We start from the raw sequence: 113296 nt of genomic DNA, 5'->3' as shown, positions 1-113296 counted from the left end.
GGGTGCCTCTCCGCCGAAGCCACGGCCGACCTGCTGGGGAAGCGCCTGTCGCCTGGAACGCCGGTCGCCGATGCCGCCGCCTTCTTCGAGGGCTTCTTCAGCGGCGCCGGCCAGAGGCTGATCTACGACGAGGGGCTGCGCGGCGCTGTCGATGACTGGCTGGCCTCGCTCGACGAGGAAGCCTTTATTGCGCACCTGCCCCTGCTGCGCCGCGTCTTTTCCAACCTCGACAGCATGGAGCGCCGGCGCCTCATCGAGGCCGTGCTTGGCAAGAGAGCGAGCCTGCCTGCCGGGCTGACGCCGGCGCCCGATGGGGGCGAGGCGTGGCGCAGGCATTTTGATCTCCTCGGCAAGCTGCTCGCAGGGGAGCCCAGCCATGGATGATGAGACAATCGGGCCGGAGCTCGATCCCACGGAAGGAACCAGAGAGCGCCGCTGGCGCCTGGCGATCGGCGCCGACGACGGGGCCTCCTCGGCGCTCTCGGCCGAGGATCGACGATTGTCGGCGGCGCTCGATGCGCTTTATGGCGATGGCAGCGGCGACACCGCCGCCGACCAGCGCAAGCGCCGCGGCGGGCTCGGCCGTTCGGCGCCGCGCGTCGCGCAATGGATGGGCGATATCCGTTCGTTCTTCCCCGAGCAGGTCGTCCAAATCGTGCAGAAGGACGCCTTCGAGCGGCTGAACCTGAAGCAGATGCTGATGGAGCCGGAGTTCCTCAGGGCGATCGAGGCCGACGTCAATCTCGTCGCCGACCTCGTCTCGTTGCGCTCGGCGATGCCGGACAAGACCAAGGACATCGCGCGCTCGATCATTTCCGACATCGTCGCCAAGCTGATGCAGCGTCTCGAGCAGAAGACCGCCGAGGCGATCCGGGGCGCGCTCGATAAGTCGCGGCGCACCAACCGGCCAAGGCAGCGCGACATCGACTGGCCACGCACCATCGCGGCGAACCTTCGCCACTACCAGCCGGACCACAAGACCGTGGTGCCGGAAAAGCTGGTCGGCTTCATGCGCCGCCAGCGCCGGTTGGTCGACCTCGACGAGGTGACGCTCTGCGTCGACCAGTCCGGCTCGATGGCGAGCTCGGTCATCTACGCCTCGATCTTCGCGGCGGTGATGGCGTCTCTGCCGGTCGTGCGCACCAAACTCGTCTGCTTCGACACCGCGATCGTCGACCTGACAGCGGAGCTCAGCGATCCGGTCGAGGTGCTGTTCGGCGTCCAGCTCGGCGGCGGCACCGACATCAATCAGGCGGTCGCCTATTGCGCCGAGCGCATCGAACGGCCGACCAAGGCCCACTTCGTGCTGATCACCGATCTCTACGAGGGCGGCAACGGTCAGGAGCTGCTGCGCCGACTGGCAACGCTGGTGCGGTCGGGCGTCAATGTCGTCGTACTCTTGGCGCTCACCGATCAGGGCCGCCCCGGCTATGATCCGTCCATGGCCGGTTCGGTTGCGGCATTGGGTATCCCGGTCTTTGCCTGCACGCCGGACCATTTTCCCGACATGATGGCGGCGGCGCTTCGTCGGGAAGACATTGGCGCCTGGGCGGCGAGCGCCGACATCAAGCTCGTTCGCGCCGACGCCGAGACCCCAAAGGCGGCCGAGTAAGCTTGCCAGCCTTCTGGCATCGCATACTCAGGTCTCCTTCTCGCTGATCACCTCGAAGCGCTCGACCGCGCAGTGCTCGGCGACAACCGCCAGCACGTCCGTCGAAGGCTCGACCGCGTCGGGCTGCTTCCATTGAAGATTGAAGGAAAACATGAAGCGGTTGCGGTCGGGGTCGTGCTCCATACCGACGAAGCGTGCATCGTAGCCGAGCGGCCGTACGATGTCCCCGATGTCGGGTGGCGAGCCTTTCGGCCATGACACAGAGAGGAGCGCCTTGTGGGCGCGCGGGATCTTGAGGTCGACCCATTTCAGCGCCTGCAGCGTCACCAAGGTCAGCACCGTCGCGATCCCGCCGAGGCCGAACTGGCCGCCACCGAAGGCGAGGCCAATCATCGTCATGATCCACATGGTCGCGGCTGTGGTGACGCCGGTGACGAGATCGCCGCGCCTCAGGATGGTGCCGCCGCCGATGAAGCCGACGCCGGTGAGCACGCCGAGCGCGAAGCGCATCACATCCATGCGCACGAAAGACTCCGGCCCCTTGCCGGACACATCGAGCAGCATGTTGGCCTGAACCATGGCGACGCAAGCCGCGAGGCCAACCAAAATGGTGGTGCGCAGCCCGGCGGAATGGCCGCGCGCCTCGCGATTCAAGCCGATGAGGAAGCCTGCCAGAAGCGTCAGCAACAGCCGCGCGACGAGATCCGGCCAGGTTGGATGAAGCGGCATGTCGCAGCAAAGCGGCTCGAACATCCGTCACGGCGGCGCAAAAACGCCCTCCATTGCATCTGGACTGTTCAACTTGGCTTGGCGCGGATGGTTCCTTGGCGTGCCTGGCGACCAACAGCCGTCACCGGACGACGATGCTCAGCACCAATGCCAGCACGACGATGCCGACGAGCCCGGCGATGAAGATGATGCGTCTTGTGCGCGTGCGCAGGATGATCTCGCCCTGCCGCGCGTCCTGGCCGGAAAAGACCGGGCCTTCCTCGTCGCGATCCTTGCTCATGATCTGCCCCTTCCCTGCTGGTGGGCGCGGGAGGTGTCAGGACAGGAACCGATTTGGTGGCGTGAAGTTCCGCCGGATGTGGCTCCCGCAACCGGGTTCAGCCGGTCGCGGGAGCCGATGGCTTAGCCGAATTTCGGGTCGAGGCTGCCCGACTTGTAGCGCTTGGCCATGTCCGACAGGGGGATCGGCTTGATCTTCGGCGCGTTGCCGGCGGTGCCGAACTGCTCGAAGCGCTCCATGCAGAGCTTCTTCATCGCCGCCATGGCCGGCGTCAGATATTTGCGCGGATCGAACTCGCTAGGGTTCTCGGTCAGCACCTTGCGGATGGCGCCGGTCAGCGCCATGCGGTTGTCGGTGTCGATGTTGATCTTGCGCACGCCGTGCTTGATGCCGCGCTGGATCTCTTCCACCGGCACGCCCCAGGTCGGCTTCATCTGGCCGCCATATTTGTTGATGATCTCCTGCAATTCCTCCGGCACCGACGACGAGCCGTGCATGACGAGATGCATGTTGGGCAGGCGGCGGTGGATCTCCTCGATCACGTTCATCGCCAGCACCGCGCCGTCCGGCTTGCGCGAGAATTTATAGGCGCCGTGGCTCGTGCCCATGGCGACGGCCAGCGCGTCGACATGGGTGTCGCGCACGAACTGCTCGGCCTGCACCGGGTCGGTCAGTAGCTGGTCGTGGCTGATCGCGCCTTCGACGCCATGGCCGTCTTCTTGCTCGCCGCCGCCGCTCTCCAGCGAGCCGAGCACGCCGATCTCGCCTTCGACCGAGACGCCGCCCCAATGCGCCATGTCGACGACGCGTCGGGTGATGCCGGAATTATAGGCGTAGTCGGCCGGCGACTTGCCGTCCTCCTTCAGCGAGCCGTCCATCATCACCGAGGTGAAGCCGTACTGGATCGCGGTGACGCAGGTCGCTTCGTTGTTGCCGTGGTCGAGATGCATGCAGACCGGGATGTCGGGATGGATCTCGACCAGCGCGTCGATCAGCTTGGCCAGCACCACGTCATTGGCATAGGCGCGCGCGCCGCGGCTGGCCTGCAGGATGACCGGCGACTTGGTCTCCTCGGCCGCCTCCATGATGGCGAGCCCCTGTTCCATATTGTTCATGTTGAAGGCAGGCACGCCATAGCCGTGTTCGGCGGCATGGTCGAGCAATTGTCTCAGTGTGATGCGAGCCAACGAATAGTCTCCCGTATCTGGTTCGAGCCCGTGTTTGAAAAGGCCGCCCGGGCGGGCGGCCCCGTTGCTTCTGGCCGGATTTCGGAGTTACCGCAACCTTTTGGAGCCTTTTCGGCCGCAATTCTTGTTGCAGGGCTGAAATCCGGCCTTCTCGAGCTTAAGCGGCGATCCGCTCCCGCGCGGCAAGGAGCTCGACGCAGGCCTTCGCCGCTTCCTTGCCCTTCACTTTGAAATGCTCATGGAAGAAGCGATGGTGCTCGGCGCTGTCATGATAGTTGTGCGGCGTCAGAACGGCCGAGAGCACCGGCACGCCGGTCGCAAGCTGCGCACTCATCATGCCGTCGATGACCGCGCCAGCGACGAAGTCGTGCCGGTAGATACCGCCATTGACGACGAAAGCGGTGCCGAGGATCGCGGCGTAGCGGCCGGTCTCGGCAAGCGTCTTGGCGTGCAGCGGGATTTCATAGGCGCCCGGCACGTCGAAGATCTCGACGGCAAAGCCGCCGAGCGCGGCAAGCTCCGCCTCGAAGGCCGTCACGCATTGGTCGACGATGTCGGCATGCCAACGCGCCCGGACAACGGCGACACGGCGGATTTCATTGGTTTTGGGGAAATGCTGATTCATGGGTCCTTCCTTCCGTTTCGAACCAGAATCAGGACGCACGACGCAAAAACCGGCCCGCATAAGCGGGCCGTCCTCACGTACGTTCTCTTCCATCCGGACTGTAACCGTCGGCTCCGGAATCGCACCGGATCTGCTGACCCTCCTGTTGCCAGGAAGCGCTCGCGGGCTTGAGCCGAAGCTCTTACCGCCGGTGGGGACTTTCACCCCGCCCTGAGAACTTAACGCGGGCAGGTATGGAAGAGGAGGGCGGCGCTGTCAATTGGGAGCGCAGGGAATCTCCCCCTTGAGGGGGAGATGTCGCCGGAGGCGACAGAGGGGGTCGCCGCGCGTGAAGCGCCAGCATCTTTCATGACAAGAAGTAAACGTTGGCGATCTATGCGAGGCGACCCCCTCTGACCGCTTCGCGGCCATCTCCCCCTCAAGGGGGGAGATCAACTGCGCTCCGGGAACATCGCCTTCAGTCCTTCGCGCGAGGCCTTCGCCACACCGCGCTCGGTGATCAGCCCTGTGACCAACCTTGCCGGCGTCACATCAAACGCAGGATTGGCGGCCGGCGTCGCGTCGGGCGAGACGCGCACCTGTGCGACCTTGCCGTCCGCCGTCTTGCCCCAGACCAGGGAAACCTCGTCGCCGGAGCGCTCTTCGATCGGGATCTCGGCAAGCCCGTCGGCGACGGTCCAGTCGATGGTGGGCGAGGGCAGCGCGACGTAGAAGGGCACGTCATTGTCGGCAGCGGCTAAAGCCTTGAGATAGGTGCCGATCTTGTTGCAGACGTCGCCATTGGCGGTGGTGCGGTCGGTGCCGACGATCACCATGTCGATATCGCCATGCTGCATCAAATGCCCGCCGGCATTGTCGACGATCAGCATGTGCGGCACGCCGTGCCCGGCCATCTCCCAGGCGGTCAACTGGGCGCCCTGGTTGCGTGGCCGGGTCTCGTCGACATAGACGTGGACCGGAATGCCGGCCTCCGTCGCGAGATAGATCGGCGCGGTGGCGGTGCCGTAGTCGACCGTCGCTAGCCAGCCGGCATTGCAATGGGTGAGGATGTTGACCGTCTCGCCCGGCTTCTTGCGCGCCGCGATTTCCTTGATGATCGCAAGCCCGTTCTCGCCGATGGCGCGGTTCAGCCCGACATCCTCGTCGGCGATCTCGGCCGCCCGCCGGTAGGCCGCCTCGGCGCGCCTTTCCGGCGCGAGCGGTTTCAGGTGCCGCCGCATCTCGTCCAGCGCCCAGCGCAGATTGATTGCCGTCGGCCGTGTCTTGTGCAGCGTATCCCATACCGCGTCGAGCGCTTCGTCCGACGCATCCTCCGTCATCTGGATGGCGACGCCATAGGCGGCGGTGACGCCGATCAGCGGCGCGCCGCGCACCCACATGTCGCGGATCGCGGTGGCGATGCCGGCGACGGTCCCGATCGTCTCGATACGGAACTCATGCGGCAGCCAGCGCTGGTCGATGATCTCGACCGAACGCTTGTCGTCGCTCAGCCAGATGGTGCGGTAGTGGCGATCGCCGACGTTCAAATTCTGCTCTCCTGTTCAATCAGCGCGGCCAGGTTGTTGACCTCGTCGATGCTGTGGATCTGGCGCCGGTTGACGGCGATGTGGCGGCCGAAGCGCAAAGCCTTGGCCTCACATCTGGCGCGCAGGTTTTCGTCGGCAATGGTCTCGAAATCGGCATTGTGGGCGAGGCCGAGGATGCGCCGGTGCACCTCGATGCCGGCAAAGCCGAGCAGGTCGGTCCAGATGCCGGAGAGCACGTGGTCGAGCGCCTGTTCGGCCGCGAGCCGGTCGCCCTGATCCTCGAACAGGCTCCTGTGGTAGAGCATGCCGGTGCGCTCGGTGCGCCACAGCTGCGAGAACTCGGCGCGGAAGATAGCCCAGGTCTCGGCCGTGACGTTGAGTAGGTAGGCGCGCATGGAATCCCGGCTGCCTTTCTCCTCGTGGCCGCGCTGCGAGAAGAAGGCCATCCAGAAATTGGCGAGCAGCATGCCGACATCGAAGGCGATCGGGCCGTAGAAGGCGAATTCTGGATCGATCATCCGGGTCTCTGTGTCGGTCACCATGATCGAGCCCGAATGCAGGTCGCCATGCAGCAACGTCTCGGCATTTGCGGCGAAGAGATGCTTCAGCCGCTGCGCCTCGACCTTGAGGTCGCGGTCGGCGCGCAGCTCGGCGACCAGGCCGTCGAGCTGCGGGCTGGTGTGCCGGTTCATCTTGGCGCCGAAATAGGGATCGGAAAACACCAGGTTCTCGGTAATGTCGCAGAGCTCGACATTGTCGGCGAACAGCGCGAGGTCGGCCTTGCGCTCCTTTGTCACCATCGACAGGTCGGAGCCGCGAAACAGGGTGCGAGCCATGAACAGGCCGATGTCGCGCGCGATGTTCGGCAGTTCCCGGCCGTCGATCAGAGCGCGCCTGAGAATGACGTGTGACGACAGATATTCCATGACGATGAGCGCCTGGTCCTCGTCGAAATGGTAGATCGCCGGCACCGAGCCCGGCGCTCGGCGCTCCTGCCTAGTCAGTGCATGATATTCGAAGAAGGAACGCTTGAGCGGCAGCGGCCAGCTGTCGCCGACCAGCCGCACATAGGGCAGCGCCTGCTTCACCACCGCCGCGCCCTTGTCGCCTTCGACGATGAAGACGAGGTTCAAATTGCCGTCGCCGACCTCGCGTACTGTCCAACGGCTCGAGTCCTTGCCGATGCGCTCGCTCAGCGCCGCGTTCTCGCCAAGGCGCTTCGGCAGCGTCTCCACCGACAATGCTTCGAACTTCCCGGTCATTCTCTCCCCTCCTGCTCGTGGTTTCCAACGATAGCGGAGCCACGGCGGCGGGGCCAAGCTAGGAAGCGCTCTGGCAAATGTCAATCGTGTTGACAATTGCCGATGTAGCCCATAGCGTCACAGGCCAGGGAGGAACGAATGGGCGCAGATGCCGTGTTCCGTGTGGAGGGCCTGAGGAAATCCTTTGGCCAGAACGAGGTGCTTGGCGGCATCTCGCTCGACCTTTATGCAGGCGAGGTCACGGTACTGATGGGCGCCAACGGCGCCGGCAAATCCACCCTGGTCAAGATCGTCAGCGGCGTCTATGAGCGCAGCGGCGGCATGATGCGGCTGGCCGGCGACGCCTTCGATCCCCGCACGCCGGCCGAAGCGATCCGCGCCGGCGTCGTCACCGTGCATCAGAACATCAATGACGGCGTGGTGGCCGATCTCGACGTCGCCACCAATCTGACGCTCGACAGGCTGAGCGGCAAAGGCGCCACGGTTTTGTTCAAGCCGAGCAACGTCCGCGCCGAAGCCAAGGCCGTCGCCGACCGCATGGGGCTTACCATCGACCTCAGGGCGCGTGTCGCAGACCTCACGCTCGCCGACCGGCAGATGGTGGCCATCGCCCGCGCCATGGCGCACCAGCCGAAGGTGCTGATCCTCGACGAGCCGACCTCCTCGCTGTCGAGCGCCGAAGCTGACCGACTGTTTTCGTTGATCGACCGGCTGCGCGGGCAGGGCGTCGCCATCCTCTACATCTCGCACCGCATGTCCGACATCCGGCGGCTTGCCGACCGCATCGCCTCGATGCGCGACGGCGCTATTTCCGGCGTCTTCGATCGGAAGCCGCTCGACTATGAAGGCGCGGTCAACGCCATGCTCGGCCGTAAGATCCATCTCGACCGCGTCGTCGCCAGAAGTTCGGCGCGCGCGGTCTTCACCGCCGAAGGCTTGCAACTGGCGCAAGGCGCCAAACCGATCTCGATGACGCTCGGGGCCGGCGAAGTGGTGGCAGTCCGGCCTGTAGGTGGCAACCGCGCTCGCCGAACCGGCCTCCGCGCGATGAACCGAGATTCGTACGGCCTCACCGAGCGCAATCGCCTGGCCTTTCTTCTAAGCGGCATGGTCGGACTTGCCAAACCGATCTCGATGACGCTCGGGGCCGGCGAAGTGGTGGCGTCACCGGCTTGGCGTCGGACGGCGCTCGCCGAAACGCTGTTCGGCGTGCGCAGGCCGCTTGCCGGCGCCATGCATATGGATGGCCAACCCTATGCGCCTCACTCGGCGCGAGAGGCGATCGCCGCCGGCGTCTTCCTCGTCGCCAAGGACCGCGCGATGAGCGGCATCGTCGACGGCTTCAACATCGAGCGCAACATCAGCCTGCCTTTCCTCAAGCGCATGTCGGACTTCAGCGTCATGAGGCGCCGCGCCGAGCGCATCGCCGCCCGCCGCCAGATCGACGAACTCGGCATCGTCTGCCGCTCCGAGAAGGACGAGCTTTCGGCGCTGTCGGGCGGCAACCAGCAGAAGGTGATGGTGGCGCGCTGGATGTCGCAGGCCTCGCGCCTGTTCATCCTCGACGAGCCGTTCCAGGGCGTCGACATCTCGGCAAGGCGCGACATCGCAGCCAAGCTGAGGGCAAGCGCCGACGGCCGCGCCACACTCATCTTCGTCACCGAGCTCGACGAGGCGCTGGAAACCGCCGACCGCATCCTGGTGATGTCGGAACAGACGATCGTCGGAGAGCACAGGAACGCCGACATCGACCTCGATCGGTTACTGGCCGAGGTGGCCGGCGGGCCGCTCACCAGCGCGGCGTGAGATCCGGATGACGAGATTTGGAGTGCAGGCATGAGTTCAAGTTTGGCGGAGAGGGCGACAGCGCGGGAGCGTTCGATGACATTGCGCGACTATGCCATCCGCTATGGTTTCATCGTCCTGCTTGTCGGGCTGATCGCCTATTTCGCGATCGCCGCCGACGGCTTCGCCTCGCCGCAAAGCGCAGTCTTCATCTTCCAGTCGGTGGCGATCACCGGCGTGCTGGCGCTCGGCGTCACCGCGACACTCGTCGTCGGCGGTTTTGATCTCTCGATCGGCTCGGTCGCCACCAGCGCCATGATGGCCGCCTCCTACGCCATGGTGGTGCTGGAGCAGAACGCCATCGTCGCCGTCATCGCCTGCCTGGTGATCGGCGTGGTCGTCGGCCTGATCAATGGATGGCTGATCGTCTACATGCGCGTGCCCGATCTTTTGGCGACGCTCGGCATGATGTTCCTGCTCCTCGGCCTGCAGCGCATTCCGACCGAGGGCCGTTCCATCGCTACCGGCATGACGATGCCCGACGGCTCGGTCGCCAACGGCAAGTTCTCGGAAGCCTTCCTGGCGCTTGGCCGCCACCGCATCGACTTCTTCATCCCGAACCTGATCCCGGTCTCGGTGGTGGTGCTGGTCGTGCTCGCCGTGCTGATCTGGTTCTTTCTCGAATACACCCGCTTCGGCCGCATGATGTACGCCGTCGGCAGCAATGAGCGCGCCGCCGAACTCGCCGGCGCGCCTGTCAAGGCATACAAAATCTGGGCCTACGTCATTTCGGGAGTTTTTGCCTCGATCGGCGGGATTTTGCTCGCCGCCCGGCTTGGACGCGGCGACATCGCCTCGGGTAATAATCTGCTGCTCGACGCAGTAGCGGCGGCGCTTATCGGTTACGCGGTGCTCGGCGCCGCCAAGCCCAACGCCTTCGGCACCGCCGTCGGCGCGGTGTTCGTCGGTGTCCTGCTGCAAGGCCTGACGATGATGAACGCCCCTTACTACACGCAGGATTTCGTCAAGGGCGCGGTTCTGGTCGTCGCCCTTGTCTTCACCTTCGCCCTTTCCGGCAGGGGCAAGAGATAGTTTCGACCGGGGCATTGATGAGAACACAACGGAGGAAAAAATGAGCATCACAAGAAGACTTTTGGGGAAGGCCGCGCTCGGCCTTGCGGGCGCGGCGCTGCTCATGCAGGGCACGGCCCTCGCAGCGGACCGCCCGGCGCCGTTCGACAAGCCCGGCGTGAAGATCGCGCTGGTGCGCTATCTCTCGACCGGTGACTTCTTCCAGGCCTATCTCTCCGGCGTCGAGGCGCAGGCCAAGGCGCTCGGCGTCGACCTGCGCGTGCTGGACAGCCGCCAGGACGCAGCGCTTCAGGCCGATATGGTCGACCAGGCGATCGCGCTCGGCGTGCAGGGCATCATCATCCAGCACGGCCTGACGGAATCGATGAAGGACGCCGCCCAGCGCGCGGTCGACGCCGGCATCAAGGTCGTCGCCTTCGACGTCAATGTCGAGAACCCGAAGATCCCGCAGATCGAGCAGTCCGACCGCGACCTTGCGCGGCTCGCCCTCGAGCAGGCGGTCACGGACAATGGCGACAGCTGGAAGGCCGGCTATGTCTATGTCGCCGGCATCGCTCCGCTCGACCGACGCAACGAAACCTGGGTCGACGTGAAGAAGAAGCATTCGGGCATCAGCGAGGTTGCCATGTTCGGCACGCTCGACAACCCGATCGCCAATTCCGTCGCCAACCAGGCGCGCTCGGTGCTGCAGGCGCATCCCGACATTAAGGTGATGTTCGCCCCCTATGACGAGTTCGCCAAGGGCGTGAAGATCGCCGTCGACGAGGCGGGGCTGAACAAGGGCATCAAGATCTACTCGGCCGACATCTCGACCTCCGACATCGCCGCGATGCGCGAACCGGACAGCGCCTGGGCGGCCACCGCCGCCACCAATCCGGCAGTCGTCGGCCAGGTTTCGGTGAGGGCGCTGGCGCAACTACTCGCAGGCGAGGATCCCGGCCACAACGTCATCGTGCCGCCGACGCTGATCACCCAGAAGGAGCTGGTCGACAAGGACATCAAGAACATGGAGGACCTGTCGGCCAAGTTGCCGCAGTTCGCCCATGCCGATGTCGCCATGCCGGCCTGGATGCCGAACCCGAACGCGAAGTAAGCCGGCGCCTCATTCTGCAACGGCGACAGTTAGCGAAACCATCGATGACGGCGTCTTTCTCCCCGTCACGTTACGGGGAGAAATGCCCGGTCCACCCTCCGCAGCTGCTGCTGAGGACGGGCAGGGCGCCGACCGACGAAATAAGATCAGAGCGCCTCGCGTGAAGCGGCTTTAACGCGACGCACCAGTGATCAGTGAAAGAGCGGCTCTTGGGCCGCTCTTTCTGTTTCAGGCCGATCGCGCAGCACGCGCCAGCCCATGCGCCACCAGGCGGTCGATGACCTCCGGGTAGCTGATGCCGCTTGCAGCCATCGCCTTGGCGTACATGCTGATGTCGGTGAAGCCGGGAATGGTGTTGAGTTCGTTGACCAGAAACTGCATGTCCGGCATCAGGAAAAAGTCGACACGGGCCATCCCATCGCAACCGACGGCCCTGAAGGCCTTGGCGGCCATATCGCGCATGGCTTCCTCGACCTCCGGCGGCAGTTCGGCAGGCACGATCAATGCCGCGCCATTTTCGTCGATATACTTGGCATTGTAGTTGTAGAAGCCGTGACTTTCGGCGGGCACGATCTCCCCCGGTCGTGAGACGAAGAGTTCGCCTTCGGGATCTTCCAGCACGCTGTACTCGATCTCGCGGCCACGAACGAATTCCTCCGCCAGCAGTTTGCGATCGTGCTGGAAGGCTTCCTCGAGCGCCCGATCGAATTCCTGGCTGGCGTTGACCTTTGCGACGCCAACCGACGAGCCTTGCCGCGCCGGCTTGATGAACAGCGGCAGACCAAGCTGATCTTCCAGCACGGCGAGGGAAGGTGCTGCGCCCGCGTCGATCGTCACCGAACGCGCGACAGGCACTCCCGCCGCTTTCAGCAGCCGCTTGGCGATATCCTTGTCGAGGGCCGTGGCCGAGCCCAGGATGCCGCAGCCGGCAAGCGGCACGCGCGCCACTTCCGCCAGGCCCTGCACGGCGCCGTCCTCGCCATGGAGACCGTGCAGGACGGGAAACAGGATGTCGATTGCAGGTAGTTCGTGAGGCAGCCCGTCGGCCGGGACGGCCAGCAACCGTCCATGTCCGCCCGGCACCAGACAGAGCTCTACTCCACTTGAAGGTTTCGCCAGCGCGCCGTCCTCGAAGCGACTCAGCAGCCATTGCCCTTCGCGGCTGACGAAGATCGGAACAGCATCGTATTTCGCCGGGTTCATCGCGCGCATGACGTTCGTCGCTGAAAGCAGCGACACGTCGTGCTCGGCGGAGCGCCCGCCGAAGAGCACACCGATACGCAGTCTTTTCTGGGCCATCGACATCTCCACAATGCTCAGGATCAGAACCCGACGGCGATGCCGCGCCGGGCGAAAAAGCGGTCGAAACTGGCGAGCGGCAGCGTGACGTCCGCCTGGCTCTGCCGGTCGTGTCCGGACGGGTTGTGGAAGCGGATTTCGCTCGGCGAGGCTGCCGTCACCAGCACCAGATGCCCGCCCTTCGACGGCGGCTCGCGCTCGGGCCAGCGGATGCTTGGGTGAACCGAGGCGATGAAAAAGCGCCACCTGGAAAGAAGTCCGGGCACCATGGCCATATCGACATTCGTCATCGTCTCGGCGGAGAGGCTGAAACGTTCGCGGACGAACCTGACGAAGGGCTCATAGATCAGCCCTTTGATCGTACCATCGATCTCATTGACGACATAGCCGCCATAGGTCGTGCAGGCGCGGGCAAGTTCCAACGTGGGGTGGATTTCACCGCGCGCGGCAAGGATCATCTTCAGGCAGGCCATGCCGCAGACATTGACGGCCCAGCGCGCATAGTCCTCGACCGTGTCCGCGCCCGAATTGCGCCAAAGCGGGTCGCGCTGCAGAGCCGCCACCCCTTCCGCGAGCAGCGGCAGGGTCATGTCGGGTGTTTCCCATTGGCTGAAATAAGGCACTTCCCTGGATTGCATACCGGCTCCGGCCTTGTGTCGCATGAGATGCGCAAGGCACTCCTTAAAGCTGTTCGAGCAATAAGCGAAGGATTTGAGCGGATTTTGACCAGTTAGAGCAGTTTTCCAGCAGAAGTGTGAAACGGGCTTCCGTCCGGAACTGCGTCAAGACAAGGAGAGGGAGCGGTTCGTCGTTTTCGTAAAACGACGAACCAGTCCGGGGGCGTCTTTACGTCTTCAGCGCAGCGCCGCCGCGATGTTGCCGCCGTCCACCGTCGTCACGTCGGCGGTGGTGCGTTCGGCCAGCGCCTGATGCAGGAAGGCCTGCGCCACGTCGTCGGCCGTCACTTCCTGCCCGAGCAGATTGCCGGACATGTATTCCTTCTCCGAGAAGCCGCGCGCGCCGGAACGGCTGGCGATCATCGCGTCGGTCAGAAGGCCGGAGCGGATGCGATCGGCATTGACCGCGTTGGAGCGGATGCCCTGCGCGCCATAGTCCAGCGCGTATTGCCTCGACAGGAACAGCGTCGCCGCCTTGGGCAAGCCGTAGGCGCCGAATTTCGGCCCGGGATTGACCGCCTGCTTGGAGGTGTTGAAGAGCAGCACGCCGCCCGTGCCCTGTTCCAGCATGATGCGCACGGCGTTTTGCGCCGCCGACTGGTGGGCGAAGAAGTTGAGCTCGAAGCTCTTGCGCAGGAGAGCGTCGTCGAGCTCACCGATCCTTCCTTCCCAGGCCGCACCTGCGTTCGAGACCAGGATGTCGACGCCGCCATAGACGGCGACCGCCTTGTCGAAGGCGGCGCGCATCTCGGCCGGGTTGGTGATATCGGCGCCGACGCCGATCGAGTTGTTGCCGGCCGCCTTCGCCGCCTCGGCGGCCTTGGCCGGATCGAGATCAACGATGACGGCATGCGCGCCATTCGCAGCGAACAGTTTTGCTGTCGCCGCGCCGATCGCGCCTGCGCCGCCAGTGATCAGCACCACCTGGCCGGTCAGCGGCTTCGGCTTGTTGGAGGCGAGCTTGGCCTGCTCCAGCGACCAGTATTCGAGCGGGAAGAGGTCCGACTTGGAGAGCGGCTGGAAATTGCCGATGGCTTCGGCGCCGCGCACCGCTTCGATCCACATCTCGCCGACATCCGAGGCGATCTTGGCATCCTTCAGCGTGCGGCCATGGCCGAACATGCCCAGCCCTGGCACCAGCGTCAGGCGCGGCATCGGGTCGAGCATGGTGCGCTTGACGTCGTCCAGCGCGTCATTGGTTTCGAAATAGGCGCGGTAGTTCTTGGCGAAGGCCTCGACATGGCTGCGGATCGCCGCCTTGTACTCGCCGAGCTTGTCGGCGTCCGGCGCGGGCACCGCCATCGGACCGGTCTTGATGCGGATCGACAGGTCCGGCGTCGACACGCCGCGGCCGGCATAGTCGGCGATCTTTGCCGAATTGATGAAATCGACGATCGCGTCCGAGGTACGGAAGTCGCTGATCATACGGTCGAAGCGGCCTTCGCCGCGTGCCACCGCGACAGCGCCGCGCAGCGTCGGCGCGATGTCGCCTGGCCTGGCGAGCTTCGCCGGGAGCGCCGCCTTGGCCGCCTGCGGCTTGCCGTTCTTCGCGACATACTCCTCGGCGACGTTCACATAGTGGATCATCCGGTCGTAGGCCTGCCTGGCGTCGTCGCCGAAGGTGAAGATGCCGTGCTTGTCGAGGATCAGGCCTTCGACGCTGGGGTCGGCGTCAAAAACTTCCGCGGCGACCTTGGCGAGGTCGAAGCCCGGCTTGATGTAGGGCACATAGCCCATCTTGTCGCCGAACACCTTGGCCACCAGCGCCTTGCTGTCCTCCTGGTCGACGATGGCAAGGATCGCCGTCGAATGCGTGTGGTCGACGAATTTATGCGGCAGGAAGGCATGCAGCAGTGTTTCGACCGACGGGTTGGGGGAGGCGGGGTCGATGAGGTTGGAGCGCTGCAGTGCCACCATGTCCTCATCGGAGAGATTGTCGAGTGCGCGCGCCTTGAGCAGCGCGCCCATCTTCACCGCGGGCAGCCCTTGCGGTTCGATCACGGCCATGTCCCAGCCGCTGCCCTTGACGCAGAGCACGTCCCATTCGTCGCCGACCAGGTCGGTGGCCTTGGTCTTGCACGAGGTGTTGCCGCCGCCATGCAGCACCAGCCGAGGCTCGCCGCCGAGCAGGCGTGTCGTGTAGACGCGCAGCGCAAGGTCGCGGCCGACACCTTTCTTGGCGTAGTCGGCAACCATCTTTTCCGCGTCGGCGTCATTCCAAAGGTTCTTCATGTCGTTCCGTCCGATTTCGTCTTTTTGTTGCTCATGAACAGGAAGCCGCGACGCTTTGATGACAGTCGTGGCGAGGAAGGTTCTAGGAGGCCATCTTGCTTGCCGCGCCGGCGTGGTCGAGAAGACGCCCGGCCATATGCGCGCCGATCACCAGATGCGTGCAGAGCCCGCCGGCTATCGCGGCGAGCAGCGGCTCGAACTTACTGTCCTCCTGCACCACCATCAGCCGCTTGCCGATAGCGCGCAGCGAGGCGAGCTCGGCGGAGATGACACGCCGGTTGTAATCGCAGTCGAGCACTTCGCCGTTGGCGTCGATGACCTGCCCGGCAATGACGCCGGCTGCACCTTGGCTGCGCAGCGCCGTCATTTCGGCCGGGGTCAGCGCGCCGCATTTCACCAGATGGCTGTCGGCGTCGACCGCGCCCACTGAGTAGAGCGCGAGGTCGCAATCGCTGACGCCGGTAAGCTGGTCGCGGATCACCGGCTCGGCGCGCAGGCCCTGCGCCAGTGCCTCGCTCGACAGCACCAGAGGTGCGTAGAAATTGAGGCCCTTGGCGTTGAGCCGCCGCGCGATTTCCATCGTGCACTGGTCAGGCCGATAGGAATAGGGCGCGCCGAGATTGCCGCAGAGCTGCACCACGGTGACGTCCTGCAGGTCGGCATAGGACATGATGTCGGCGATGGTGTAGATGGTGCGGCCCCAGGCGACTCCGATACGGTCGCCCTTCTTCACCAATTCGAGGAAGACGCTTGCCGCCAGCACCGCGATGTCGGTCGACGGATCGGCGACATAGGCGTTTTCCGGGGCGATCCAGACGGCGTCGAGCTTGAAGGCATCCTCAACCTTGCGCGCCATGACGTCGTCGGTGAAGAGCTGCGTCGAGGTCGAGATGTTGACGATGCCGGTCTCGCGCGCCTTGCGCAGATACATGGCGACCGACGCGCGCGAAATCTTGAGCTGGTTCGCCACTTCGTCCTGCCGAAGGCCATGGGCATAGTAGAGCCAGGCGGCCTTGTGGATGAGCTGTTCTGCCGGTCTGATCGCCATGCCGCCTCCTCGGCTGACATTAGTCACGGCTCTCGACAAAAGTCAAATCTCGATGGCCGGTGTAATCGCCCTCCGGCGCGGCTTGATCGAGACAGCCATTCTACCGGGCGCTCATATCATAGCATTTCCCGGTCGTTCAGGGGGGATGGCATGATCGCCGGGCAATGGTTAGAAAGCTCGAAAAGACTTTTGGGGAGGATGGGATGGCCAATCCCTACGATACAAATCTCGACCGGAACGCTGCCAACCACCAGCCGCTGACGCCGCTCACCTATCTTGAGCGCGCGGCCAAGACCTATCCCGACCACGTCGCCATCATCCATGGCAGCCAGCGCATCTCCTATCGCGATTTCTGGCGGCGCTCGCTGAAGCTCGCCTCGGCGCTTTCGAAACGCGGCATCGGCAAGGGCGATACCGTGACGGTGATGCTGTCGAACACGCCGCCGATGCTGGAGGCGCATTTCGGCGTGCCGATGACCAGAGCGGTGCTGCACTCGCTGAACACCCGCCTCGATGCCGCCGTGATTGCCTTCCAGCTCGACCATGCCGACACCAAGGTGCTGATCGTCGACCGCGAATTCTCCGGAGTGGTCAGGGAAGCGCTGGCATTGGCCAAGGCCAAGCCATTGGTCATCGACTATGACGACCCCGACTATGCCGCCGACGCGCCCTATCCGAAGGGCGGGCGGATCGGCACGCTCGACTATGAGGATTTTCTGGCCGGCGGCGACGAAGCCTTCGCCTGGTCGATGCCCGACGACGAGTGGGATGCCATCTCGCTCAACTACACCTCAGGCACCACCGGCAATCCGAAGGGCGTCGTCTACCACCATCGCGGCGCAGCTCTGATGGCCTACACCAACACCATCCATGCCGGCATGGCCAAGCACGCGGTCTATCTCTGGACGCTGCCGATGTTCCACTGCAACGGCTGGTGCTTTCCCTGGACGCTTGCCGTGCAAGCCGGCACCCATGTCTGCCTGCGCTGGGTGCGGGCAAAGCCGATCTATGATGCGATCGCCGACCACGGCGTCACCCATCTTTGCGGCGCGCCGATCGTCATGTCGGTGCTGATCAACGCGAAGGACGAGGACAAGCGCCAGTTCCAACAGATGGTAACCTTCAACACGGCTGCCGCCCCGCCGCCGGAGGCCGTGCTCTCCGGCATGGCCGATGCCGGCTTCGGCGTGACCCATCTCTACGGCCTGACCGAGACTTACGGGCCAGCCGTCGTCAACGAATGGCACAATGAGTGGGATGAACTCGAGAAAGGGCCGAGGACGGCGAAGAAGGCACGCCAGGGCGTGCGCTATGCCGCACTCGAGGGGCTCACGGTGATGAACCCGGAGACGATGACGGAGACGCCGGCCGACGGCGAGACCATCGGCGAGGTCATGTTCCGCGGCAACATCGTCATGAAGGGCTATCTGAAGAACCGCAACGCGACCGACGAGGCCTTTACCGGCGGCTGGTTCCACTCCGGCGACCTCGGCGTCATGCACCCCGACGGCTACATCCAGCTCAAGGACCGCTCCAAGGACATCATCATCTCGGGCGGCGAGAACATCTCGTCGATCGAGGTCGAAGACGCGCTCTACAAGCATCCTTCCGTCGCCTCCTGCGGCGTGGTTGCCCGTGCCGACGAGAAATGGGGCGAGGTGCCGGTCGCCTATGTCGAGCTGAAGCCCGGCAAGACCGCCACCGAAGCCGAGATGATCGAGCATTGCCGAGGGTTGCTTGCCCGCTTCAAGGTGCCGAAAGCGGTGGTGTTCGCCGAGATCCCGAAGACTTCGACGGGGAAGATCCAGAAGTTCCGGCTGCGGGAAATGGCGAAGGGAGCGTAGCTCGGCGAGGCCAAGTTCGACGTCGGCGGGACAGCGCCCCCCTCTGTCCTGCCGAACAGAGGGGGGCGCGAAGGATCGCGGCATATCGCCCTTTCACTCTTAAACAGCTCCCCGCTGTCACCATCTGTCACCAAGTATACACGTACGTCGATTTCGCGTTGACATCTCGCTTCTTTCGATTTACGAGTGATGAAAATTGAAATTCGTCACTCGTCAAACGAAAGCGTCATGTCAGAAGCCGCCAACATCGTGGCCGATCCCGCCAGACAGGAGAATGTGACCCGCATTCTCGACTGCGCCGAACGCCTGTTCCGGCACTACGGCTACGGCAAGACCAACGTCGCAGACATTGCCCGCGAGCTCGGCATGTCGCCGGCCAACATCTACCGTTTCTTCGCCTCCAAGGTGGAAATCCACCAGGCCGTTTGCGGTCGCATGCTCGGCGCCAGCTACGCGATGGCTTACGAGATCTCGCGCCTGCCGCTCAGCGCCGAGGAGCGGCTGCGCCGCTATGTGCATGCGCAATACAAGATGACGCTGGAAGTCATGCTCGACGACCAGAAGGTCCACGAGATGGTCATCGTTGCGCTCGAACGCGACTGGGGCGTCATCGACAAGCATGTCGATCGCATCCACGACCTGTTCGCCGAGGTGATCCGCGAGGGCATCGAGGCCGGCGAGTTCAGGAAGCAGGACCCTGTGATTGCGTCGCGCTGCTTCGGCGCCGCCACCGTCATTCTGTGCCATCCGCAGATGGTCGCGCAGTGCCTTGCCAAGACCAACCGGGCGATGCCCGACGACCTCATCGAATACGCAATCAGAGCCTTGAAATAGCCGCTGCCCGCCGGGTGCCGGTCGACGTTCATTTCCAGTTCGGGAGTGCTAAGGTGTCTTTGTCCAATTCCATCCTCCGCAGGCTATCAGTCGCCGGCCTCCCGGTCGCCGGCCTCGTCATCGCGGCGCTCGGCCTTGCCGGCTGCAGCCAGGAGAAGGCGGCGGTCGTCCAGGAAGTCATCCGTCCGGTGAAAGTGGTCGAGATCGGCGAGGCGCAAACCACTCGCCAGCTCGATTATTCCGGTTCTGTGCGCGCCCGCACCGAAATGAATCTCGGCTTCCGCATCGCCGGCAAGGTCACCGAGCGTCTCGTCGACATCGGCCAGCATGTGAACGAGGGCGATGTGCTCGCCCGCGTCGACCCGTCCGACTACGAGCTGTCGGTGAAGAGCGCTGAGGCGAGCCTCGATGCCGCCGAGCGGCAGGTCGAGACGGTCGATCTCGCCAGGAAGCGCGCAGAGCAGCTCTATGCCAAGAACTTCGCGCCGAAGTCGCAGCTCGATCAGGCGACGCTGAGCTACGATCAGGCGGTGGCGACGCGCGATGCCGCCCGTTCGACGCTGGCCCAGGCTGAGAACCAGGTCCACTACACCGATCTCAAGGCCAGCAAGGCTGGCATCGTCACCGCCATCTCCGCCGATATCGGCCAGGTGGTCGGCGCCGGCACGCCTGTCATGACGGTCGCCGTCGACGGCGAGAAGGAAGTGCTGATTGCGGTGCCCGAAATGGACATCGCCGGGTTCCGTCCGGGCAAGGAGGTCAAGGCGAGCTTCTGGTCGGACGATTCGCTGACCCTTGACGGCAAGGTCCGCGAGGTGGCCGGCAGCGCCGATCCGCAGTCGCGCACCTTCGCGGTTCGTGTTTCGCTGCCCAATGATCCGCGCGTGCTGCTCGGCATGACAGCCAACGTCGCGGCAACCGTCGGCAGCAAGGCTCAGCTCGTGTCGATCCCGCTGACCGCCATGACTGAAAAGGACGGGAAGAAGATCGTCTGGACGGTCGACCGCGCGAGCGACACGGTGCATCCGCGTCCGATCAAGATTGCCAATTTCACCGCCGACGGTGTCGCCGTGGCCGATGGCCTGAAGCAGGGCGACGTGGTGGTAGCCGCCGGCACGCAGTTCATGACCGAAAACCTGAAGGTCAAGTTTTCCGGCGACGTCGCCCAGCAGTCCGCCTCGGCGGAGGGCGACGTCGCGACCACCAGCAGCCTGCGCTAGCCAGGCGTACGAACGCCTTTCCCGCTCTCGCTGCGCAAGCCGCGAGCCGGGAAGGGCATGGGTTCCGGGCGGCAGGCGCCCGATCGTGAGATGCCGGCATGTTGGTATCCCCCGCGCCACGGCCGCTTCAAACGCGATTGCGAGTCTCTCTCCGCTTGAGGTGCCTCGCCGCCCGGAAGCCCGACCGAGAATTCATGAGCAGCAGGGCAAGCGTGCCTTGCCGGCCAATTGGACTGGACTTGCGCCATGACCACCGACAGCAGCACCGAAAAGCGGCCCTTCAACCTCTCGCGCTGGGCGATCGGACATCCGAGCATCGCCCGCTTCCTGTTCGGCCTGATCATCCTGGCCGGCGCGCTCGGCCTGATGCGCATGGGCCAGAAGGAAGACCCGGACTTCACCTTCCGTGTCATGGTGGTGCAGGCGGTGTGGCCTGGCGCCTCGATCCAGGACATGGAAGACCAGGTGGTCAACAAGATCGAGCGCAAGCTGCAGGAAACGCCGCATCTCGATTTCGTGCGCTCCTACACCCGTGCCGGCAGCGCCATCATCACCTTGCAGGTCAAGGGCGACACCAATGCCGAAGAGGTGAAGGACGCCTTCTACCAGGTGCGCAAGAAGGTCGGCGACATCGCTAATGAACTGCCGCAGGGCCTGCTCGGCCCTTATTTCAACGACGAGTTCGGCGACACCTTCATCACGCTGCATTCGATCAGCGGCGACGGCTTCAGCTATCCGGAGCTGAAGAAGTTCGCCATCCAGGCGCGTGACATGCTGCTGGCGACGCCGGGCGTCGAGAAGGCCGTCATCATCGGCGACCAGCCGGAGAAGATCTACATCGACGTCTCGTCCAAGGCGCTTGCCGAGCGTGGCCTGACCATAGTCGACCTGCAGAACGCCGTGAAAGGCCAGAACGCCGTCGATCCGGCCGGCTCGGTCGACACCGGTCTGCGCTCGGTCCGCATTTCGGTCGAGGGCGACGTCGCCAAGGCTGCCGACATCCGCGAGCTGAGGCTGCGCGCCGGCAACCAGGTGACGCGCCTCGGCGACATCGCCACGGTCACCTCCGGCCTCGAGGATCCGTACCAGCGCAAATACCGCTTCAACGGCCACGAGAGTGTCCAGGTCGGCGTCGTCATGGCCAAGGGTTTTAACGTCAGGGACGTCGGCAAGGATGTCGAAGCGACCTACAAGCGCTTCGAGGAAGGCCTGCCTTACGGCGTGGCGGTCGACCAGATCTCCGACCAGCCGGAGGTCGTCAAGGACGCCGTGAACGAGTTCATGGAGGCGCTCGGCGAAGCGCTGCTCATCGTGCTTGTCGTCTCGTTCCTGTCGATCGGCTGGCGCTCCGGCCTGGTGATCGCGATCGCCATTCCGCTGGTTTTAGCCGCCACCTTCGCCATCATGTATGAGATCGGCATCGACCTGCAGCGCATCTCGCTCGGCGCGCTGATCATCGCGCTCGGCCTATTGGTCGACGACGCCATGATCGTCGTCGAGATGATGGAGCGAAAGCTCGAGGAAGGGCTGGTCAAGATCGAGGCGGCAAGCTTCGCCTATTCCTCGACCGCCTTCCCGATGCTCACCGGCACGCTGATCACCACCGCCGGCTTCATCCCGGTCGGCTTCGCCGCCTCAACCGCCGGCGAATATGTGCGCACGCTGTTCTATGTCGTCGGCATCGCGCTGGTGGTGTCGTGGTTCGTCGCCGTCTATTTCACGCCGTGGCTCGGCTACATGATCCTGAAGCAGCGCAAGCACGCCGGCACCCATCACGACGTCTTCGACACGCGCTTCTACCGGCGGCTTCGTGCGACGGTCACTTGGGCGGTGCGCCACCGCATCATCGTTTTGGTGATGACGCTGGTCACCTTCGGCACCAGTCTCTGGGCCTTCCAGTTCATTCCGCAGAACTTCTTCCCGCAGTCCTCGCGCCCGGAAATCCTGGTCGATCTCTGGCTGCCGGAAGGCACCTCAATCAAGGAGGTCGAGACGCAGGCCAAGGCGCTGGAATCAAGGATGATGGACGACCAGGACAAACGCTTCATCGCCACTTACATCGGCGAGGGTGCGCCGCGCTTCTTCCTGCCGCTCGACCAGCAGCTCAGGAACCCGAACTTCGCCCAGCTCCTGGTGATGGCCAAGGACGAGCCGGCGCGCGAGCGGTTGATTGTCAAGCTGCGCTCGATCCTGGCCAAGGATTTCCCGTCGATCCGCGCCAAGGTCGACCGCCTGTTCCTTGGGCCTCCGACCGGTTGGCCGGTGCAGATGCGCGTCATGGGTCCGGACCGACAGGAAGTGCGCCGCATCGCCGACGAGGTGAAGGCAAGGTTCCAGGCGAACCCGCTGCTCGGCGCCGTCCATGACGATTGGCTGGAGCCGGTGCCGGCGATGAAGCTGGTCATCGACCAGGACCGCGCCCGCGCGCTCGGCGTCACCTCGCAGCGCATCCGCCAGATGCTGCAGGCGACCATGTCCGGCGCGCCGCTCGACGATTTCCGCGACGGCGAGGAGACGGTCTCGATCGTCGCCCGCGAGCCGGAGGCGAGCCGTCATCTGCTCTCATCGGTCGACTCGGTCTACATCCCGACCGACTTCGGCGGCTCGGTGCCGCTGTCGCAGGTGGCCAAGGTGGTGCCCGTCATGGAGCAGGGCATCGAATGGCGGCGTGATCGCCTGCCCACGATCAGCGTGCGCGGCACGCTGCCGGACGGCGTGCAGTCGAACGACGTCGTCACCAAGATGTACAACGACATGAAGGACCTGCGCGCCGGTCTTGCCCCCGGCTACAAGATCGAGATCCAGGGCGGTGCTGAGGACTCGGCCGAAAGCCAGGCCTCGATCGCGGCCAAGGCGCCGATCATGCTGGCCATCATCGTCGTCTTGCTGATGGTCCAGCTGCAGCATTTCGGCAAGTCGATGCTGGTGCTGGCGACCGGTCCGCTCGGCATCATCGGCGCCGCGGCAGCGCTTTTGATCAGCGGCGCGCCGTTCGGCTTCGTCGCCATCCTCGGCGTCATTGCGCTGCTCGGCATCATCATGCGCAACTCGATCATCCTGGTCGACCAGATCGATCAGGACATCGCGGCGGGCATGGAGCGATCGGAGGCGATTGTCGGCGCGGCCGTCCGCCGCTTCCGGCCGATCATGCTGACGGCGCTGACCGCGGTCTTGGCGCTGATCCCGATCTCGCGCGCCGTCTTCTGGGGGCCGCTGGCCTACGCCATGATGGGCGGCATCCTGGTCGCCACCGTGCTCACCATCCTGGTGCTGCCGGCAGGCTATGCGCTGTTCTTCGCCCGCGCGCCCAAGAAGGCCAAGACCGACGAGCAGGCGCCGGAGCCGGAACAGATCGAAGGCATCGAAAGACCGCAGCTGGCACTGGCTGCGGAATAAAAGGTGGCAACCTAGGATCATCCGCCATCGGCGAGAATCGGTGGCGGATGATCCGCATCTCACCCTGCGACGCGCGAAAATTGCTCCTCGGCAGCGGCCAAGCAAAACAGAATTCCTTTTCAGCGGACCACCGCAGTCCGATCCTGTGCTGATACGGAGCGGCAACGCCCATCGTCGCTGGATCACTTCGCATGGCTGAACGAAAGCAATTGCGTCTCGGCGCCTTCATGCGCCCGGTCAGTCTTCATACCAGCGCATGGCGCTACCCGGGCGCCTATCCCGACGCCAACTTCAACTTCGCGCATTTGAAGCGTTTCGCGCAGACGCTCGAAGCGGCGAAGTTCGACGCCTTCTTCATGGCCGACCATCTGGCCGTGCTCAACATGCCGATCGAGGCGCTGCGGCGAAGCCATACGGTGACCTCCTTCGAGCCGTTCACGCTGTTGTCGGCACTCGCTGCTGTCACCGATCACATCGGCCTTGTCGCCACCGCCTCGACCACTTTCGACGCGCCCGCCATATCGCGCGTCGTTTCGCTTCGCTGGATCACATCAGCGGTGGGCGCGCCGGCTGGAACATCGTGACGACGTCGAACCCCGACGCAGCCCTGAATTTCGGCCTCGACGGGCATTTCGAGCACGACGAACGCTACCACCGGGCGCGCGAATTCTACGATGTCGTGACCGGTCTGTGGGACAGTTTTGCGGACGATGCCTTCATCCGCGACGCCGAAAGCGGACTCTATTTCGACCCCTCGAAGCTGCATGTGCTGGCGCACACGGGAGAGCATCTGTCGGTGCGCGGACCGCTCAACATCGCCCGGCCCATTCAGGGCTGGCCGGTCGTTGTTCAGGCTGGCGCGTCCGAGGCCGGGCGCCAGCTGGCCGCCGAAACCGCCGAGGTGATCTTCGCGGCGCCGTCCGACCTTGCATCCGGCCGGCGCTTCTTCGCCGATGTGAAGGGCCGCGCAGAAAAACTCGGCCGCTCGCGCGACGACATCAAGATCCTGCCTGGCGCTTTCGTCATCGTCGGCAACAGCATCGAGGAAGCGCGCGCCAAGCGGGCAAAGCTCGACAGCCTGGTCTACTACGAGAGCGGCATCGCCTCGCTGTCGATCGCGCTCGGCCATGATGCGTCCAGCTTCGATCCCGACGGTCCGCTGCCGGATGTGCCGGACACCAATGCCTCGAAAAGCAGTCGCGAGCGCGTCATCGAGCTGGCGCACAGGGAGAACCTCACGGCCCGTCAGCTCGCCCAGCGGCTTGGCGGTTATTCAGGCCTCGCCTTCGTTGGCACGCCCAAAACCATAGCAGTCCGACTGGGGGGCTGTGGAACTACACCTGGCGCACCGGCCTCGACGAGCATGGCGACCCGGTGCACGGCTCGATGTACCGCTATCTGTGGTCGAATGGGCCGAAGGAATGCCTCGAATTCGCCGACTACACCTTCGAGGAACATTTCGGCCGGCCGATCGCCTCCTATCCGCCGCGCGCCGTGCTGTGGGACTACATCAAGGGACGCGTGGAAAAGTCGGGCGTGCGCAAATGGGTGCGCTTCAACACGCCCGTGCGCATGGTCACTTTCTCCGACGAGACCAAGAAGTTCACCGTCACCGCGCATGACCGCACCAACGACGTCACCTATTCGGAAGAGTTCGACAACGTCGTCGTCGCCTCCGGCCACTTCTCGGTGCCCAACGTGCCTTTCTTCGAGGGCTTCGCCACCTTCAACGGCCGCATCCTGCACAGCCACGATTTCCGCGACGCGATGGAGTTCAAGGGCAAGGACATATTGATCATCGGCCGCTCCTACTCGGCCGAGGACATCGGTTCGCAGTGCTACAAATACGGCGCCAAGTCGATCACCTCCAGCTACCGTTCCAAGCCGATGGGCTTCAAATGGCCGGAGAACTGGAAGGAGGTGCCGCTCCTGCAAAAGGTTGTCGGCAAGACGGCGCACTTCAAGGACGGCACGACCAAAGAGGTCGATGCCATCATCCTGTGCACCGGTTACCTGCATTCCTTCCCGTTCCTCACCGACGACCTGAAACTCAAGACAGCCAACCGCATGTGGCCGCTGGACCTCTACGAAGGCGTCGTCTGGGAGAAGAACCCGAAGCTGTTCTATATCGGCATGCAGGACCAGTTCTACACCTTCAACATGTTCGACGCGCAGGCCTGGTACGCGCGCGACGTCATCATGGGGCGCATCAAGCTGCCTTCCGCCGCGGCGATGGCCGAGCACAGCGCCAAGTGGCGCGGGCGCGAGGAGACGCTCGAAGACGCCGAGCAGATGATCTGGTTCCAGGGCGACTACACCAAGGAGCTCATGGACCAGACCGATTACCCGGGCTTCGACGTCGAGGCGGTCAACCACACCTTCATGGAATGGGAGCACCACAAGATGGAGAACATTATGGCCTTCCGCGACAATGCCTACCGCTCGCTGATGACCGGCACGATGGCGCCCAAGCACCATACGCCCTGGCTGCAGGCGATGGACGATTCCATGGAGAGCTATCTGCAGGTGAGGGGCGTCGCGGCCGAGTAGACTCGGCCTGCGCCTGGCATGGCTGCCCGGATCGCCGGGCAGCCGGTAGCCCTAAGACATGATCAGGCCGCCATCGACATTGATCGTCTGTCCGGTGATATAAGCCGCGTCGTCGCTGGCAAGGAAGCTGACGAGGCCGGAAACATCCTCGCCGCTGCCGGCGCGGCCCATGGGGATGTTCTTCACCCATTCCGCCATCAACTCGCCCGGCTTGTAGTCGCCGAGCAACTTGCCCCAGGCGGTGTCGTTATAGGCCCACATGTCGGTGTCGATGATGCCGGGGCAGATGGCGTTGACGGTGATCTTTTCTTTGGCCACTTCCTTGGCGAGGCTCTGGGTGATGCCAACGACCCCGAACTTCGAGGCGGCATAATGCGGCGTGTAGATGAAACCCTGCCGCGCCTGGCCGGACGCCGTGTTGATCAGCCGGCCGCCTTGGCCATGCTTGCGCATGCGGGAGATCGCTTCCTGGCAGCACAGGAACACGCCCTTGGTGTTCACTGCCATCACCTTGTCCCACTCGGCTTCCGTCATCGCCTCGATCTTGGCGATGGTGATGACGCCGGCGTTCTGAACCGAGATGTCGACGCGGCCGAACTCCTTCTCGGCGAGATCGTAGAGCGCCACGACCTCATCCTTCTTCGTCACGTCCATGCGCATCGAGGCGACCTTCGCGCCCGCAGCCTTAAGGGTAGCCGCGACCTCATCGACGCGTGGGTCGATGGCGCTGACCACGACCGCAGCGCCTTCCGTCACGAAGCGCCTGGCCATGGCTGCGCCGATGCCGCCGCTGGCGCCCGTGACGACCGGTGTCTTTCCGTCAAAACGCTTCTGCATTTTTTCTCCCTACCAGCAGACGAAGCCGCCATCGACGATCAGGTCGATGCCGGTGACGAAACTTGCGGCCCGGCTGGCCAGGAACACGGTCGGCCCGATCATTTCCTCCGGCGTCGCCATGCGGCCCATCGGCGTGTCGCGCTCGAAGATCTTGACCTGCTCGGCGACTTCCGGCCGCTTGTTCATCGGCGTCAGCGTGTAGCCGGGGCTGACGACATTGACGCGCAGGCCGCGATCGGCCCATTCCATGGCGAGGCTCTTCGACATATGGATCACCGCCGCCTTGGAGGAATTGTAGTGCGCCTGCGTCAGGCCGCGATTGACGATCGAGCCCGACATCGAGGCGATGTTGACGATCGAGCCCTTGCGGCGAGGCAGCATGACGCGCGCCTCTGCCTGGCAGGACAGAAACACGCCGCTGACATTGACGTCGTAGATCTTCTGCCACTTCTCCATCGGCAGCGTCTCGGCGGGCTCGGCCCCTGCGACGCCGGCATTGTTGACGGCGATCGTCAACGCGCCGAGTTCCTTTTCAACGCTTTCAATTGCCGCCGCGAGATCGCTTTCGGACGTCACCGTGCCGGTCAGCACCAGCGCCTTGCGGCCGAGCGCGCTGATCTTGCCGGCCGTCTCTTCCAGTCCGCCTTTCGAGCTGTGCCCGAAGCAGGCGATATCGGCGCCGGCCTCCGCCAGTCCGATGGCGATCGCCTGGCCGATGCCGCTGCCGGCGCCTGTCACCAGCGCTACGTCGCCATGTAGATCGAACAGTTTCATCTCTTTCCCTCTCCCTGAAAGAAGGGGCGCCAGTCCTGCTGGCGCCCCGCGCGGTCCGGTGCCTGGGAGGGTATCACCTGCTGCGCTTTGTTCCCATCCGCCGTGCCTCAGCTCGTGGCGAGCTCCATTACGGCGATATTGCTTGCCTCTTCGCGATCGAGGATGCCGCGCTGGCGGCCGCGGCTCAGCACCAGCACGCGGTGCGAAAGCCCCAGCACTTCCTCCAGATCCGAGCTCACCACCACCACCGCCATGCCGGAGCGGGCGAGGTCGGCAATCACGTCGTAGATCGCGGCGCGGGCGCCGACATCGATGCCGCGCGTCGGCTCGTCGAGGATGAACACCTTGGGCGGCCGCGACACCCATTTGGCGATGACCACCTTCTGCTGGTTGCCGCCGGAAAGCTTTGAGACGGCCTGGTTCGGCCTGCCCTTGACGCCAAGCCTCGAAATGCCGGCCTCGGCGAATCTCTGCACCGCTTTGGGAAACACCCAGCCCTTGGGCGCGACATGATCGAAATTGCCGATGGCGAGGTTCTCGCCGATCGTCTGTTCGAGCACCACGCCCTGTTCCTTGCGGTCTTCCGGCACCAGAACGACGCCGGCCTTGATCGCCGCCGCCGGTCCGCTGAGATGCACCGGCTGGCCCGCGACGCGCATCGCGCCGGAAGAGATCGGATCGGCGCCGGCGATCGCCCGCACCAGTTCGGTGCGGCCGGCGCCGATCAGTCCGGCGATGCCGAAGACTTCGCCAGATTTCACCGCGAAGGAAACGTCGTTGAAGCTGCGCTCGGGCGACGACAGGCCCTCGACCTCGAGGAGCGTCTGGTCGCCGGGCGGCGACAGCTTCGGGAACATGCGCTCGACGCTGCGCCCAACCATTTGCTCGACCACGGTGCGCACCGGGATGTCGGCGCGCTCGTGCCGGGCGACGATACGCCCGTCGCGCATCACCACGACGCGGTCGGCGATCTGCGCGATCTCGTCCAGGCGGTGGCTGATATAGATGAAGGACATGCCTTCGGCCTTCAGCTTGCGTATCTGCTTGAAGAGCAGTTCCGTCTCCTCGCCGCCAAGGGCCGCGGTCGGCTCGTCGAGGATCAAAAGCTCCGCGTTCAGCGTCAGCGCCTTGGCGATCTCGACCTGTTGCTGGGCGGCGACGCGCAGCGTTCGTACCTTGCGCTCGGGCGAAACGTCGAGACCGAGGCGCTTCAGCTGCGCCGAGGCTTTCGCATTCATGGTCGCGCGGTCGATGCGACCGCCGCGCATCGGCAAGCGCCCGACATAGACATTCTCCGCCACCGAAAGGTCCGGCAGCAGCTTCAATTCCTGATGGATCATGCCGACGCCGGCCTCGATGGCCGCCGCGGGATTGGCGGGGAAATAGGGCTTCCCCCGCCAGATGATGGTGCCGGCATCGGGCTTGGTCGAGCCGGCGATGATGTTGGACACCGTCGACTTGCCGGCGCCGTTCTCGCCGAGCAGCGCCACGACCTCGCCCGGCCGCACCTCGAAGCTCGCATCGGCCAGGACCTGGACCGGTCCGTAGCTTTTGCAGAGGCCGTTGACGAAGAGCCCGTTGTGCGGGCTCTCGCCAGTGTGAGGATCAAGGGACATCGTGGCGCTCTTCAGGTCTCAGCCAGCCCTCAAGGATGTTTCTCGATGAACTGGGCGACATTGTCCTTGGTGGTCAGCGTTGCGTCCTGCAGCTGGTCGGCTGCCAGCTTGTCGCCGGCCACCAGCTTGACCGCCGAATCGACGGCGAGCCGGCCCATGCCCTGGGTCTGCTGCGTCGCGGTCACGTCGAACACGCCGTCCTTCAGCGCCTTCAGCGCCGCCACGTCGCCGTCGAAGCCGGCGATCCAGATCTTGTGGTCGGGATTGGCGACCTTGACCGCCTGCGCTGCGCCCAGCGCCAGCGCATCGGCCTGGCCGAAGATGATCGAGACATTCGGATGGGCCTGCAGCAGGTCCTGCGCCAGCTTGAAGCCCTCGTCCTGGTGCCACTGGTCGCTCCAGAGCTCACCGACCACCTTGATGTCCGGATAGGCCTTCAGCGCTTCGCCGCAGCCCTTGGAGCGGTCGACTTCCGGCGTCGTGCCCTTCTGGCCATGGATGATCACCATCTCGCCCTTGCCGCCGGCCTGCTTGGCGATGTAGTCGCACACGCCCTTGGCGGAGTTGACGCTGTCGGTGGCGATGAAGGTGTCGCCGGGCGCGCCGTCGGCATTGCGGTCGACATTGACCACCGGGATGCCGGCGGCCTTCGCGGTCTTGGTCGGCACGGTCGCGGCGGTGGCGCCGGCCGGGATGTAGATCAAAGCGTCGATGTTCTGCGTGACGAGATCCTGTACCTGGCTGACCTGCGTTGCCGAGTCGCCCTTGGCGTCGACGGTGATGACCTCGATGCCCTTCTCCTTGGCGTAAGCTTCGACCGACTGCTTGATCTGGTTGAAGAAATCCGCCTGCAGATTGGCGACGGCCAGCCCGAGCTTCTTGGCGTCCTTGGCCGAAGCGGCGTCGGACAGGCCGAGCAGCGGGACGATGGCCGCGGCCGCAAGCAGCAGTGAACGTTTGGTCAGCATGTTTTTCCTCCGTTGGTGTTCGATCTGTCCCGCCTGCGCATCGCGGCGCCTCCGGCCGGACAGTCCCAGTCTCGGATCGACCGATCCGTTTCGCCCGGACATCCGGGCGAATCCCTATTGCCTGCGGCGACGCCAGGTGTCGGTGGCGACCGCCAGCGCGATCACCACGCCGATCACCACCTGCTGGATGAAGGGCGAGACGCCGAGCAGGTTGAGCCCGTTGCGCAGCACACCGATGATGAGGACGCCGATCGCCGTGCCGCCGATCGAGCCGATACCGCCCGAAAGGCTGGCGCCGCCGATCACCACCGCCGCGATTGTGTCGAGCTCGTAGCCGACGCCCGAACTAGGCTGCACGGAATCGAGCCGAGCGGCGAGCACGATGCCGGCGAGCCCCGCCAGCAGGCCGCAGATCGCATAGACCCAGTTGGTCAGCGACTTCACCGGGATGCCGGAAAGGCGGGCCACCTCGGCGCTGCCGCCGATCGCGTAGAGGCTGCGGCCGGTGGCGCGATAGTTGAGGAAGATGGCGAAGATGATCGCCAGCACGATCATCAGCCCGACGGTGACCGACAAGAAGCCGAAATGGCGGACGATCGAAAGATTCGTGAACCAGTCGGGAAAGCCGACGATCTGCGAGCCGTCGGTGATCATGTTGGCGAGGCCGCGCGCCACCGACATCATGGCCAGTGTCGCGATGAAGGGCGGCAGCTTCGTCACCGTCACCAGCAGGCCCGAGACCAGGCCGCAGAGGGCGGCGACGACGAGCGCGGCGGCGATGCCCACCGGGACGCCGAGATTGAGATAGTCGGGATAGGCGACGTAGCCCATCACCATCGAGGCCAGCGCCAGCACCGAGCCGACCGAAAGGTCGATGCCGCCGATCAGGATGACCAGCGTCATGCCGATCGCCATGATGCCGAGCACGGTCACCTGGTCGAGCACGTTCAGGATGTTGCGTAAGGTCAGGAAGGTATCGGTGGTCAGCGCCAGCGCCAGGCAAAGAAGCGCCAGGCCGATCAGCGGTCCCATCGTTCCGGCAAACAGAGCCGAAAGCTTCGCGCCGGAAGCCGCCTGCGCGGCGCCGGTGCCAGCCTTCAACTCGCTCGTCTCGTTGCTCACGGCCACTTCGTCTCCTCCGTCAGCGAGCCGGCGATGGCCCGCCGGCTGCTCTTGTTCACCAGGCACCTCCCTTGTGAACAATTTATCTTTGATATGCAATTTTGTTCAGCTAAAACGTTCATCAGAAAATTGTCAAGTGCCGCCGACGCTTTCGGCGGCCGGTTTGCACGAACCGACGGTTTGCCATAGGGAAAGCCCAGCACATGCGGGAGGCATAAGGATGGCGGTGATCGAGAACGAGAAGGCCTCGCGCTTCCCGGATGCCGAGCTCAAGGCCCGCGCCGCCTGGCACTATTATGTCGAAGGCCTGACGCAGGAGCGGATCTCGGAGATCCTCGGTGTCGGCCGCATCAAGGTGCATCGCATCCTGTCGGCCGCGCGCGAGGAGGGCGTGGTCCAGTTCCGCATCCGCGACAGCGTCGTCGAATGCGTGCAATTGGAGGAAAGCCTGAAGCAGCGCTTCGGCCTCAGCCAGGCCGTGGTCGTGCCGTCTGCCGCCGACCGCAGCAACACGCCGCTGCTGATCGGCCACGCCGCCGCCGCCTATCTCGCCGACAACGTCAATCCCGGCGACGTCATTGCGCTCGGCTGGGGCAGGACGCTGAAATTCGCCATCAACGAATTGCCCAGACGGCCGATCGCCAGGACGACGGTGGTCTCGATGCTCGGCGGCCTCACCCATGCGCAGCCGCTCAACCCGACCGAGAGCGCCTGGGAGTTCGCCGAAAAGATCGGCGCCGAATGCTATCTGCTGCCTGTGCCGGTCTATGCCGACAGGCCCGAGCAGCGCGATGCCTTCATGAGCCAGCGCAGCGTCCAGGACGTCGTCTTTAGGGCGCGGCGCGCCAACATCGCCGTGCTGAGCGTCGGCTCCTTCTCCAGCGACAGCCCGATCGCCAATTACGGCTTCATCAAGCCAAGCGAGCTCGAGGAACTGCAGGCGGCGGGCGCGGTCGGCGATATCCTCTGCCACTTCATCGACGCCGAGGGCCGCACGGTGGATCACGAGGTCAACCGCCGCGTTTGCGCCTATCCGCTAGGGGATCTCTCCGACATTCCCACCATCATCCTGGTTTCGGGCGGGCAGGAGAAGATCGCCGTCATGCGCGCGGCGCTCGCCAACACGAAGGTTTCGGTGCTGATCACCGATGAGGGCGCCGCCAAGGGGCTGCTCGGCCGGTAGACCGGCCGGCTAGAAGTCGCAGGCCTCGGGGCGCTTCTCGTATGACCAGTCCTTGAGCGGCACGGGCTTGAAGCTGCCCTTGACCGGCTTGCCGTCCTCCAAATCCTTGGAAGCTTTGCCCTTTCCGGTGAGGTAATTGATGTCGCAGTCACCAACCGTCGTCTCGACGGTCCCGTCGGATTTGTGGATGTTCCAGTCCCAGTAGCGGCGGTAGCCGCCGACCAGGAATTGGCCGCGGCGATGGACGAAGATCAGCGTGTCTTCCGTCGATTTGATGGCGCCGCAGCCGAAGCAGGAGGTGATCGCCAGGGATCCCTTGCCCTTGGCTTCGAGATCGAGGATCCGGTCCTCGGTCAGCGCCTTCTTGACGAAGTCGGGCTTTCGCGAGGGATCGGGCTTTTCCCTCGCCAGATAGATGTAGAGATCGGCCGGGGCACCATCGTCCTGCATCACCACGGCGCGGTCCATTGTGCCGTCCTGGTCGATGTCGAGCGCAAGCTCGAACGCCGGCTTGTCGCCGGCAAGCGCCGGCGTCGTCGCCAAGGCGACAGTCAAGGTCAGGGCTGCATGATGAATTCTTATTTTCATGTGCAATCGTCCGCCGCGCGCCGGAACCTAGCATCAGCGGGGCAGGGCGCAAAATGCGTTGGTTCACATAGAAATCAGGCCTCGCTCAGCCGCGTGTGGATGTCGCGCGTCGCGTGGTAGAGGTCACGGTAGATCGCCTTGCGGGCGCGGTAGGTCGGCACCAACGCCTCGACCGGGTCGACCTGTCTTGCCGGTTGTGCCGCCATCGCCTTTGCCGCGTCTTCCGGCGACGCGAACCAGCCGATTGCCGAGGCCGCCAGCATGGCGGCGCCAAGTGCGGCCGCCTCGTTGACCGGCGAGACGAAGAGCGGCCGCTCGAGCACGCTCGCCATGATCTGCATCAGGAGCGTCGAATTGGTGCCGCCGCCGGCCGCGATCATCGCGCCGGCCTTGCCGGTCTGTTCCTCCATCGCGTCGGTGGCGATCGCCTGCTCCAGCGCGATGCCTTCCAGCACGGCGCGGAAGAGATGCTTCGGCTCATGGTCGAGCGACAGGCCGACAATCGCGCCGCGCGCCGCGCCGTCCCAATAGGGGCTCATGACGCCGGCCCAATAGGGCATGACGAGCAGGCCGTCGCTGCCCGGAGCAACCGTCATCGCCGCCTTTTCCAGCACTGCGGCCGAAGGCGAACCGGTGGTGCGCACGATCCAGTCGACAAGCTGCATGCCGGAGCGCAGCACGGTTTCCAGCATGAAGCCGGAGCCGGTCGGCGAAACCAGCGTGCGGAACGCATCCGAAGTCGTGACCGTGCCGGAATAGTTGCCGCTGACGACGCCCGAGCCCAGCGACAGATAGCTTCTGCCGGGACCGTAGACTCCCATGCCGAGGCCCATCGCCTGGCCGTCGCCGGCGCCGGCCACGACCGGCGTGCCGGCCTTCAGGCCCAACGCCGCCCCGATGTCTTCCGAAAGCCGGCCGCAGACCGCGCCGGGGGCAGAGAGCTCCGGCAACTGCTCCGGCCTCAGGCCTGCCGCCTCGACCAGTCGCGGATGCCAACTGCCGTGAGCGATGTCGAGCAGGCCGAGCGGATCGGCGCTGGCCGTGCTGGTGACAAGCCGGCCCGTGAGCCGGTGGACGAAGAAAGCGTGGACGTCGACCACCGCTGCCGCCTGCGCGAGCGCCTGCGGCTTGTGCTCCATCAGCCAGGCCAGGGCATAAACCGCGGGCGTCGGGTCCGGCGGCTTGCCGCTCCAGTCGCGGATCGCCTCGCGGCCGAGCTCGGCCGAAAGCCGCGCCACCTGGCGGCGGGCTCGTTCGTCCAACCAAAGGATGGCGGGGATGAGCGGCTTGCCGACGCTGTCGATCAGCGTGAAGCTCTCGCGCTGGTGGGCGATCGAAATCGCCTTCACGCGCGTCGAGCCGACCTTGTCGGCGACCTGTTTCAGCGCCGATGTCAGCGCCGTCCACCAATGCTCGGCATCCTGCTCGAAATGGCCGGGCGCCGGATTGGAAAGCGGATAGGTCTCGCGCGCCTGGAAAAGCTCCGCGCCGTCGCGCGCGAAAGCGATCGCCTTCACGGCCGTCGTCGAGGCGTCGATCCCGATTACGACATCGTCCATCAGGCGAGGATCCGTTGCAGCGCGACGCGCTTTAGGCCGCGTTGGTTACGAACCGTCCGTCCGACTGGTCGAGACGACGGCGGATCTGGGTTATCACCATCGAATCGTCGGGTACACAATTTTCATAGGTCAGGAAATCGCCGGCCTTGACCGGCTTCACCACCTTGGCGCGTTCCGCAAGCCCGAGCGGCAGCGCGCCCTTGGCACGCGCATCCTCCCAGGTCATGGCGAAGCCGCGATAGTCGTTCTCGCCGATCATGCCGAGCGACTGTCCGGTGCCGAGATTGGTCTTGGCAACCGCCACTGCCTCGGCCACCGGATGGTCGAGCGGCTCCATGTCGGCGCGCTTGTAGACCACCGCGCGCGCTGCCGACAGTGGCACTTCGAGGCTGGTGAGGTGATAGGGGCGGAAGATCGTGAAATAGGGGCCCTTGCCGACCTTGAGGTCGATCATGCGCTCCAGCACGCGCGGATGCTTCGTTTCGATGATGCAGAACACGCCGGGCGCGACACCCTTGCCGATCGAATAATCGACCACGCCCTTGCGGTACAGCACCCCGCCATCCTCGCGCGGGCAGAGCACGCTTGCCAGTTCCTCGAGCGTCGCTGTCGGGCCGTGCATGCCGGGCACGTCGGGCACCAGGCCCGTGGCGTTGGCGATCGCCACCATCTCGATCGCCGTCTTCGAGCCGTCGACGAATTCGACCAGCATGCGCGCATTCATGTTGCGCTCGTTGGCCTCCTTCTCGTAATCGGCGGGCACCGCGTCGATGTTCAGCGGATTGTTCTTGCCCTTGCCGGCGGCCACGATGTTGAAGCCGAGGCTCTTGGCAAAGCCGATGATCTCCAGCGTACAGGCGGGCTCGTCGCCGGCAGCCCCGGTGTAGACCACGCCGGCCTTGCGTGCTTCCTCCTTGAGGAAGCGGCCGATGGTTATGTCGGCCTCGACATTGAGCATGACGATATGCTTGCCGTTCTTCATCACTTCGAGCGCGAACAGCGTGCCGATGTTGGGATTGCCGGTGGCGTCGATGATGACGTCGATGCGGCCGGCGGCGGCGAGCGCATGCAGGTCCTCGGTCACCGCGATCTTGCCGGCCTCGATGGCGCGGTCGATTGCCGCCGCATTGGGCGCCTGCACGATGTTGGAGCGGTCATGGCCGGCAAGAAGTGCCGCGTCGATCGCCGCCTGCGGCCGGACCTCGGAAATGGCGCCGATGCGCATGCCCGGCATCAGCGCGACCTGGACGACGATATCCGTCCCCATCTGCCCGGCGCCGGCGAGCCCGATGGTGATCGGCCCCTGTTTTTCAGCGCGCTGCAGGAGTTCCGCTGCGAATTGCGGATGGGACATGTCGCTTCCTCCGGTCCTTGGCGCGCCGCCGCGCCGTAATCGTTTGAACATTCCTATTTCTATTTGAAAAATATTTCAACCGGCATTTCGGAAAGTTGCGCAGGAATGAAACCGGCGGACGAGCGCTCGCAGCAACGCGGAATCGTCGGCGGGACAGCGCCCCCAGCCGTCCTGCCGGACATCTCCCCCACAAAGGGAGATTAGCCGTCATCGCGGTCTTCGCTATTTTTCAACGTCGCAGGAGGAGCGGAGCGCCCAAGCTGCTAATCTCCCCCAAATGGGGAGATGTCCGGCAGGACAGAGGGGGCGCGAAGGAACGCTGCGGAGGCTAGATAGGACTCAAAAATACCCGTCGGACGCCGCTGTCGCCTCTTTCGGAATCTCAACCCCGTCGACCAGGATCTTGTCGACCAGTTCGTGATGGAAACACACCAGCCCTTTGATGCGCTCGGCCTCATGCACCGGCTCCGGATAATACCAGACCAGGTTCTCGTGCCGCTTCTTGGGCGTCGTCACATGGTAGTAATTGGAGATGCCCTTGTAGGGGCAGCGCGAGATGTAGCGGCTGGGCGAAAACATATCGAGCCGCGTATCCGAGATCGGCAGATAATGGCGCACCGGATGGCCGGTCTCGAACAGGAACACTCCGCGCCGTGAATCGGCGACCTGCTCGCCGTCGAGGATCACCTGCACCCGCCGCGACGAGGGCAGGCAGTCGACGCGGCGGAACGGGTCGCGGGCGTGGACGAAAATCTCCTCGTCCTCCTCGTACCAATGCGTCATCTTCGGCCAATAGAAGGATATGTAGTCCGCGATCGGCGGGCAGCCCTTGGCCGGATCGAGATAGCGCCAGGCGCCATCCTCGACCAGCGTGATGCCGGTGTTGAGCGAATAATGCGTCGCGGTGCCCTTGAACGGATCTTCCGTCGTCGTCCTGCTCGGCAGCAGGAATTCCTCGCGCACGTCGCTCACCGGGAAGTAATAAACCGGCAGGTGGTCGCTCTCGTAAAACACCAGCGCCTTGGTGGTGTCGGCGACGATCATCGGCCCGACCTGCACGCGCAGCCGCTTGGGCGAAGGCATGGTGAAGGCGACATAGCCCGGCTCGAACTCGTACTGCACGATAGTGTCGAGCAGCGGGAAATGCGGCCCGCGGCCGCGCAAATGAGGCTTGCGAATGGAAGTCGTCCTTTTCTCGTCGTTTGCCGCCAGGTTCCTGCGCGCAACCATGATCAACCTACCGATACGCGATCGAGCAGCAGTCCGGCGGCGATCGGTGGCAGGCCGCTGACATTCTTGCGCACAGGCACCAAGAGATCCGGGAAATAGCTGAAGATCACCGGCGTCTCGTCGAGCAGCAGTTTTTGGATGTCGGAAGCGGCCTTGCGCTGTGCGTCGAGGTCGAGCGCCTTGAGATAGCTGGTGACCAGCCCGTCATAGGTCGCGTTCTTGAAATGCGCCGCATTCCACGGACCGTCGCTGACCAGGGGGCTTTTCAGGAATACGTTCGGCACGCTGCGATGCGCGTAGTCGGTGATGCCGAGCGGGCTGTCCAGCCAGTCCGACTGGCCGAACACCGCCTTGCCGTAATATTTGTCCTGGTCCTCGATGTTGAGCGAGATGCGCGCGCCGATTTCCTTGGCGAAGTTCTGGAACAGCTGCGCGTAGCCGGGAATGTCGGAATAGCGCAACGTGGTCAGCGTCATGTCGAAGCCGCTTCCCAGGCCCGCCGCTTCCATCAGCTGCTTTGCCTTGGCGATGTCCTGCGTGCGCAGTGGCACCGACTTGTCGGTGGCGGGGAAGGCCGGCGCGAACGGGCTGTCGTTGCCGACCGCCGCCATGCCGCGGCAGAGCCCGTCGACCAGCTTGGAGCGGTCGATAGAAAGCGCCAGCGCCTGGCGCACGCGCTTGTCGGTGAAGGGCGCCATGTCGCAGCGCATGTGGAGCTGGCGATGCGCGGTCGACGCTACGCGCAGCACCGTGATGTCCGGATTGCCGAGCACCACCTGGCTGACGTCGAGCGGGATGGCGTCGAGCACGTCGACCTCGCCCGCCTGCAGTGCCAGGATGCGCGGCTGCACGTCGGCGTAGAACTTGAACTCGAGCCGGTCGGGCAGCGCCTTCTCGCCCCAATAGTCGGGGTTGCGAACGAAGCTCGCGCCGACCTTCGGCGTGTAGCTCTCGAGCCGGAACGGCCCGGTGCCCTCGAAGGTCTTCTCGTAGTCGCCCTTGTAGCTCGCCGGCAGGATGACGGCGTTGTAATTGTCGATCGACACCGAATAGGGGAAGCTGCCGTTCGGCGCGTCGAGATGGAACTCGACGGTGTGGTCGTCGACCTTACGCGTGCCGCCCTTCGACAAGAGGCCCTTGAACACCGACAGCGCGTTGGACGTGCCCTTCGGGTCGGCAAGACGATCGAAGGTCGCCACGACGTCCTCGGCCTTGAAGTCCTCGCCATTGTGGAATTTCACGCCCTTGCGCAGCTTGAAGGTCCAGACGCTGCCGTCGGCGTTGGGCGACCAGCTTTCCGCCAGCACCGGCTTCAGCGTCAGGTCCGGCTGCGTCACGCACAGGAATTCCGCCGTCTGGAAGACGAGCTGATAGCTGCCGCTGTCATAGAAGGTCACCGGATCGATGGCGCCGCCCGGCACGGCGACGCCGGCGCGCACCGTGCCGCCCGGCTTGCCCTCGGCGCGCGCCTGTGGTGCGCCAAGTCCGACCGCCGAGGCGATGCCGCCGAGGAAGGGCAGCGACAGGCCGAGCACGCTGCCATGGCGCAGGAACTCGCGCCTGCCGATCTTGCCGGCCAGCAATTGGTCGATAGCGGAATTTTCGATTGCGCTGAGATTTCTGCGAGCGGCGTCGATCATCCTGAAATGCTTCGGCATGGCTGCATTCCTTGGCTGGCGTGGGGGCTTCGCCATCTAGTTCACTGTTGACCACGACCGAAAAGCGATATTTTTTGATGGGGGCCATCGGAATCTTCGATTGCCGCCGAGCCGAAAGCGAAAGCCATGGATACCGAGAATCTGCGCAGCTTCCTGGAGGTCGCGGCGCATGGCAGCTTCACCATTGCCGCCCATCGGCTGAACCTTGCCCAATCCACCGTCAGCGCGCGCATTCGCGGCCTGGAAGAACAGCTGGGGCGCAAGCTGTTCGTCCGCGACAGCGACGGCGTTTCACTTACCCCGGCCGGCCGGCAGTTCCTGCCGCATGCCTCCACGATCACGCGGACCTGGGAGCAGTCGCGCCAGGACATCGCCGTTCCCGATGGCTACGAGACGCTTCTCCGGCTCACTGCGCCCGCCTATCTCTGGGACAGCATCACCTCGCCCTGGATCGACTGGATGCAGGCGAAGCGGCCGAACGTGGCGCTGCGGCTCGAAGGCAGTTTTCCGGATCTCGCGATCGACCAGATGGCCGAAGGCCTGCTCGACATCTGCATCCTCTATCTGCCCAAGCCGCATCCCGGCATCGTCTATGAGACCTTGGCCGTCGATCAGGTGGTCCTCGTACAGCACACGGCGCAGGTCGGGCCGTGGACGCAGAATTACATCCTCATGGACTGGGGGCTGGAGTTCCGCGTCGAGCACGACCGCGTCTTTGCCGGCATGGTGAAGCCGGCGATCTCCGCCGGACTGGTGTTCATCGGCCTGCAGCACGTGCTGTCGCAACGGGCGTCCGCCTATCTGCCGCTGAGCGCCGTGAGCGCTCATATCGAGCGTGGCGAGTTGCGGCGCGTCGAGGACACGCCGGTGTTCCAGCGCCCGATCTACCTTGCCTATCCGGAGAACCCGGCCTCTTCGGATGCCCTCGATATAGCCCTGACCGGCTTGCGCACGCTCGCGAGGAACCTGTCCAGCGATCAGGCTTTCGCCGAGAGCGACCGCGCTTTCAGCATGTTAAAGCATGTCTCCTGAAAGTGGGGACCGGTTCCGGGATAAAGACATGCGTAAAATCAAAAACCTAAAGCGCATGGAGCGATCTGAAAGAGCTTTAGGCGCGGTGGCATTCTGATCGCGGATCACGCCGGCTCCACGGCCTTCGGCTTCTGCAGCCTTGCCAGTTCCTCAAAAGGAATATGGCAGCGGATCGTGTGCCCGGGCTCGGCCTCGGCCAGTTCCGGCTCCTGTGTCTCGCAGATCGCGCCGATCTTGCGCGGGCAGCGCGTGTGGAAGACACAGCCCTTCGGCGGATTGGCCGCGCTTGGGATTTCACCGTCGAGGCGGATGCGCGAGCGCTCCGTCCGGTCGAGTTTTGGAACGGCCGACAACAGCGCTTCCGTATACGGATGGTGGGGGCCGGAAAACACCGCTTCCGATGGTCCGAATTCCATGATGCGGCCGAGATAAAGCACGGCGATCTTGTCAGAGAGGTAACGCACCACGCCGAGGTCGTGCGAGATGAAGATATAGCTCACGTCCTGCTTCGACTGCAGGTCGGCTAAAAGGTTGAGGATCGCCGCCTGCACCGAGACGTCGAGCGCCGAGGTCGGCTCGTCGCAGACGACGATGCGCGGATCGCCGGCGAAGGCCCGCGCGATCGCCACGCGCTGCTTCAGCCCGCCCGAAAGCTGGCGCGGCTTGACGGCGAGATGCCGGTCGGTGAGCCGCACCGAGCGGACAAGTTCTTCCAGCCGTGTGTCCAAAGTCTTGCCGGTGAGCCCGCCAAGCCGCTTTAAGGCGCGGCTCAGGATATGACGGATCGAATGCGAGCGGTTGAGTGCCGAATCCGGGTTCTGGAAGACGATCTGCACCGCCTTGACCTGGTCTTCGGAGCGGCTTGCAAGCCGCGGCGCCAACTGCTTTCCCTCGAGCTCGATACTGCCGCCTTCGTCCGGCTGGACGAGGCCGAGCAAAAGCCTCGCGAAGGTCGTCTTACCGCTGCCGGATTCGCCGACCAGGCCGAGCGTCTCGCCGGGCCTCAGGCTGACCGAGACGTCCTTCACCGCCCGCAGCGGACGGCCGTGGCTGGCATAGGTCTTGTTCAGCCCCTCGACCTGCAGCACCGGCGGCGCCTGCTTGGGTGCTGCGGCAGGAATCTCGGCGGGTGTCGCGCGCGGCAGCGACTGCGCCTTGTCGTGATAGTGGCAGCGCGACAGCCGGACGCCTCCTTCGCCATCAGCCAGCTCGTAGAGCGGCGGCGGTTCGCTGCGGCAGCGCTCCGTCGCCAGCGCACAGCGGTCGGCGAAGGCACAGCCGACGATATTGGTGCCGATGGCGGGCAGGAAGCCCGGGATCGTGTCGAGCCGGCCCTGGTCCTTGCGCTGGCCGCCGCGCGGCAGGCAGCGCAGCAGGGCTACCGTGTAGGGGTGGCGCGGATCGTTGAAGACGTCCTTCGTCGAGCCTTCCTCGACCAGCATGCCGGCGTAGAGGACGCCGACCCGGTCGCACATGTTGGAGACGACGGCGAGGTTGTGGCTGATGAACAGGATCGAGGCCGACAGCTCGCGCCGCAACTGCCCGATCAGGTCGAGCACTTCGGCTTCCACGGTGGCGTCGAGACCGGTCGTCGGCTCGTCGAGGATCAGCATCGAGGGATCGTTGGCCAAGGCCATGGCGATCGCCACGCGCTGCTGCATGCCGCCGGAAAGCTGGTGCGGATAGCGCTGCATGACGCTGGCTGGATCGGAGATGCGCACAAGGTTCAGCATCGCAATCGCCTTATCGGCGGCGGCCTTTCCCGAGATGCCGGCAAGCTCGAAGATCTCCGTCAGTTGCCGGCCGATGCGCAGCGACGGGTTCAGCGCCTTGCCGGGGTCCTGATAGACCATCGACACGCTTTCCGCCCGCGCCCGCCGCAGCGCTTCGGGGTCGAGCTTCATGACGTCCTGGCCGTCGAGCGCGATCGAACCGCCGGTGATCGAGCCGTTGCGCGGCAGATAGCGCACCACCGATAGCGCCGCAGTGGATTTGCCGCAGCCGGACTCGCCGACCAACCCGTAGGCTTCGCCCCGGCCGATCCTGAGGCTGACATTGCGCAGCACCGCCCGGTTGCGGCCGCCGACGCGATAGGCGACCGAAAGGTCGTTGAGTTCGAGCGCGTTCTTCTCAGTCATTGAACGCTCCGTGGACGCCGTCCGCCACCAGATTGACGCCGATCACCAGCGAGGCGATGGCCAAAGCGTCGAACAGCACCGTCCACCAGAAGCCGCCGCCGATCATGCCGTAATTGCTGGAGATCGAGAGGCCCCAGTCGGGGGAGGGCGGCTGGATGCCGAAGCCCATGAAGGAGAGCGTTGCGACGGCGAAAATCGCATAGCCGAGCCGCACCGTCGTCTCGACCAGGATCGGCGGGATGACGTTTGGCAGGATCTCGACGAACATCGTGTGCGGCGCGCCCTCGTGGCGCAGCTTTGCCGCCGCGACATAGTCAAGCTCGCGCTCGGCAAGCACCGCCGAGCGCACGGTGCGGGCGATGATCGGCGCGAAACTCAGGCCGATGACGACGATGACGGTGATCTTCGAAGTGCCGAGCGCGACGATGGCGAGCAGCGCGATGATCACAACCGGGATCGCCATGAAGGCTTCCAGCACGCGGCTGACGATGTCGTCGACGATGCCCCGGAAATAACCGATGAGCAGCCCCAGCGCTGTGCCGGCGACGGTCGCAAGCAATGTCGCCAGCGGCGCCACCGTCAGGATGTCGCGGGAGCCGACGATGACGCGCGAGAAGACGTCGCGGCCGATCTGGTCGGTGCCGAACCAGTGTTCGGCCGATGGCGGCGCAAGCGCGTTGATGATGTCGTCGGCAAGTGGGTCGTAGGGCACGAAATGCTCGCCGAACAGCGCGCAGATGACCCAGAACAAGACGATGGCGAGCCCGGTGAGGAATGTGCCCGACCGCAGGAGCGAGTGCAGCACCTCGCCCCAGGGACCACGCCGCGACGCGGCGTCCGGCGCTGGCAGGGTCGCGGGAGTATCTGTCGCGCTCATTGCTCTGCCCCCAACCGGATGCGCGGATTGAGCACGGAATAGAGGAAGTCGGCGACGAGTGTGGCCACCGCATAGACGATGCCGATGGTGAGGATGCCGGCCTCGAGCATCGGGAAATCCTTGCCGCGCGCGGCGGTGAAGATCAGCGAGCCGATGCCCTGGTAGCGGAACAGCGTCTCGATGACGACCAGCCCGCCGATCAGGTAGCCGGTTTGTGTGGCGATGACGGTGATGGTCGGCAACAGCGCATTGCGCAGCACATGCCGCCAGATCACCGTGCGCCACGGCAGGCCCTTGAGCACGGCGGTGCGCGTGTAGTCGGAATCGAGCGCCTCGATCATGCCGGACCGCGCCATGCGGGCGATGTAGCCGAACAGCACCAGGAACAGCGGCAGCGACGGCAGGACGAGATAGTAGAGTTGGGTGAAGAAGCCGGCGCCTTTCGGCCAGGCGGCGGCGATCGGCAGCCAGCGCAGCCAGACGCCGAAGATCAGGATCAGGATGATGCCGGTGACGAACTCCGGCAGCACCGTCACCGACAGGCCGCCGAGACTGATGATGCGGTCGAGCGGCCGGTTGAGGTTGAGCGCGGCGATAACGCCGCCGAGGATGCCGATTGGCACCACCAGCACGAAGGCGACGAGCGCCAGCTTCATCGAATGGCCGAGCGCCTCGATGACGAAGGGCGCGACCGGGGCGCGGAAAATATAGGACGTGCCCATGTCGCCATGCAGGAAATTCCATATCCAGGTTCCGTATTGGACGAGCAGCGGCCGGTCGACGCCGAGTGAATGGTTGAGCGCGTCGACGGCGCGCTGGTCGGCGAACGGCCCCAATATGGCGCGCCCGACATTGCCGGGCAGCACCTGGCCGCCGAGGAACACCATGACGCTGAGCAGGAACAGCGTGACGAGCGACAGAGCGAGGCGCCGGACGAGGAAGGCGAGGATGGCGAATACTCCTATTGGGGCCGGCTCTCCGTGGAGGGCCGGCCGTCAGGGATAAGCTAGTCGCTCGCGTCAGGCCTTCGAGGCCTTATCGAGGAACAGCTGCGACATGGCGGTGGGCTGCACGCCCGCCACGCCTTTCGCCGTCGCCGTCAGATAGTCGTAGAAATAGCCGAAGATCACAGGCGTTTCCTCGAGCAGCAGCTTCTGGATCTTGCCGGCGTCGGCCTTCTGCGCCTCGAGGTCGAGGGCCGCGATATAGCTTGCCGCAAGCTGGTCGTAGTCCTTGTTCTTGAAGTGCGCGGCGTTCCATGTGCCGTCGCTCTTCAAGGGTGCCGCGAGATAGACGTTGGGCACGCCGCGGTGGCCGTAGTCGGTGATGCCCATCGCCGAATCCAGCCAGTTCGACTTGCCGAACACGGCATCGCCATAATAGGCGCCCTGGTCGAGAATGTTGAGCTCGAGCTCGATGCCGATTTCCTTGACCCAGTTCTGGATGAGCTGGGCGTATTCGGGGATCTCCAGATAGCGCTCGGTGGTGAGCGTCATCTTGAAGCCCTTGCCGGCGCCTGCCGCTTCCATCAGCTGCTTGGCCTGGGCGATATCCTGCTTGCGCTGCGGCACGCTGGTATCGGTCGAAGGGTAGACGGCGGCGAACGGGCTGTCATTGCCGAGCGCCGAACGTCCCTTCATCAGACCGGCGGCAAGTTTCTCGCGGTCGAGGCAGAGCGCGATGGCGCGGCGCACGCGAGCGTCCTTCGTCGGGCCCTCGTCGCAGTGCATATGCAACTGCTGGTGCGCGGACGATTTTAAGCTGATCACGTCGAAATTCGGATCGTTGAGGATGGCGACGCCGGCCAGCACCGGCATCTGGTTGATGATGTCGATCTGCCCGCCCTGCAGCGCCAGGATCTGTGCCTGCATGTCGGAGAAGAAGGTGAACTCGGTGCGATCCGGCAGCGCCTTCTCGCCCCAGTAGTCGTCGTTGCGCACGAAGGACGCGCCGACCTTGGGCGTGTATTTCTCCAGCTTGAACGGCCCGGTGCCGTCGAAGCTCTGCTCGTAGCCGCCCTTGTAGCTCGCCGGGATAATGACGGCGTTGTAGTTGTCGGACGACAACATGTAGGGGAAGTTGCCATTCGGCGCGTCGAGATGGAATTCGACCGTATAGTCGTCGACCTTCTTGGAGTTGCCCTTCTGCAGGATGCCGGTGAACACCGACAGTGCGTTGGAGGAATTGGCGGGATCGGCAAGCCGGTCGATGCTGGCCACCACGTCGTCGGCCTTCATCTCGCCGCCCGAGTGGAATTTCACACCCTTGCGCAGCGTGAAGGTCCACACCGTGCCGTCGGCATTCGGCTTCCAGCTTTCGGCCAGCGCCGGCTTCAGCACCAGGTCCGGCCCGTCGATGCAGAGGAATTCGGCAACCTGCTGCAGCACGAGCAGACCGCCGGCGTCCGCGATGGTGACAGGGTCGATCGCGGCGGACGGCACGTTGCTGCCGACGCGGATGGTGGCGCCGGGCGCGCCCGCGGCGCGGGCAAGCGAGGGCGCGGCGCCGAAGCCCGCCGCCATGCCGATGCGGCCGAGCAGCGGCAGCGACAGGCCGAGCAGACTGCCGTGGCGGACGAAGTCGCGGCGGCTGACGCGGCCGTCGATGAGGCCGTCGATGAGGTGATTTTCGAGCGGCGTGCGGTTGCGCCGGATGAGATCGAGAATGCGATGGTTCTTGCTCATGGGTCTAAACCCTTTCCCCAGTTCTTGTAGTTGGCGAGTGCATTCCGGTTGACGAATTCCGTGGAGTTCTCCTGTCCCGGCCATCGTCAACAATTTCAGTCGATCGAACTCTAGCATGCGGTTTGGTCGGGTCCATCCGCTCCTTGAAGCGGGAAGGTCAGATTTTCTTGATGCATACCCTGTTCGGTCTTGCGGTCGGATCGAAATCGCGGCCGCTTTTTCATTCGGTACTTTCGCCTCCTTTCAGGTCGGCGAGAAGCTGTCGATCTCGCCTGACACCCATACGTATGGCGCTTCCAGCCTGTGGTTGATCGGCGTTGCCGTGATGCGCTGGATCCTCATCTCAGCCGATCTCGAAGAAAGGCTTGCCGAGCAAATCCGGGTCGACATCGATGCCGAGGCCGGGCCCCTCGGGAATGCCCATGCGGCTGCCTGTCACCGGCGGCTTGTTGGAGGCCGTACGCACCGTTACCCATTCGTGGAAGGCGATCGCGTGCAGCCGGCGCTCCTCCGGCGTCGACAGCGACAGATGCGCCATGGCGGCGGTGTCGATCTCGGCGCCGCCGGTATCCTCGACCGTGATCATGAAACCGAGATCGACGGCAACGTCACGGATCAACCGGGTCTGCGTCACGCCGCCCAACCGCGAGATCTTCAGCGTCACCCCGTCGGCCGCGCCGCGTCGGTGGATTTCCAGCATCTCCTGCAGCGAGGTGACGGATTCATCCAGCACCATCGGCTTGTCGAGCATGCGGCGCACCGACATGTTTTCGTCGATCGTCGTGCAGGGCTGTTCGAACGTGTAGTCGATGCCGCGCGTTGCATCGGCGAACTGTCGCGCCTGGTAGGGCGTCCAGCCGGCATTGGCGTCGCAGAAGATCACCGTGCCTTTCGGCACGGCCGAGGCCACCGCGGTCACCCGCTCGATGTCGTCGCGCACATTGCCGCCGACCTTGACCTGCAGCCGGCGGTAGCCTTCAGCGACGATGCGCTTGGCAAGTGCGGCCATCTGGTCGACCGTGCCGTGGGTGACGACCCGGTAGAGCTCCGCCGTCTCGCTCTCGCGGCCGCCGAGCATCGTCACCAGCGGCACAGCCGCGGCGCGCGCCGCCAGATCCCAGCAGGCCATGTCGAGCGCGGCCTTCACGTAGGGATGGCCCTTGAACACCGTGTCCATCAGCCTGCCGATGCCGGCCAGCCCGCGCGGATCGTGGCCGATGAGATGCGGCGCGATCTCCGGCACGCCCGCGCGCGTTCCCGCCGGAAACGCGGCCGAGTAGAAATTGCCGAGCGGCGCCATCTCGCCCCAGCCGGTCACGCTACTGTCCGAGGTGATGGCGACGATCACCGCGTCGAAGCAATCGGCGACGCGCCCCTTGGACATGCGGTAGGGGCCGTCCACGAAGGGCTGCACGACATGGTAGGCTTTTATGCTCTTGATCTTCACGTTTGTGTCCGTTGTTAGCGACGTCGTTCAGCGGCCTTCGAGGCCCGCTCTTCAAGGCCGCGCGCGTAGGCAAGAAGCTCTTCGAAATCGTCGTCGATATGCTCGCGCGCATGGCGCTGTGCGGCGCGCATGTCCGCGCCCTTGAGCAGCGCCACATAGGTTTCGTGCAGGTCCTCGGCCGGCACCGGCTCATTGCGCGCCCGCTGATGCAGCGCGAAATACATCTGCAGCCGGCTGGTCAGCCGCTGCCAGGTCTCCAGCAGCACCGAATTGTCGGCCCATTCGTAGACCAGCCCGTGCAGTTGCAGCGCAGTCTCGATCTGGCGCGTGGTGTCGAGCGAACGCGTTGCCTGTTTCACCGCCTCGTGGCGGCGGTCGAGCTCATCGAAGAAGCGCTGGTCGCGCTGCGGCCAGGTGAGCTCGATGGCGAAGTCGTCGAGCACCTTGTTGAGTGAATAGGCGTCGACGATGTCCTTGGCGGTGACTTCGATGACGAAGGTCCCGGCATAGGGGACGCTGGTCAGGATGCCTTCCTGCACCAGCTCGCGCATCGCCTCGCGCAGCGGCGCGCGGCTGACCCGCATCTGCTCGGAAATCCTGAGCTCGTTGAGCTTCTGCCCGGGTTCCAACTGGCCGGTCAGGATGGCGCGCCTGAGCAGCGCGACGATCTCCGCCCTGCGCGTCGTATCCGCGATCGGACTGAAATCCAGCTTCGCCATGCATTCCACTCCGGATGAACCGGTTGCAAGAGAAACAGATTGTCGACAATCTAACAAGAGGATGGAGATCAATTTTTTCAGATTGCGACGCACAAAGAAAACGGCGCCCCCGGCGTGGGGGCCGAGGGCGCCGTCGGACCGGGACTGATGGGGGTTATCAGCTGGCCGGTTTCGGTTGCGGCAAGGGAGAAACCGGCATTCCGGGTCCGATCTTCTGCAGATTGCCCGTGATCACCTGGTCGCTCTCGGAGATGCCAGAGGTCACGGAGATCAGGTCGCCCTCGGTCGGCCCGAGCGAGACCAGCTTCTGGTCGACCGTGTTGCCCTTGCCGAGAACATAAACATACTTGCCGAGCTGGCTGGAGCCGAGCGCCACCTGCGGCACCATCAGCGTGTTGGGCTGTTCCTTCACATGCAGCCGCACGCGGACATACTGGCCGGGCAGCAGCCTGAACTTGGCATTGCCGATTGTGGCCCGCGCCGTGATCGTGCCGGTCGAATGGTCGATCGTGTTGTCGATGAAGGTGAGCTGGCCCTTCTGGCTGGGCTCGGTCTCGCCAGGCAACAGCACGTCGACCGCGATCGGACCGGCTGCTTTCGCTTCCTCGATCTGGACCAGGTCGGTCTCGCTCGGATTGAAGGTGACGTAGATCGGGTCGAGCTGCACCAACGTGTTGAGCACGGTGCCGGCGACGCTGACCAGCGTGCCGACCGAGGCCTGGTTGCGTCCGATGCGGCCGGGGAAGGGCGCCTTGATTTCGGCATAGCCGAGATTGAGCTCGGCGGTCCGCACCGCCGCCTTGTCGAGCAACAGCGCCGCCTCCGCCCCGCGCAAGGTGCTGGTGCGCTGGTCGAAGCTGTCCTTGGCGAGATAGCCGCTCTTGGCGAGCTCGCTGCCGCGGCCGAGATTGGAGCGCGCATAGTCGAGCGTCGCGGTATCGCGCTCGACCAGCGCCTTCGCCTGGTCAAGCGCTGCCTGATAGTCCTCGGTCGCGATCCTGTAGAGCAGGTCGCCCTGCTTTACGTCGCTGCCGTCCTGCGCCGTCTGCTCCTGCAGATAGCCCGGCACGCGCGCCTGCAGCGTGATGCTGCGGATCGGCTCGACGCGCGCGGCGTAGTCGAGATAGATCGGCAGCGTCTTCTTGACGACGTTCACCACCGGCACCGGCATGACGAAGGCCTTGGGCGCAGGTGCAGCGCCCGCCGTGCTGGCGTTGAGGCTGAGATTGCCCATGTCGAGCAGGTGGACACTTGCCACCGAAATCGCGCCCAGCGCGACGGCCGTTCCCAAAGCGATTTTCCATTTACGCATGAAGTCTCTCCATCCTATTCGGCCGCATCGGCGAGCCGCACGGGCTCGGCGGTCGGTTCAATCTCTTGTTGGTGCGGGGCATACTGATGACCCGCGACAGGCTCGGTCTCGCCGCCGCGCTCGCGCAGCTGCTCGATGACTGCGTAGAAGACCGGCACGAAGACCAGCGACAGGATGGTCGCCGCCACCATGCCGCCGAAGACGGTGGTGCCGATCGACTGCCGGCTGGCGGCACCCGCGCCGGTCGCGAACATCAGCGGCAGCACGCCGAGGATGAAGGCAAAGGCCGTCATCAGGATCGGCCGCAGCCTCAGCCGCGCGGCTTCCATCGCCGCCTCGACGATGGTCAGGCCTTCCTCGCGCCGTCGCCTAGCGAACTCGACGATCAGAATCGCGTTCTTCGCCGCCAGGCCGATCAGCATGACAAAGCCGATCTGCGAGTAGACGTCGATCTGCATGCCGCGCAGCAAAAGCACGACGAAGGCGCCGAACAATGCGAGCGGCACGGCGAGCAGCACCATGAAGGGCATCGCCCAGCTTTCATACTGCGCCGCCAGGATCAGGAAGACGAAGACGATCGCCAGCCCAAAGACAACAGAGGCGATCGAGCCGGCCTTGAGCTCCTGGTAGGTGATGCCGGTCCACTCATAGCCGAAGTCGCGCGGCAGCACGTTCGCCGCCGCCCGCTCCATCGCCGCCACCGCCTGTCCGGACGAGAAGCCCGGAGCGGCGCCGCCATTGATGAGCGCGGACGCATTGTTGTTGTAATGCGGCACGGTCTCGGGGCCGACGATCGGCACCAGCTTGCCCAGCGTGCTCAGCGGCACCATGCCGCCCGACGCGTTGCGCACATAGAGCCGCGATATGTCGGTCGCGTCGGCACGCGCGTCCTTGTCGGCCTGGATGGTCACCCGGAAGGTGCGGCCGAACAGGTTGAAGTCGTTGACGTAGAGCGAGCCGAGATAGATCTGCAGCGTGTTGAACACGTCGGGCAGGTTGAGGCCGAGAAGCTTCGCCTTGCTGCGGTCGAGGTCGTAGTTGAACTGCGGCGTCGAGGTCGAGAAGGACGAGAACAGCTGCTGCGGGTTGAGCTCGGGCTGCTTGCGTGCCTCGGCGATCAGCGCCTGGGTCACCTCGTTCAGCGCGGCACTGCCGCGGCCCGAAAGGTCTTCCACCTGGAACTCGAAGCCGCCGGTGGTGCCGAGGCCCGGGATCGAGGGCGGATCGAAGGACAGCGCGAAGGCCTCCGGTAGCTGCAGCAGCTTGCCGCGCACCTGCTCGACCAGCTTCGAGGCGTTCTGGTCGGGCCCGCGTTCGTCCCACGGCTTCAGGATGGCAAACTCCACCGCCGAGTTAGACTGCGCGGCGCTGGTCAGGAAGTTCAGGCCGCTGATCGAGCCGACGATGTCGACGCCGGGCGTGTTCTGCAGGATGTCGCGCGCCTTCTGCGCCACCGCGTCGGTGCGCTCCAGCGAAGCGCCGTCGGGCAACTGGATGACGACGAAGAAATAGCCCTGGTCCTCGACGGGGAGGAAGGTCGAGGGCAGCTTCTGCCAGACGAAATAGGTGGCGACCAGGCCCGCCGCGAACAGGCCGAGCATGGCCCAGCGCAGCCGGATCAGGATGCGCACGCCATGGGCATAGGCATGCGACAGCCAGTCGAAGCCGGCGTTGAACCAGCGGAACAGCACGAACTGCGTCTCGCCGCGATGGCGCAGGAAGGCGGCGCTGAGCGCCGGGCTCAGCGTCAGTGAGTTGAAGGCCGAGATGCCGACCGAGATCGCAACGGTGAGCGCGAACTGGTTGTAGAGCCGTCCGGAGACGCCAGGGATGAAGGCGACAGGGATGAACACCGCCGCGAGCACCGCGGTGGTGGCGATGATCGGTCCCGTCACCTCGGCCATCGCGGCGCGCGTCGCCGCAAGCGGCTTGAGGCCGGCCTCGAGCTGTCGCTCGACATTCTCGACCACGACAATGGCGTCGTCGACGACGAGGCCGATCGCCAGCACCATGCCGAGCAGCGACAGCATGTTGAGCGAGAAGCCCAGCATGTACATGATCGCCAGCGTCGCGATCAGCGACACCGGGATGGCGATGGTCGGGATGATGGTGGTGCGCCAGCTCTGCAGGAAGATGAACACCACCGCCACGACCAGCACCAGCGCTTCGCCGAGCGTGATCAGCACGTCATGCATCGAGGCCGAGACGAAGCGCGTCGTGTCGTAATGCATGGCGTAGTGGACGCCCTTTGGAAAGCGCGCCGACAGCTCCTGCATCTTGTCCTTGACCCGCTGCTGCAGGTCGAGCGCGTTGGAGCCGGGCATCTGATAGACGGCGAGCACCACGGTCGGGTCCTTGCCGAAGAAGGCGGAGGAGGAATATTGCAGCGCGCCGAGCTCGATGCGGGCGACATCGCGAAGCCTGACAAGCGAGCCGTTCTGTGAATTGGCGCGCACGACGATGTCGCCGAATTCCTTCGGGTCGCTGAGGCGGCCGACCGCGTTGACCTGCATCTCGAAGGCGGTGCCGGCAGGCGCCGGGGACTGGCCGATCTTGCCTGCCGCCACCTGGACGTTCTGTTCCGAGATGGCGTTCTGCACGTCGACGGCGGTGATGCCGAGATTGGCCAGTTTGTCCGGGTCGAGCCAGACGCGCATCGAATAGCGGCGTTCGCCGAAGATCTGCACGTCACCGACGCCGGGTAGCCGCTTCAGCGGATCGACGACCTGCAGATAGGCGAGGTTGCTCAGCGCCACCGGATCGACCGAGCCGTCAGGCGAGGTGAGATCAACGATAAGGACGAAATTGGGGTTCTGCTTCTTGATCGTCACGCCGCCCTGGTTGACGATGGCCGGGAGGGAGGACGCGGCCTGCGAGACGCGGTTCTGCACGTCGACGGCCGCCGTGCTCAGCGGATAACCGACATCGAAGGTGATGGTGATGGTCGAGGAGCCGTCATTCGAGCTCGTCGACGACATGTAGGTCATGCCTTGCACGCCGTTGATCTGCTGCTCGAGCGGCGTGGTGACCGTATCGGCCACGACTTGCGCGCTGGCGCCGGGATAGTGGGCGCTGACCACGACTTGCGGGGGCGTGATGTCGGGAAATTGCGAGACCGGCAGCAGGAAATAGGCGATAGCGCCGGCGAGCACCATGATGATGGCGATCGCCGACGCGAAGATCGGACGGTGGATGAAGAAGTTTACCATGACGCGGATGCCTCGCCGAACGGCTTTGCGAAGTGGCGCAGGCGCCGGGCCCGGCCGGAGCCGGAGTCCTGCAGGAAGGATGGCAGGCCCTCGTCGTCCGGCGCCTGTTCTGCCGCGCGCGAGCGCAGCATCCGTTCGAAGGCCTTAGGGTCGATCCCGTCCGCCTTCATCGCCAGCCGGATCATCGGATCCCGGATGGCCTCGTCGATCGTCAGGTCTTTGCGCTTTTGCATAGGAGTAGCTCCTTGCTTGCGGCCCGCATCGGATGATCACGGACCGTTTTCTTCTCTAATTCACCGGCCGAAGCCGCATGACAGGCAGGTTTTCTGTCCTAACTCACTCTGGCAGGGCTATCGGTGGGCCTTGTCGTTTGACGGGGAGTGATATAGGTGTTACCAGTAAGTAACATATAAAAGTTACAGACCGGTAACACCCTAGTCAAGAGGTGACCTCGGTTTTTTTGGAAACGACGAAAGGAGAGCATGATGACTGACGGCGTCGCGGAGCGTTCCCGCCCCCGGGATCGGATCCTGGAAACGGCGCAGGACATGTTCCACAAGCACGGCATCAAGGGTGTTGGCGTCGACGCCATCACCGAGGCTGCCGGCACCAACAAGATGACGCTCTATCGTCACTTCGAATCCAAGGATGAGCTGATCATCGAATGCCTGCGCGCCACGGCGGCGAAGGCATCAAAGGTGTGGGACGAGTTTGAGGCTCAGCATCCCGGCGACAAGCTCGCCCAGTTGCATGCCTGGGTCCACAAGGCCTCGGAAATGCTCAGCGCCGACTGTCGCGGCTGCGACATGGCCAATGCCGCCGTCGAGCTCAGCGAGACCGATCACCCGGCAAGGCGCGTCATCAAGGAACTGAAGGAAGCCCAGCGCGAAAAGCTCGTTGCGCTTTGCCGCGATGCCGGCATCGGCCAAGCCGAGCTGCTCGCCGACACGCTGTCGCTGCTGCTCGAAGGCGCGCGTGTGAGTATGCAAAGCGTTGGCGCCGAAGGCCCGAGTGCGCAATTCGTGCGTATGGCCGAAAGCCTGATCGCGTCGTTCAGGGTGCGCTGACTTTGGCGTCCGAATTCGGTGCGGGCAAAGAAAAGCCCGCTGCCGGGAGGAGGAGGCAGCGGGCTCGATTTCGAATACGGCACGGGAGGAGGTGTACCGCATTCCTCGCCGGTGTCTGGGAGGAGGAAGACATCCGACACCGCAACATTTACGATTTGCCCAACGATTCGGCAACTACGAAACGTGCATAGCTGGTGTGCAGAATTGCCGCACCATCCGCCAATCCTCCGACAAATCAGGAAAAAGCCGCCCTCTTTCGGCGCGCTAACTCATTGAACCGGCACGTTTTCCTTGAATATCAGTCGCGGCTCGATGAATTTCTTCGTCAGGTACGGCGCCGATGAGGCGATCGAGCCGAGCAGGCGGATCACCGCTTGCTCGGCGATCAGCCGCGCATTCTGGTCGATGACGACATCAGCGAGATCGTCGACGAGATAGCGGCGCGTTTCCTTGGTCAGGTCGTGGCAGATGAACACCGGCTTCCGCCGCGGCCTGGCTTCAAGCAACGCCTTCGCCACGCCCGAGCGTCCGGCGCCGACGCAATAGATGCCGAGAAGTTCCGGCTCGTTGTGCAGCGCCTTGATGGTCGCGCGGTAGCTGGCATCCGGCTCGTCATTGATCTCGACCGCGCTGGAGACGGTGAGGTTGGGGAACTCTTCGGCGAGCACCGACCGAAAACCCATCTCGCGCTCCTCATGGCCGCGATAGGAACGCGAGCCGACCACCATCGCCAGATGTCCGGTCCGGCCGCCGAGGAAGCGGCCCATCAGCAGCGCCGCCGTGCGCCCGGCGACCCGGTTGTCGATGCCGACATAGGCCGAGCGCGGGGCGGCCGGCACATCCGAGACCAGCGTGACCAGCCGGATTCCGGCCTCGACCAGCTCGCGCAAAATGTTGCGCGTGCGCGGATGGTCGACGGCGATGACGCCGACGCCATTCGCTTTGAGAGAAAGGTTCTCGACCGCGGTCTGCAGAGCGCCCGGCGAGATGCCGGCAAGGTTGTGGATGCGGCAGGAGGCGACCAGCGGCAGCCGCGCGGCATAGTCCTCGATATGATGCGCGAGATCGGCCATGAAGGCATTGCTGCCGATCGGCAGAAAGAATTCCAGATGCGCCGGCTTGGACGGCAGCACGACCTGGTCGAGCGTCGGCAGGTAGCCGAGTTGCTTGGCCGCCTCCATGACGCGCTGCCGGTTGGCCGCGCTCGCTCCTGGACGGTTGTTGAGCACCCTGTCGACCGTCGCGGTCGACAGGCCGCAGCTCCTGGCGATGTCGGCAACGGTGGCTTTCATGGCTCCAGCCATAGGATGGGATCCGAGCCCGTCTCAGGCCCGATCAGCCATGCGGCCGCGGGCCGTCGGAAATCGCGTCGCGGATTTCCTTGTCCGACATGCCGGTGATGATCCGCTCGACCTCGGCGACGGTTGTCTTTTTCGGATCGATGTCGTCGGCCACCACCTTGCCGCGCCGCATCACCACGATGCGGTCGACCACCTGGAAGACGTGGTGGATGTTGTGGGCGATGAAGATGCAGGAGTGGCCGGAATCGCGGGCGCTGCGCACGAAGCTCAGCACGCCTTGCGTCTCGGCGACGCCGAGATTGTTGGTCGGCTCGTCGAGGATGATCAGGTCGCTGTCGAAATGCATGGCGCGCGCGATCGCCACCGCTTGCCGCTCGCCGCCCGACAGCGAGCCGATCGGCGTCGTCGGCGGGATGTTCTTCGAGATGCCGACCTGCTTGAGCAGGTCGCGCGCCACAACATTCATCGCTTCCTGGTCCATGCGATTCAAAAAGCGCGGCGGCTTGATCGGCTCGCGCCCGAGGAACAGGTTGCGGGCGATCGACAGCTGCGTGACGAGTGCGGAGTCCTGGTAGATGGTCTCGATGCCTTCAGCGATGGCGTCGCTGGTGCTGCGGAAATCCACCTTCTTGCCGCGCACGAAGATGTCGCCGCTGGTCAGCGGCACCGCGCCCGACAGCACCTTGATCAGCGTCGACTTGCCGGCGCCGTTGTCGCCGAGCAGCCCGACGATCTCCCTTTCATTGACATGGAAATTGGCATCCACCAGCGCCTGCACGCGCCCGTAGGACTTGCGGATGTTCGTCATGCGGATGAGCGGTTCGGCCATGGGTCACGTCCCTGCCTGGTGCCGGCGTTCGAGCCATGAATGCAGCGCCATCATGCCGAGGATGATCGCGCCGATGAAGATGTTGTAGGCGAGCCCTGGCACGCCGATCAGCACGATGCCGTTGCGCATGACGCGCAGGATCAGGATGCCGAGCACCGTGCCGATGATGGTGCCGCGCCCGCCGGTCAGCGCCGTGCCGCCGATCACCACCATGGCGATGACTTCCAGCTCGTAGCCGGTGCCGCTGTTGGGGTTGGCGGCCGAAGTGCGCAGCGAGGAGATGACGCCGGCGAGCGAGGCCATCACCGCCGACAGGACGAAAAGACCGACCTTGACGCGGTTGACGTTGACGCCGCGCGCCCGCGCCGCATTTGGATTGCCTCCCGCCGCCTGGATCCAGTTCCCGGTGCGGCTCTGCGTCAGCACATAGCCGAGCACGATCGCAGCTCCGATGAACCAGAACAGCGAGGCGTAGATGCGGAACGGCCCGATGTAGAAATCGCCGACCAGTATGTCCGCCAGCAAGCTGCCTTCGGCGCTCCAGGTGCGCTGCGGAAAGCCGTCGGTGACAAAGAGCGCGGTGCCGCGCACCACCAAAAGCATGCCGAGCGTGACCAGGAAGGACGGGATCTTGAGCCGGGTCACGAACCAGCCATTGACCAGGCCGATGAAGGCCGCGACCACCAGCGCGATCAGGAAACCCATTTCCAGCGAGGTGACGCCGCCGTTGAACAGCGTCCACATCAGCACCGGCGAGAAGCCGAACAGCGAGCCGACCGAAAGGTCGAACTCGCCCGATGTCATCAGCAAGGTCATCGCCAGCGCGATCAGGCCAAGCTCGACGGTGAAGGCCAGGATGTTGGAGATGTTCTGCGGCGACAGGAAGTCGGGATTGATGCCCCAGAAGACGACGAGCTCGACGACGAGCAGCACCAGCGGCCCGAATTCCGGCCGTGCGATGAAACTTTGGATGAAGGAACGGTTTTCCATTGAGCCCGCGACGTGAGTGAACTTAATGCATGTCGCCCAAAAGTGTGTAGCGGTTTTGGGAAAAACGACATGCATAAAAACAAAGACTTAAAGCGCGTCGCTCGAATCCGTTTCGACGCGACGCGCTTTAGCTGAAGCCCGCGCGGCCGCAGGCTCGGCGAAAGGAATGGCCGTGGCCGCCGGAGCGGTCACGGCCATTGGTCGCGGATTACTTGCCGGACAGGATCTTGTCGTAGACGCCGGCTGTGTCCTTTTCATAGAGCGCGCCGGTGATGACGTTGAAGCCCGGAGGAATGCCGGCGGCAGCCATGTTGGCGAGCGAGAGCGCCACATAGCTGGTCGCCTGGGGGTCCTGCCACTGCGCGGCGTTGACGTAGCCGTTCAGCACTTCCTGGGTGGTGTCGAGCGAGTTGCCCCAGCCGACGACCGGGATTTCGCCCGGCTTGACGCCGACCTGATCGAACACGCGCTTGATCGAGCCGGTGACGAGATCGCCGAGACCGATGATGGCCTTCACCTTACCCTTATGCGCGGTGAGGTAGTCGACCATGCGGTTGATCACTTCGGCCTGGTCGAGCGTCGCTTCGGTCACCTCATAGGTGATGCCCGCCGGCTCGAACACGCTCTTGATGCCTTCCTCTTCCTGGACGCCATAGGTGGCGCCGGGAACCTCGACCGGCATCCATACGAAGTCGCCCTTCTTCACCAGGCCCTTGTCGACCAGATATTGTGCCCAGTGCTTGCCGAAGGTGACGTTGTCGCCGCCGACATAGGCATTGAAGTTGGCTTTTGGATCGGGCGTGTTGAAGTTGATGATCGGGATGTTGGCCGCGCGGGCCTCCTTGACGATCTCGACGAGGCTGCCCGGATCGGGGCTGGTGGTGACGATGCCGTCGGCCTTGGCCGAGATGGCGGCGCGGACGGCCTCCTGCTGCGAGGCGACGTCGCCATTGTGGAACGAGGTGTTCACCTTGTTGCCGGTGTCGGTCGCCCATTGCTTGGCGCCGGCGAGGAAGTAGGTCCAGACCGGATCGGCCGGCCCGCCATGCGAAATCCAGTAGAACGTCTTGGCCTCGGCCATCGCCGGAATGGCGAGTGCCGCGATCAAGCCAAGCACGAGCAGTCTCAGCCTCGAAAGCATTCGATTTCCTCCCATGTTGAAAACTCTCCTCCACATCGAGCGCGATGCGGCCCGAGAACCGCATCTCCTGCCAGCGCCGACCGGAATGTTAAGAGCATTCCCTTTTTGGGCCGATGGCAAGCCTCCATCGCCAATGGATGTTGGCACAGGTCCACACGCCATCAACGAACCCATCAGATTGCATCAGTTGCGATGATATTTTGCCGCAAACCCCGCCATTGCGCTCCATCAGCCTGTCGTGATGATCACAAGCATATGGCCGCTGTGATCCGCTGCTAGATCAGGCCGGCCTTGGCGAGGTCGCGCATCAGATGGCTGGCGCCGTACGTCCAGTGCGGGCAATCGGGCGAGAGCCGCACCCGGTTGACCAGCGCGCCGAGTTTTTCGGACGAGATGGTGACGATGTCGCCGACCTTGTGCGTAAAACCCTTGCCCTTCTCGCCACGGTCCTTCGACGGGACGAACATGGTGCCGAGATAGAGCGCCAGCCCGTCCGGATACTGGTGGTGCGGTCCCATCGCGGCCTTGACCAATTCTTCCGGCGAGCGGCTGATCTCGGCCATCGAACTCGCGCCCTCCAGCGAAAACCCGTCCTCGCCCTCGACGCTGAGCCGCACCGTGGCGCGCTTGACGTCGGCAATGGAAAAGGTCTCGTCGAAGAGCCGGATGAACGGTCCGAGCGAGGCGGAAGCGTTGTTGTCCTTGGCTTTGCCCAGCAGCAGCGCCGAGCGCCCCTCGACATCGCGCAGATTGACGTCGTTGCCGAGGGTGGCGCCGACGATGCGGCCGCTGCTGTCGGCGACCATGGCGATCTCCGGCTCCGGATTGTTCCAGGTCGAGACCGGGTGCAGCCCGACATCGGCGCCGAAGCCCACGGAGGCCATCGGCTGGCATTTGGTGAAGATCTCGGCATCCGGCCCGATGCCCACTTCCAGATATTGCGACCAGGCGCCGCGCTGGATCAGCTTGGCCTTGATCTCCATCGCTTCCGGCGAGCCGGGCTTCAGCTTGGAGAGGTCATGACCGATCAGCCCGGCGATATCGGCGCGGATGGCGTCCGCCTTCTCGGCCGAGCCGCGCGCCTGCTCCTCGATGACGCGCTCGAGCAGGCTGACGACGAAGGTGACGCCAGAGGCCTTCACCGCCTGCAGGTCGACAGGGGAGAGCAGGATGGGCTTCTTCGCATCGCGTCCGGCCTCGAAGCTGTTCGCGGCGATATCGGCGAGCGACCCGATCGCCTTACCCTTGGCCGAGCGCACGTGGCCGGCAGGGTCCTTCATCTCGCAGAGATCGCGCACCGTGGGCGCCGCGCTTGAGGTGATGTCGATCACCTCGCCGTCACGCACCGTGACCACCAGCGGGTGGGAAGCATCGCTGGTCCTGGCACGGCCAATGAACAGGCCGTCGGCAGGGAGGCGGGTCGGGTCGGTCATGGTGTCGGTCCTCTTAGTCGGCTGATCGGCTTTCAGCATTCCGCTCACGGTCAGTGTGATCGCGAGCCCGCCGTTCTTCGGGGGCAATCTCAACAAATTCTTCCCAAAGGTCCACCCCGATTGATGCCTTGTCCCTTTGGTCGAGGCAGATCGCCGATGTCTGCGCTGCCCCTCACCCTTACCCTCTCCCCGTGAAGAACGGGGAGAGGGGTCGCCAGCGCTGGAGCGCTTCCCTTCTCCCCGTTTTTCACGGGGAGAAGGTGCCGGCAGGCGGATGAGGGGCAGCGCCGGCCTTGGCGATTGGCTGTCGGCGAGCACGTGATTGGCGACCGCTGGACCCCTGATCGAGTTCCCCGTGCCCCAAACGACGAAATCGAAACGCACTTTCAAATCCATGAAATCGACAATAGGATTTTCACGAAGTTCCAGCGCGAGGGTGACCACTTGTCCGCAGCCTTTTCCGATCCGATCTGGCAGAAGCCCAAAACGGCCACGGCGTTCAAGCCCGAGCTTTCGTCCGGCGGCACGCTAGACGCGATCATTGTCGGCGCCGGCATCATGGGCCTGTCGACCGCCTTGCATGCGGCCCGCGCCGGTCGTTCGGTCCAGGTGCTGGAGGCCGCAGCAGTCGGGCAGGGCGCTTCCGGCCTCAACGGCGGCCAGGTCATTCCAGGCCTCAAATACGATCCGGAATGGCTGATCGGGCATTTCGGCAAGGAGCGCGGCGAGGCCCTGGTCGACTTCGCCGCCTCGACGGCTGATGCCGTGTTCGACCTGATCCGCGACGAGAAGCTCGCGGTGCCGTTCACACGTAACGGCTGGATCCAGGCCGCGCATACCGAAACCGCTTTGATCGCGGCAGCGAACCGAGATCGCCAATGGCGAACACGCGGCGCCGACGTCAAGCTGCTCGACCAGACCGAGATCGCGGCGATGACCGGGGCCAAGGGCTATCTCGGCGGCTGGCTCGACCGCCGCGCTGGCGTCATCGATCCGCTGTCCTACACGATGGAATTGGCGCGCGTCGCCGCAAGCGCCGGCGTGAAGATCGCCGAGCAGCAAAGGGTGGTGAAGCTCAGCAAGGAAACCGGCCTCTGGCGAGTTTCAACGCAAGGCGGCGCCGAACTGCGCGCCAAGTCCGTCGTGCTCGCCGCCAATGCCTATACGGATGACTTGCTGCCTGGCCTTGCGCAGACGATCGTGCCGTTGCATTCCTTCCAGATCGCCACCGCGCCGCTGCCGGCAGAGCTCGCCGCGAGCATCCTGGCGGGCGGCCAGGCCGTCTCGGATTCGCGCCGTATCCTCGTCTATTACCGCAAGAGCGCGGACGGCCGGCTGGTGCTCGGCGGTCGCGGCCGCATGGCGCTGCCTTCCAGCGCTTCGGACTGGGCGCATCTCGAGCGCGCGCTCATCCGGCTCTACCCGGCGCTTGCCGGCATCGCCATCGAAAAGCGCTGGTTCGGCCGTGTGGCGATGACGCCGGACCACCTGCCGCACCTGCATGAGCCGGAAAAGGGCCTGCTCGCCGTGGTCGGCTGCCAGGGTAGGGGTGTCGGCCTGATGAGCGCGCTGGGCAAGCGGATGGCAAGCTATCTGGCGAGCGGTGATGTCAGGCAGTTGCCGTTCCCGCTGTCGCCGATCCGGCCGATCCCGTTCCATGCTTTCCGTCAGATCGGCGTCGCCGCCACTATCGCCTGGTACCGGATGCTCGACGCGTTCGAACGCTGAGCTTTCGCCGGCATTGCAGCGCACAAACGATTCAGCTTGACAGTTTCATAAATATGAAAAAGCATTAGCCGATTTCAAAAATCCGATGGGCAGCCCCCGATAGGCAATAGGATGTCGAGCATCGTTGCAGCGCGGCCATCGCCGGAAACCCGCATTTCGCCGGTCTTCCGCTTCGCCATGCTGCTGCCGGGCGGGTTGGTCACCTTCTTCCTGATCCTGTTCGCGCTCGGCCTGGTGATTTTCCTCGCCTTCAGGAGCAATGACGGCTCGCTGCTCGGCGCCGGCCTGACGGCGGAAAACTTCGTCACCGTGGCCACCGACCCGCTCTATTGGACGGTGACGTTGCGCTCACTGGTCATCGCCGGCCTGGTGACGCTGGCGACCGTCGTCACCGCCTATCCGGTCGCCTACTATCTCGCCTTCCATGCCGGGCGGCGGCGCAACCTGCTGCTTTTCCTGGTGACGCTGCCGTTCTGGACCAGCTACCTTTTGCGCGTCTTCGCCTGGAAGATCGTGCTCGCCTATAACGGCGTGCTGAATTCGGCCTTCATCGAAAGCGGGCTCTGGTCGGAACCGACGCTCGCTTTCCTCAACACGCCGGCCGCCGTGGTGGTGACGCTCGCCCACGCCTACGCGCCTTTCGCCATCCTGCCGATCTATGTGGCGCTGGACACGATCCCGAAATCGCTGCTCGAAGCCGCCTCCGATCTCGGCGCGCGGCCCTTCACGTCGTTCCGCCGCGTCGTGCTGCCCAATTCGATGCCCGGCGTTCTGGCTGCGGCCCTCGTCGTCTTCGTGCCGACCGTCGGCGACTATGTCACGCCGGCCATGGTCGGCGGCCCGGCCAGCACCATGATCGGCACGCTGATCCAGTCGCAATTCGGCAAGGCCAATAACTGGCCGTTCGGCGCGGCACTCTCGGTCTGCGTCATGCTGGTCATCCTGTGCGTGGTTCTGCTCGTGCGCGGCGCCGACCGCAGATTTGGCAGCCGCACATGAGCGTGGCGCGCAAAGAGGCAAATGCAGGCGGCCGCTGGCTCGGCCTTTATGTGCTTGCCTATCTGGTGTTCCTCTATCTGCCGATCCTTTTGATCCCGCTGTTTTCCTTCAACGACTCCATCCAGGCGGCGTTTCCGCTGCAGGGTTTTACGCTTGGCTGGTATGAGACGCTCTACGGCAATCCGGCGCTGTCCGGTGCTTTGGCCAACAGCCTCGTCATCGGCGTCATCGCCGCCTCCGGCGCGACGCTCTGCGGCATCACCGTCTCCTATATGGATCTTTATGGCCGCTCGCCGCTGGCGGCCACGATCAGCGCCGCGGCTCGGTTGCCGATCCTGATCCCCGGCGTGATCGTCGGCATTTCGCTCTTGATCCTGGTCAACCTCATCGGCCTCGGACCATCGCGCATCGCGATCGTGCTCGGCCACATCCTGGTGGCGCTGCCGACGACGGTGGTGGTGATGCGCAGCCGCTTCGCAGCCATTCCCAAAACCATCCGCGAGGCAGCACTCGACCTCGGCGCCTCCGACTGGACGACATTCCGGCGCGTCATGCTGCCGCTGAGCGCGCCGGCCGTGCTGTCGGCTTTCATGCTCGCCTTCCTCACTTCCTTCGACGAGTTCATCGTCGTCTTCTTCCTCGCCGGCACCCAGCCGACGCTGCCGCTCTACATCTGGAGCCAACTGCGCTTCCCGCGCTCGCTGCCGACCGTGATGGCGCTCGGCACGGCGATCCTCACCGTGTCCTTCATCATCGCTGCGCTCGCCGAAATCCTGCGCCATCGCGGTCTCGGCGCCGCGCGCCGCAATCCAGCCTGAACCACAACAAAGAAAGAGGAGAACGAAAATGACATTCCACCTGAAATCGATCGCCGGGCACAAAGCCCGGGCCGGCCTTGCTGCATTGGCTTTGGCCCTGTCGTCGACCGTCGCGTTGGCCGCCGACAAGCTGCAATACTTTACCTGGTCGGGCTACGAACTGCCGGACTTCAACAAGAGCTTCCTGGCCGCGCATCCTGACGGCGTCGAGGCCTCGATCTTCGGCGATGACGACGACGCTTTCACTAAGGTCAAGGCCGGCTTCCGGCCGGACATCGCGCATCCCTGCTATGACAAGGTGGCGCGCTGGAACAAGGAAGGCCTGCTGCAGCCGATCGATACCAAGCGCATCAAGAACTGGGATTCGATCTTCCCGGTGTTCAAGAACCTGCCCGACCTGCAGGCCGGCGACGGCAAGGTCTGGATGGTGCCGTGGGACTGGGGCAACACCTCGATCCTCTACCGCACCGATCTGGTGAAGAACCCCGAGGCGAGCTGGAACCTTCTCTGGGACAAGCAATATGCCGGCCGCATGGCGACCATCGACGCCGTGCACGACACGCCGATCGTGGCGGCGCTGCTGGCAGGCGTGAACCCCTTCGACATGACGCCGGAGCAGATGGACAAGGTGGCGGAAAAGCTGCGCGAGCAGCGGCCGCTGCTGTCGAGCTACACCACCGACATGACCTCGGTCGAGCAGGCGCTGGCAAGCGGCCAGCTTGTCGCCGCCATGACCTGGAATGCGTCGGCCACCTCGCTGAAGAAGCAGGGCGTGCCGGTCGAATTCATGAAGCCGAAGGAAGGCATGCTCACCTGGGCGTGCGGCTTCGTCATGCTGAAGGACGCCAAGAACGTCGACCTCGCCTATGACTTCATCAATAGCCGGCTCGACGCCGATTCCGGCAAATATCTGATCCAGTCCTACGGCTATGGCAGCTCGCTCTCGACCGCCTTCGCCGGCGTGTCGAAGGACGAGCTGGACAAGCTGCAGCTGCCGGCCGATCCGGACGTGATGCTGAAGAGCACCATCTTCACCGGCCCGATGAAGCAGAATGACGACGTCGCCGAGATGTTCGAGAAAGTGAAGGCCGGCGGGTGAGCGCGACTCCCCCTTCTCCCCTTGTGGGAGAAGGGGGAGTCGCGCAGCGCCCGAGACGGTTGAGGGGTGGGTGACGGATCGCCGTCGCTGCCAAGCTGGAACACCCCTCATCCGTCGCCTTCGGCGACACCTTCTCCCACAAGGGGAGAAGGGGGAGCCTGTCGGCGCTGCTCCGCGCCAGTGAAGAGACTGAACGAGGACCAACGTATGGACATAGTCGACGAAACAGCCGAAAGGCCGAAGGACGATGCCGACATCCGGGTCGGCCGGCGCGTGCGGGCGCTGAGGTTAGAGCGCAAGCTGTCGCTGGCCGAGCTCGCGGCCAAGGCCGGCATTTCCATCGGCGCGCTCAGCCAGATCGAACGCGGCATGTCCTCGCTGCGCGTCAAGGTGATCTGGCCGCTGGCCGCCGCCCTCGACATCGAGCCGTCGGCGCTGATCGCCGACGGCAACGAAGCGGTCAACGATCTCTATTGCGTGCGCGCCGACAAGCGGCGCTCGATCCCGGTGAAGTCGGAAGGCATCGCCAAGGCGTTGCTGTCGCCTCCCGCCGCGACGCTCACCGGCATGCTGGTGACGGTCGAGGCCGGCGGCGGCACGGCGGAAGCCTACGCCCATGCCGGCCACGAATTCGGCTTCGTGATGACGGGCGAGGTCGAGCTGGTGGTGGATGCCACGACCTATGTGCTGAAGGCCGGCGACAGCTTTGCCTTCAAGAGCACATTGCTGCACGCCTTCCGCAATCCCGGCGCCGAGCGCTGCCAGATCCTCTGGGTCAACACGACAAAGCCGTCCGAGGTGCGCGATGGCGCCTGATGCCTCAGAGCAATTCCAGGAAAAGCGCGAAGCGGTTTTCCGTCCGGAATTGCGGGAACCATTAGTTCGGCTGCAGAAAGTCTCAAAGGTCTTTCCAGGTGGCGTGATCGGTCTTGATACCGTCGACCTCGATATTGCCGCTGGCGAGTTTCTGACCCTGCTCGGCCCCTCCGGCTGCGGCAAGACGACGAGCCTGCGCGTCATCGCCGGCTTCGAGAGCCCGACCAGCGGCAATGTCCTGCTCGAAGGCCGCGACATCACCGGCCTGAGGCCCTTCGACCGGCCGGTCAACACCGTCTTCCAGGACTATGCGTTGTTCCCGCATATGGATGTCGCGGCGAACGTCGGCTTCGGCCTGTCGCTGCGCAAACTGTCCGGCACCGAGCAGGCGCGCCGCGTCGGCGAAGCGCTCGACATGGTGGGGCTTGCCGACAAGCTCGGCGCCCGTATCTTCGAGCTTTCCGGCGGCCAGCGCCAGCGCGTGGCGCTTGCCCGCGCCATTGTCTGCGAGCCGCGCGTGCTCCTGCTCGATGAGCCGCTGTCGGCGCTCGACGCGCATCTGCGCGAGCAGATGCAGGTGGAGCTGAAGCGGCTGCAATCGCGGCTCGGCACCACCTTCGTCATGGTCACTCACGACCAGACCGAGGCGCTATCGATCTCCGACCGCATCGTCGTCATGAACAAGGGCGGCATCGAGCAGATCGCGCCGCCGGCAACGCTCTACGATTGGCCCGCGACGAAGTTCGTCGCGTCCTTCATCGGCACGATGAATCTTCTTCAGTCGCGCTTTGTCGGCCGCGACGGCGAGCGTTTGCGCTTCGCCGCCGGCCAGCTGCCATTGGAGGCAGTCTCTGACAGCGGCGAAACGCCGGCGGCGGGCGATACGCGCACCATCGGCGTTCGGCCGGAGGATCTGCTGGCGGCCACCGAAGCCGCCGAAGGCACCGCGCCGGCGCGGGTGAGCGGCATCGTCTTTCACGGCCGCACGCTGCGCCTCCACGCCGAGCTGGGGCAGGGGACTTCGATCGTCATCGATGCTCCACGCCGCGCCGACGGTTTTCAGTTCAACGTCGGCGATGTGGCGCATATAAGCCTGCGGCGCGGCGCCAACTGCCCGATGCTATCGAGCTGAAGGCCCCGTCACGACGCCTTGGCGAAAAACCCCTGGTAGTCGGATTTGGCCTGCAGCAGGCGCAGGATGTTCTCGCGTGAGCCGCGCACATGCGCACGGGCGCGCTCGCCGGCAAGGGTGACATCACCGGCACAGATCGCGTCAACAATGCCGGTATGCTCCTCGCGGGTGAGCTTCCACTCGTCCAGCCACAAAAGCTCCGTCCAGACATATTGCTGGCATTTGTCGAGGATGCCGCAAAGCATCCCGTAGAGCATCTCGTTGCCGCTGATTTCGGCGATCACCCGGTGCAGGTCGATGCCGACCTGCAATTCCTCGAATTTCTCACGCGTGCTGCGGTCGGGGATCGCCGCCAGCCGTTCGCATTCGGCGAGCATCTCGCGCAGCCTCGCCTTGTCGGCGGCGGTCGCGTTGGCCGCCGCAAGCTCGGTCGCGCGCCCGTCGAGCAGCTCGCGAATATCGAAGGCGTCGCGGAACATGTTGATGTTGAATTCGGCGACCACATAGCCCTGGCGCGGACGCCCGATCACCAGCCCGTCGCGTTCCAGCCGGTTGAAGGCCTCGCGCACCGGCGTGCGGCTTACCTTCAGGCGCTCGGCGATGTCGCTTTCGGTCACGCGGCCGCCCGGCGGGATTTGGCCTGTGATGATCATCGCCTTCAGCTTCTCGAACACCGAGTCGCGCAGCGTGTTTTTCCGTTCCTTGCTCAAACGTCCCGCCTCCAACGGTCAGTTATGGATTCGCAGTCTAGTGCCTTTTAGCGCCTGCTTGAACCAGGCGCCGTTTCGACAGGAGCAAACGCTCCGGGCCGAGCCTTTGTGCATCGCCGCTAAAAACCGCACGACCCATGTTGACATCGGCTTCCCACGAATTACACTCAAAATTGTATACAAATTCGCATACCAAATCAACGATAACGGGAACACCGGTTGGAGAAGCGAAAATGACGAAGACAATTTGCATGCGCGGCCTGGCCGCCGCCGGCCTGCTGGCCTCAGTCGCCGTTCCGGCATCGGCCGCCGACACCATCACCGTCGCCTCATGGGGCGGCACCTATCAGGAGGCGCAGACCAAGGCCTTCTTCGATCCTACGGCCAAGGAGCTCGGCATCACCATCAAGCAGGACACCACCAACGGCCTCGACGACGTGCGCCTTCAGGTCACCGGCAACGCAGTCAAATGGGACATCACCGAGCTTGGCGCCGACGAATGCGCGCGCGGCTCCAAGGAAGGCCTGTTCGAGAAACTCGATTACAACGTCATCGACAAGAGCGGCATCAACCCCAAGCTCGTCCATGACGATTGGGTGGGCATCTCCTACACCTCGGTCGTGCTGATCTACCGCACCGATGTCTTCGGCGACAAGGGACCGAAGAGCTGGGCCGATTTCTGGGACGTGGAAAAATTCCCCGGCCGCCGCGCGCTTTCCGGCAGCCAGGCGACGGAAACGCTGAGCGTCGCCGCGCTCGCCGAGGGGCTCCCGATCGACAAGGTCTATCCGGTCGACATCGACGGCGCGCTGCAATCGGTCGACAAGGTTCGCGGTCACATCGATGCCTGGTGGACGTCCGGCGCGCAGGCCATGCAGCTCGTCAAGGACGGCGAGGTCGATATGGCCAGCATCTGGAACGGACGCGCCGGTACCTTGAAGAAGGAAGGCGCACCGGTCAGCTTCTCCTTCGACCAGGGCGTGCTCACCGCCGACTGCATGGTCATTCCGAAGGGCTCGAAGAACAAGGATATCGCCATGAAGGCGCTGGCCAAGTTCGTCAGCCCCGACCTCCAGGCCAACCTGCCGCTCTATGTCGACAACGGCCCGGCCAACGAGAAGGCCTTCGAGACCGGCAAGATCCCGCAGGAGCGCATCAAGGACATCAATTCCGCACCGGAAAACGTCAAGAAGCAGGTGTTGCAGGATCCCGCATTCTGGAGCGACAACCTCGTCGAGGCGACCGAGAAGTTCAACAACCTGATCCAGCAATGATGAACCTGTACGGAGCGGCCCATTATGCGCCGCTCCGTACCGTTCGCCGACAATGATCCGGAGTTGAAGGAGATGCTCTTGTCTCTCGCGCCGTCCGCGCTTCCCATCGGCATCCACGGCATCGAGAAGCGCTTTGGCGTTCTCTCCATCCTGAGCGACCTCAGCCTCGACGTCGCCGCCGGAGAATTCCTGACGCTGCTCGGCCCGTCGGGCTCGGGAAAGACGACGTTGCTGATGATCCTGGCGGGGTTCGTGCGCGCCAATGCCGGCTCAATCAAAGTCGGTGGCGAGGAGATCATCACCATGCCGCCGCACAAGCGCAACATCGGCATGGTGTTCCAGAATTATGCATTGTTCCCGCATATGAACGTCTTCCACAACATCGCTTTTCCGCTGAAGCAGCGGCGCGTGTCGGCGGCGGAAACGGCCGAGCGTGTGGAGAGGGCGCTCGATCTGGTGCAACTGAAAGGCCTGGGCGAGCGCCGCGTCGACCAGCTTTCCGGCGGCCAGCGCCAGCGAGTGGCTCTGGCCCGCGCCATTGTCTTCGAGCCGCGCATCGTGCTGATGGACGAGCCGCTGTCGGCGCTCGACAAAGGCCTGCGCGAGCATATGCAGATCGAGCTGCGCAACCTGCACCGCCGGCTCGGCATGACGACCGTCTATGTCACGCACGACCAGCGTGAGGCGATCACCATGTCGGACCGCATCGCCGTCATGAACGCCGGCCGCATCGAGCAGATCGACCAGCCCGAAGCCCTCTACGCCAGGCCACGGACAAAATTCGTCGCCGGCTTCATCGGTGAATCCAACTTCATCCCGGTCGAATGCCGCAATGGCAGCGTCTGGCATGAGGACAGGAAGCTGCGCATGAACGGTGCGGCGCCGTCCGCCGGCCGGCATCTGATGGTGGTGCGGCCGGAAAAGCTGCGGCTGGTCGCCGAGGCGGAACAGGCCGGCACACTCAATATGCTGCCGGCGACCGTCGGCGATGTCATCTATCAGGGTGACAGCTTCATCTGCTACGCGACGCTGCGCGACGGCCGGCAAGTGACGTTGCGCGACTATTGCCGCTCGGACGTGCTGGCGAAGCTGCCGGCGCCCGGCGAGCCGATCACGCTTGGCATCGATGCTCAGGATGTCGTGCTGGTGGCGGATCAATGAGCGTCGGGTCCGCCAGCCTCGACCATGCCGGCAGGCCGGACGGCGTGCTGAACGCCGATGCGCTGCGCGCCGATGCCCGGCGCCAGGCGCTGGGGCTGCTGGCGCTGCTATCGCCCGGGCTGTTCCTGGTCTTCGCCGTCATCATCGTGCCGATCGGCTGGCTGTTCTGGCTCTCGCTGTTCGACGAGACCGGTCAGCTCAGCGCCGCCAACTACGCGCGTTTCTTCGAGCAGGCGTCCTACATCAAGACCTTTGCTACGACGTTCAAGGTCGCCTTCATGGTCACCGGCGCCTGCGTGCTGTTCGGCTATCCGTTGGCCTATATGCTGTCGCAGCTGCCGCGCCGCGCGGCCTCGATCTGCCTGATCTTCGTCATCCTGCCGTTCTGGACCTCGGTGCTGGTGCGCACCTATGCCTGGCTGGTCATCCTGCAGCGCAAGGGCCTCATCAACAACTGGCTGATCGACCTCGGGCTGATCGGCCAGCCGCTGCCGCTTGCCAACAATTTCGCCGGCGTCGTCATCGGCATGACCCACATCATGCTGCCGTTCCTGGTGCTGCCGCTCTACGCCTCGATGAAGACCATCGACGTCGACTGCCTGCGCGCCGGCATGAATCTCGGCGCCAGCCCCGCCGCCACTTTCCGGCAGATATTCTTCCCGCTGTCGCTGCCGGGCCTGGCGTCCGGCGTCGTCATCGTCTTCGTGCTTTGCCTCGGCTTCTTCGTCACGCCGGCGCTGATGGGCGGCGGCAAGGTCATCATGTGGGCGATGCGCATGGAGCAGGCCACCAGCCTCTATTCCAACTGGGGCGCGGGCGCCGCGCTCGGCGTCGTGCTGCTTGCCGTCACGCTGGCGCTCTTAGGGTTGTTCCAGCGGCTGCTCGGCGCCCGCGCCACCGGCGTATGGAGCCGGCGATGAGCACGGAAAACAGCCTGCCCATCTCGCACTGGCAACGCCTCTGGCTTTATCTGCTCGGCGGCTTCGTCATGCTGTTCCTGATCGCCCCTTCGGTGATCATCGTTATCATGTCCTTCTCCGGCTCGACGCTGCTGCAGTTCCCGCCCGAGCAATGGTCGCTGCGCTGGTATGAAAGCTATTTCGGCTCCGTCGAGTGGCGCGACGCCACCATCGTCTCGGTCAAGGTGGCGGTTATGACGGCGATCGTGGCGACGCCGCTCGGCACCGCCGCGGCCTACGCCATCAACGCCGGCACGCTGCGGCTGACCGGCGCCATCAATGCGCTGCTCACGGCATCGCTGATCATCCCGGTCATCCTGATCGGCATCGGCACCTTCTTTCTCTACGCCCGCATCGGCCTCAACAACACGCTGACCGGCCTCGTCATCGCCCATACCGTGCAAGCGCTGCCGCTGGTCGTGCTCACAGTCCTGTCGGGACTGCGCTCCTACGATATGAACCAGGAGATGGTCGCGCGCAGCCTCGGCGCCGGGCGCTTCGCCGCCTTCTTCCAGGTGACCATGCCGCAGCTGCGCTTCTCAATCGTGTCGGGCGCGCTGTTCGCCTTCATCACCTCTTTCGACGAGGTCGTGGTCTCGTTGTTCATTTCCGGCGGCGAGACGACGACGCTGACGCGTCGCATGTTCAATGCGCTGCGCGACCAGATCGATCCGACGATTGCCGCCATTTCGACTTGCCTGATCGTGCTATCGATCGTCTTGTTGTCCGCCGCCCAGCTTTTCGGCCGCGGACGTTGAAGTGAGGGATACCAATACCAGCATGCGTGATTTCCAGTTCCCAGGCCGCTCGCCGGTCCGCGCCACCGAAGCCATGGCCGCGACCTCGCATCCTCTGTCGACGCTTGCGGCCATCGACATGCTGCGCTCCGGCGGCAACGCCATGGACGCGGCGGTCTGCGCCGCCGCCGTACAGGCTGTGGTCGAGCCGCAATCGACCGGCGTCGGCGGCGACTGTTTTGTCCTCTATTGCCCGAAGGGGCAGGGCGAGGTGCTTGCCTTCAACGGATCGGGCCGCGCGCCCAAGGCAGCGACGGTCGACTGGTACCTGGAAAAGGGTTTTAGCGAGCTGCCGAAACAGGGCCCGCACGCGGTCACCGTTCCCGGTGCCGTCGACGCCTGGTGCCGGCTGCTGGAGGACCATGGCCGCAAGGGCATAGCCGATGCTCTTGCTCCGGCCATCCATTATGCCGAAGAAGGCTATGTCGTGCATGACCGCGTCGCCTTCGACTGGGCTGATCCTGAAACCGATCTGTCGGCCGACGAGGTGGCAACTCGCATCTTCCTGCCGGGCGGCAAGCCGCCGAAGGCCGGCGATGTGCATCGCCAGCCGGAACTCGCCGAGACGCTGCGCGTCATCGCCGCAAAGGGCCGCGCCGGCTTTTACGAGGGGGCAGTGGCCGAGGATATTGTCGGCCGGCTTCGCGAACTGGGTGGACTGCACACGCTTGACGACTTCGCCGCCACGAAGGGCGATTACAAGACCGCGCTCGGCACCTCCTATCGCGGCCACGACATCCACCAGATGCCGCCGAACAACCAGGGCCTGACCGCGCTCTTGATGCTGAACGTGCTCTCCGGCTTCGATCTTGCTGCGCTCGACCCGAATGGCGCCGAGCGCCTGCATCTGGAAATCGAGGCCGGGCGGCTGGCCTATCGCGATCGCGACAACCTGATCGCCGACCAGGACCATGTCGCTGTGCCGGTGAAGGAGCTGCTTTCCAGCGCCTATGCCGATCGTCTCCGCGCCGCGATTGATCCTGAGCGTGCCATGACCAATCTTCCGCGCCTCGACCTGCCGGGCAGCGACACGGTCTACATCACCGTCGTCGACCGTGACTTGAACGCGGTGAGCTTCATCAACTCGACCTATTATTCCTTCGGCAGCGGCGTCGTCGGTCCCAAGAGCGGTGTCGTGCTGCAGAACCGCGGCTCGAGCTTCCGGCTCGATGCGAAGCACCCGAACGCAATAGCGCCGGGCAAGCGGCCGATGCATACGATCATGCCGGGGATGATGACGAAGAATGGCCGCGCGGTGATGCCCTTCGGCGTCATGGGAGGCGGCTACCAGCCCTTCGGCCATGTGCATCTTTTGACCAACATGATCGACTTCGGCATGGATCCGCAGCAGGCGCTGGATGCCGCGCGAGTCTTCTACAACCATGACGTCGTCGAGGCCGAGCGCAGCGTTCGTGCCGACGCCATCGAGGGCCTGCGTCGCCGTGGCCATCGTGTCGTCGAGCCCGACCATCCGCTTGGCGGCGGACAGGCGGTGCTGATCGATTGGGAAAAAGGCACGCTGACCGGCGCTTCCGATCCGCGCAAGGACGGCCTGGCGCTCGGATATTGAGCAGGCCTTTGCTGGACATCGGCCGATCGTTCGAAACATAGTCTGGAACCATGACAAACAACGAAAACGCCACCGATCTTGCCCATCGCCTTGCACCGGGAGCCTCAGACGCGCCGGCCATCGCGGCGCCCGAACGGACAGCCCTCTCGCATGGCGGGCTGCGCCGGCTGATTGGCGAGACGGTGGCGCGGCTCAACGCGCTCGGCATCGGCCGTGGCGATCGCGTCGCCATCGTGCTGCCGAACGGCCCCGAGATGGCGACGGCCTTCATCGCGGTCGCAGCAAGCGCTTCCACCGCGCCGCTCAATCCGGCTTACCGGGCCGACGAGCTCGATTTCTATCTGAGCGATATCGGCGTCAAGGCGATCCTGGTCGGCAAGGACGAGGCAGGTCCCTCGGTCGAGGTTGCCGAACGTCTCGGCATCCCTGTGCTGCGCTTGATCGTGCCGGCCGGCGCGCCGGCCGGTGTCTTCGCGATCGAGGGTGACCCGGTCGGCCCGCCTGTTTTGTCGGGCTTGGCCGAGGATGGGGACACCGCGCTTCTACTTCACACTTCCGGCACCACCTCGCGTCCGAAACTGGTGCCGCTCAGCCACGCCAATCTCGCCGCTTCGGCCGCCCACATCGGCGCGACACTTGGCCTGAGCCCGGCCGATCGCTGCCTCAACATCATGCCTTTGTTCCACATCCACGGACTGATCGCGGCCGTGCTCTCCTCGCTCGCCGCCGGCGGCAGCGTCTTCTGCACGCCGGGCTTCAACGCGCTGCGCTTCTTCCAGTGGCTCTCCGAAGCGAAGCCGAGCTGGTACACGGCGGTGCCGACCATGCATCAGGCGATCCTGCCGCGCGCCGCGCGCAACGCCGAACAGCTCGCCGGAGCAAATTTGCGTTTCATCCGCTCGTCGTCGGCCTTCTTGCCGGCGCAGGTGATGGCCGAGCTGGAGGCGACCTTCGGCTGTCCGGTGATCGAGTCCTACGGCATGACCGAGGCTGCCCACCAGATGGCGTCCAACCGGCTGCCGCCGGGCCAGCGCAAGCCGGGCAGCGTCGGCGCGTCGGCGGGACCGGAAGTGGCCGTCATGGCGCCGGACGGACGGCTGCTCAAAGCGGGCGAGATCGGCGAGATCGTCATTCGCGGCCCGAACGTCACCGCCGGCTACGAGAACAACCCGGACGCCAATGCCAGCGCCTTCGCCCATGGCTGGTTCCACACCGGCGACCAGGGGGTGCTCGACGAGGACAACTACCTGCGCGTCACCGGCCGGCTGAAGGAGATCATCAACCGCGGCGGCGAGAAGATCTCGCCGCTCGAGGTCGACGGCGTGCTGATGGACCATCCGGCGGTGGCGCAGGTCGTCACCTTCGCCATGCCGCATGACAAGCTCGGCGAGGAGGTCGCGGCGGCGATAGTGCTGCGCGAAGGCCAGAGCGCCAGCGAGGCCGATATCCGCGGCTTTGCCTCGACCCGGCTCGCCGACTTCAAGGTGCCGCGCAAGGTGGTGATCCTGGACGAGATCCCCAAGGGCGCGACCGGCAAGTTGCAGCGCATCGGCCTCGCGGCAAAGCTCGGTCTCGGCTGATGCGCATTACAGTTTTTGGCGCCGGCGCGATCGGCGGCTATCTCGCCGCCAAGCTCGCGATCGCCGGCCGGGTCGATCTGTCGATCGTGGCGCGCGGCGCGCATCTCGAAGCGATCAAGGCTAGCGGTCTTCGCCTGGTCGAGGACGGCAAGGAAACGGTAGCTTCGGTGAGAGCCGCCGCGCGGGCCGAAGAACTCGGCAGGCAGGATTATGTCGTGCTGGCGCTGAAGGCGCATTCGCTGGCGCCGGCGCTCCAGGAAATCGCGCCGTTGCTGGGCGGGGGGACGGCGGTCGTCACCATGCAGAACGGCGTGCCCTGGTGGTATTTCTACAAAGCGGGCGGCGCGCTCGACGGCACGCGGCTCGATGCGGTCGATCCCGGCGGAAGGATCTGGGAAGCCATCGGGCCCGAGCGCGTCATCGGCTCCGTCATCTATCCGGCCGTCGAGGTCGATGCGCCGGGCCTCATTCGCCATGTCGAGGGCATGCGCTTCTCGCTCGGCGAGCCTTCGGGCGAAAAGAGCGAGCGCGTCACCGCCCTTGCGCGCGAAATGGTCAAGGCCGGGCTGCAGGCGCCGGTCCGCGAGGACATACGCTCGGAGATCTGGGTGAAGCTGTGGGGCAATCTCTCCTTCAACCCGATCTCGGCGCTGACCTGCAGCACGCTGGCGGCCATCGTCGCCGATGAAGGCACGCGGGCAGTCGTCCGTTCTATGATGATCGAGGCGCAGGCGATCGGCGAGAGCCTCGGCGTGCGCTTTCTCATCCCCGTCGACCGGCGCATCAAGGGCGCCGGCGATGTCGGCGAGCACAAGACCTCGATGCTGCAGGACCTGGAACGCGGCCGTCCGATGGAGATCGACGCGCTGGTGGGCGCCGTACAGGAGCTCGGCCGCCTCACTGCCAAGCCGACGCCGACCATCGACAGCGTGCTGGCGCTGGTACGTCGCTTGGCAATCGAACGCGGGTGCTATCGCGAAGGTTGATCGCAACCGTCGATCCATCCTGACACGAAGTGTCAGCTACCAGCGGGGTCGGCGGTGGCGGCCCAGCGGGCGGTACCCTACTTCAAGTCTCGTCTCGAACGGGAGGAAATCATGACCACTGCGGATATTGCCAAGGACTTCACCGAACTCCTCAAGCAGGGCGACAGCCACAGCGCTGCCGCGAAATACAATGCCGACGACATCACCAGCTACGAGGCAATGGAAGGGCCGATGTCCGTTTGCAACGGCAAGGAAGCCGTGAAGCAGAAGGGCGAATGGTGGGAAGCGAACCATGAGGTTCACGGCGGCTCGATCGATGGCCCCTATGTCAATGGCGACCAGTTCGCATTGCGCTTCACCTTCGACATAACGCCCAAATCCACCGGCGAGCGCGTCACCATGGATGAGGTCGGCCTCTACACGGTCAAGAACGGCAAGATCAGCGAAGAGCGCTTCTATTATTGAGGCCGATCGGCCCGTAGCATCTCGCGTCTTTCGCTGTCAGATCTAAAAATCAGGCGTGGCGGCCAGGATGATATCTTGGCCGCCATGCCAGCTTCTCAAATGGTCTTCACATACTCCGCAAGCTGGTCGGCCACCGTGCCCCAGCCGTCGAAGAAACCCATCTCCTCATGGTTGTCGCGCGTCGCCTCGTCGCGATGAATGGCGGTGGCCGTGTAGCGCGTGCCCTTGCCTTCGGGCGTCAGCGCAACGACCGCGGTGATGAAGGGCTTGCCGGACGGCCGGTAGCCCGGCAGCAGCGCGTCGGTCCACACCAGCCGTTCGTTCGGCACGATCTCGAGATAGCAGCAATGGCGGTCGCTGACCTCCTTGCCGTCGGGCGACTGCATGCGCGTGCGGAACAGGCCGCCGGGCCTGAGGTCGATCTCGCAATCGGTGATGATCCAGGGCTTCGGCGTGAACCACTGCTTGACGTCCTCAGGCGTGGTCCAGGCGCGCCACAGCAATTCGCGCGGCGCATCCAGGAAGCGCTCCAGCGTCAGATCCAGCTTCGGGTTGGGCTTGAACGGATAGCTCACTTTTCTGTCTCCTTGAGGTTCATCACATAGGCGTCGAACTGGTCGAGGCGGCGCTCCCACAGCGCGCGCTGTTCGGCGAGCCAGTTTTCCGCGAGCTTCAGCGGTTCGGGCGAAAGCCTGTAGGTCCTCACCCGGCCGGCCTTTTCCGATTGCACCAGTCCGCAGCCTTCCAGCACTTTCAGGTGCTCGACGAAGGAGGGCAGGGCCATCTCGAACGGCTCTGCCAGTTCGCTGACCGAGGCGGGGCTTCTGTTCAGCCGCTCCACCACCCGTCGCCGCGTCGGATCGGCGAGCGCGCGAAAGATGCCGTCGATCGGCGGCGTGCTCTGACTGGCGGGCTGCGGGCTGATCATCGACTGTCCATTTCTTGTTGCTGCTGCGGCAAATACTTAGGAAAAAACATTAGTGTTGGCAAGACCAAAATCTCCGCATTCCGCTGGCAATGGGTAAGTGGTGGTTCTACGGTGCCGCGGAATTCAACGTCCGCACGAGGAGCATCTGTTGACGATCACCATGTACGGCATCACCACCTGCGACACGATCAAGAAGGCGCGCGTCTGGCTGGACAGCAATGACGTTCCCTATCGCTTCCACGACTATCGCGCCGAAGGCATCGAGGCGGAGAGGCTGAACGGCTGGGTCGGCAAGGTCGGCTGGCAAAAGCTGCTCAACAAGGGGAGCACCACTTATCGCGAGTTGCCGGAGAAGGACAAGGAAGCGCTCGACGAGAAGAAGGCTAGGAAGCTGATGCTTGCGAAGCCGACCATGATCAAGCGCCCCGTGCTGGAAGTGGGTGACAGGGTTCTCGTTGGGTTCAAGCCGGAAGTTTATGAGGAGGCGGTGAAGTAGAGGCGGGACGGCGAAGCTGCCAATCTCCCCCTTGCGGGGGAGATGGCCGGCAGGCCAGAGGGGGGTGAAGGAACGCGACCTTGGTCGAACGTGTTCCAGCGCGACCTGTCTCGGTATGCGGCAGCGAATGGTTGAGAGGCCGGAGGGACAGCACCCCCCTCTGCCCTGCCGGGCATCTCCCCCGCAAGGGGGAGATTGGACGTCGCATCGGCCTTCGCCAATCGCCAACGCTGTGAGACTCCTCACGCCCCTCGCAAATACCCCGCCAGCGCCACCGCATTGTTGTGCGCTTCGTCATGCGCGCCATAGAGCAGCGTCACCTTGCCCTCGCGAAGCACATTGCGCAGTTGCGCCACCGCCTCCTCGTTCCGGTCGAGCTCGACACGGTACCGCTTCTGGAACTCCGCCCAGCGTTCGGGATCGTGTCCGAACCATTTGCGCAGCGCGTCGCTCGGCGCGATCTCTTTTAGCCAAAGGGTGAGCGCGGCGTCCTTCTTGGCGACGCCGCGCGGCCAGATGCGGTCGACCAGCACGCGCTGGCCGTCTGTCTTCTCAGGCGCCTCGTAGACGCGCTTCACCGCTATGTCGAAGGCCATTACGCCTCCTTTGCCAAGCAATTCCAGGAAAAGTGCGCAGCGGTTTTCCGTCCGGAATTGCGCAAAACAATGAGCCCTCTCAGGCCCATTCGCCCTTGCGCATGACCGGCACGCGGCTGCCGTCCTTGCCGACGCCGTCGATGTCGATCTTGTCCGAGCCGATCATCCAGTCGATGTGGATAAAGCTCTTGTTGCCGCCGCGTTGCGCGATCTCGTCCTGGCTGAGCGAAGCGCCGTTGACGAAGCACTTCGAATAGCATTGTCCGAGCGCGATGTGGCAGGCCGCGTTCTCGTCGAACAGCGTGTTGAAGAACAAGAGCCCGCTCTTGGCGATCGGCGAGGAATGCGGCACCAGCGCCACTTCGCCGAGCCGGCGCGCGCCCTCGTCGGTGTCGAGCACCTTCTTCAACACGTCCTCACCCTTCGAAGCCTTGGCCTCGACGATCCGTCCGCCCTCGAAGCGGACGGAAATCTCATCGATCAGCGTGCCCTGGTAGGAGAGCGGCTTGGTCGAGGAGACGTGGCCCTCGACGCGCCATGCATGTGGCGTGGTGAAGACTTCCTCGGTCGGGATGTTCGGGTTGCAGGTGATGCCGTTCTTGGCCGTCGAGGCGCCGCCCATCCATTCATGGCCTTCCGCCAGTCCGACGGTCAGGTCGGTGCCGGGGCCGGTGAAATGCAGGGCATGGAAATTATGCTCGTTCAGCCATTTCGTGCGCTCGGCCAGCGCCGCGTTGTGCGCCTTCCAGTTGCCGATCGGATCCTCGACATCCACCCGCGAGGCCGAGAAGATGGCGTCCGCGAGCTTCACCACCGCGACGTCGTCGGGCTCGCCAGGAAATACCTGCTTCGCCCAGGCAAGATCGGGATAGGCGACGATGTTCCAGTTGATGTCGAAGCCGGTGATCTTTTCCAAAGCCGGCTGGTAGGCCATCGAATTCGCCTTGTTGGCGCGCGCCACCTTGGCCGGGTCCTGCTCAGACAGCAGCGATGGGTCCTCGCCGCGCACCGCGAGCCGCGCTGCATTGTTGGCGAAGGCCTTTGCCATACCTTCATAGAGCCAGCCGGCGGCGCGGTCGAAGCCGGCGTCGGCGCCGTAACGGAAGCGCGCCAGTGTGATCTCGTCGTCGTTGAAGATCGGCGTCACCAGCCCGGCGCCGGCCTTGTAGGCATGCTCGACGATGCGCCGGGTCAGCGGCAGCGCCGCGATCGACGAGGTCAGCACCAGGTCCTGTCCCGGCTGCAACTGCAGCCCGACCTTGACGGCCACCTCGGCCAGCCTGTCGAGCTTCACCGGGTCGATTGTTGCCGAGACGCCGCGCGAATGTGTGGTCATGATCCTGCCTGCCATTATGTTGGGGTCTGGTTCTTACATAGACCGGTGAGCCTGACCTTTCCACCGCGATCGACTGGGCCTGTTCTCTAAGCATGATCCCGAACCGGAGGACCGCGTCAGCGAAAAGTGCGCAGCGGTTTTTGCTGCGCTGACCTTCGGTTCGGAAAGATCATGCTCAAACGAGCTTAGGCGGCGCTGTCCAATGCGCGGAACTGCGCCATGGTGGCCGCGATCTCCTCGCGGATCCAGACCTTGAAGTCGCGCACCTTGCGGCTCTCGCTCTTTGTTTCCGATGTCACAAGCCAGTAGCCGAGCCCGCTCTCAGCCCGCACGCCGAAAGGCGCGACCAGCCGACCGTCGGCCAATGCATCTGCGGTGAGCAATTGCCAGGCAAGCATCACGCCATGGCCGGCGATTGCGGACTCCAGGCAAAGCATCGGATCGGTAAAGCGCGCGCCCTTGAGGAAGGTGACAGGCTTCACCCCCGCCGCCTCGAACCAGCTGTCCCAGCTGATCATCGACCGTTCGTCGGTGATGGCGCAGGTCTGCGCCAGATCCTCGATCAACCTGAGCTTGGCCGCGATCGACGGTGCGCAGACTGGAAACATTTCCTGCGCCAGCAGCAGCTCCGCGCGCACGTCCGGCCATTTGCCATCGCCCATCCGGATGCCGACGTCGATGTCGGAATGATCGAGATCGGCGATCCGGCCCGATGCGTCGATGCGCAGCAGCACATTGGGGTGACGGGCAAAATGCCGCGACAGCCTTGGCAGCAGCCATTTCGAGGCGAAGGCCGGCGCCACCGACACCACCAGCGTGCACTCGCTTGCCTCGCCGGCCAGCGCCACCGCTTGCGCGAGCTCACGGAAGCCTGCGCTGAGCCGCGCCGTGAAGACATTGCCGAATTCGGTCGGGACCAGTCCGCCGGGCGTTCGCTCGAACAGCGCCTGTCCCAGTTGCTTTTCCGTGCGTTTGACCTGCTGGCTGACCGCGCTGACCGAGACATTGAGCTCGGCGGCCGCGGCGGCGAGCGAGCCCAGCCGGGCGACGGTTTCGACGGCACGCAGGCCGTTCAAATGGACGCGGTTCAGCAAAGCCATTCAGTTTTTCTAAACCGGTGGGGCCGAAATCTCAATTGAAACTTGGCAAGAAAAGGCTGATTTTAGCGAGGCTGGTCAGAGCTTGGAGGCAAATCCAATGAAGATTTTATCTTTGCTGACGGCGCTTTCCAACACCGAGCCCAAACAGGGCCGGTATGGCGAGGACGAGATCGCCCGCTGGGTCGTCGACCCGCTGTCGCACCCGGTGCTCGACACCATGTCGGAGCGCGAGCTCGGCGACATGCCATTCCGGCTGACGGCCCGCCGCACGGCATACGAGACGGCCTGCCGCTGAAGGCGGCCTGACCGAACTGGCCCAACGCAAGCACGGTTGTTTCGCCTGCGCACACACTTATGTTGCGCTGCAATGAAAGCCGCCTCGCCATCCCCTTTGCGTCTTGCCGTCGCCGGCATGGTGGCGCTCGCCGTCGCCATGGGCATCGGCCGCTTCGTCTACACGCCGATCCTGCCCGGCATGATGGAGGAGCTGCACCTGACGCCGGCCGATGCCGGCTGGATCGCCTCCGCCAACTATCTCGGCTACCTCATCGGCGCGCTTGCCGCTGCCGGCGGCTGGGCGCACGGCCGCGAGCGTTTGCTGATGTTCGCCAGCCTTGCCGCCAGCGCCGTGCTTGCAGCCCTGATGGGTCTGAACGAGACGATGGCGGCATTCATCGTCATCCGCTTCCTTGCCGGGCTCGCCAGCGCCTTCGTCATGGTGTTCATGTCATCGATCGTCTTCAGCCATCTTGCCGCGTCCGGCCGTAGCCACCTGCAGGCGTTGCATTTCGGCGGCGTCGGCCTCGGCATCGCGGCTTCCTCGGCGCTGTTGGCCATTCTCGTTACCGGACATGCCGGCTGGGCCGCCGGATGGCTTTGGTCGGGAGCGCTTTCGGCGGCTGGCCTGCTCGCCGTCGCGCTGCTCGCAGGTTCGGCCACGCCGGCCAACGGCGTCGATGGACCTGAGCCGGCATTGCCGAAGGACAGGTCGCTGACGAAGATGATCCTTGCCTACGGGCTGTTCGGCTTCGGCTATGTGGTGACGGCCACTTTCCTGGTCGCCATCGTTCGACAGGGCGGCGGCGGACGCGTCTTCGAGGCCACTGTCTGGATGGTCGCCGGCCTTGCCGGTTTTCCCTCGACTTGGTTCTGGCAGAAGCTCGCCGCCAGGACCGGGCTCTACGCGGCTTACTGCGTGAGCTGCCTGGTCGAGGTGGTCGGCGTCACCGCCAGCGTCGTCGTCAAGGGTTTCACCGGACCGCTGCTCGCCGGCGTCCTGCTCGGCGGCACCTTCATAGCCATCACGGCACTTGGCCTGCAGGCGGCGAGGCAGCTTGCGCCGCAGGCGCCGCGCCGCATCTTCGCGGTGATGACCGCGGCCTTCGGCCTCGGCCAGATCATCGGTCCGATCGCCGCCGGCCTGCTCGCGCAGGCCTCGGGTAATTACGTGCTTGCCTCGGCAATGGCGGCTGCCGCTTTGCTGGTGTCCGGCGTCATTGCCTGGTCGGCTGCACCAAAATCGCCATGATTTGTGGTCTTGCTCGGTGCCGGGCATCGGGCAGGGCATTTTCTTTCCCACTAATGTGTGACCTTATGCCCGCCAAACAGCAACGCCGCTGATTTGCGGTCAGACCGAGGAAACCCGTCACAGTGTTCGTATCCTTCTTCCCGCAGCCGAAGCTTTTCTTCACCTCGGCCGCCGTCTGGAGCCTCGCGGGGATCCTGTTCTGGTTCTTCGGCGGCGAGCAGCTGGGTGCCGTCCTCGGCCTGCCGCCGGCGGCGGCCGGTGCTCCACCGATCATCGGCATCGCGGTGCTTTGGTCGAAGCCGTTCCTGTGGTTCTACATCTACTTTGCCGCCTGCGTGGCGATCTTCTACGCGTTCTGGAGCTGGTATGCCCCGCATCCGTGGCAGAACTGGTCGATCCTGATGACGGCCGTCATCCTGTTCTTCATCTATTTCAACGTGCAGGTCAGCGTCGCCGTCAATGCCTGGTACGGCCCGTTCTTCGACTATGTTCAGGGTTTGATGTCGGGTACGGGACAGTCGACCGATAGCGAGTTTTATATCGGATTGGCCGACTTCTCATGGCTGGCGCTGGTCGGCATGAATGTGCAGGTGGTCAATGCCTTCATCGTCAGCCACTGGATTTTCCGCTGGCGCACGGCGATGAACAACTATTTCATCGAGAATTGGAGCCGCCTGCGCCATATCGAGGGCGCCTCGCAGCGCATCCAGGAAGATACGATGCGCTTCTCGCAGATCATGGAGGATCTGGGGTCCAGCTTTGTCCAGTCGATCATGACCCTGATCGCCTTCCTGCCGGTGATGATTCAGCTGCAGGCGCACATCAGCGAACTGCCCATCGTCGGCGCCATACCGCAGCCACTCGTCGTCGCAGCGCTTGCCTGGTGTCTCTTCGGAACGGTTTCGGTGATGCTTGCGGGTCTAAAACTGCCGGGCCTGCAGTTTCGCAACCAACGTGTCGAGGCTGCCTATCGTAAGGAACTCGTCTACGGCGAAGACCATCCCGACCGGGCGCAGCCGGCGACCACTGCCGAGCTGTTCGCCAATGTCCGCCACAACTATTTCAGGCTCTATTTCCACTACATCTATTTCAACGTCGTCCGTTACACCTACCTGCAAGCCGACAACATCTTCTCGCTGCTGATCCTCGGGCCTTCGCTGGTGGCGCACAAGATAACCTTCGGCGCGCTGAACCAGATCTCGAACGCCTTCGGCAAGGTGACCGGGTCGCTGCAGTTCCTGCTCACCTCATGGTCGACCATCGTCGAGCTGCAGTCCGTGCATAAGCGCCTGCGCGCCTTCGAGGCGACGCTGCAGGGCGAGCCGCTGCCGGATATCGACCAGCGCTATCTGGCAAGGCAGGGTGCCGAGGATCCGGCTTGAATAGAGTTGGGCGGTGGGCGGCTCAGCCGCCTGCGACCGCCTCGCCGGAGCGCTGGCGCGCGACATAATCGCGGAAGCTGATGCACTCGACCTGCCGCATGACGCAGACTTCATCGGCGAAGCGCTCGAGCGCGTCCCAATAGGCGCCGTTGTTCATCTGCGTGAAGTGGAAGCCGAGTTCCAGCGGCAGGCGCTTGCCGTCGTATTGGGCATCGAAGGCGGCGCGGAACGCGTGGTAGGCGCGGTCGGCAAACTCGTCCGCCTTGGCCGGCATCTCGAAGCCGCCGGAATGGCGGACATAGAGGTTGTAGTCCATGGCGACCACCGGCTTCGACCTCGACCCTTCCGGGATCAGCGGCAGCGCAAAGCGGGTGGTGCCGTTCTTCGTCGGCGGCAGGGCAGGGCCGTTCGAGACCCCGCTTGCGTCATAGTGGAAGCCGGCCTCGGGCAGCGCTTCGTAAAGCGCCCTGTCGGTCGACAGGTACGGCGCGCGAAAACCGGTCACGGCATGGCGCGCGAACTCGCGCCATCCGGGCGGCTCGGGTGAAATGCCGTTGATCGCATAGGCATTTTCGAGGATGTGCCGGAACCCGCCGAACTCGGCCAGCCAGTCGGCCTTGCTCCAGTCCTTGCCGTCGAAATGGCCGCAGGCATGGCTGCCGATGTCGTGGCCTTCGCTTGCCGCGAGCCCGATCTGCTCCAGCCGGTCCGCCACCTCCTGCTTCGAGGCGGCGAAGCCGATATTGGATTTGCCGGCGCCCTTGCCGGGCGCGACGTATTGTCCGCGCGTCTCCGGCGAGAGCAGGAAGACGCAGGACAGAAAATAGGTGAAGCGCGCGCCGGTGCGCTTCGCCAGCGCACGGCTGCGTTCCCATTGCGAGATTTCGCGCGCGCTGTCGAAGGAGATCAGCACGATCTGCTTTGGCTTCGCCGATATGGGCTGCCGCGATTTGGGCGGATCGGCGAAAGCCGCACCAATGGTGGCAAACGCGGCGAGACTGAACGCAAGGACGCGGAACGGATGTGGCACTGGCAACCTTTGGGCGATCTTTCGGACTATTCCAAAGCCGGCTATCGGCCAAATGTGGCACCGGTGCGTTCCGGCTCGCCTGGAAAACCGCCTTGGCTCGTCCCGCCGATTTTCCACGCATCCCCCTTCCATGCCGACAAAATTTCGCTAAAACGCGGGCTCAAGAAGCGCCTCATCCGGGGCCGCAATGGTTTTTTGATTGATGTCGGACGACAGTTTTATCCGCGAAGTGAACGAAGAGATTCGTCGCGAGCAGGCGCAGGCGCTGTGGGACCGTTTTGGCCCGGCGCTGCTTGGCCTCGCCATCCTGGTGGTGGTGGGCACGGCCGCCGTCGTTGGCTACCGCTATTGGGACGAGACCCGCGCCAATCGCTCGGGCGATGCGTTCTCGCAGGCGCTCAAGCTTGCCAATGACGGCAAGAACGACGAGGCGATCGCCGCTCTGGACCAACTGGAAAAGGATGGCTACGGCGCCTATCCGCTGCTCGCCCGCATGCGCGCCGCGACCGTCAAGGCCGACAAGGGCGACGTCGACGCCGCCGTCAAGGATTTCGACGAGGTTGCAGCCGACACTGCCATTCCGACCGGCATCCGCGACATGGCCCGCCTGAGGGCGGCGCTGTTGCTGGTCGATCACGGCTCCTTCGCCGATGTCTCCAGCCGTGTCGAGGCGTTGACCGCCGACACCAACCCGCTGCGCAGCTCGGCGCGCGAGGCGCTTGGCCTTGCCGCCTGGAAGGAAGGCAAGTCTGCGGACGCGCTCAAACTGTTCGACCAGATCTCTTCGGATGACGGCGCTCCGCGCAATGTGCGCCAGCGGGCGCAGTTGATGGCCGAACTGATCCGCGGGTCGGGCAACGCTTCGTGACCCCGGATGTCGTTCAAAGTCGCCATCATCGGCCGGCCTAATGTCGGCAAATCGACTCTTTTCAATCGGCTGGTGGGAAAGAAGCTGGCGCTTGTCGACGACACGCCGGGGGTGACGCGCGACCGTCGCGTCCACGCGGCCAAGCTTTACGATCTCCACTTCGACGTCATCGACACCGCCGGCTTCGAGGATGCGGCGGCTTCCACGCTGCCCGGCCGCATGCGCCTGCAGACCGAGATCGCGATCCGCGACGCCGACCTGATCTTTTTCACCATTGACGCCAAGTCGGGCCTGATGCCCGACGACCGGACTTTTGCCGAGGTGGTGCGCAAGTCCGGCAAGCCGGTCGTGGTGGTCGCCAACAAGGCGGAAGCCCGCGGCGCTCAGGGCGGCATGCTGGAAGCGTGGGAGCTTGGCCTTGGTGAGCCGATCCCCGTCTCGGCCGAACATGGCCAGGGCATGCCCGATCTGCGCGACGCGGTGATCGCGGCCATTGGCGAGGAGCGCGCCTTCGGCGAGGACGAGGAAGCGGCAAGCGACGAGATCGCCGTCAGCGAGGTGCTGATCGGCGAGGACATCGCCGATCCAGATGCCGAGCCTGTCTATGACGACACCAAGCCGCTGCGCATCGCCGTCGTCGGCCGCCCCAATGCCGGCAAGTCGACGCTGATCAACGCGCTGATCGGCGAGGAGCGGCTGCTGACCGGCCCGGAAGCCGGCATCACCCGCGATTCCATCTCGGTCGACTGGGACTGGCGAGGCCGCCGGATAAAACTCTTCGACACGGCCGGCATGCGGCGCAAGTCGAAGGTCCAGGAGAAGCTCGAGAAGCTTTCCGTGCAGGACGGGTTGCGCGCCATCCGCTTCGCCGAGATCGTCATCATCGTGCTCGACGCCACCATCCCCTTCGAGAAGCAGGATCTGCAGATCGCCGACCTGATCATCCGCGAGGGACGTGCGCCGGTGATCGCCTTCAACAAATGGGACCTGATCGACAACCCGCAGGAGCTTTTGGCCGAGCTGCGCGAGAAGACCGAACGCCTGCTGCCGCAGGTGCGCGGCATCCAGGCGGTGACGGTCTCGGCCGAGACCGGGCGCGGCCTCGACCGGCTGATGGATGCCGTCATCAAGACACACAAGGTCTGGAACAGCCGCGTCTCGACCGGCAAGCTCAACCGCTGGCTGGAAGGCATCCTTGCGCATCATCCGCCGCCCGCCGTCGCCGGCCGCCGGCTGAAGATCAAATATGTCACGCAGGCAAAGACCCGCCCGCCGGGCTTCGTGGTGTCGTGCTCGCGCCCGGATGCGATGCCGCAATCCTATGTCCGCTACCTGTCGAACAGCCTGCGCGAGGCCTTCGACATGCCCGGCGTGCCGATCCGCATGGCGCTGCGCACCTCGGACAATCCTTTCGCCGGCAGGGCGAAGAAGCGCTGAAGGTTATCGTCCATCGCGGGGTAGCTAGGATTTTCGCAACGCTGGCGGGACAGCACCCCCCTCTGTCCTGCCGGACATCTCCCCCGCAAGGGGGAGATCAGCAGCTTTGTTCTTGGCGCCCCCTTTTCAACGTTGGTGATTGGCGAAAGCAGTGGCGAAATCCAATCTCCCCCCTTGCGGGGGAGATGTCCGGCAGGACAGAGGGGGTGTGACGGAACGCGACGCTGGATGCTCCGATTCGCGGCGCTGCTTGTCCGAAAAAGCTAAGCGACCTTCCGCAGCCCCTCACCGGTTCGCGCCCCTTCCGGCAGCGCCTCGAGCGCCGACTGCAGCAGAATGTCGGCCAGGCGCGCCGCCACCGGATCGAGCTCGGCGTCCTTCTGATGCAGATGCAGCGCCATCTTCGGCAGCGCCGGCAACCCGAGCACGCCGGGCGCGAGCGCCCTGACATTGGCCGGCAGGTCGATATCGGTGCGGATCGTCAGGCCGAGCCCCGCCGCCACCGCCGCCCAGATGCCGCCAAGGCTGGGGCTGGAGAAGGCCATGCGCCAGGCGAGGCCGGCACGGTCGAGCGTCTCGGTCGCCACGGTTCTGAGCAGGCAGGGCGCCTCGAACACCACCAGCGGCAGCGCTTCGCGGTCTCGGGGGGCCGGCGCAACCGGTTTGGCCGGACCGATCCAGCGCGCCTGCACGTCGGCGACGTGCCGGCTATAGGGCAGCGTCGTGCCGTCGTGCCAGGCGAGCGCGATGTCGAGGCTGCCTGAAAGCACGCGCTCGGCAAGCTCGTGGCTGCGTCCGATCCGCGCTTCGATCCGCACCTTGGGATGGGCGCGGGCGAAGCGACCGAGCACTTCCGGCAGCACGGCTTCGCCGAAATCCTCCTGCAGGCCAAGCCGCACCCAGCCCTCCAGCTCGACGTCACGGATGGCGGAGGCCGCCTCGTCGTTGAGCTCGATCAGGCGCCGCGCATAGCCGAGCATGGTCTCGCCGGCTTCGGTGAGCGCCAGGCCGCGCCCCGCCTTGCGGAAGATCGGCGTTGCCGCCTGTTCCTCCAGCTTCTTCAGCTGCGCGCTGACGGCTGAGGTCGAGCGGCCAAGCCGCTCGGCCGCCTTGGCGAAGCTGCCCAGCTCCATGCCGGTGACGAAGGTCCTGAGGACGTCGAGGTCGAATGTGATGCGTCGCATGGAACCGTCCTTATTTTCAGGATTGCCGATCAAAAACTTCCTGATTTTATGGATGAAGCTATGGCGCTACATCCACCCCGTCAAGGCCGGTCGACCGGCATCACGGGAATGGAATCATGTCAGCCATCGTCACCCGCAACGACTGCCAACCGCCTGCGCGAGACACCGGAGTTTCGACCGGCCGAACCTTCGGGCCCAATCATCGCTGGAAAGTGCTGGGCATCGGTGTCGCCGCCAACGCCGGCTTCTCCGCGACCTTTTCCGGCATACCGGCAACCGCGGTGGCGATGCGCCAGGGCTACCATCTCGGCAATGCCGAGCTCGGCCTGGCGCTCGGGCTTCTCGGCCTCGGCGTGGCGCTCAGCGAACTGCCCTGGGGCGTGCTCACCGACCGCTGGGGGGACCGCCGCGTGCTATTGACCGGGCTCGGCGCCACGGCGGCATGGCTTTTCATCATGGCGATGCTCGTCGTGCCGGCGAAAACGGCCGTTCCGGGCGTTGCGCTGCTTTCGGCAAGCCTGCTCGTTGCCGGCCTGCTCGGCGGCAGCGTCAACGGCTCAAGCGGCCGCGCCATCATGGGATGGTTCGGCGAGGGCGAGCGCGGCTTTGCCATGAGCATCAGGCAGACGGCGGTGCCGCTCGGCGGCGGGCTCGGCGCGCTGGTCCTGCCGTCGCTGGCGCTTACCCTGGGCTTTGCCGCGGTGTTCGGCCTCCTGGCGGCTCTATCCGCGCTGTCAGCCTTCTTTGCCTGGCGCTGGCTGCACGAGCCGCCGGCGCAAGGCGGCGCTCACGCCAGCGCCGCAGCGAGCGGCCCGGCGCCGCTGCGCAACATCGACGTCTGGCGCATCTCGACAGCCATCGGCCTGCTCTGCTTCCCGCAGGTGGCGGTGCTCACCTTTGCGTCGGTCTTCCTGCACGACTTCGCCGGCATGGGCACGTGGGCGACCAGCGCCAGCCTCGCTATCGTGCAGACCGGCGCCATGGCGATGCGCGTCTGGAGCGGCCGCTTCACCGACCGCCACGGCAACCGCCGGCCGTTCCTGAGGCTCTGCGCAGCGCTCAGCGCGCTGGCCTTCCTGGTCCTCTGGCTGTTGGCGATCGCGGCGGCCGGACAGCCGGCGCTGATGGTGTTCCTGCCCGTCATGGTGGTCGTAGCCGGCATCTCCGTCTCGGCCTGGCATGGCGTTGCCTATACCGAGCTTGCCACGCTCGCCGGCGCCGGCCATGTCGGCACCGCGCTCAGCCTCGCCAACACCCTTGTCTTCGTCGGCTTCTGCCTGGTGCCGATCGCCATTCCCTGGCTCTTGATTGTCTTCGCATGGCCGGGCGTGTGGCTGGCGGCCGCGATCTGCGCGGCGATCGCCTGGCCGATCTTCCTGCGCCCTGCCTGAATCACACAGCTCGATTCTTGGCCAGCTTGCCTTCAACATGAAAAAAACACGATCGATGCCGTTAACCCCGCATCAAGGTTAATGCTTCATTTTGGCTCTCCGGGGTCAGTAGCGTTTCTGGAGAGTTCCGTGCATCGACGCGTTTTAAAGCGGCTCGTCGCCGCCGCCGTTGCGAATAAACCTTCCTTCCTTCCTCCCTTGGTTCTGGGGCTCGGCTTCTGGGTCGGCTTTCCGTCCGTCGTCGCCTATCAGGACATGGCGAGCCTCGTTTCCGGGCTGGAGTCGCCCAGCCATCGCTGGAACGCCTATGTCGAAAAATCCGTCGCAGGTTCGGTGCATGCCGCCGAGATGCCGTTCGTCGATTCGGCCGCCACGGGCTCGATCTCCGGTTCCGGCGTGGCATTGCCCGGCGTCGGCACGGTGGCGTTTCGCGGCAAGGGCAACGTCGCCGGCGCCACGCCCGACGAGGACCGCGTCGTACGCGCCGATAAGAAGGGCCGCCTTGTCCAGGTGTCGCCGGTGGCGCCGCCGAAGAATTTCAGCGCCGGTTCGATCTTCGAGCGCAGCTCCTCGCTGCTCCGTCCCGCGATGGACAGCAACCTGAAGCTCACCTTCGCCAAGCCTGAGATCAAGGGCAAGGAAGTCCAGATCGCCCAGGCCTTCCATATCCGCGAGGACAAGAAGCCGGATCCCGGCCTGCCGGCGGCTCTCGTCGCTCTCGTCAACAACGACAAGCCGGATATCCTTGCCACCGCCTATGCCCAGTCGGCGCCGGACTATGCCAAGGCCTCGCCCTTCGAGGCGCTGCTGCAGGACGATCCGAACAACGGACGCTTCATCCCGCCGATGGGCAAGGGCGACCACGCATGGATGCAGAACCCGCTGCCGGCGGCCGTCTTCTCCAAGCCGGAACAGGAATGCCTCGCCAAGGGCATCTATTTCGAGGCGCGCAGCGAGCCGGTGCGCGGCCAGGCAGCGGTGGCGCAGGTGATCCTCAACCGCGTTCGCAACCCGGCCTATCCGAAGACGATCTGCGGCGTCGTCTACCAGAACGACGACTGGTTCAACCGCTGCCAGTTCTCCTTCGCCTGCGACGGCAGGAAGAAGCGCATCACCGACACGGCCTCCTATAAGACCGCCCAGGAAGTCGCCATGGCGGTGACTGCCGGCAAGATCTTCATTCCCGAGGTCGGCTCCTCGACGCATTACTACGCCAACTACGTCCATCCCGGCTGGGCGCGCGCCATGCAGCGCATGACCAGGATCGGCCTGCATATCTTCTACCGCACCTATGGCGGCGGCTGGAGCTGAGCCGTTTGGGCGGCTCGGCTGAGCCGCTTAATCGGTGCCTCCGTCAACACCGTTTATCGCTCGCCGCGCGCACCAATCGGCGCGGCTTGCCGCGCGGATTCGCGCCGAGTCCCCGCGCGGGCATAACGGGCACGATGTCGCACCTCAATAAGCCATTGATTTAAAAAGCAAAAATACAGCACTTCGAAGTTCGGCCCGTGGCTTGACGGGGGCGGACCCTCTAACTATGTTGCCGGCGACTTTAGAAGCGGACGGACGATGACAGTCTGCCCGGGCAGGGGGGTTGCGATGGCCAACAAAAACGGGCCAGACGGAACCGGAGAAACCGGCCGCGGCAAACAGCATGAAGCCGCCATCCGCGACGACGAACTTGAGCGCCGCCGGCGCGAGCTTGAAGCATCGCTTGCATCAAGACGCACGGACCGGCTCGAGGGGAAAGACGAAGCGAAAGCTGCGACCGGTTACGGTCAGGCACTGAAGCTGTCCAGCGAGTTCATCGCCGGAGTGGTGGTCGGTGTCGGCTTGGGCTGGATCATCGACCGCCTGGCGGGAACAGCGCCATGGGGTCTGATCGTCGGCCTGCTGCTGGGCTTTGGCGCCGGTATACTCAATGTCCTGCGTTCGGCGGGACTGGCGCCGCAATTCGGTCAGGGCGGCGAGCCGCCCGAGCCGAAGAAATGAGATGAGGCGCCGCAAGGCGCGAAAGCGAACTTAAGAAGCCGGTTGTGGCTTTGACGGGGATTAAAAGTGGCTGCTGCTGACAAGGTCGATCCGATCCACCAGTTCCAGATCCATCCGATCATCCCGATTCACATCGGCGGCTACGACATCTCTTTCACCAATTCCTCTCTGTTCATGGTCGCGACGATCGTCGTTGCTTCCGCCTTCCTCTACATGAGCACCGCCAGCCGCAGCCTCATTCCGGGCCGCCTGCAGTCGATCTCTGAAATGGCATATGAGTTCGTCGGCAACATGCTGCGCGACGCGGCGGGCAAGCAGGGGATGCAGTTCTTCCCGCTGGTGTTCTCGCTGTTCATGTTCGTGCTGGTCGCCAACCTCATCGGCCTGTTCCCCTATTTCTTCACCGTCACCAGCCACATTATCGTCACCTTCACGCTGGCGATCCTGGTCATCGGCACCGTCCTCGTCTACGGTTTCGCCAAGCACGGCCTCGGCTTCCTCAAGCTGTTCGTGCCGCACGGCGTTCCCGGCTATCTTCTGCCGCTGGTGGTGGCTATCGAGATCATTTCGTTCGTTTCGCGTCCCGTCAGCCTCTCGGTTCGTCTTTTCGCCAACATGCTGGCCGGCCACATCACGCTGAAGGTGTTTTCCGGCTTCGTCGTCAGCCTCAGCGCGCTGGGCGCCGTCGGCGTCGCCGGCTCGGTTCTGCCTTTAGCCATGGCCGTCGCGCTGACGGCGCTGGAACTGCTGGTCGCCTTCCTGCAGGCCTACGTCTTCGCGGTGCTGACCTGCATGTATCTGAACGACGCTCTGCACCCGAGTCACTGATCGATTTTCACCGGCGCCCCGGCGCCAGCATACCCAACATACCAACCGCAACGATTACGAAAAACCACAGGAGTTTTGAAATGGACGCAACTGCAGCAGCTGCTATCGGTGCTGGTATCGCCTGCATCGGCATGGGCGGCGCCGGCATCGGCCTCGGCAACATCTTCGGCAGCTACCTCTCGGGCGCGCTCCGCAACCCGTCGGCCGCTGACGGCCAGTTCGGCCGCCTGATCTTCGGCTTCGCCGTGACTGAAGCTCTGGGCATCTTCTCGCTCCTCATCGCGCTGCTGCTGGTCTTCAAGTAAGAAGCACACGCTGACGAAAGGGGCCGCATGGTGCGGCCCCGCCGTATGGACAGGGGAATGAGATGTTCGTGACATCTGCCTTTGCGCAAGAGTCCGCGCCGGCTGCGGCCGAAGGCGATACGCATGCCGGCACCGCCGTGCCTGCCGAGGCGCATGAAACGTTCCCGCCGTTCAATGCCGAGACCTTCCCGTCGCAGATCCTGTGGCTGGTCATCACCTTCGGGCTCTTCTATCTGTTCCTGAAGCGGGTTGTGATGCCGCGCGTCGGCGGTATCATCGATGTCCGCAACGACCGCATCACCCAGGATCTCGACCATGCCGCCAGGCTGAAGGGTGAGGCCGATGCGGCCGTTGCCGCCTATGAGCAGGAGCTGGCGGAAGCCAAGGCCAACGCCAACAAGATCGGCCAGCAGGCGAACGACGCCGCCAAGAGCGAAGCCGAAAGCACGCGCAAGAAGCTCGAGGCCGAACTCGAGAAGAAGCTCGGCGAGGCCGAGGCGAGCATCGCCTCGATCAAGGCCAAGGCCATGAAGGAAGTCGGCACGATCGCCGAGGACACCACGTCGGCCATCGTCGAGGCGCTGGTCGGCGGCAAGACCGACAAGGCCGAGATCTCGGCCGCGGTCAAATCCGCGACCCGGTGAGGAGCGCATCATGGACGCCACATCACTCGCTACGCTCTGGGCAACGATTGCCCTTATCATCTTCCTCGGCGCCGTCATCTATCTGAAGGTGCCGGGCATGCTCGCCAAGTCGCTCGACACCCGTGCGGCCAAGATCAGCAGCGAGCTCGATGAAGCGCGCCGCCTGCGCGAGGAGGCCCAGCAGCTGCTCGGCCAATACCAGCAGAAGCGCAAGGAAGCCGAGAAGGAGGCCGCCGACATCGTCGCCGCCGCCAAGCGCGAGGCCGAACTCCTTGCCTCCGAGGCGCACAAGAAGACCGAGGACTATGTTGCCCGGCGCACCGCGTTGGCCGAACAGAAGATCAGCCAGGCCGAGCGCGAAGCGATCGGCGAGGTGCGCGCCAGCGCCGTCGACATCGCCGTCGAAGCCGCCCGCGCGCTGCTTGCCGCCAAGGTCGACGCCAAGGCCGGTGCAGACCTTTTCAAGTCGGCGCTGCAGGACGTGAAGGCCAAGCTGAACTGACGAGTTTCGCTTTACGGAATCGAAAAAGCCGCCTGGGCAACCCGGCGGCTTTTTGTTGTTGCGCGGATAATCTCCCCCCTCGAGGGGGAGATGTCGCCGAAGGCGACAGAGGGGGTCGTTGCGCGTAGAGCTCGACGCTTTGTACGATTAAAGAGGGCGTTGGCGCTTCACGCGCGGCGACCCTCCCTGCCTGCCGGCCATCTCCCCCTCGAGGGGGGAGATTATTCCAGCCCGGCGAAGCTCTCTTCCTCTTCCAGCACCTCGACGCCACCCAGCCTGAACGGCGCGAACGAGGCGCGGTGCAATCGTGCCACCGGGCCATGCGCCTCGATTGCCGTGCGGTGCCGGACCGTCGCATAGCCCATATGCACCTCGAAGCCATAATGTTCGTGATGGCCGCCGCAGCCGCACATCATGCGGTCGCGCATCACCTTGGCGACGATCGAGGCGGCGGCGATCGACTGCGAGCGCTGGTCGCCCTTGATCAGCGCGCGGCCCTCGCAGGGCAGACCGGGCGGCACGTCGCGGCCGTCGGCCAAAGCCAGCTTCGGCTGCAGCGACAAGCCGGCGGCGGCGCGACGCATCGCTTCCAGGCTGGCTTTCAAGATGTTGCTGTTGTCGATGCCTTCGGCGCTGATCGAGGCCATCGAAACGCTGAGCGCCGAGCCCAGGATTTTCAGGAACAGGGCCTCGCGCTGCAAATGGGTGAGGCGCTTGGAGTCGTCGAGGCCTTCCGGAATGTTGGCGGGATCAAGCACTACCGCGGCTGCCACAACCGGACCGGCGAGCGGCCCGCGGCCCGCCTCGTCCATGCCGGCGACCGGCCACAGCCCGTCAGCCATCGCCTTCGTCTCAACGGAGAAGTCGGGCTTCTCGACCATTTCGAACAGAAGCGGAGAATCGGAACGCGCGCGAGCCATGGTGCGGCGAGGTTCGCATCGGCTCCGATTCTCCGCAAGTCCCTCCGGGTCGGATGGGGCGTCGGACCGGGAGGGCACCGTCTCACGGCCGGGGGACAAGGGCCGGACGGGATTCTTGAAATCGATCGCAATTCCAGAGAGAAAAATCGCTTTATCTGGAATTGCTTGGCGCCGGCCTCCTGCGGCCGGCACAATTGTCAAAGCAGCATCAGCTGCTCGCCGGCGCCGGAGCCTGCGACGAATTGGTCGGTCCGAAGCTGCCGCCGTTCGACATTGAGTCCGAGCCGCTTGGCGGCGATCTCGAAGCGACGGCCGATCTGCCAGGCATAAGGACCGGCGCCCTTCATGCGCTTGCCCCATTCCGAATCGTAGTCCTTGCCGTCGCGCATCGAACGGATCAGCGACATCACATGCCGGTAGCGGTCCGGATAATGCCGCAAGAGCCAGTCCTTGAAGATCGGCGCCACTTCCAGCGGCAGCCGCAGTACGACATAGCCTGCTTCCCTGGCGCCGGCGGCGCGTGCCGAATCGAGGATGCGCTCCATCTCCGGATCGTTGAGGCCCGGAATGATCGGCGCCACCATCACCGAGGCCGGGATGCCGGCATCCGAAAGCTGCCTTATCGCTTCCAGCCGCTTCGTCGGCGTCGACGCACGGGGTTCCATCGTTCTCGCCAGCATGCGGTCGAGGGTCGTCACCGATAGCGCCACCTTGGCAAGGCCGCGCTCGGCCATGCGCGACAGGATGTCGATGTCGCGCGTCACCAGCGCCGACTTGGTGACGATGCCGACCGGATGGCCGCGCGCCTCCAGCACCTCCAGGATCTCGCGCATGATCCGGTACTGCTTCTCGATCGGCTGGTAGGGATCGGTGTTGGTGCCGATGGCGATGGTGCGCGGCTGGTAGCCGGGCTTCGACAATTCCCTGTCCAGCATGCGTGCCGCGTCCGGCTTGGCGAACAGCTTGGACTCGAAATCGAGCCCCGGTGACAGCCCCATGAAGGAATGCGTCGGCCTGGCAAAGCAATAGACGCAGCCATGCTCGCAGCCGCGATAGGGATTGATCGAACGATCGAAGGAAATGTCCGGCGACTCGTTGCGGGTGATGATGGTGCGCGGCTTTTCGACCTGCACTTCCGTCTTGAACGGCGGCAGCTCTTCCAGCGAGTTCCAGCCGTCGTCGAACACATGCCGGCTAACCGGCTCGAAGCGGCCGGACGGGTTGATGCCGGCGGAGCGTCCGCGATTGCGCTCGGGGCGAACGCGCATGCCGCTCTGTTCGATCACGGCATTCGCCATCTCGGCTCTGCCTGCTCCGAAGGCGGCAATATCGGCGCGGACGATCTGTTCCATTTTCGCCCTCTCCCAGGGACTGTCGGCAGGCTGTCGAATCGCTCTGTTCATGAAACTATTCCTATTTTGTCGATGAGAACAAAGCAAGAACTTTTTCGATTAGGACGCGCAACTGGCGCCGCGCCCGGCTTTCCGCTATTCGGCTAGGAATGCTCAGCGTTCTCATCGAAACCCGCAACGACGAAGAGGGTCTTGCCCGCACGCTCGCCTCCCTGATCGGCGGCGCGGTCGAAGGCGTGGTGCGCGACGTCATCGTCTGCGACACTGGTTCGACCGACCAGACTCATTACGTCGCAGAGCATGCCGGCTGCCACTATATGGCCGGCGGCGTCGCCGACGGCATCGGCCAGGCCAAGGGCGACTGGCTGCTGTTGCTCGAGCCAGGCGCGCGGCTGGCCGAAGGCTGGATCGAGGAGGTCGCCGCCCACACGGCCAAGCAGACGATGCCGGCGCGTTTTTCCCGCGCGCGCGCCAATCGCGCGCCGTTCCTGGCCCGGGTCTTTTCAGGCAACCGGGCGCTGGCCGAAGGCCTCGTCATCAGCAAGCGCCAGGCCGCGGCAATCGCGAAAAGCGCGCGCAGCGCCGAAGCTTTGGCGCGCGGTCTCGCGACCAGGAGGCTGAATGCCGAGATCTGGGTGGCGCCGCCGAAGTGATGCAGGCGCCCGCAAGAGGAAAGCCGGGCAGCAGATTTCAGTCATTGCTTTATTGTGCATTGCACAAAAATAAAGGCGAGGTTAGCATCCCGGCATGCGGGACAATCGGGATTGGGTAATGCCGAAGCGATAGGCGGGCGTCGCTTCGTCGAACGTCAATGCATATGAGGACCCCCGATGAATCTTGCTCCCCCAGACAATTCCGGCGCGGCCAGCCTGGAGGCCATCGCCCGCGACGGCAGCCTGCTCAGGCGCATGGTCGTGCGCATACCGACCTATCTGAAGGACCTGCGCGAAAACCCGGCCTGGCTGCCGATGTTCGTGCTGGCTCGCACCATGCCGGGGCGCCGCATCCACTGGCTGGGTGCAAAGCGAGCCCGTCCGCTCGGCAGTGCGGGTGAGACGATATTCACCGGCATCGAGCGCGGGGTCGTGGTCGAGGCGCTGCGCTCCGATGGGTTGTTTTCGGGCTTCATGCTGCCGCCGGCGATCCACGAGGAGATCGCTGCTTTCGCGCAGCGCACACCCTGTTTCGGCAATTTCGACCGCCGTCTCGAATTCATGCCAGGCGAGCATGACGAGGCGGAAAAGCGGTTCGGCCGCTCGCTGCTCAGCGGGCACTATTTCGAGCGCATCCTGGATTGTCCGGCGGCCCTTGCCATCCAGAAGGATCCGCTGCTGCTCGACGTCGCCCGGCATTATCTCGGCGGCCAGGCGAAGCTGATCACGACGCGCGTCTGGTGGAGCTTCCCGACCGGCAAGGCTTCCAACGCCGACAAGAACCTCGCCTCGCTCGGCAAATACCATTTCGACCTCGACGACTGGCGCATGCTGAAGTTCTTCTTCTATCTGAAGCCCTGCGATGCCGGCACCGGCCCGCATGTCTATGTCCGCGGCAGCCACAGGCGCCGCGCGCTCAAGCACCAGCTGACGCTTCTGGTCGGCCACGCCGCGGATGAGGTGCTGGACGTCTATGGTCAGCAAAGCCCGGTCACGCTGACAGGCGAGGCCGGTTTCGGCTTCGTCGAGGACCCGTTCGGCTTCCACATGGGCACGGTGCCGGCGCATACGCCGAGGCTGATGATGGAGATCGGCTTCGGCGTCTCGCGGCCATCGCGGCGCCGCTTCCACGGCGAGCCGGTCATTCGCTGATCAGGTCATTCCCCGGATTTCGACCGGCATCCAGGCGGTGCGGCGCCTCGCCAGACGCTGCTCGCGGCTTTCGGCATCGTAGCGGACCGGGATCGGTTCGCGAGAGAATCGCTCGCGATCGTCGAGCGCGTTGACGATGACGATCGCCCTGGCGCCGTCACCGTCGCCGGCAATCGCCGCGACATAGACGCCGCATTCGCGGCAGACCAGATAGTCGGCGGTGCGCAGGCCGAACCGGTATGTCTGCAGCCGTGCCTTGTCTTCGACCGAGATGGTCAGATGCCCGTTCGGATCGGCGGCAGCGCGCGACCCATGCCGGGTACAGAACGAGCACTGGCAGGCGCGGATCTCCATGCTGGCCGGATCGAGCGTGGTGGAGAAGCTCAGACGGATATTGCCGCAATGGCATCCGCCGCTGTGAACGCTCATGGCAAAAGTCCCTTGTTTCCTCGCACAAGGTACTTTGCCCGTATCGGCTTCGGAATGGCGCCGCGAAGACGGGAGCGCCATTCCGCCTGCAAACCGGATGCCGATTGACTGTTTTGCCTATGCTTTACGAGGCAGGCTTGCCGCCGCGCCTGAGATGCTCGTCGAGGCGCGGCATGATCTCGACGAAGTTGCAGGGCATGTGCCGGTAGTCGAGCTGTGCCTTGATGATGCCGTCCCAGGCATCCTTGCAGGCGCCGGGGGAGCCCGGCAGCACGAAAACGAAGGTGGCGTTGACGACGCCGCCGGTCGCCCGGCTCTGGATCGTCGAGGTGCCGATCTTGTCGTAGGAGATGCGGTGGAAGACCTCCGAAAAACCGTCCATGCGCTTTTCAAAGATTGGCTCGAGCGCCTCCGGCGTCACGTCGCGGCCGGTGAATCCGGTACCGCCGGTGGTGATGACGACATCGATCCCTTCGTCCCTCGACCAGCCGAGCACTTTCTCGCGGATCTTTTCCCGGTCGTCGGTAACGATATCGCGGGCGGCCAGTATATGGCCGGCTTCCGCGATCCGGTCGGCCAGCGTCTGGCCCGATTTGTCGTCGGCGAGGCCGCGCGTGTCGGAAACCGTCAGCACCGCGATGCGCACGGGGATGAAGGGACGGCTTTCGTCGATCCTCGCCATCAATCAGCCTCCATGCTGCGCGTCGCGGCGACGAACCAGCCGGGATGGCGGCCGCGGATCTCGATCGCCGCGCGCTTGGCGACATTGCCGGTCTCGAACAGTCCGAAACAGGTGGCGCCGGAGCCGGACATGCGGGCGAAGGCGGCGTCTGCTTTGTTCAGCGCGCTGAGCGCTTGGCCGATGGCGGGCTGGATGGCGCGCGCGGCTGGCTCTAGATCGTTGCGGGTCGTCTCGAGCCAATTGCGAATGGTGTGAAAATCCAGGCGGCCGGGCAGGGGCGGCAATGCCTCGTTGTCGCGCCTGGAAAGCGCCTTGAAGACGTCTGGCGTCGAAACCGCCACACCCGGATTGACCAGCACCAGGGCCAGCGCGGGAAAGCCTGCCAGCGGCGATAATTCTTCGCCAATGCCGCGCGCAATCAACGGCTTTGCCTTGAGGCACATCGGCAGGTCGGCGCCGAGCGTCAGCCCGATCCGCGCCAGTTCACGTTCGTTGATATCGAGTGCCCAAAGGCGCGAAAGGCCATTGAGCACGGTCGCCGCGTCACCCGAGCCGCCGCCGATGCCGGAAGCGATCGGCAGGTTCTTTTCCAGCCGGATGGCGACGGGCGGCATCGGCTGCGCGCCGGCTTGCCGTCGCAGGGCCTCGCGCGCCTTGACGACCAGATTGTCGCCGTCGAGCGGCACGCCGGCGGCGAAGGGGCCCGACACCGAGAACTCGTCGCGCTCCGCCAACTCGATCTGCAGCCGGTCGCCAAAACGGGTGAACACGGCAAGGCTGTCGATGAGATGATAGCCGTCCGCACGCCGTCCGGTGACATGCAGCGCCAAATTGATCTTGGCAGGCGCAAGCCATGTCCGGGACCTGGCCTCGGACTCGGGAATGTCGGCTGCTGGCGAGATGGCTTCAGTCCTTGGCCAGACGGTATTCGCCGGTCTTCGGATCCTTGACTAGCGTGCCCATCGTGCCGTTGGCCGTCTGTTTCTCGGTGCGCCGGATCTTGGCTGTCACACGCTCGGCCTCGCGCACAAAAGCGCGATAGCCGAAATAGGCGGCGGCGCCGACGACAACGAAGAAAATGATCTGCGGCATCCTAAAACTCCTTCCGCGTTTCTCGCGGCAAGGCCGGCCGTACGGGTCGGTCAAGCGATTATGCTAGACGCTTTCAGCACTTTTTCAAAGTCCGAAGCGCGCCCACAGCGCGCGCTCTTCCGCCGCATCGATGACGCCGCTGGCCGCCGCCGCGGCGATGTCGGGCGCCGAAAAGCGCGAGCCGAACAGGCCGAAACGGCCGAAAAGCCCGCGCGGCGCGGTGATCAGCTTGAGCTGCGTCTTTTCGCCGAAACGGGTCTTGAGCACGCTGCGCATGTCGCCCAGCGCATCGACGAGGCCGAGTTCCAGGCCCTTCTTGGCGGTCCAGAACAGCCCCGTGAACAGGTCCGGATCGTCCTTGAGCTTGGTGCCGCGCCGCTCCTTGACCAGATCGATGAAGGTCTCGTGCACTTCGAGCTGCAGCGCCTTCAGCCGCTCGACGTCTTCCTTCTTCTCCGGCTTGAACGGGTCGAGCACGGCCTTGTTCTGGCCGGCGGTGTGGACGCGCCGCTCGATGCCGATCTTCTTCAACAGTTCCGGGAAACCGAACGAGGCCGAAACGACGCCGATCGAGCCGACGATCGAAGAGGGGTCGGCGAAGATCTCGTCGCCGGCGATCGCGATCATGTAGCCTCCGGAGGCCGCCACGTCCTCGACGAAGACCAACACCTTCTTGTTCTTTTCCACGGCCAGATCGCGGATGCGCTTGAAGATCAGCCGCGACTGCACCGGCGAGCCGCCCGGCGAGTTGATCGAAATCGCAATCGCCGGCGCGTCGAAGCCGAACGCCTTTTCGATAACGCCAGCCGTCGAGGCGAGCGACAGGCTCGGCCGGAACTGGCCGCCGCCGGGCAGGATAGTGCCATGCAGCCGGATGACGGGAATGGTGACGACTGTCGAGCGCCAGGATTTCGGCAGCAGGCGGTTGAAGAGGCGTTTCACGAAAGCTTGTCTCCGCAATAGGTGCAAAGAGCAAGGCGGGACCTCATCCTTGCCCCGGCATGTAGGAATTCCACAGCCAACGGCAATGCCGCATTGCCGGCCATTGATCAATCGCCGAACAGCGACGCCAGCCCATTGTTGATCATCTCGGTCCGCTCCGTCGGCCCGTTGCCCGATGGGCCATGCAAGGTGAGCGGCGGCCGGATCGACAGCTTGCCGCGCGCGCCGAGCACCGCCCTGACGACGATGCGGATCGCCGCCGCGTCCGGGCGCGGGTGCACGCACAGCATCTCGGCATCGCCGAAGCGGCCGTCGATCGCATCGAGGATGGCGACAAGCTGCTCGGGCCGGGCAATCACCGCAAGCCCGCCGCGCGGCTTGACGACGGCGGCGGCGCTCCTGATCCAGCGCTCGAACAGCCCGTCCTCCGCGACATGCGCCTCCCTGCGCAACGCGTTCGGCGTCGAGCGATCCTCGGTGGCGTTGAAAGGCGGGTTCATGATGACGAAGTCGAAGGAATTATCGGCAAGCCCGGCCTCGGCCCGCGCGCGACCGGCAAGCGTGACGTCGGCCTTAAGCGCCGAGGCGCGGCCGCCCAGATGCGCATTGCCCGGATGCGCAAGCGTGGCGGCGGCAAACGCCGCCATCTCGGCGGAGCGCTCGACCAGCACCGCTTGCACCTCAGGGCAGCGCGACAAAACGGCGAGCGCGGCAGCGCCTGCGCCGGCGCCGAAATCGGCGAGCTTGCCGGAGAAAGCCGACGGGACGGCTGCCGCCAGCATCATGGCATCCATGCCGGCCCGATGGCCTTGCCGTGGCTGCACCAGCCAGAAGCGCCCGCGATGGAAGGCATCGACCGTGTGGGCCGGCGTGTCCGGGGCAAGGGCGGTTGAAGCTGCCATTATTTCCGGCGGATTTCGTTCTCGATGCCCGCATCCTTCAGGATGCGGCGCGCCGCGTCCGCCTTGTCGGCGTCGACCATTATGCGCCTCGGCAGGATGCCGATCGATCCGTCGAGCACGCTCATGTTCTGGTCGGCGACGAAGCAGGCGATGCCGGCGTCGCGCATCAGCGATTCGACGAAGGAGATAAGGACGGCGTCGTTGGTGCGGACGAGTTCAATCATGGAATGAAAATCGCAGGTTGCGGCGTTCATGTAAACGTTGAGGTAGGCCCGTTTCAGCCAAGCCGCGCCAATTCGCCTCTTGCCGTGCTCGGTTGTACCGACCTAGAGTCCCACCGGGACCAGGGTGTTGTGCGCGTCAATTGGACGGGAGTGATCGTGGTGGGTGTCGTTCTGAATATCGAAGGCAAGCGGGAACCCGCTTCCATCAAGGATCTCATCGACCTGACGGCAGCCGACATGGGACGCGTCAACGAGCTGATCCTGTCGAAGGCCGGCTCCGACGTCGAGATGATCCCGGAGGTCGCCAACCACCTGATCTCGTCCGGCGGCAAGCGGCTGCGGCCGATGCTGACGCTCGCCGCCGCCCAGATGTTCGGCTATGCGGGCGAGGGCCACGTCAAGCTCGCCACCGCGGTCGAGTTCATGCACACCGCGACGCTGCTCCATGACGACGTCGTCGACGAGAGCGCGCTTCGCCGCGGCAAGAAGACGGCGCGCATGATCTGGGGCAACCAGGCAAGCGTGCTGGTCGGCGATTTCCTGCTCGGCCAGGCTTTCCGCATGATGGTCGAGGTCGGCTCGCTGGAGGCTTTGGACATCCTGTCGAGCGCCGCCTCCATCATCGCCGAGGGCGAGGTGATGCAGCTTGCCGCCGCCAAGAACCTGGAGACCACCGAGGACGAGCATTTCGCCGTCATAAAGGCCAAGACCGCCGCCTTGTTCTCGGCGGCCGCCGAGGTCGGCCCGGTGATCGCCCAGGCCTCCCGCACCGACCGCGTCGCGCTGCGTTCCTACGGCATGAACCTAGGCCTTGCCTTCCAGCTCATCGACGATGCGCTCGACTATGGCGGCTCCAGCCAGGACCTTGGCAAGAATGTCGGCGACGATTTCCGCGAGGGCAAGGTGACGCTGCCGGTGATCCTCGCCTACCGGCGCGGCACCAAGGCCGAGCGCACCTTCTGGAAGCGCGCCATCGAGGACAATGTCGCCGACGATGCCGGGCTCGAAAAGGCGATCGGCCTGATGACCCGTCACGGCGCCATCGCCGACACGATCGGCCGCGCCCGTCACTTCGGCGAGATTGCCCGCGACGCGCTGGCGCCGCTGGAGGCGACGCCGCAGAAGTCGGCGCTGATCGACGTCATCGACTTCTGCATCAGCCGCGTCAGCTGAGACCCTTCCGACCGCAGGCAGCGCGTGCGGTGTCGGCCAGCTTGACTTGAAGCGCGCCGCGCTGAAACGGATTCAGGCGACGCGCTTTAAGCCTTTTTGTTTTGATGCATGTCGTTGCCCCAGAGCCGCTGCGCACTTCTTGGGCGACATGCATTAAGTCTTTGTTTTTATGCATGTCGTTTTCCCAAAACCGCTGAACACTTTTCGGGCGACATGCATTGGGCTGGTCGACTGAACCATTCCTGCATTCGTGGGAAATAGTCGTGTGTCATAAGCCTGCTCGCCGCCATATTCTCCTGTGGCATCGTGATGCTTGCCGTTTGCTGGCATGTCGCCACTAACTGCCTCTAAAGCGCGTTCGCGATCTTTCAGATTCGCTCCATGCGCTTCAGGTTTTGATTTTACGCATGTCTTTGTCCCGAAACCGGTCCCAATTTCGGGAGACATGCTTTAAGCCAATTGGCAGAGGCCGAAGTAGAGGTTGTTTTTAAGTATTGACTTTAAAGCACTGATGTAGTTTTAATAACTATGGGCGTTTGGGTTTCTAGGGGTTGGCGAGAGAATAGTCCGCCGAATTCCTCCGGAAAGCATTTCTCTTTGGCCTGAGTTGAACGGGATTGAGGGCTATTCATAAGCCGCGCCCGTTCAGCGCAGAGGATTCCTGACCGACCTGGGGTGTGTGGCATAGCCGAGCGGTTGCTTGGCGTGCGATGGGGGCGGCGAATGCCGGAAGCCAGGCTCATAGCAGCCATCAGTGCCGCGCTGCGTATGCACGAGATCGGCACGAAAAGCCCTTACCAGCTCTACTTCGCCGCCAAAGGAAAAAGTGGCGGTTCGTTCGGATTCATGCAGGGCGATCTCGCCGCTGGTCAGGATATCGTCACAAAGACGTTCAGGCAGATATTGGCGGACGCGGACGCCAGCAAGGCTGATATTCAGCGCTATCTCGACAAGCTGTCGGTGCACCTGATTGGAAATCCGCTTTCAAGCGCTGATACAAAATTCGTCAACAACGCGCTCAAGACGGGCAGTGCGAAGGTCGATGCGATGGACCAGGCAATTGCCGCCGACGTCTATTCCGATCTGGACAAGTGTATCGAGGCGGCGGCAAAAGCTCATCGCAAGATCAGCGCCAAGGCTCTGTTGTATGCTGCGCTGTGGATCAACATGTCCGGCCATCCGTCAAAGCTCCTGACATGGCTGAAAGGCGACGATCCGCATCTGCAGCATCCGCTGCCGAAGCCTCCGCAGCTTGTCGGTGGGAGTGACATGCGGGGCTATTTGATGGCGACCGACTATTACACTTCCAATCCAGGCAATGCTGCCCATCTCGATCAATCCGTGCAGGCGGGAGCGCTGCTGCTTCCTGCCGATGCATGAAGCGCAAAGGTGGCTTGAGGCAGGCGGAGTACCTCGATGAGACTCGAAGACGTAACCGACTCCATCCCGATATCGGTCCTCGGCGGCGATATCGACCTCGTGAAACAGATCCAGCAACTGCTGACGACGCATGGTTACCTCGATCCGCCGGCGGACGGAAAGTTCGGCGGCGTCTCAAATTGGGCGTTGTCGGAATTCGCCTACCGCAAGGGCCTTTCGACGGGTCAGGGTCTTACCAAGGCGCTGGCCCGGGCGCTTCTGGACGTCGGCAGTCCGTCGCTTCCGGCCATTCGCAAGCGGGACTGGTTCGACGATGTCATCGCCTACATGGACGCCAAGGAGCACTGGATTTGTCGACACCCGCTCGCGCTAAATATCGTCTATCTTGAGGGGACCAATCTCGACGGCACTCCGAACGACAACAAGCCCAACCTGTTCAACGACGTGCGGATCGTATTTTCCATCGATTCCACGGGCTTGCCGGTTACGCAGATGTGGGACGGAACGACCGAGCCGGGCCTTTACTGGACGACGCATCCGATGAGCCCCAAGGGCGCCGCGCGCATCGCGTTCGGACAGTACAAGTCATGGGTTGTCGGAACCCATCACCCCGGCACGGCCGCGGCGCATGAAGCGCTGGTTCAGGTCGAGCCAATCCTGGTCTATCGCGACCTGAACAAGGACTTCAAGCGCGAGGGCGACGCCGTCGACCTCGGGCTTTTCGCGGTCAACCAGCATTGGGGTTACGACGCGCCGAAGGACGATTTGGGTCGCACCAGCGCAGGGTGCCTGGTTGGCCACACCAGGGCTGGCCATGTCCAGTTCATGGCGAAGGTCAAGTCCGACCCCAGGCATCAGGCCAATTCATCCTACCGGTTCATGACGGCCGTTGTGCCCGGAAGCGGGGTCATCGGCCATTGAGGGGCCGCTGATTGAAACGCAACTGCCGATTTTAAGCGGTCAACTTGGGTTTTCATCAATGTTTCGTCGCATGAACAGGATCCTGCCCGTCGTGTTTGGCCTTCTTCTGTCCGGTTGCACATCCTTTGTGATCGGGGAGCCGTACGACAAGGCCATCGATGACGAGCTGAATGTGTTTCAGAAGTCGACGGCGGAGTTCATCAAGAGCATGCAGATGAATGCCGGCACGGCAAAGGGATCCTATCAGTCCGATGAAGCCAGAAAATACTATGCCTCGGCAGCGGCGAGCCTTTCCAATCTGCAGCTTCGCGCGGATGTCCTCAGCGGCCGGACCTGTCCCACGTCGAAGGCCCTTCAGCTGCTTGCATCGGCCGGCGTCGATACGAGCCAGGCAGCGATAGCGAATGCCGAAAAGCGGGTCGGCGGCGCCGCCGATTCCGAAGCTCTCGATGTCTCGGGCAATTGCATCGCGATTGTGGTGCGCGGCGTGCGAATGGCCGAGAGCGATCTTGAGGCCGATCATCGGGAAGCGAGCAAACTGACCCCAACGGTTGCATTGCTCGACAGTCAGGAGATCGACGCGGCGGTACGCGTTGCTCTGACTGCGTTGCGCGCGAAAAAATACTAGGAGGAAACTGAAATGGCCCTCGATGTCGGCGATATCGGCACCAAAATCGTCGCCCAAGCCGCGCAGGTGGCAGGGGACGGCTGGAAGGCAATGGCTACCGCGGCAACCGTGGAATTGCGGGGACTGGCGCAGCGTATAGTCTTGATCGTGGAGGCGTATGCGGACGGGGAACTCAGCCAGGCCCGCGCTAAGCAGCATCTGCGAACCGCCAGGTTTCATGTCATCGCCACGATCGCCATGATGACTGTGATGACGGATGCCGTGATCGAAAAGATCGTGAATGGCGCGCTTGCGATCGTGAAGGACAGCATCAACAAGGCTGCTGGGTTTGCACTGTTGATTTAAAGATCGCGTCGGTCACGTTGCAATCAGCCGTCCCTTCCGCAGGGCTGCGGCGGGGGTGGGCGCCCGAGCCAGTGCCGGATCGCCGCCGCCTGCGATCGGCGCGAACACTTGTCTTGTTCGGGCGGCTAAAGCATGTCTCCCGAAAGTGGGGCCGGTTTCGGGACAAAGACATGCGTAAAATCAAAAACCTAAAGCGCACGGAGCGAATCTGAAAGATCGCGACGCGCTTTAAGACCGGTGGTTGCGAAAGTCTTGAATTCCCGATTTGTTATGGCCAACACAGAGGACACGATCGCCGTCCGCATCAGCAAGGAACTGGCGGACCGCATCATTTCGGGCGCGATCGAGCCCGGATCGCGGCTGCGCCAGGACCATGTCGCCGAGGAATTCGGCACCAGCCACGTCCCGGTGCGCGAGGCCTTCCGCCGCCTCGAGGCGCAAGGCCTGGCGATCAGCGAGCCGCGCCGCGGCGTGCGCGTCGCCGCTTTCGACCTCGGCGAGGTCAGGGAAGTCGCCGAGATGCGCGCGGCGCTCGAGGTGCTGGCGCTGCGCCACGCCGCGCCGCATCTGACGCCGGCGATCCTCGACCTGGCCGAGGAAGCCACCAAGGCGGGCGACAAATCCCGCGACGTCCGTTCCTGGGAAGAGGCCAATCGTACCTTCCACCGCTTGATCTTGGCGCCCTGCAACATGCCGCGCCTGCTTTCCACCATCGACGATCTGCATGCCGCAAGCGCCCGCTTCCTGTTCGCGGCCTGGCGTTCCGAATGGGAAACCCGAACCGACCAGGATCACCGGGCAATTCTCAGCGCGCTCCGGCAGGGCAATACTGAATCGGCCGCCGCCACGCTTGGCCGGCATGTGCAATGGATCGGCCAGAAACCGGTCAAGACCGCCTCCGGCAGAACCCGCGACGCCTTCGCCATCGTCGGCTAGCGAGGCACACACAGCTACCTTTCTGCGCTCTATCGCAGTCAAATGTCGGTTTTGGGCGCCCCAATGCCCCGTGAATGGCTCAGCCTCACCACTCGTGCGATCTGCCTTCCGCAATGCAACGCTTGCCATCTCTTCAAAAATGTGGATTCGATAATAGATCGAATGCAGAAATTATCTATAATTTCAACTCAACTAGGGACATCACCGTGACAAACATCGCCGTTTCGACCCGCAAGCCCTCCTTCAGCCCGCTCAGACTGGATAGCCGCTCCGTCGCCTGGAAGGCCGGCGCCGTCATTCTCGGCTCGCTGTTCCTGGCGCTGTCGTCCTATATCGAGGTGCCGATGGTGCCCGTTCCGGTGACCATGCAGACCTTTGCCGTGACGCTGGTCGGCGCGCTCTATGGTTGGCGGTTCGGTGCGCTCACCATCGCGGCCTGGCTCGTCGAGGGCGCGGCCGGCTTCCCGGTTCTGGCGGGCGGCGCTGCCGGCGTGCAGCATTTCGTCGGCCCGACCGGCGGCTATCTCTTCTCCTTCCCGGTCGTCGGCGCTGTCGTCGGCTGGCTGGCCGAACGCGGCTGGAACGGCAATCGCGTGATGCTCGCCTTCGCCGCCATGCTCATCGGCAATCTTCTGTGCCTGGTTCTCGGCACTGCCTGGCTTGCCGCCATGATCGGCTCTGGGAAGGCGATCACCTTCGGCTTCCTGCCCTTCATCGTCGGCGGCCTGCTGAAGTCGGCGCTGGGCGCCGCGACGCTGAAGCTCTTTTCCACCTATCGGGCGGAACCGCGCGACCCACGCGCGTAGGACGCGATGACCGTCCGGCTGCGCGCCCATCATATGCTCTGCTTGCTGACCTATGTCGGCAAGGGTTACTCGTCCGCCTTCACCGCCAACTACGACAAGGTGGTGAGGCGGCTGGGCGAGGGCGAGGCGGTCCTGATCGTTTCCGGGCCGGACGACATCTGCGCCCCGATGCTCGACGAGCCCGAGCCGCATTGCCTGGGCGAGGGCGCCGCCGAGCGGGACGGGCTCGCCGCGCGCGATGTCGGAGCTCTCCTCGGCCGGCCGATCCAGGCCGGTGACCGGCTCGTATTGGACGCTTCCGGCCTGTCACGGATGCGCAAGGCGTTTTCCGCCGGCCTGACGCGCCAGGCGTGCTCAGGCTGCGAATGGTCCGGCCTGTGCAGCGCGGTTGCCGGCAGCGGATTTCACGACACGCGCCTTTAGGCAACATCGGTCGGTGTCCCCGCGCCGGACTTTTTGCTCGCGCGGCATCGTTTTTTAAGCCGGATGATTGCATTGTGATTCGCGCCGGATTGAAGCCTGTCCCCAAAAAGGCCATGCTTTGTCTGGAAAAGGTCAAGTCTGTGGGCGGTCCGCCGAGGGCGGGATCCCGTCTGGCTGAAAGGGATAAGATGCAGCAAAGACGTGCGCGCTGGCTGACAAGGCTGGCATTTTTGACGGGTGTGGCGCTTTCGGTGCTGCCTGCCCATGCCAAGGAAAACGCCAAACCGATCCAGATCACGTCCTTCTCGGGCGCCTATCTTGCTGCACATACTGCGGAGAGCGACAACGATCTCGACAATGCCATTGCCTACTACAAGCAGGCGCTGGCCTTTGCCCCCAACGACACCGAGCTGCAACAGAGCCTGATGCTGGCACTGGTCGCGCAGGGCCGCTTCGAGGAATCGCTGGTCTATGCCGACAAGCTCAAGGAAGTGCCCGATGTCGAGCGCTTCTCGCGCCTGGCGCTTGCCGTCGATTCCTTCCACAAGAAGGACTACACCAAGGCCCAGTACTGGCTGAAGCTCTCGCTCGAATCCGATCTCGACCGGCTGCTCTCCGGCGTGATGGACGGCTGGGCCAAGGAAGGCGCGGGCGATGCCTCCGAGGCGATGGCTTCGATCGACAAGCTCAAGGGGCCGGACTGGTTCGGCCTGTTCAAGTCCTACCACCGCGCGCTGATCGCCGATGCCGCCGGCCTTTCCGACAAGGCCGATGAAATCTACGCCGCCACCCTGGCCGACACCGCCGCCGGCGGCTCCGCGCCCGAGACGTGGATGCGCAACGCGCAGGCCTATGCCTCGTTCCTCGCCCGCAAGGGCGACAAGTCGAAGGCGATCGCGGTGCTCAACCAGGCCGAGGCCTTCGCGCCGGGCAAGCTGGAAATCACCACGCTGCGCGACCGGATCAACAAGGGCGACAAGATCGAGCCCCTGGTCGCCACTCCGGCGGACGGCGCCTCGGAAATCCTGCTCGACCTCGCCACCGCGCTCAATCGTGGCGGCGGCGAGCCTTTCGTGCGGCTCTATCTGCAATATGCGCTGGCGCTGAAGCCGGACAGCGACGCCGCCCTCGTGCAGCTTGCCGCCGTCGCCGAGCAGCTGAAGGACGGTGAAGGCGCGATCGCGCTCTATCGCCGCATTCCGAACGCCTCGCCGTTGAAAGAGCTTTCGGAGCTGCAGCTTGGCCTGAACCTTGCCGACATCGACCGCCACGACGAAGCCATCGCGCACCTCAAGGGCTATGTCGATGCGCATCCGACCGACATGCGCGGCTATCTGGCACTCGGCGGCGTCTACTCCTCCAAGGAGGATTTCCGTTCGGCAGCCAATCTCTACGACAAGGCCGTCGAGGAGCTGAAGGCGCCGACCGCAGCCAACTGGAATATCTTCTACCAGCGCGGCATCGCCTATGAGCGGCTGAAGGAATGGCCGAAGGCCGAGCCCAATTTCCGCAAGGCGCTGGAGCTGCAGCCCGACCAGCCTCAGGTTCTGAATTATCTCGGCTATTCCTGGGTCGACATGAACATGAACCTCAAGGAAGGCCTGGCGATGATCCAGAAGGCCGTCGATCTCAGGCCGAGCGACGGCTACATCGTCGATTCGCTGGGCTGGGCCTACTACCGCCTTGGCCGCTACGACGACGCCGTGCGCGAAATGGAGCGCGCCGTGTCGCTGAAGCCGGAAGATCCGGTCCTCAACGATCATCTGGGCGACGCCTACTGGCGCGTCGGCCGCAAGCTGGAAGCGACCTTCCAGTGGACCCAGGCGCGCGACCTGAAGCCGGACCCGGACGTGCTTGCCACCCTGCAGCAGAAGCTGCTCAAGGGCCTGCCGCCGATCGAATCCAACACGGCGCAGGAAACCCCGAAGGTCAAGCCGGTCCCGCCGACAGCGCCGCCGAAGGGCTGAGATTTCGTAATCATGCATTTTTTGCGGGGCCGAGGGCCCCGCAATTCTTTCAGCAGGTCTGTCAGAACAGCTTTCGGTAGACGACGAACCCCGAGCGCTCCCCGATCTTGTCGTAGAGCTGCATGGCGGTGTGGTTGGTCTCGTGCGTCAGCCAATAGACGCGGCCTGAGCCGGCGGCCTTGGCGCGCTCATAGACGCCTTCGATCAGCGCCCGGCCGACGCCTTGGCCTCGCGCGGCCTCAGACGTGAAAAGATCCTGCAGGTAGCAGTTGGGCGCGATCGCCGTGGTCGAGCGGTGATAGAGATAGTGGACGAGGCCGAGAAGCTTGCCGTCGCGCTCGGCCACCAGCGCATGCACCGGCTCATAGGCATCGAAGAAGCGCGCCCAGGTCATCCGGGTGATCTCGCCGGCAAGGGCCGTCTCGCCCGAACGGCCGTAGAAGGCGTTGTAGCCGTCCCAGAGCGGCAGCCATTGCTCGTAGTCCTGCCGGGTGACGGGGCGGACGGTGAGTTGACTGGGCATGGCGGGACCTTTGTCGTTGCGGCTTATCCGAGCAAACGGCGAGCGTGACCGCCCGGCAATGGGCCAGCCGGCCGCAAAGCGTTCAACCTCTCGGAGCTGTGGCGCAAGGCGCTGCCTTGACGCTCGCCGGCTCGGCAACTAGGGAATGCTTGAATCCCAGCGCTTTCCGAGGCCGCCGTGACCATCGAGATTCCTGCCCACATGCATCCCAGCCGCTCTTTCCAGGGGCTGATCCTGACCTTGCACAATTACTGGGCGGCTTACGGCTGCGTCATCCTGCAGCCCTACGACATGGAGGTCGGCGCCGGCACCTTCCATCCGGCGACCACCTTGCGCGCGCTCGGTCCGCTGCGCTGGAACGCGGCTTACGTGCAGCCGTCGCGCCGCCCGAAGGATGGCCGCTACGGCGAGAACCCGAACCGCCTGCAGCATTACTATCAATACCAGGTGATCCTGAAGCCGAACCCGCCGAACCTGCAGGAGCTTTATCTCGGCTCGCTCGAGGCGATCGGCGTCGATCCGCTGCTGCATGACATCCGCTTCGTCGAGGACGACTGGGAAAGCCCGACGCTCGGCGCCTGGGGTCTCGGCTGGGAGTGCTGGTGCGACGGCATGGAGGTCTCGCAGTTCACCTATTTCCAGCAGGTCTGCGGCATCGAATGCGCGCCGGTGGCGGGCGAGCTCACTTACGGGCTCGAGCGCCTCGCCATGTATGTGCAAGGCGTCGACAATGTCTACGATTTGAACTTCAACGGCCGCGAGGGCGCCGAGAAGGTCACCTATGGCGACGTCTTCCTGCAGGCCGAGCAGGAATATTCGCGCCACAATTTCGAATTCGCCAACACGGCGATGCTGCTCAGGCATTTCGAGGACGCCGAGGCCGAGTGCAAGGCGCTGCTTGCCGCCGGCGCGCCTATCTCCCCCCTCGAGGGGGAGATGTCGGCGAAGCCGACAGAGGGGGGCGCAGCAGAAGGCACCGCCAATGAGGCGTCGAGCTTGTCGCCGGCGACCCCTCCCGGCCCTTCGGGCGACCCTCCCCTCAAGGGGGAGGGGTATCACCGCCTCGTCTTCCCGGCCTATGACCAGTGCATCAAGGCGAGCCATGTCTTCAACCTGCTCGACGCGCGCGGCGTGATCTCCGTCACCGAGCGGCAGAGCTACATCCTGCGCGTGCGCAATCTGGCCAAGGCTTGCGGGGAGGCGTTCCTGAAGACGAAGGCGGGCGGCCTGGCGGCTTAGCCCAAAGTTACGCTGGCGACCTCGACGGCGGCTGCAAGCGGCAACGCGATCTGGACCGTAGCGGCATCGATCGTGCGCAGTGCCTGTCTCACGCCAGGCATCGTGAACGTGCCATGCATCTGGGCGGCGAAGCAGGCGCTCAGTGCCAGGATCTGCAGGGTTCTCGATGCCGTTTTCATCGTCGTTCAGCCAATAGTTCTCCGCCTGAGCGTTGGTCGCTTCAGTGCCGCGTTTGGTTCATGGGATGTCTGCTTTTAAGACGGGTGAGCTCGCGTCGTCCCGACAAAGACCTGAAAATTTCCCGATATAGGTCTGATTGGCTATCGGCAGGCAGGGTGACAGCGGCGAGCCGAGTTGCTATTTCCCGCGCATTCATGACCCCGGCGCTGCGCGCCGACCCTCCCCATCGAGGGGAGGGTAGGGAGCCAACCTATGCCTGACCTGCTTCTGGAACTTCGCTCCGAGGAAATCCCCGCCCGCATGCAGCGCAAGGCTGCCGGCGATCTCAGGAAGATGCTGACCGACGGTCTGGTCGAGGCGGGCCTGACCTATGAGGCGGCGCGCGAATACTGGACGCCGCGGCGCCTGGCGCTCGACATCCGCGGGCTCACGCCGCGCTCGAAGGACATCCGCGAGGAGATCAAGGGACCCTCGACCACCGCGCCCGAGCAGGCGGTGCAAGGCTTCCTGCGCAAGGCCGGCCTTTCATCGATCGCCGAGGCCCATGTCCATTCCGACCCGAAGAAGGGCGACTTCTATGTCGCCCACATTGCGAAGCCGGGCCGGGCGGCCGAAGCAATCATCGCCGAGCTGGTGCCGGGCATCATCAAGAACTTCCCTTGGCCGAAGTCGATGCGCTGGGGGCCGGCATCGGCCAAGCCCGGTTCGCTGCGCTGGGTGCGCCCGCTGCAGTCGATCGTCTGCACCTTCGGCCCCGAGACCGAGGAGCCGGTGGTGGTCGATTTCGAGATCGACGGCATCCGCTCCGGCAACATCACCTACGGCCACCGCTTCCACGCGCCAGGCGCGATCACCGTTCGCCGCTTCGACGACTACGTGGCCAAGCTCGAGGCGGCCAAGGTCGTGCTCGACGCCGATCGGCGCAAGAAGATCATCCTGGCGGACGCGCGCAACGTCGCCTTTGCCAACGGCCTCGACCTTGTCGAGGACGAAGGCCTGCTCGAGGAAGTCTCCGGCCTGGTCGAATGGCCGGTCGTGCTCATGGGCGAGTTCGAGCAGGATTTCCTCACCATTCCGGCCGAGGTCATCCGCCTCACCATCCGCGCCAACCAGAAGTGTTTTGTGACATCGCGCCCAATCTCCCCCCTAGAGGGGGAGATGTCGGCGAAGCCGACAGAGGGGGGCGCTGTCCCGTCGTCCTCTCAGCGCGAGGCACCCCCCTCTGCCCTGCCGGGCATCTCCCCCTCAAGGGGGAGATTGGCCAATCGCCACTCTCCAACCGCTTCGTCCTGGTCGCCAACATCGAGGCGTCCGATGGCGGCAAGGAGATCGCTTACGGCAACGGCAAGGTGGTGCGGGCGCGCCTCTCCGACGCGCTCTATTTCTGGAAGACCGACCAGGGTGATCTGCCGGACCTCGATCAACTG

105 protein-coding genes, 3 pseudogenes and 1 riboswitch (2 of these 109 cut by a window edge) are annotated in these 113296 nt (G+C 64.4%); of the genes and pseudogenes, 54 read left to right on the top strand and 54 right to left on the bottom strand.

Annotated elements, in window-relative coordinates; all coding sequences use genetic code 11:
• A protein-coding gene (locus tag EJ071_RS33000; protein ID WP_126101600.1) for a DUF5682 family protein crosses the window boundary here: on the top strand, window positions 1-384 show its final stretch. Its footprint begins 1875 nt before the window's first position; the window shows 384 of its 2259 coding nt (coding positions 1876-2259); its start codon lies off the left edge, out of view; its stop codon occupies window positions 382-384.
• A complete protein-coding gene (locus EJ071_RS32995; RefSeq protein WP_126101599.1) occupies window positions 377-1612 on the top strand; it encodes a VWA domain-containing protein in 1236 nt (411 codons plus the stop codon). Before EJ071_RS33000 ends, EJ071_RS32995 begins: the two co-directional genes overlap by 8 nt.
• 27 nt (window positions 1613-1639) lie before the next feature.
• Here EJ071_RS32995 and EJ071_RS32990 read toward each other — a convergent pair whose 3' ends face one another.
• From EJ071_RS32990 to mtnK, 6 genes are all read right to left on the bottom strand, one after another.
• Complete coding sequence (locus EJ071_RS32990) at window positions 1640-2341, bottom strand: MgtC/SapB family protein (protein WP_245460056.1); 702 nt, start codon at window positions 2339-2341, stop codon at window positions 1640-1642.
• 121 nt (window positions 2342-2462) lie between these two features.
• Complete coding sequence (locus tag EJ071_RS32985; RefSeq protein ID WP_126101597.1) at window positions 2463-2621, bottom strand: peptide ABC transporter permease; 159 nt, start codon at window positions 2619-2621, stop codon at window positions 2463-2465.
• A 122-nt stretch (window positions 2622-2743) separates the two neighbouring features.
• Window positions 2744-3808 (bottom strand): class II fructose-bisphosphate aldolase, encoded by a 1065-nt coding sequence (gene fba, locus EJ071_RS32980; RefSeq protein WP_126101596.1) that lies wholly within the window; start codon window positions 3806-3808, stop codon window positions 2744-2746.
• 157 nt (window positions 3809-3965) lie between these two features.
• Window positions 3966-4433, bottom strand: coding sequence for a 6,7-dimethyl-8-ribityllumazine synthase (locus EJ071_RS32975; protein ID WP_126101595.1), 468 nt, complete (start codon window positions 4431-4433; stop codon window positions 3966-3968).
• A gap of 77 nt (window positions 4434-4510) precedes the next feature.
• A riboswitch (FMN riboswitch) is annotated at window positions 4511-4655 on the bottom strand.
• Window positions 4656-4864: 209 nt separating this feature from the next.
• Window positions 4865-5959, bottom strand: coding sequence for an S-methyl-5-thioribose-1-phosphate isomerase (gene mtnA, locus EJ071_RS32970; protein ID WP_126101594.1), 1095 nt, complete (start codon window positions 5957-5959; stop codon window positions 4865-4867).
• The gene (gene mtnK, locus EJ071_RS32965) at window positions 5956-7221 is read right to left on the bottom strand and encodes an S-methyl-5-thioribose kinase (protein ID WP_126101593.1); all 1266 of its coding nucleotides are present in this window, start codon (window positions 7219-7221) and stop codon (window positions 5956-5958) included. The genes mtnA and mtnK overlap by 4 nt, the downstream gene beginning before the upstream one ends.
• Window positions 7222-7359: 138 nt before the next feature.
• On the opposite strand from mtnK, the gene EJ071_RS39750 reads away from it, so the two are divergent.
• The 3 genes from EJ071_RS39750 to EJ071_RS32945 all read left to right on the top strand — a co-directional run bounded on the left by EJ071_RS39750 (window position 7360) and on the right by EJ071_RS32945 (window position 11191).
• Entirely contained in the window at window positions 7360-9027 is a 1668-nt protein-coding gene (locus tag EJ071_RS39750) for a sugar ABC transporter ATP-binding protein (protein ID WP_245460055.1), read from the top strand.
• 75 nt (window positions 9028-9102) lie between these two features.
• Window positions 9103-10098: an ABC transporter permease gene (locus EJ071_RS32950; protein ID WP_126101592.1), complete on the top strand. Its 996-nt coding sequence runs from the start codon at window positions 9103-9105 to the stop codon at window positions 10096-10098.
• Between the two features lie 40 nt (window positions 10099-10138).
• On the top strand, window positions 10139-11191 hold the full coding sequence (locus EJ071_RS32945) for a substrate-binding domain-containing protein (protein ID WP_126101591.1): 1053 nt from the start codon (window positions 10139-10141) through the stop codon (window positions 11189-11191).
• Between the two features lie 228 nt (window positions 11192-11419).
• Here the strand turns inward: EJ071_RS32945 and EJ071_RS32940 are convergent, their stop codons facing one another.
• The 4 genes from EJ071_RS32940 to EJ071_RS32925 form a co-directional block, all read right to left on the bottom strand.
• Window positions 11420-12496: a D-alanine--D-alanine ligase family protein gene (locus EJ071_RS32940; protein ID WP_126101590.1), complete on the bottom strand. Its 1077-nt coding sequence runs from the start codon at window positions 12494-12496 to the stop codon at window positions 11420-11422.
• Window positions 12497-12513: 17 nt separating this feature from the next.
• Complete coding sequence (locus EJ071_RS32935; protein WP_126101589.1) at window positions 12514-13128, bottom strand: hypothetical protein; 615 nt, start codon at window positions 13126-13128, stop codon at window positions 12514-12516.
• Between the two features lie 216 nt (window positions 13129-13344).
• On the bottom strand, window positions 13345-15399 hold the full coding sequence (locus EJ071_RS32930) for a bifunctional aldolase/short-chain dehydrogenase (RefSeq protein ID WP_126101588.1): 2055 nt from the start codon (window positions 15397-15399) through the stop codon (window positions 13345-13347).
• An 82-nt stretch (window positions 15400-15481) separates the two neighbouring features.
• Complete coding sequence (locus EJ071_RS32925; protein ID WP_126101587.1) at window positions 15482-16447, bottom strand: sugar-binding transcriptional regulator; 966 nt, start codon at window positions 16445-16447, stop codon at window positions 15482-15484.
• A gap of 203 nt (window positions 16448-16650) precedes the next feature.
• Here EJ071_RS32925 and EJ071_RS32920 point away from each other — a divergent pair, with 203 nt between their 5' ends.
• The 6 genes and pseudogenes from EJ071_RS32920 to EJ071_RS32895 all read left to right on the top strand — a co-directional run bounded on the left by EJ071_RS32920 (window position 16651) and on the right by EJ071_RS32895 (window position 26291).
• Window positions 16651-18291 carry an acyl-CoA synthetase gene (locus tag EJ071_RS32920; RefSeq protein ID WP_126101586.1) on the top strand — a complete coding sequence of 547 codons (1641 nt, stop codon included), beginning with the start codon at window positions 16651-16653 and terminating at the stop codon, window positions 18289-18291.
• A gap of 228 nt (window positions 18292-18519) precedes the next feature.
• Window positions 18520-19125 carry a TetR family transcriptional regulator gene (locus tag EJ071_RS32915; RefSeq protein ID WP_126101585.1) on the top strand — a complete coding sequence of 202 codons (606 nt, stop codon included), beginning with the start codon at window positions 18520-18522 and terminating at the stop codon, window positions 19123-19125.
• 53 nt (window positions 19126-19178) lie between these two features.
• A complete protein-coding gene (locus EJ071_RS32910; RefSeq protein WP_126101584.1) occupies window positions 19179-20345 on the top strand; it encodes an efflux RND transporter periplasmic adaptor subunit in 1167 nt (388 codons plus the stop codon).
• Window positions 20346-20591: 246 nt separating this feature from the next.
• Window positions 20592-23741 carry an efflux RND transporter permease subunit gene (locus EJ071_RS32905; protein WP_126101583.1) on the top strand — a complete coding sequence of 1050 codons (3150 nt, stop codon included), beginning with the start codon at window positions 20592-20594 and terminating at the stop codon, window positions 23739-23741.
• A gap of 191 nt (window positions 23742-23932) precedes the next feature.
• Window positions 23933-25002 (top strand): annotated as a pseudogene (locus EJ071_RS32900) (LLM class flavin-dependent oxidoreductase); the annotation flags it as partial.
• A gap of 1 nt (window position 25003) precedes the next feature.
• Window positions 25004-26291 (top strand): annotated as a pseudogene (locus EJ071_RS32895) (NAD(P)/FAD-dependent oxidoreductase).
• 51 nt (window positions 26292-26342) lie between these two features.
• On the opposite strand, the gene EJ071_RS32890 reads toward EJ071_RS32895, so the two are convergent.
• From EJ071_RS32890 to EJ071_RS32870, 5 genes are all read right to left on the bottom strand, one after another.
• The gene (locus EJ071_RS32890; RefSeq protein ID WP_126101582.1) at window positions 26343-27128 is read right to left on the bottom strand and encodes an SDR family oxidoreductase; all 786 of its coding nucleotides are present in this window, start codon (window positions 27126-27128) and stop codon (window positions 26343-26345) included.
• A gap of 9 nt (window positions 27129-27137) precedes the next feature.
• Window positions 27138-27902 (bottom strand): SDR family oxidoreductase, encoded by a 765-nt coding sequence (locus EJ071_RS32885; protein WP_126101581.1) that lies wholly within the window; start codon window positions 27900-27902, stop codon window positions 27138-27140.
• 107 nt (window positions 27903-28009) lie between these two features.
• The gene (locus EJ071_RS32880; protein WP_126101580.1) at window positions 28010-29518 is read right to left on the bottom strand and encodes a sugar ABC transporter ATP-binding protein; all 1509 of its coding nucleotides are present in this window, start codon (window positions 29516-29518) and stop codon (window positions 28010-28012) included.
• A gap of 29 nt (window positions 29519-29547) precedes the next feature.
• Entirely contained in the window at window positions 29548-30486 is a 939-nt protein-coding gene (locus EJ071_RS32875; protein ID WP_126101579.1) for a sugar ABC transporter substrate-binding protein, read from the bottom strand.
• A 114-nt stretch (window positions 30487-30600) separates the two neighbouring features.
• Window positions 30601-31587 carry an ABC transporter permease gene (locus EJ071_RS32870; protein WP_126102815.1) on the bottom strand — a complete coding sequence of 329 codons (987 nt, stop codon included), beginning with the start codon at window positions 31585-31587 and terminating at the stop codon, window positions 30601-30603.
• A 241-nt stretch (window positions 31588-31828) separates the two neighbouring features.
• Here EJ071_RS32870 and EJ071_RS32865 point away from each other — a divergent pair, with 241 nt between their 5' ends.
• On the top strand, window positions 31829-32791 hold the full coding sequence (locus EJ071_RS32865; protein WP_126101578.1) for a sugar-binding transcriptional regulator: 963 nt from the start codon (window positions 31829-31831) through the stop codon (window positions 32789-32791).
• 9 nt (window positions 32792-32800) lie between these two features.
• Here the strand turns inward: EJ071_RS32865 and EJ071_RS32860 are convergent, their stop codons facing one another.
• From EJ071_RS32860 to EJ071_RS32840, 5 genes are all read right to left on the bottom strand, one after another.
• Window positions 32801-33379, bottom strand: coding sequence for a hypothetical protein (locus EJ071_RS32860; protein ID WP_126101577.1), 579 nt, complete (start codon window positions 33377-33379; stop codon window positions 32801-32803).
• 74 nt (window positions 33380-33453) lie between these two features.
• Complete coding sequence (locus EJ071_RS32855) at window positions 33454-34938, bottom strand: FGGY family carbohydrate kinase (protein WP_126101576.1); 1485 nt, start codon at window positions 34936-34938, stop codon at window positions 33454-33456.
• 31 nt (window positions 34939-34969) lie between these two features.
• Window positions 34970-36292 carry a homoserine dehydrogenase gene (locus EJ071_RS32850; protein WP_126101575.1) on the bottom strand — a complete coding sequence of 441 codons (1323 nt, stop codon included), beginning with the start codon at window positions 36290-36292 and terminating at the stop codon, window positions 34970-34972.
• Between the two features lie 339 nt (window positions 36293-36631).
• A complete protein-coding gene (locus EJ071_RS32845; RefSeq protein ID WP_126101574.1) occupies window positions 36632-37522 on the bottom strand; it encodes a DUF427 domain-containing protein in 891 nt (296 codons plus the stop codon).
• Window positions 37523-37524: 2 nt separating this feature from the next.
• Window positions 37525-39180 (bottom strand): ABC transporter substrate-binding protein, encoded by a 1656-nt coding sequence (locus EJ071_RS32840; protein WP_126101573.1) that lies wholly within the window; start codon window positions 39178-39180, stop codon window positions 37525-37527.
• Between the two features lie 126 nt (window positions 39181-39306).
• On the opposite strand from EJ071_RS32840, the gene EJ071_RS32835 reads away from it, so the two are divergent.
• A complete protein-coding gene (locus EJ071_RS32835; RefSeq protein ID WP_126101572.1) occupies window positions 39307-40212 on the top strand; it encodes a LysR family transcriptional regulator in 906 nt (301 codons plus the stop codon).
• A 104-nt stretch (window positions 40213-40316) separates the two neighbouring features.
• On the opposite strand, the gene EJ071_RS32830 is transcribed toward EJ071_RS32835, so the two are convergent.
• The 9 genes from EJ071_RS32830 to EJ071_RS32790 form a co-directional block, all read right to left on the bottom strand.
• Complete coding sequence (locus EJ071_RS32830; protein ID WP_126101571.1) at window positions 40317-42350, bottom strand: ABC transporter ATP-binding protein; 2034 nt, start codon at window positions 42348-42350, stop codon at window positions 40317-40319.
• A complete protein-coding gene (locus tag EJ071_RS32825; protein WP_126101570.1) occupies window positions 42343-43227 on the bottom strand; it encodes an ABC transporter permease in 885 nt (294 codons plus the stop codon). The genes EJ071_RS32830 and EJ071_RS32825 overlap by 8 nt, the downstream gene beginning before the upstream one ends.
• Window positions 43224-44114 (bottom strand): ABC transporter permease, encoded by an 891-nt coding sequence (locus EJ071_RS32820; RefSeq protein ID WP_189521318.1) that lies wholly within the window; start codon window positions 44112-44114, stop codon window positions 43224-43226. The genes EJ071_RS32825 and EJ071_RS32820 overlap by 4 nt, the downstream gene beginning before the upstream one ends.
• Before the next feature lie 132 nt (window positions 44115-44246).
• Window positions 44247-45911, bottom strand: a complete 1665-nt coding sequence (locus tag EJ071_RS32815; RefSeq protein ID WP_126101568.1) for an ABC transporter substrate-binding protein — start codon at window positions 45909-45911, stop codon at window positions 44247-44249.
• 343 nt (window positions 45912-46254) lie between these two features.
• Entirely contained in the window at window positions 46255-47358 is a 1104-nt protein-coding gene (locus EJ071_RS32810) for a mandelate racemase/muconate lactonizing enzyme family protein (RefSeq protein WP_126101567.1), read from the bottom strand.
• Window positions 47359-47372: 14 nt separating this feature from the next.
• Window positions 47373-48077, bottom strand: a complete 705-nt coding sequence (locus tag EJ071_RS32805) for a GntR family transcriptional regulator (RefSeq protein ID WP_126101566.1) — start codon at window positions 48075-48077, stop codon at window positions 47373-47375.
• 157 nt (window positions 48078-48234) lie between these two features.
• The gene (locus EJ071_RS32800) at window positions 48235-49389 is read right to left on the bottom strand and encodes an efflux RND transporter periplasmic adaptor subunit (RefSeq protein WP_126101565.1); all 1155 of its coding nucleotides are present in this window, start codon (window positions 49387-49389) and stop codon (window positions 48235-48237) included.
• Window positions 49390-49403: 14 nt separating this feature from the next.
• Window positions 49404-52598, bottom strand: coding sequence for a multidrug efflux RND transporter permease subunit (locus EJ071_RS32795; protein ID WP_126101564.1), 3195 nt, complete (start codon window positions 52596-52598; stop codon window positions 49404-49406).
• Entirely contained in the window at window positions 52592-52831 is a 240-nt protein-coding gene (locus tag EJ071_RS32790) for a hypothetical protein (RefSeq protein WP_126101563.1), read from the bottom strand. Before EJ071_RS32790 ends, EJ071_RS32795 begins: the two co-directional genes overlap by 7 nt.
• A 252-nt stretch (window positions 52832-53083) precedes the next feature.
• Here EJ071_RS32790 and EJ071_RS32785 point away from each other — a divergent pair, with 252 nt between their 5' ends.
• A complete protein-coding gene (locus EJ071_RS32785; RefSeq protein WP_126102814.1) occupies window positions 53084-53665 on the top strand; it encodes a TetR/AcrR family transcriptional regulator in 582 nt (193 codons plus the stop codon).
• 269 nt (window positions 53666-53934) lie between these two features.
• Here the strand turns inward: EJ071_RS32785 and EJ071_RS32780 are convergent, their stop codons facing one another.
• From EJ071_RS32780 to EJ071_RS32760, 5 genes are all read right to left on the bottom strand, one after another.
• Window positions 53935-54957, bottom strand: a complete 1023-nt coding sequence (locus tag EJ071_RS32780; RefSeq protein ID WP_126101562.1) for a LacI family DNA-binding transcriptional regulator — start codon at window positions 54955-54957, stop codon at window positions 53935-53937.
• A 43-nt stretch (window positions 54958-55000) separates the two neighbouring features.
• Complete coding sequence (locus EJ071_RS32775) at window positions 55001-55795, bottom strand: ATP-binding cassette domain-containing protein (protein WP_126101561.1); 795 nt, start codon at window positions 55793-55795, stop codon at window positions 55001-55003.
• A gap of 3 nt (window positions 55796-55798) precedes the next feature.
• Window positions 55799-56785, bottom strand: a complete 987-nt coding sequence (locus tag EJ071_RS32770) for an ABC transporter permease (RefSeq protein WP_126101560.1) — start codon at window positions 56783-56785, stop codon at window positions 55799-55801.
• A gap of 208 nt (window positions 56786-56993) precedes the next feature.
• Entirely contained in the window at window positions 56994-57926 is a 933-nt protein-coding gene (locus EJ071_RS32765) for a substrate-binding domain-containing protein (RefSeq protein ID WP_126101559.1), read from the bottom strand.
• 275 nt (window positions 57927-58201) lie between these two features.
• A complete protein-coding gene (locus EJ071_RS32760) occupies window positions 58202-59359 on the bottom strand; it encodes a fumarylacetoacetate hydrolase family protein (RefSeq protein WP_126101558.1) in 1158 nt (385 codons plus the stop codon).
• A gap of 444 nt (window positions 59360-59803) precedes the next feature.
• On the opposite strand from EJ071_RS32760, the gene EJ071_RS32755 reads away from it, so the two are divergent.
• The 6 genes from EJ071_RS32755 to EJ071_RS32730 all read left to right on the top strand — a co-directional run bounded on the left by EJ071_RS32755 (window position 59804) and on the right by EJ071_RS32730 (window position 65951).
• Window positions 59804-61087, top strand: a complete 1284-nt coding sequence (locus EJ071_RS32755; protein WP_126101557.1) for an FAD-dependent oxidoreductase — start codon at window positions 59804-59806, stop codon at window positions 61085-61087.
• Between the two features lie 111 nt (window positions 61088-61198).
• Window positions 61199-62086, top strand: a complete 888-nt coding sequence (locus tag EJ071_RS32750) for an ABC transporter permease (protein ID WP_126101556.1) — start codon at window positions 61199-61201, stop codon at window positions 62084-62086.
• Window positions 62083-62904: an ABC transporter permease gene (locus EJ071_RS32745; RefSeq protein WP_126101555.1), complete on the top strand. Its 822-nt coding sequence runs from the start codon at window positions 62083-62085 to the stop codon at window positions 62902-62904. The genes EJ071_RS32750 and EJ071_RS32745 overlap by 4 nt, the downstream gene beginning before the upstream one ends.
• 28 nt (window positions 62905-62932) lie before the next feature.
• Window positions 62933-64003, top strand: coding sequence for an ABC transporter substrate-binding protein (locus tag EJ071_RS32740; protein WP_126101554.1), 1071 nt, complete (start codon window positions 62933-62935; stop codon window positions 64001-64003).
• Window positions 64004-64210: 207 nt separating this feature from the next.
• Window positions 64211-64819: a cupin domain-containing protein gene (locus EJ071_RS32735; protein ID WP_126101553.1), complete on the top strand. Its 609-nt coding sequence runs from the start codon at window positions 64211-64213 to the stop codon at window positions 64817-64819.
• A gap of 103 nt (window positions 64820-64922) precedes the next feature.
• On the top strand, window positions 64923-65951 hold the full coding sequence (locus tag EJ071_RS32730; RefSeq protein WP_245460054.1) for an ABC transporter ATP-binding protein: 1029 nt from the start codon (window positions 64923-64925) through the stop codon (window positions 65949-65951).
• Between the two features lie 8 nt (window positions 65952-65959).
• On the opposite strand, the gene EJ071_RS32725 is transcribed toward EJ071_RS32730, so the two are convergent.
• On the bottom strand, window positions 65960-66661 hold the full coding sequence (locus tag EJ071_RS32725; RefSeq protein WP_189521317.1) for a GntR family transcriptional regulator: 702 nt from the start codon (window positions 66659-66661) through the stop codon (window positions 65960-65962).
• A 233-nt stretch (window positions 66662-66894) separates the two neighbouring features.
• On the opposite strand from EJ071_RS32725, the gene EJ071_RS32720 reads away from it, so the two are divergent.
• From EJ071_RS32720 to EJ071_RS32685, 8 genes are all read left to right on the top strand, one after another.
• The gene (locus tag EJ071_RS32720; protein WP_126101550.1) at window positions 66895-67935 is read left to right on the top strand and encodes an ABC transporter substrate-binding protein; all 1041 of its coding nucleotides are present in this window, start codon (window positions 66895-66897) and stop codon (window positions 67933-67935) included.
• Window positions 67936-68013: 78 nt separating this feature from the next.
• Window positions 68014-69096, top strand: coding sequence for an ABC transporter ATP-binding protein (locus tag EJ071_RS32715; RefSeq protein WP_126102813.1), 1083 nt, complete (start codon window positions 68014-68016; stop codon window positions 69094-69096).
• Window positions 69093-70016 carry an ABC transporter permease gene (locus EJ071_RS32710; protein ID WP_126101549.1) on the top strand — a complete coding sequence of 308 codons (924 nt, stop codon included), beginning with the start codon at window positions 69093-69095 and terminating at the stop codon, window positions 70014-70016. Before EJ071_RS32715 ends, EJ071_RS32710 begins: the two co-directional genes overlap by 4 nt.
• Window positions 70013-70813 carry an ABC transporter permease gene (locus EJ071_RS32705; RefSeq protein WP_126101548.1) on the top strand — a complete coding sequence of 267 codons (801 nt, stop codon included), beginning with the start codon at window positions 70013-70015 and terminating at the stop codon, window positions 70811-70813. The genes EJ071_RS32710 and EJ071_RS32705 overlap by 4 nt, the downstream gene beginning before the upstream one ends.
• A gap of 22 nt (window positions 70814-70835) precedes the next feature.
• Window positions 70836-72422 (top strand): gamma-glutamyltransferase, encoded by a 1587-nt coding sequence (ggt, locus tag EJ071_RS32700; RefSeq protein ID WP_126102812.1) that lies wholly within the window; start codon window positions 70836-70838, stop codon window positions 72420-72422.
• A 50-nt stretch (window positions 72423-72472) separates the two neighbouring features.
• Window positions 72473-74002, top strand: a complete 1530-nt coding sequence (locus EJ071_RS32695) for an acyl--CoA ligase (protein ID WP_126101547.1) — start codon at window positions 72473-72475, stop codon at window positions 74000-74002.
• On the top strand, window positions 74002-74988 hold the full coding sequence (locus tag EJ071_RS32690; RefSeq protein ID WP_126101546.1) for a 2-dehydropantoate 2-reductase: 987 nt from the start codon (window positions 74002-74004) through the stop codon (window positions 74986-74988). Before EJ071_RS32695 ends, EJ071_RS32690 begins: the two co-directional genes overlap by 1 nt.
• A gap of 111 nt (window positions 74989-75099) precedes the next feature.
• The gene (locus EJ071_RS32685) at window positions 75100-75453 is read left to right on the top strand and encodes a nuclear transport factor 2 family protein (protein WP_126101545.1); all 354 of its coding nucleotides are present in this window, start codon (window positions 75100-75102) and stop codon (window positions 75451-75453) included.
• Window positions 75454-75548: 95 nt separating this feature from the next.
• Here the strand turns inward: EJ071_RS32685 and EJ071_RS32680 are convergent, their stop codons facing one another.
• Together EJ071_RS32680 and EJ071_RS32675 are read right to left on the bottom strand one after the other, a co-directional pair.
• Window positions 75549-76028, bottom strand: coding sequence for an SRPBCC family protein (locus EJ071_RS32680; protein WP_126101544.1), 480 nt, complete (start codon window positions 76026-76028; stop codon window positions 75549-75551).
• On the bottom strand, window positions 76025-76381 hold the full coding sequence (locus EJ071_RS32675) for a metalloregulator ArsR/SmtB family transcription factor (protein ID WP_126101543.1): 357 nt from the start codon (window positions 76379-76381) through the stop codon (window positions 76025-76027). Before EJ071_RS32675 ends, EJ071_RS32680 begins: the two co-directional genes overlap by 4 nt.
• Before the next feature lie 148 nt (window positions 76382-76529).
• Here EJ071_RS32675 and EJ071_RS32670 point away from each other — a divergent pair, with 148 nt between their 5' ends.
• Complete coding sequence (locus EJ071_RS32670) at window positions 76530-76877, top strand: ArsC family reductase (protein WP_126101542.1); 348 nt, start codon at window positions 76530-76532, stop codon at window positions 76875-76877.
• A 242-nt stretch (window positions 76878-77119) separates the two neighbouring features.
• Here EJ071_RS32670 and EJ071_RS32665 read toward each other — a convergent pair whose 3' ends face one another.
• From EJ071_RS32665 to EJ071_RS32655, 3 genes are all read right to left on the bottom strand, one after another.
• Complete coding sequence (locus tag EJ071_RS32665) at window positions 77120-77473, bottom strand: DUF488 domain-containing protein (protein ID WP_126101541.1); 354 nt, start codon at window positions 77471-77473, stop codon at window positions 77120-77122.
• Window positions 77474-77552: 79 nt separating this feature from the next.
• On the bottom strand, window positions 77553-78809 hold the full coding sequence (locus EJ071_RS32660) for an aminopeptidase (RefSeq protein ID WP_126101540.1): 1257 nt from the start codon (window positions 78807-78809) through the stop codon (window positions 77553-77555).
• Between the two features lie 185 nt (window positions 78810-78994).
• The gene (locus EJ071_RS32655; RefSeq protein ID WP_126101539.1) at window positions 78995-79909 is read right to left on the bottom strand and encodes a LysR substrate-binding domain-containing protein; all 915 of its coding nucleotides are present in this window, start codon (window positions 79907-79909) and stop codon (window positions 78995-78997) included.
• Window positions 79910-80006: 97 nt separating this feature from the next.
• Between EJ071_RS32655 and EJ071_RS32650 the strand changes: the two genes are divergently transcribed.
• From EJ071_RS32650 to sbmA, 3 genes are all read left to right on the top strand, one after another.
• Window positions 80007-80204, top strand: coding sequence for a hypothetical protein (locus tag EJ071_RS32650; protein ID WP_126101538.1), 198 nt, complete (start codon window positions 80007-80009; stop codon window positions 80202-80204).
• Between the two features lie 72 nt (window positions 80205-80276).
• Window positions 80277-81437, top strand: coding sequence for a YbfB/YjiJ family MFS transporter (locus tag EJ071_RS32645; protein WP_126101537.1), 1161 nt, complete (start codon window positions 80277-80279; stop codon window positions 81435-81437).
• Window positions 81438-81559: 122 nt separating this feature from the next.
• The gene (gene sbmA / locus EJ071_RS32640; RefSeq protein WP_126101536.1) at window positions 81560-82819 is read left to right on the top strand and encodes a peptide antibiotic transporter SbmA; all 1260 of its coding nucleotides are present in this window, start codon (window positions 81560-81562) and stop codon (window positions 82817-82819) included.
• Window positions 82820-82841: 22 nt separating this feature from the next.
• Here the strand turns inward: sbmA and EJ071_RS32635 are convergent, their stop codons facing one another.
• Window positions 82842-83849 carry a polysaccharide deacetylase gene (locus EJ071_RS32635; RefSeq protein ID WP_126101535.1) on the bottom strand — a complete coding sequence of 336 codons (1008 nt, stop codon included), beginning with the start codon at window positions 83847-83849 and terminating at the stop codon, window positions 82842-82844.
• A 202-nt stretch (window positions 83850-84051) separates the two neighbouring features.
• Between EJ071_RS32635 and EJ071_RS32630 the strand changes: the two genes are divergently transcribed.
• Both EJ071_RS32630 and der read left to right on the top strand, forming a co-directional pair.
• Entirely contained in the window at window positions 84052-84717 is a 666-nt protein-coding gene (locus EJ071_RS32630) for a tetratricopeptide repeat protein (RefSeq protein WP_126101534.1), read from the top strand.
• A gap of 6 nt (window positions 84718-84723) precedes the next feature.
• Window positions 84724-86154 (top strand): ribosome biogenesis GTPase Der, encoded by a 1431-nt coding sequence (der, locus tag EJ071_RS32625; protein ID WP_126101533.1) that lies wholly within the window; start codon window positions 84724-84726, stop codon window positions 86152-86154.
• A gap of 263 nt (window positions 86155-86417) precedes the next feature.
• Here der and EJ071_RS32620 read toward each other — a convergent pair whose 3' ends face one another.
• On the bottom strand, window positions 86418-87338 hold the full coding sequence (locus EJ071_RS32620) for a LysR substrate-binding domain-containing protein (protein ID WP_126101532.1): 921 nt from the start codon (window positions 87336-87338) through the stop codon (window positions 86418-86420).
• A gap of 116 nt (window positions 87339-87454) precedes the next feature.
• Between EJ071_RS32620 and EJ071_RS32615 the strand changes: the two genes are divergently transcribed.
• From EJ071_RS32615 to EJ071_RS32585, 7 genes are all read left to right on the top strand, one after another.
• Window positions 87455-88729 (top strand): MFS transporter, encoded by a 1275-nt coding sequence (locus tag EJ071_RS32615; protein WP_126101531.1) that lies wholly within the window; start codon window positions 87455-87457, stop codon window positions 88727-88729.
• Between the two features lie 129 nt (window positions 88730-88858).
• Window positions 88859-90040 carry a cell wall hydrolase gene (locus EJ071_RS32610; protein WP_126101530.1) on the top strand — a complete coding sequence of 394 codons (1182 nt, stop codon included), beginning with the start codon at window positions 88859-88861 and terminating at the stop codon, window positions 90038-90040.
• Window positions 90041-90328: 288 nt separating this feature from the next.
• Window positions 90329-90721, top strand: coding sequence for an AtpZ/AtpI family protein (locus EJ071_RS32605; RefSeq protein WP_126101529.1), 393 nt, complete (start codon window positions 90329-90331; stop codon window positions 90719-90721).
• A 66-nt stretch (window positions 90722-90787) separates the two neighbouring features.
• Window positions 90788-91549 carry a F0F1 ATP synthase subunit A gene (locus EJ071_RS32600; protein ID WP_126101528.1) on the top strand — a complete coding sequence of 254 codons (762 nt, stop codon included), beginning with the start codon at window positions 90788-90790 and terminating at the stop codon, window positions 91547-91549.
• A gap of 80 nt (window positions 91550-91629) precedes the next feature.
• Complete coding sequence (locus tag EJ071_RS32595; protein ID WP_027164582.1) at window positions 91630-91854, top strand: F0F1 ATP synthase subunit C; 225 nt, start codon at window positions 91630-91632, stop codon at window positions 91852-91854.
• 62 nt (window positions 91855-91916) lie between these two features.
• Window positions 91917-92498 (top strand): F0F1 ATP synthase subunit B, encoded by a 582-nt coding sequence (locus EJ071_RS32590; RefSeq protein ID WP_126101527.1) that lies wholly within the window; start codon window positions 91917-91919, stop codon window positions 92496-92498.
• A 10-nt stretch (window positions 92499-92508) separates the two neighbouring features.
• On the top strand, window positions 92509-93000 hold the full coding sequence (locus EJ071_RS32585) for a F0F1 ATP synthase subunit B (RefSeq protein ID WP_059186664.1): 492 nt from the start codon (window positions 92509-92511) through the stop codon (window positions 92998-93000).
• A gap of 221 nt (window positions 93001-93221) precedes the next feature.
• Here EJ071_RS32585 and EJ071_RS32580 read toward each other — a convergent pair whose 3' ends face one another.
• Window positions 93222-93920 carry a ribonuclease HII gene (locus EJ071_RS32580; RefSeq protein WP_126101526.1) on the bottom strand — a complete coding sequence of 233 codons (699 nt, stop codon included), beginning with the start codon at window positions 93918-93920 and terminating at the stop codon, window positions 93222-93224.
• Between the two features lie 197 nt (window positions 93921-94117).
• Complete coding sequence (locus tag EJ071_RS32575) at window positions 94118-95272, bottom strand: PA0069 family radical SAM protein (RefSeq protein WP_126101525.1); 1155 nt, start codon at window positions 95270-95272, stop codon at window positions 94118-94120.
• Window positions 95273-95421: 149 nt separating this feature from the next.
• Here EJ071_RS32575 and EJ071_RS32570 point away from each other — a divergent pair, with 149 nt between their 5' ends.
• Entirely contained in the window at window positions 95422-95925 is a 504-nt protein-coding gene (locus tag EJ071_RS32570; protein ID WP_126101524.1) for a glycosyltransferase, read from the top strand.
• A gap of 177 nt (window positions 95926-96102) precedes the next feature.
• Window positions 96103-97077 (top strand): hypothetical protein, encoded by a 975-nt coding sequence (locus EJ071_RS32565; RefSeq protein WP_126101523.1) that lies wholly within the window; start codon window positions 96103-96105, stop codon window positions 97075-97077.
• Here EJ071_RS32565 and EJ071_RS32560 read toward each other — a convergent pair whose 3' ends face one another.
• The 7 genes from EJ071_RS32560 to EJ071_RS32530 form a co-directional block, all read right to left on the bottom strand.
• Window positions 97078-97506 carry an aldehyde-activating protein gene (locus EJ071_RS32560; protein ID WP_126101522.1) on the bottom strand — a complete coding sequence of 143 codons (429 nt, stop codon included), beginning with the start codon at window positions 97504-97506 and terminating at the stop codon, window positions 97078-97080.
• A 124-nt stretch (window positions 97507-97630) separates the two neighbouring features.
• Window positions 97631-98188, bottom strand: a complete 558-nt coding sequence (gene moaB, locus EJ071_RS32555) for a molybdenum cofactor biosynthesis protein B (RefSeq protein WP_126101521.1) — start codon at window positions 98186-98188, stop codon at window positions 97631-97633.
• Window positions 98188-99072, bottom strand: coding sequence for a 4-(cytidine 5'-diphospho)-2-C-methyl-D-erythritol kinase (locus tag EJ071_RS32550; RefSeq protein ID WP_126101520.1), 885 nt, complete (start codon window positions 99070-99072; stop codon window positions 98188-98190). The genes moaB and EJ071_RS32550 overlap by 1 nt, the downstream gene beginning before the upstream one ends.
• Window positions 99073-99094: 22 nt before the next feature.
• Window positions 99095-99280 carry a hypothetical protein gene (locus EJ071_RS32545; protein ID WP_126101519.1) on the bottom strand — a complete coding sequence of 62 codons (186 nt, stop codon included), beginning with the start codon at window positions 99278-99280 and terminating at the stop codon, window positions 99095-99097.
• An 84-nt stretch (window positions 99281-99364) separates the two neighbouring features.
• The gene (locus tag EJ071_RS32540) at window positions 99365-100222 is read right to left on the bottom strand and encodes a S49 family peptidase (protein ID WP_126101518.1); all 858 of its coding nucleotides are present in this window, start codon (window positions 100220-100222) and stop codon (window positions 99365-99367) included.
• Between the two features lie 107 nt (window positions 100223-100329).
• Window positions 100330-101124, bottom strand: coding sequence for a methyltransferase (locus EJ071_RS32535; RefSeq protein WP_189521316.1), 795 nt, complete (start codon window positions 101122-101124; stop codon window positions 100330-100332).
• Window positions 101124-101348 carry a DUF2007 domain-containing protein gene (locus EJ071_RS32530; protein WP_059186744.1) on the bottom strand — a complete coding sequence of 75 codons (225 nt, stop codon included), beginning with the start codon at window positions 101346-101348 and terminating at the stop codon, window positions 101124-101126. Before EJ071_RS32530 ends, EJ071_RS32535 begins: the two co-directional genes overlap by 1 nt.
• Before the next feature lie 159 nt (window positions 101349-101507).
• Here EJ071_RS32530 and EJ071_RS32525 point away from each other — a divergent pair, with 159 nt between their 5' ends.
• Window positions 101508-102521 carry a polyprenyl synthetase family protein gene (locus EJ071_RS32525; RefSeq protein ID WP_126101516.1) on the top strand — a complete coding sequence of 338 codons (1014 nt, stop codon included), beginning with the start codon at window positions 101508-101510 and terminating at the stop codon, window positions 102519-102521.
• Here EJ071_RS32525 and EJ071_RS32520 read toward each other — a convergent pair.
• Window positions 102514-102696, bottom strand: a complete 183-nt coding sequence (locus tag EJ071_RS32520; protein ID WP_126101515.1) for a hypothetical protein — start codon at window positions 102694-102696, stop codon at window positions 102514-102516. The genes EJ071_RS32525 and EJ071_RS32520 overlap by 8 nt on opposite strands.
• A gap of 548 nt (window positions 102697-103244) precedes the next feature.
• Between EJ071_RS32520 and EJ071_RS32515 the strand changes: the two genes are divergently transcribed.
• The 8 genes from EJ071_RS32515 (at window position 103245) to EJ071_RS32480 (ending at window position 109927) form a co-directional block, all read left to right on the top strand.
• The gene (locus EJ071_RS32515; protein ID WP_126101514.1) at window positions 103245-103901 is read left to right on the top strand and encodes a hypothetical protein; all 657 of its coding nucleotides are present in this window, start codon (window positions 103245-103247) and stop codon (window positions 103899-103901) included.
• A 36-nt stretch (window positions 103902-103937) separates the two neighbouring features.
• Window positions 103938-104822: a peptidoglycan-binding domain-containing protein gene (locus EJ071_RS32510; protein WP_126101513.1), complete on the top strand. Its 885-nt coding sequence runs from the start codon at window positions 103938-103940 to the stop codon at window positions 104820-104822.
• Between the two features lie 70 nt (window positions 104823-104892).
• Window positions 104893-105450 (top strand): hypothetical protein, encoded by a 558-nt coding sequence (locus tag EJ071_RS32505; protein ID WP_126101512.1) that lies wholly within the window; start codon window positions 104893-104895, stop codon window positions 105448-105450.
• Between the two features lie 12 nt (window positions 105451-105462).
• The gene (locus EJ071_RS32500) at window positions 105463-105795 is read left to right on the top strand and encodes a hypothetical protein (RefSeq protein ID WP_126101511.1); all 333 of its coding nucleotides are present in this window, start codon (window positions 105463-105465) and stop codon (window positions 105793-105795) included.
• Window positions 105796-106065: 270 nt separating this feature from the next.
• The gene (locus EJ071_RS32495) at window positions 106066-106731 is read left to right on the top strand and encodes a GntR family transcriptional regulator (protein WP_126101510.1); all 666 of its coding nucleotides are present in this window, start codon (window positions 106066-106068) and stop codon (window positions 106729-106731) included.
• A gap of 206 nt (window positions 106732-106937) precedes the next feature.
• Window positions 106938-107537 carry a biotin transporter BioY gene (locus tag EJ071_RS32490; RefSeq protein WP_126101509.1) on the top strand — a complete coding sequence of 200 codons (600 nt, stop codon included), beginning with the start codon at window positions 106938-106940 and terminating at the stop codon, window positions 107535-107537.
• Window positions 107538-107543: 6 nt separating this feature from the next.
• Window positions 107544-107960, top strand: a complete 417-nt coding sequence (locus EJ071_RS32485; RefSeq protein WP_126101508.1) for a DUF1284 domain-containing protein — start codon at window positions 107544-107546, stop codon at window positions 107958-107960.
• A 188-nt stretch (window positions 107961-108148) separates the two neighbouring features.
• The gene (locus EJ071_RS32480; RefSeq protein ID WP_126101507.1) at window positions 108149-109927 is read left to right on the top strand and encodes a tetratricopeptide repeat protein; all 1779 of its coding nucleotides are present in this window, start codon (window positions 108149-108151) and stop codon (window positions 109925-109927) included.
• Window positions 109928-109988: 61 nt separating this feature from the next.
• Here EJ071_RS32480 and EJ071_RS32475 read toward each other — a convergent pair whose 3' ends face one another.
• Complete coding sequence (locus EJ071_RS32475) at window positions 109989-110450, bottom strand: GNAT family N-acetyltransferase (RefSeq protein ID WP_126101506.1); 462 nt, start codon at window positions 110448-110450, stop codon at window positions 109989-109991.
• Window positions 110451-110627: 177 nt separating this feature from the next.
• Here EJ071_RS32475 and EJ071_RS32470 point away from each other — a divergent pair, with 177 nt between their 5' ends.
• A complete protein-coding gene (locus EJ071_RS32470; RefSeq protein ID WP_245460053.1) occupies window positions 110628-111689 on the top strand; it encodes a glycine--tRNA ligase subunit alpha in 1062 nt (353 codons plus the stop codon).
• Here EJ071_RS32470 and EJ071_RS32465 read toward each other — a convergent pair.
• Window positions 111686-111868: a hypothetical protein gene (locus EJ071_RS32465; protein ID WP_126101504.1), complete on the bottom strand. Its 183-nt coding sequence runs from the start codon at window positions 111866-111868 to the stop codon at window positions 111686-111688. The two genes, EJ071_RS32470 and EJ071_RS32465, sit on opposite strands and share 4 nt — an antisense overlap.
• Before the next feature lie 253 nt (window positions 111869-112121).
• Between EJ071_RS32465 and EJ071_RS32460 the strand changes: the two are divergent.
• Window positions 112122-113296, top strand: a pseudogene (locus EJ071_RS32460) (glycine--tRNA ligase subunit beta) (it continues 1401 nt past the right edge of the window).

It is taken from the genome of Mesorhizobium sp. M1B.F.Ca.ET.045.04.1.1 (assembly GCF_003952465.1).
Taxonomy (GTDB): Bacteria; Pseudomonadota; Alphaproteobacteria; order Rhizobiales; family Rhizobiaceae; genus Mesorhizobium; species Mesorhizobium shonense.
Note: the sequence above shows the minus strand (reverse complement) of the source record. Positions and strands in the feature narration are given on the sequence as shown.

What these genes read in the sequence shown, in the direction of transcription:
- EJ071_RS32995 (WP_126101599.1), top strand. Translation starts at nt 377, where the DNA reads ATGGATGATGAGACAATCGGGCCGGAGCTCGATCCCACGGAAGGAACC.
- EJ071_RS32705 (WP_126101548.1), top strand. Translation starts at nt 70,013, where the DNA reads ATGAGCACGGAAAACAGCCTGCCCATCTCGCACTGGCAACGCCTCTGG.
- der (WP_126101533.1), top strand. Translation starts at nt 84,724, where the DNA reads ATGTCGTTCAAAGTCGCCATCATCGGCCGGCCTAATGTCGGCAAATCG.
- EJ071_RS32790 (WP_126101563.1), bottom strand. Translation starts at nt 52,831, where the DNA reads ATGCAAAAGCGCAAAGACCTGACGATCGACGAGGCCATCCGGGATCCG.
- EJ071_RS32720 (WP_126101550.1), top strand. Translation starts at nt 66,895, where the DNA reads ATGACGAAGACAATTTGCATGCGCGGCCTGGCCGCCGCCGGCCTGCTG.
- EJ071_RS32975 (WP_126101595.1), bottom strand. Translation starts at nt 4,433, where the DNA reads ATGAATCAGCATTTCCCCAAAACCAATGAAATCCGCCGTGTCGCCGTT.
- EJ071_RS32660 (WP_126101540.1), bottom strand. Translation starts at nt 78,809, where the DNA reads ATGACCACACATTCGCGCGGCGTCTCGGCAACAATCGACCCGGTGAAG.
- EJ071_RS32795 (WP_126101564.1), bottom strand. Translation starts at nt 52,598, where the DNA reads ATGGTAAACTTCTTCATCCACCGTCCGATCTTCGCGTCGGCGATCGCC.
- EJ071_RS32800 (WP_126101565.1), bottom strand. Translation starts at nt 49,389, where the DNA reads ATGCGTAAATGGAAAATCGCTTTGGGAACGGCCGTCGCGCTGGGCGCG.
- EJ071_RS32945 (WP_126101591.1), top strand. Translation starts at nt 10,139, where the DNA reads ATGAGCATCACAAGAAGACTTTTGGGGAAGGCCGCGCTCGGCCTTGCG.
- EJ071_RS32580 (WP_126101526.1), bottom strand. Translation starts at nt 93,920, where the DNA reads ATGGCTCGCGCGCGTTCCGATTCTCCGCTTCTGTTCGAAATGGTCGAG.
- EJ071_RS32780 (WP_126101562.1), bottom strand. Translation starts at nt 54,957, where the DNA reads ATGAAAGCCACCGTTGCCGACATCGCCAGGAGCTGCGGCCTGTCGACC.
- EJ071_RS32915 (WP_126101585.1), top strand. Translation starts at nt 18,520, where the DNA reads ATGTCAGAAGCCGCCAACATCGTGGCCGATCCCGCCAGACAGGAGAAT.
- EJ071_RS32605 (WP_126101529.1), top strand. Translation starts at nt 90,329, where the DNA reads ATGGCCAACAAAAACGGGCCAGACGGAACCGGAGAAACCGGCCGCGGC.
- moaB (WP_126101521.1), bottom strand. Translation starts at nt 98,188, where the DNA reads ATGGCGAGGATCGACGAAAGCCGTCCCTTCATCCCCGTGCGCATCGCG.
- EJ071_RS32685 (WP_126101545.1), top strand. Translation starts at nt 75,100, where the DNA reads ATGACCACTGCGGATATTGCCAAGGACTTCACCGAACTCCTCAAGCAG.
- EJ071_RS32990 (WP_245460056.1), bottom strand. Translation starts at nt 2,341, where the DNA reads ATGCCGCTTCATCCAACCTGGCCGGATCTCGTCGCGCGGCTGTTGCTG.
- EJ071_RS32545 (WP_126101519.1), bottom strand. Translation starts at nt 99,280, where the DNA reads ATGCCGCAGATCATTTTCTTCGTTGTCGTCGGCGCCGCCGCCTATTTC.
- EJ071_RS32750 (WP_126101556.1), top strand. Translation starts at nt 61,199, where the DNA reads ATGTCGAGCATCGTTGCAGCGCGGCCATCGCCGGAAACCCGCATTTCG.
- EJ071_RS32935 (WP_126101589.1), bottom strand. Translation starts at nt 13,128, where the DNA reads ATGCAATCCAGGGAAGTGCCTTATTTCAGCCAATGGGAAACACCCGAC.
- EJ071_RS32535 (WP_189521316.1), bottom strand. Translation starts at nt 101,124, where the DNA reads ATGGCAGCTTCAACCGCCCTTGCCCCGGACACGCCGGCCCACACGGTC.
- EJ071_RS32760 (WP_126101558.1), bottom strand. Translation starts at nt 59,359, where the DNA reads ATGACCGACCCGACCCGCCTCCCTGCCGACGGCCTGTTCATTGGCCGT.
- EJ071_RS32650 (WP_126101538.1), top strand. Translation starts at nt 80,007, where the DNA reads ATGAAGATTTTATCTTTGCTGACGGCGCTTTCCAACACCGAGCCCAAA.
- EJ071_RS32925 (WP_126101587.1), bottom strand. Translation starts at nt 16,447, where the DNA reads ATGGCGATCAGACCGGCAGAACAGCTCATCCACAAGGCCGCCTGGCTC.
- EJ071_RS32590 (WP_126101527.1), top strand. Translation starts at nt 91,917, where the DNA reads ATGTTCGTGACATCTGCCTTTGCGCAAGAGTCCGCGCCGGCTGCGGCC.
- EJ071_RS32620 (WP_126101532.1), bottom strand. Translation starts at nt 87,338, where the DNA reads ATGCGACGCATCACATTCGACCTCGACGTCCTCAGGACCTTCGTCACC.
- EJ071_RS32885 (WP_126101581.1), bottom strand. Translation starts at nt 27,902, where the DNA reads ATGAAACTGTTCGATCTACATGGCGACGTAGCGCTGGTGACAGGCGCC.
- EJ071_RS32805 (WP_126101566.1), bottom strand. Translation starts at nt 48,077, where the DNA reads ATGGCGAAGCTGGATTTCAGTCCGATCGCGGATACGACGCGCAGGGCG.
- EJ071_RS32845 (WP_126101574.1), bottom strand. Translation starts at nt 37,522, where the DNA reads ATGGTTGCGCGCAGGAACCTGGCGGCAAACGACGAGAAAAGGACGACT.
- ggt (WP_126102812.1), top strand. Translation starts at nt 70,836, where the DNA reads ATGCGTGATTTCCAGTTCCCAGGCCGCTCGCCGGTCCGCGCCACCGAA.
- EJ071_RS32485 (WP_126101508.1), top strand. Translation starts at nt 107,544, where the DNA reads ATGACCGTCCGGCTGCGCGCCCATCATATGCTCTGCTTGCTGACCTAT.
- EJ071_RS32510 (WP_126101513.1), top strand. Translation starts at nt 103,938, where the DNA reads ATGAGACTCGAAGACGTAACCGACTCCATCCCGATATCGGTCCTCGGC.
- EJ071_RS32735 (WP_126101553.1), top strand. Translation starts at nt 64,211, where the DNA reads ATGGACATAGTCGACGAAACAGCCGAAAGGCCGAAGGACGATGCCGAC.
- EJ071_RS32585 (WP_059186664.1), top strand. Translation starts at nt 92,509, where the DNA reads ATGGACGCCACATCACTCGCTACGCTCTGGGCAACGATTGCCCTTATC.
- EJ071_RS32840 (WP_126101573.1), bottom strand. Translation starts at nt 39,180, where the DNA reads ATGCCGAAGCATTTCAGGATGATCGACGCCGCTCGCAGAAATCTCAGC.
- EJ071_RS32575 (WP_126101525.1), bottom strand. Translation starts at nt 95,272, where the DNA reads ATGGAACAGATCGTCCGCGCCGATATTGCCGCCTTCGGAGCAGGCAGA.
- EJ071_RS32855 (WP_126101576.1), bottom strand. Translation starts at nt 34,938, where the DNA reads ATGGACGATGTCGTAATCGGGATCGACGCCTCGACGACGGCCGTGAAG.
- EJ071_RS32595 (WP_027164582.1), top strand. Translation starts at nt 91,630, where the DNA reads ATGGACGCAACTGCAGCAGCTGCTATCGGTGCTGGTATCGCCTGCATC.
- EJ071_RS32495 (WP_126101510.1), top strand. Translation starts at nt 106,066, where the DNA reads ATGGCCAACACAGAGGACACGATCGCCGTCCGCATCAGCAAGGAACTG.
- EJ071_RS32920 (WP_126101586.1), top strand. Translation starts at nt 16,651, where the DNA reads ATGGCCAATCCCTACGATACAAATCTCGACCGGAACGCTGCCAACCAC.
- mtnK (WP_126101593.1), bottom strand. Translation starts at nt 7,221, where the DNA reads ATGACCGGGAAGTTCGAAGCATTGTCGGTGGAGACGCTGCCGAAGCGC.
- EJ071_RS32940 (WP_126101590.1), bottom strand. Translation starts at nt 12,496, where the DNA reads ATGTCGATGGCCCAGAAAAGACTGCGTATCGGTGTGCTCTTCGGCGGG.
- EJ071_RS32950 (WP_126101592.1), top strand. Translation starts at nt 9,103, where the DNA reads ATGACATTGCGCGACTATGCCATCCGCTATGGTTTCATCGTCCTGCTT.
- EJ071_RS32785 (WP_126102814.1), top strand. Translation starts at nt 53,084, where the DNA reads ATGACTGACGGCGTCGCGGAGCGTTCCCGCCCCCGGGATCGGATCCTG.
- EJ071_RS32820 (WP_189521318.1), bottom strand. Translation starts at nt 44,114, where the DNA reads ATGGTGTTCCTCGGCGGCCAGGTGCTGCCCGGCAATGTCGGGCGCGCC.
- EJ071_RS32835 (WP_126101572.1), top strand. Translation starts at nt 39,307, where the DNA reads ATGGATACCGAGAATCTGCGCAGCTTCCTGGAGGTCGCGGCGCATGGC.
- EJ071_RS32830 (WP_126101571.1), bottom strand. Translation starts at nt 42,350, where the DNA reads ATGACTGAGAAGAACGCGCTCGAACTCAACGACCTTTCGGTCGCCTAT.
- EJ071_RS32570 (WP_126101524.1), top strand. Translation starts at nt 95,422, where the DNA reads ATGCTCAGCGTTCTCATCGAAACCCGCAACGACGAAGAGGGTCTTGCC.
- EJ071_RS32665 (WP_126101541.1), bottom strand. Translation starts at nt 77,473, where the DNA reads ATGGCCTTCGACATAGCGGTGAAGCGCGTCTACGAGGCGCCTGAGAAG.
- EJ071_RS39750 (WP_245460055.1), top strand. Translation starts at nt 7,360, where the DNA reads ATGGGCGCAGATGCCGTGTTCCGTGTGGAGGGCCTGAGGAAATCCTTT.
- EJ071_RS32745 (WP_126101555.1), top strand. Translation starts at nt 62,083, where the DNA reads ATGAGCGTGGCGCGCAAAGAGGCAAATGCAGGCGGCCGCTGGCTCGGC.
- EJ071_RS32850 (WP_126101575.1), bottom strand. Translation starts at nt 36,292, where the DNA reads ATGTCCCATCCGCAATTCGCAGCGGAACTCCTGCAGCGCGCTGAAAAA.
- EJ071_RS32480 (WP_126101507.1), top strand. Translation starts at nt 108,149, where the DNA reads ATGCAGCAAAGACGTGCGCGCTGGCTGACAAGGCTGGCATTTTTGACG.
- EJ071_RS32765 (WP_126101559.1), bottom strand. Translation starts at nt 57,926, where the DNA reads ATGCTTTCGAGGCTGAGACTGCTCGTGCTTGGCTTGATCGCGGCACTC.
- EJ071_RS32645 (WP_126101537.1), top strand. Translation starts at nt 80,277, where the DNA reads ATGAAAGCCGCCTCGCCATCCCCTTTGCGTCTTGCCGTCGCCGGCATG.
- EJ071_RS32520 (WP_126101515.1), bottom strand. Translation starts at nt 102,696, where the DNA reads ATGCATAAAAACAAAGACTTAATGCATGTCGCCCAAGAAGTGCGCAGC.
- EJ071_RS32505 (WP_126101512.1), top strand. Translation starts at nt 104,893, where the DNA reads ATGAACAGGATCCTGCCCGTCGTGTTTGGCCTTCTTCTGTCCGGTTGC.
- EJ071_RS32905 (WP_126101583.1), top strand. Translation starts at nt 20,592, where the DNA reads ATGACCACCGACAGCAGCACCGAAAAGCGGCCCTTCAACCTCTCGCGC.
- EJ071_RS32675 (WP_126101543.1), bottom strand. Translation starts at nt 76,381, where the DNA reads ATGATCAGCCCGCAGCCCGCCAGTCAGAGCACGCCGCCGATCGACGGC.
- EJ071_RS32690 (WP_126101546.1), top strand. Translation starts at nt 74,002, where the DNA reads ATGCGCATTACAGTTTTTGGCGCCGGCGCGATCGGCGGCTATCTCGCC.
- EJ071_RS32880 (WP_126101580.1), bottom strand. Translation starts at nt 29,518, where the DNA reads ATGTCCCTTGATCCTCACACTGGCGAGAGCCCGCACAACGGGCTCTTC.
- EJ071_RS32515 (WP_126101514.1), top strand. Translation starts at nt 103,245, where the DNA reads ATGCCGGAAGCCAGGCTCATAGCAGCCATCAGTGCCGCGCTGCGTATG.
- EJ071_RS32655 (WP_126101539.1), bottom strand. Translation starts at nt 79,909, where the DNA reads ATGGCTTTGCTGAACCGCGTCCATTTGAACGGCCTGCGTGCCGTCGAA.
- EJ071_RS32875 (WP_126101579.1), bottom strand. Translation starts at nt 30,486, where the DNA reads ATGCTGACCAAACGTTCACTGCTGCTTGCGGCCGCGGCCATCGTCCCG.
- EJ071_RS32500 (WP_126101511.1), top strand. Translation starts at nt 105,463, where the DNA reads ATGGCCCTCGATGTCGGCGATATCGGCACCAAAATCGTCGCCCAAGCC.
- EJ071_RS32465 (WP_126101504.1), bottom strand. Translation starts at nt 111,868, where the DNA reads ATGAAAACGGCATCGAGAACCCTGCAGATCCTGGCACTGAGCGCCTGC.
- EJ071_RS32985 (WP_126101597.1), bottom strand. Translation starts at nt 2,621, where the DNA reads ATGAGCAAGGATCGCGACGAGGAAGGCCCGGTCTTTTCCGGCCAGGAC.
- EJ071_RS32695 (WP_126101547.1), top strand. Translation starts at nt 72,473, where the DNA reads ATGACAAACAACGAAAACGCCACCGATCTTGCCCATCGCCTTGCACCG.
- EJ071_RS32710 (WP_126101549.1), top strand. Translation starts at nt 69,093, where the DNA reads ATGAGCGTCGGGTCCGCCAGCCTCGACCATGCCGGCAGGCCGGACGGC.
- EJ071_RS32565 (WP_126101523.1), top strand. Translation starts at nt 96,103, where the DNA reads ATGAATCTTGCTCCCCCAGACAATTCCGGCGCGGCCAGCCTGGAGGCC.
- EJ071_RS32770 (WP_126101560.1), bottom strand. Translation starts at nt 56,785, where the DNA reads ATGGAAAACCGTTCCTTCATCCAAAGTTTCATCGCACGGCCGGAATTC.
- EJ071_RS32890 (WP_126101582.1), bottom strand. Translation starts at nt 27,128, where the DNA reads ATGCAGAAGCGTTTTGACGGAAAGACACCGGTCGTCACGGGCGCCAGC.
- EJ071_RS32860 (WP_126101577.1), bottom strand. Translation starts at nt 33,379, where the DNA reads ATGAAAATAAGAATTCATCATGCAGCCCTGACCTTGACTGTCGCCTTG.
- EJ071_RS32615 (WP_126101531.1), top strand. Translation starts at nt 87,455, where the DNA reads ATGTCAGCCATCGTCACCCGCAACGACTGCCAACCGCCTGCGCGAGAC.
- EJ071_RS32475 (WP_126101506.1), bottom strand. Translation starts at nt 110,450, where the DNA reads ATGCCCAGTCAACTCACCGTCCGCCCCGTCACCCGGCAGGACTACGAG.
- EJ071_RS32815 (WP_126101568.1), bottom strand. Translation starts at nt 45,911, where the DNA reads ATGAGCAAGAACCATCGCATTCTCGATCTCATCCGGCGCAACCGCACG.
- EJ071_RS32775 (WP_126101561.1), bottom strand. Translation starts at nt 55,795, where the DNA reads ATGGCCGAACCGCTCATCCGCATGACGAACATCCGCAAGTCCTACGGG.
- EJ071_RS32530 (WP_059186744.1), bottom strand. Translation starts at nt 101,348, where the DNA reads ATGATTGAACTCGTCCGCACCAACGACGCCGTCCTTATCTCCTTCGTC.
- EJ071_RS32825 (WP_126101570.1), bottom strand. Translation starts at nt 43,227, where the DNA reads ATGAGCGCGACAGATACTCCCGCGACCCTGCCAGCGCCGGACGCCGCG.
- EJ071_RS32560 (WP_126101522.1), bottom strand. Translation starts at nt 97,506, where the DNA reads ATGAGCGTTCACAGCGGCGGATGCCATTGCGGCAATATCCGTCTGAGC.
- EJ071_RS32740 (WP_126101554.1), top strand. Translation starts at nt 62,933, where the DNA reads ATGACATTCCACCTGAAATCGATCGCCGGGCACAAAGCCCGGGCCGGC.
- EJ071_RS32865 (WP_126101578.1), top strand. Translation starts at nt 31,829, where the DNA reads ATGGCGGTGATCGAGAACGAGAAGGCCTCGCGCTTCCCGGATGCCGAG.
- EJ071_RS32630 (WP_126101534.1), top strand. Translation starts at nt 84,052, where the DNA reads ATGTCGGACGACAGTTTTATCCGCGAAGTGAACGAAGAGATTCGTCGC.
- EJ071_RS32930 (WP_126101588.1), bottom strand. Translation starts at nt 15,399, where the DNA reads ATGAAGAACCTTTGGAATGACGCCGACGCGGAAAAGATGGTTGCCGAC.